This is a genomic window from Pseudomonas bharatica CSV86, assembly GCF_000319305.2.
Lineage (GTDB): Bacteria > Pseudomonadota > Gammaproteobacteria > Pseudomonadales > Pseudomonadaceae > Aquipseudomonas > Aquipseudomonas bharatica.
The window spans coordinates 515,500-630,842 of the sequence record NZ_AMWJ02000001.1 but is presented as its reverse complement, the minus strand read 5'-3'; the positions used below and the strand labels follow the sequence as shown (position 1 = coordinate 630,842).

Here is a 115,343-nt window from a genome sequence, read left to right as displayed (position 1 = left end):
GGGCCTGGATACGCTGGCGCAACTCGCGCTGGGTGATGCGGATAAAACGCCAGGGCTGCATCAGGCCGACGCTGGGTGCCTGGTGCGCCGCCTCGAGCAGGCGCGCAAGCAGCTCCGGCGCCACCTCGCCACCACTGAAATGACGCATATCGCGACGTTCGCCAATGGCCCGGTAGATGGCCGCACGCTCGGCCTCGCTGTAGGTGTGCTCGTTCATGGCGCCAGCAGCGCCGCCAGCGCAGCGGGATTGGACGGAAAGTAGAAATGCACATAGGAGGCCGTCAGCCGGCCGATGCGGTACACCGCTTCCGCGCCGCGCCCGCCATTGGGGCTCTGGCCCCGGGCGATGGGCTCCAGCGCGGTGCTGGTTAGGGAATGGTGATAGGTATGGCCGCGCAGCGTGCCTTCCGGCAATTCCACGCTCTGCAATGCCAGGGCGGCAAGGCGCTTCTGCATGTTCGCCTCGCCCGGCAAGAGGCCGGCCAGCTCGGCCCGTTCGCCGGCGACGTCGGTCAGGGCTTCGAGCAAATAGAGCATGCCACCGCATTCGGCCAGCAGCGGCTTGCCGGCCTGGTGATGGGCACGGATCGCCGCCAGCATCGGTGCATTGGCGGCCAGGGCATGGTGATGCAGTTCCGGGTAGCCGCCCGGCAGGTAAAGGCTCTCGGCGTCCGGCAGTTCATCATCATGGATCGGTGAGAAGAAGCGCAGCTCGGCGCCCATCTCCCGCAGCAGGTCGAGGCTGGCGCCATAGGTGAAGGCAAAGGCTTCGTCACGGGCCACGGCAATGCGCACGCCTTCCAGCATGGGTTCGATGTGCCGGGGAGCGGGCTGCTCGAAGGCCACGGGCGGCGGTAAGGAGGACTGGCAACTATCGCCCAGGGCCTTGGCGGCAGCGTCGAGGCGCAGGTCGAGGTCGGTCAGTTCGCTGGCCTGGACCAGGCCGAGGTGGCGACTCGGCAACTCGATCCCGGTTTCCCGGGACAGGCCGCCGTACCAGCGCAAGCCTTCGGTCAGGCTGCCTTCGAGCAGTTGTGCGTGGCGCAGCGAGCCAACGCGGTTGGCGAGCACGCCGGCAAAGGGCAGGTCAGGCTGATAACGGGCCAGGCCCAGCGCCAGGGCACCAAAGGTCTGGGCCATGGCGGTACCGTCGATCACCGCCAGTACCGGCACGCCGAAGTGACGGGCGAGGTCGGCGCTGGACGGCGTGCCGTCGAACAACCCCATCACCCCTTCGATCAGGATCAGGTCGGCCTCGCCTGCCGCTTCCCAGAGCAGGCGCCGGCTTTCCTCGGCACCGACCATCCACAGGTCGAGCTGGTACACCGGGGCGCCGCTGGCCCGTTCGAGGATCATCGGGTCGAGGAAGTCCGGGCCGCACTTGAACACACGGACCTTGCGCCCCTGGTTGCGATGCAGGCGGGCCAGGGCGGCAGTGACGGTGGTCTTGCCCTGGCCGGAAGCCGGCGCGGCGATCAGCACCGCCGGGCAATGCCGGGTGTCGCTCATAGTTCGACGCCCTTCTGCGCGCGAATGCCGGCCTGGAACGCGTGCTTGACCATGCCCATCTCGGTGACCGTATCGGCCAGCTCGATCATTTCGTCCTTGGCGCCGCGACCGGTAACGATCACATGCTGCATCGGCGGGCGGGCCTGGAGGTCGGCGAGCACGCTGTCGAGGTCGAGGTAGCCGTGCTTGAGGGCGATATTCAGTTCATCGAGCACGACGAAACCGATCTGCGGGTCGCGCAACAGTTGTCGGGAGACGTCCCAGGCGGCCTCGGCAGCGGCGATATCGCGCTGGCGGTCCTGGGTTTCCCAGGTGAAACCTTCACCCATGACGTGATAGCGCACCTGCTCGGGAAAGCGCCGGAAGAACAGTTCCTCGCCGGTGGCATTGCGGCCCTTGATGAACTGCACCACGCCGCATTGCATTCCGTGGCCCATTGCCCGGGCGAGCATGCCGAAGGCCGAGCTGCTCTTGCCCTTGCCGTTGCCACTGAGCACCAGCAGCAGGCCGCATTCGTTGGGGGCATTGGCGATACGCTCGTCGATCACCGCCTTCTTGCGCTGCATGCGCGCCAGGTGGCGTTGGTCACGTTCGGGGGATTCGCTCATCGGGGGTCTCCGCGGGCCACTGACGCCAAGCGGCGACAGCTGAGGGGATGGGGGCACGGAGGGACGCGCTGGCACCGGGCGCAAGGGCCCGGAGAACCGCGCACCACCCGCCGTGGTGCCGTTGACTGTTTGCAGGCCGGTCTCCGGGCTCACGAGCGGATCGCCGGGCGATCCTGACCGGGCGCCTTCCCGGGTTCGAACACCCAGTGGCCATGCGCGGTCTTGACTCGATTTACCGTTGCGGGGGCAGCGCCGGAGTCGCACCGGCTTCCCTGTTTCACCCGGTCGACCTTGCAGTCACAGGGCACCTGAAACACGTCGCGAAGGTTAGAGGGTTGGGCCCGGAGCGTCAATTGGAGACACCCATCACATTGCGACCAACGGCGCAACTTTCACGTTGTGCCACACTCCAAGCCAGTGATATCACATTGCCATGATTTTTCGCTGTAGCTGTAGCTCGTACAACAATGACCAAGGAGAGCAGCATGCAAGGCCTGATCATCAATAACCCCCGCCTGGAGTTCCTGCGTCCGGCACTTGAACGCTGGGGCGAATGCATCGAACGTTTCAACCAGACCCTGGGCGACAACGAAGGTCCGTACTGGCAAGGGATGCAAGGCAATCTGGGACTGTTCTCGGCGGCGCTCTGGCAGGCCGAGCTGGTGAGCTTGCAGGGTTACCAGAGCAAGAAACAGCGGGATGAAGGCGACCGCGGCGCGCACTGCGACCTGCTGATCGCCAGCAAGGATGAATCCGCCTACCTGCACGCCCAGCAGCGCTGGCCCAAGGTCGGACGCCTCGACCTGGACGGGGCGCTGCAGGAGACGGCCACCCAGGCCAGGGCCATCGCCTATCCGAGCCAATTGAAGATCGCGGCGCTGTTCGTCAGCCCGAGCAAGCTAGGGCAGCATGCCAGTCCGGAGGAGTTGCAGGACCTGGTGGACGATCTGCAAAAGCACACCGCCTGTGCGATTGCCTGGTGCTTTCCGTATGGGTATCGCAAGTTGCATGACGAGGTGGGGCAGTACTATCCGGGGGTGGCGTTGCTCCTGAAGCAGGCCTGAAATCCTTTGGGCTGCTTTGAAGCGGTCCCCGGTAATTGAACCTCCCTGCATGATTCAATCTCTGACTTCTTAGGATCTTCCCAAGGAGTCAGACCATGCCCACCCTGCGCCTCGCCATCCTGCTGGCCATCACCACCGGCCTGACCGCCTGCGGCGAATCCGCCCGCCTCCAGGTCACGGATGGCAGCGGCCCTTCGCCGCAATTGCCGGAGCCGAACAAGACCCTGATCCCCACGGTGAACATCGCTCCGGCGGTGGGCTGGCCCGATGGCAGCACGCCCAAGGCAGCCCAGGGTACGCGGGTGGCTGCGTTCGCCGATGGCCTGGACCATCCGCGCTGGCTGCATGTCCTGCCCAACGGCGACGTCCTGGTGGCGGAAACCAACGCGCCGGAGAAGCCCGAGGACAGCAAGGGTATCCGCGGCTGGGTGATGAAGAAGGTCATGGCCAAGGCCGGCGCCGGGGTACCCAGCGCCAACCGCATCACCCTGCTGCGCGATGCCGACAAGGACGGCGTGGCAGAAACCCGCACGGTATTCCTCAAGGACCTCAATTCGCCCTTCGGCATGGCCCTGGTCGGCAATGACCTGTACGTTGCCGATACCGACCGCCTGCTGCGCTTCAAGTACCAGGAGGGCGCCACCTCGCTGAATGGCACCGGCGAGCCGGTCACCGAGTTGCCGGGCGGGCCGCTGAACCACCACTGGACCAAGAACGTGATCGCCAGCAAGGACGGCAGCAAGCTCTACGTCACCGTCGGCTCCAACAGCAACGTGGCCGAGAACGGCATGGACAAGGAAGAAGGACGTGCGGCGATCTGGGAAGTGGACCCGGCCACCGGCCAGCACCGGATCTTCGCTTCCGGCCTGCGCAACCCCAACGGCCTGGCCTGGGAGCCGCACAGCGGACAGCTATGGACCGCCGTGAACGAACGCGACGAGATCGGCAGCGACCTGGTACCCGACTACATCACCTCGGTGCAGGACGGGGCCTTTTATGGCTGGCCCTACAGCTATTACGGCCAGCACGTGGATGTGCGGGTAGACCCGCAGGACGCCAACCTGGTGGCCAAGGCCATCGCCCCCGACTATGCGGTCGGCCCGCATACCGCCTCGCTGGGCCTGGCCTTCGCCGAGGCCGGGGCACTGCCGGCGCCGTTCGACCAGGGTGCGTTCATCGGCCAGCATGGCTCGTGGAACCGCAAGCCGCACAGCGGGTACAAGGTGCTGTTCGTGCCGTTCAATAGCGAAGGCAAACCTGCGGGTAAACCGGTGGACCTGCTGACGGGCTTCTTGAACGAAGATGGCAAGGCCATGGGCAGGCCGGTGGGCGTGGTCACTGACCAGAGGGGTGGAGTGCTGGTGGCCGACGATGTGGGGAATGTGGTTTGGCGGGTGAGCAGGGCTCAGTAATGGAGGTTGTCTGTACTGGCCCTATCGCTGGCAAGCCAGCTCCCACAGTGACCGCGTACCCTGTGGGAGCTGGCTTGCCAGCGATGAGGCCATCAGCCCCACCAAGAACCTACGGGTTGTGCGCCAGATGTGCAGGCGCCATCAACACCCGCTTCGCATTCAGGTAAGACTTCTGCCAGTAGTTGTTCGACAGATAGTCCAGCCGCACCGTCCCACCGGTCGACGGAGCATGCACGAAGCGCCCTTCCCCGACGTAGATGCCAGCGTGGTTCACCTGGCTCGCACCGTTCGTCGCAAAGAACACCACATCCCCCGATTGCAGCGCATTACGCTGAACGTCCGGGGCACGCATGACGATCATCTCGCGAGTCGAACGTGGCAGGGAAATACCTGCCGCATCGCGGTAGACATAACCGATCAGGCCACTGCAATCGAAGCCGGAATCCGGCGTGTTGCCGCCCCAGCGATAGGGCGTGCCGACCAGGCCAAGCGCGCGGAAAAGCACGTCCTCAGCGGCTGGCGAGTAGCTGATCTGGGCAGGAACATAGGCCGGCTGGACCACCGGGGGCGGGGTCGGAGCCTGGCTGGAGCAGGCACCGAGCAGTGCTGCCAAGGACAATACCGCTGAACGCGCCATCATCGTCTTCATCAGAACATCCTGTCTGAAGGAGCCCGGCGCGGGGCCGGAATAAGTGGTGAGAAATCAGATTAGACGTTTTCTGTAAACACGCACGGCGACTAGCTTTTCAGCATAGTCGCCGTGTGTCTGACACCGCTGCGAATCGCTTAGTTGCGCGAAAGTGTCGTGGTCGCTGCCGGCGGCGCCAAGGCCAGGGCGCGCTTGGCCTCGATGAAGGTCTTGCTCCAGTAGCGATCACCCAGGCTGTCGATCCGCACACCACCGCTGCGGCGGCTGCTGGAATGGATGAACTGGTTGTCGCCCAGGTAGATGCCGGCATGGCTGACGCGCCCGCGACCGTTGGTGCTGAAGAACAGCAGGTCACCGGGCTTGAGGTTGTTGCGCGAGACCAGCGGAGCATCGACGTTGATCATCTCGCGGGTCGAACGCGGCAGGGTCATGCCGGCTTCCTCGCGGAACAGGTAACCGATAAAGCCGCTGCAATCGAAGCCCGATTGCTCGGAGGTGCCACCGAAGCGGTAGCGGGTACCGATCAGCGACATGCCGCGCTCGAGGATGCTGTCGGCCAGGGCGGGCAGCTGGTAGGACTTGCTGCTGGAGAATTGTTCCAGATCCTGCTCGGTAGCCAGCTCTTCCTCGAAGACGGAAGCCTCGACTGAGGACTTGGTAGCGGACTTGGCGGAAACGGAGAAGTGATCCTGCTGTTGCGGGGCCGGGCTATGAGCCGCGCAGCCAAACAGCAGCGTCACGAGTGCGAGGGGCACGAGGGGTGCGAAGCGATTCAGCATGGGCACGACCGTGTCTTGAATTTGATGAAGCCGCGACTATGCCTTCTATCGATTCGATTTGCAAATTCAATCGAAAAAAATGTGACTTTTATGTGCGGCAGGTCAAGGACGCGGTTTACCAGCCCAACGTTTCCTTCAGGAAGGGGATGGTGAGCTTGCGTTTTTCCTGCAGGGAAGCCTGGTCCAGTCGCTCCAGCAGATCGAACAGCGCACTCATGCTGCGAGTACCGCGGGTAAGGATGAAATGCCCGACTTCATCGGTCATGTGCAGGCCACGGCGAGAAGCGCGCAGTTGCAGGGCGCGCAGTTTGTCTTCGTCGGACAGGGCGCGCATCTGGAAGATCAGGGCCATGGTCAGGCGCGACTTGAGGTCGGGCAGCTTGATCGGCAACTCCCGCGGCGAGGCGGACGCCGCCAGCAACAGGCGCCGGCCACTGTCGCGCAGGCGGTTGAAGAGATGGAACATGGCCTCTTCCCACTCCGGCTTGCCGGCGATCACATGCAGGTCATCGAGGCACACCAGCTCGTACTGCTCCAGATGATCCAGCAGTTCGACACCACGATCGAGCAGTTGCGCCAGCGGCAGGTAGACGGCGGGCTCGCCCAGTTGCTCGAAACGCAGGCAGGCGGCCTGCAACAGATGAGTGCGCCCTACCCCCTGCTTGCCCCACAGGTAGATCAGGCTCTCGGTCCAGCCGGCGTCGGCTTCGCAGAGTCGCTCGACGTAGCCCAATGCTGCGGCGTTGGCACCCGGATAGTAGTTGATGAAGGTGGCGTCATCGCGCAGACGCACACCCAGGGGCAACTGGATCGGTTTCATGCTGGCTGGGCGGTCGCGAGGAACCGCAAAGGGCCCTTGGTAAAAGTTTGCAAAGTCTATACCTGCGCCGTCGGTCGCACAATGAGCGAAGAAAATCAAAGGCTTGCAAGAGCAGCCTAGAGATGCGGATCGATCTCCTCGCCATACATGTCCGACTTCTTATAGAAGTCATGCATATGACGCAGCAGCACCATGATCACCGCCGCTGCCGGCAGGGCCAGCAGCACCCCGGTAAAGCCGAACAGCTCGCCACCGGCAAGAATGGCGAAGATAACCGCCACCGGATGCAGGCCGATGCGGTCGCCGACCAGCAGCGGAGTCAGGACCATACCCTCCAGCGCCTGGCCGACCATGAACACGGCCACGATACCCAGCAGCGGATAGGGATCGACACCGAACTGGAACAGCCCGGCGACCATCGCCGCGCCGATCCCGATGATGAAGCCCATGTAGGGTACGATCGCCGCCAGCCCGGCCAGCAGGCCGATCAGCAGGCCCAGCTCCAGCCCCACCAGCATCAACCCCGAGGCGTAGATCACGCCCAGGGCAAGCATCACCAGCAACTGGCCGCGAACGAAGGCACCGAGCACCTCGTGGCATTCCCCGCCAGCTCCACCACCTGCGGCTCGCGCTGGCGCGGCAGCAGGCTGCGCAGCCTGGCCATCATCAGGTCCCAGTCGCGCAACAGGTAGAAACCCACCACCGGGATCAGCACCAGGTTGGCCAGCCAGCCGACCAGCGCCAGGCCGGAAGCGGTGACCTGGGACAGCACCACGCCGACGATATCGGTGGTCTGGCCCATATGGGCGCTGATGGCGGCCTTGACCTTGTCGAATTTCCAGAAACCGTCGGCCAGGCCCAGCTTGACCTGGACCCAGGGCAGCGCCACATGCTGCAGCCAGTCGAGCATCTGCGGCGCGACTTCGTACAAACGCACCAGTTGCTTGGCCAGCATCGGAATCAGCACCAGCAGCATCGCCAACAGGACCAGGCTGAACAAGGCGAAGACCACCGCCACCCCGGCGGTACGCGACAAGCCCACGCGTTCCAGGCGATCCACCAGCGGATCGCCCAGGTAGGCCAGGAGAATCCCGACCAGGAACGGCGAAAGGATGCCGTGCAGAAGATAGAGAAGAATGCCTAGCGCCAGCAGGGCGATAGGCCACATCCAGCGGCGCAGGTCGATCATCGCGACGGCTCCTTACCAGCGGAAACGCAGGCCGGTGAACGGGGCCGGTGCTGGTGCCGGTTGCGCACCTGGCCCGGCGGGCGTCGCAGTTGCCGGTGCAGCCACCTGTGCAGCATCGGCTGGCACTTCCTGCAGTTTCGCCAGCCCCAGCTGGGCCCGCAATTGGTCGCTGCTGCCGGTGGCCTTCCAGGTCATGACATCGCCCTGCACCTCGATGACCCGACCACCGAACGGTTCGAGCACCCGGCCCAGCTCAGCGTAGCGCTCCAGGTTCATGCCCTGGACCTGGACCTGCTGCTCGCTGCTGGCCCCCGGCCTGGCCACGAAACGCGGCGCCAGGCGCTGGCTCACCGCGAGCATCACGGCATCGGCCACGGCCGCCTGGTCTGCGCCCTCGACCTTGCCCTGTTCACGCTGCTCGCCCAGCCACAGGCGCCAGGTGCCATTCCACTTGCCATCGGCTTCGCTGGCATGCACCGCCAGCAGCGCGTCGGCAGCGTAGCGCCCGGAAGCGGCCTGCAGCGGCGAAGGGTCAGTACCTTCGAGATTCTTCGGCGTGGCGACCAGTTGTTCTTCCAGGTCGCCCAGTGGCAGGCGCAGCGGCAGGCCACGGTGCTGGGCGGCCCGGCGCAGCACTTCGGCATTGCTCTGGCCATCGCCGACCAGGCTGGAGCCCTCGGTGCTGTCGTTCAACCACCAGCCGAGGATCGCCGGACGGTTGCTGCCCCACAGGGCCAGCCCGGCCTTGCGCAGGGCACGCTCGGTGCTGCCGGGGTCGAAGTCCACCAGCAGGGTTTCGGGCGGACCGGCCTCGGTGCCGAACTGGCTGATGATCTGCTGCGGGTCCTTGCGCAATTCGGCAAGCCCGGGATTCTGCGGCGCCTTGGGATCGCCGGTCAGGCGCAGGACCAAGGTGTCCAGCGCCGCCTGGGTGGCCTGGGCGCGCGCGTCGGCGCCCTGCCCGGCCAGCGGCTCGCGCACCTGGTACAGCCCGGAGACGCTTTCGGCCTGGGCCGCCACGGCGAACAGGGCAACGCAGCAACCGAACAGATATGAACGCAAAGGCATGAAGGATTCCTGTCCAGATATAGAAAGAAGCGAAGTCCAGCGTGAAGCCAAGACCCTCGCCACAGCGCAAAATTCACTGGGTGGGCGCTGTTTCACCTCCTATACCTTATACAGGCCGCGACAAGGCAACCACCCGCCCGCGGTGATTCATGTTTTTTCCTTATATTCAGGCCCTGCCCGTCGGCCTGAGGATGGCCGCTGCCGGGCAACCCTGATAAAATCGCGCGCCTTCGCAGACCACTGACGGTCGGGCAGGCGGATCCAGTTTTCCCCGCAGCCTGGCAGGTCAGGGTCGATTTCCCCGAATCCCTCCCTCCTAAAGGCCTGGATCACATGAGCAAGCAACCCTCCCTTAGCTACAAGGACGCCGGTGTAGACATCGACGCCGGCGAAGCCTTGGTCGAACGCATCAAAGGCGTGGCCAAGCGCACCGCGCGCCCGGAAGTCATGGGCGGCCTGGGCGGCTTTGGCGCCCTCTGTGAAATCCCGGCCGGCTACAAGCAACCTGTCCTGGTGTCCGGCACCGACGGCGTCGGCACCAAGCTGCGCCTGGCGTTGAACCTGAACAAGCACGACTCGATCGGCCAGGACCTGGTCGCCATGTGCGTCAACGACCTGGTGGTCTGTGGCGCCGAGCCGCTGTTCTTCCTCGACTACTACGCCACCGGCAAGCTCAACGTCGATGTGGCTGCCACCGTGGTCACCGGCATCGGCGCCGGCTGCGAACTGGCCGGCTGCTCGCTGGTCGGCGGTGAAACCGCCGAGATGCCGGGCATGTACGAAGGCGAAGACTACGACCTAGCCGGCTTCTGCGTAGGTGTAGTGGAAAAGGCCGAGATCATCGACGGTTCGAAGGTCGCCACCGGTGACGCCCTGATCGCCCTGCCATCCTCCGGCCCGCACTCCAACGGCTACTCGCTGATCCGCAAGATCATCGAAGTCTCCGGTGCCGACATCGAGCAGGTGCAACTGGACGGCAAGCCGCTGACCGAACTGCTGATGGCGCCGACCCGCATCTACGTCAAGCCGCTGCTCAAGCTGATCAAGGAGACCGGCGCGGTCAAGGCCATGGCCCACATCACCGGCGGCGGCCTGCTGGACAACATCCCGCGCGTCCTGCCAAAAGGCGCCCAGGCGATCGTCGACGTGGCGAGCTGGGAGCGTCCTGCGGTCTTCAACTGGCTGCAAGAGCAAGGCAATGTCGACGAGCACGAAATGCACCGCGTGCTGAACTGCGGCGTTGGCATGGTCATCTGCGTGGCCCAGGACCAGGTCGAAACCGCCCTGAACAGCCTGCGCCAGGCCGGTGAGCAGCCTTGGGTGATCGGCCAGATCGGCGTGGCCGCCGAAGGCGCCGCCCAGGTCGAGCTGAAGAACGTCAAGGCACACTGATGCCCACCACGAAGTGCGATGTGGTGGTGTTGCTGTCGGGTTCCGGCAGCAACCTGCAAGCCCTGATCGACAGCGCCCGTGCCGGGGATTCCCCGGTCCGGATCCGCGCCGTGATTTCCAACCGCGCCGATGCCTACGGCCTGCAGCGCGCCCGTGACGCCGGCATCGACACCGCCGTGCTCGATCACAAGGCGTTCGACGGCCGCGAAGCCTTCGACCAGGCCCTGATCGAGCGGATCGATGCCTTCTCGCCGCAACTGGTAGTGCTCGCCGGCTTCATGCGCATCCTCAGCGCCGACTTCGTCCGCCACTACGCCGGGCGCCTGCTGAATATCCACCCTTCCCTGCTGCCCAAGTACAAGGGCCTGCACACCCACCAGCGCGCGCTGGAGGCGGGTGATGCCGAGCATGGCTGCAGCGTGCACTTCGTCACCGAGGAACTCGATGGCGGGCCGCTGGTCGTACAGGCAATCATCCCGGTGGCCCCGGATGACACGCCAGAGACCCTGGCGCAGAGGGTTCACAGCCAGGAACACCAGATCTACCCGCTGGCAGTGAGCTGGTTCGCCGCAGGTCGTTTGCGCCTCGGTGAAAGCGGTGCTCTACTGGATGGCCAGCCCCTGGCGGCCAGCGGCCACTTGATTCGACCCTAGGAGATTTTATGCGTCGCGCCCTGCTTCTCGCCCTCGCCGTGCTCGCACTGCCGCTTCAGGCAGCCGAGCTGAAACCCTTCTCGGCAAGCTACACCGCCGACTGGAAGCAACTGCCCATGAGCGGCACTGCCGAACGCAGCCTGGAAAAGAACGCCAACGGCACCTGGAGCCTCAACTTCAAGGCGTCGATGATGATCGCCAGCCTGACCGAGCAAAGCACCCTGTCGCTGGACAAGGACACCCTGCTGCCGCAGAGCTATCACTTCGAACGTGGCGGCCTGGGCAAGGCCAAGAAAGTCGACCTGGACTTCGACTGGTCGCAGAAAGTCATCACCGGTACCGACCGTGGCGACGCGGTGAAGCTGCCGCTCAACCGTGGCGTACTGGACAAGTCCACCTACCAGCTGGCGCTGCAGCATGACGTGGCTGCCGGCAAGAAAAGCGTGAGCTACCAGGTAGTCGATGGCGACGAGATCGACACCTACGACTTCCGCGTACTGGGCACCGAGAAGGTCACCACCCGGACCGGCCAGGTCGATGCAATCAAGGTCGAGCGCGTCCGCGATCCAAGCCAGAGCAAGCGCATCACCGAACTGTGGTTCGCCAAGGACTGGGACTACCTGCTGGTGCAACTGCGCCAGGTCGAGACCGACGGCAAGGAATACGTGATCGTGCTGCAGGACGGCACGGTGGATGGCAAGGCGGTCAAGGGTAACTGACCGGCTGGTTGTTCGTTGTATACGGAAACCCCGCCTTGTGCGGGGTTTTCTTTTGTGGGTATACGGATTTAATGGTTGATGGGGCACCTTCACCCCATCAATCTGATACCACCCTCAGATGGTTGATAGATCGACTCCGTAGTTGAGTTCCTCTGCGAAGTCCGGCAGTCCGTAACCGATGGTTTTCTTGTAGAAAGGAGAGACCTTCGCAGTCGGTGCCTTCTTCTTGTGCTTCGTGGTGTAGAGCATTCGTGCCCGCATCACCTCGAAGGAGTAACCGCGCCCTTCACGGTTCTTGTCCTTGGCCAGTCGGTTGATGGACTCCGTGTAAGCGTTGGTGACGGGCATGTCCGTCTCGAAGTAGGTCATGGTCTCTTCGCGCCAGTTTCCCACTGCCCTGACCAGATCGCTCCAGACTTCCTTTTGGCCCTTCGGGATGGTGGCTATCCACTCGTCCAGGGCGGCTTCTGCCTGGAGCCGTGTGGTGGCGTCCCAGATGCCGTAGAAGCGCTCCTTGTGCTCGTAGGCGGCCAGCAGTTGCGGGAACGCGCCTGTCCAGGTCTCCATGATGAGGCGCTCCCGGTCTGAGACTTCGTGAGCGCGTTTCAGCAGGATTTTCCGGTCTCCCTTGAGAGTCCGGCTCTGGGACGGTTTCAGCTCCTTTCTGAGGCCCTTGCGCACTCTCTCTAGGGCATCGTTGGCCATGCGCACCACATGGAACTTATCGACCACGATACGGGCCTGGGGCAGCACAGCCTTGACCGCTGCCCGGTAGGGGTTCCACATGTCCATGCTGACGATCTCGACCTTCTGCCGGTCTTTCAGCTTCATCAGGTAGTTGGTCACCACGTCCTGGCGGCGGGTGGCCAGCAGGTCGAGCAGGGTTCGCTCCTCAATGTTGGTCAGAATGCAGCGGTAGCGCTTGTTCAGGTATAGCTCGTCAATGCCCAGGATGCGGGGCGTCTCGAAGCGGTGCCAGCGCCCCAGGAACTCGGCGCGGGCGTTGAAGATGTCGCGCACCGTCTTCTCGTCCAGGCCGGTCTGTGCCGCCACAAAGGTGTAGGGGTGGTTGAAGGATTCCTTCTCCACGTACTCATGCAGCCGCAGTGTCATACGGAATCCGTCCACCATCTCCGGTAGCTGGGGCCTGAATGTTGTCTTGCAGGCCCGGCAGGTGTATCGGCGGCGGACCACCCAGAGAGTGACCCGCTTGCCGTGGATGGGCAGATCACGATAGGGAACGTCACGCTTGCCGAACCGTACGAACTCACCCTGCACGCCGCATTCCTCGCAGGCGATGGGATCGGGCACGTCCACCTGGAAGTGCATTTCGTCGTCGGTTGATTTGCAGCCCAGTACTTGGTATTGCGGCAGGTGAAGGATGTTGTCGGGAAGTTCGGTCATGGTGTTGTATAGGCGTAGGTGTCAGTCAGATCCATCCGACTCGGCATTGGTGTTTGCTTTTTTACCCAACAAGCTGCTGGAAACGAAAAGTAAGGCACCGAGGACAATTGCAATATCAGCCAGGTTGAAGGCCGGCCAATGCCAGTCTCGCCAATAGAAATCAAAGGAATCCACAACATAGCCGCGAAAGACCCGGTCAATCAGGTTGCCCATGGCGCCACCGAGGATAAGACTGTAAGCGATGGCTTCTCCTTTATGACGATTTTCAAGGATCAGCTTGATCAGAAAAATCGAGACCACTACCGCGATTCCGATAAAAAAGTAGCGCTGCCAGCCTCCACCATTCGCAAAAAGACTGAATGCGGCACCGGTGTTCCATAGGTGCACCCAGTTAAAGAACGGGGTCACCGAAACATACTCGCCATAGGCCATTGATTGCTGCACCAGCCACTTTACAGCCTGATCAGACGCTGCCAGCAGGCCCGATATGGACAATAGGGCATACGGCGAGAGCTTTTTGCCAATAATGAGCATTATTTAACCCTTCAACGCCAAAATGCGTCTGGCACCGTTAAGTACAATGCCCCCGCGATGGTGCCGATAATCAGATCCGGATAATTGGAACCGGTCCACGCGACCAGGGCGCCGGCGGTGATGACCCCCAGGTTGATCACCACGTCGTTGGCCGAGAATATCCAGCTTGCCTTCATGTGCGCCCCGCCTTCCCGATGTTTGGATATGAGCAGCAGACAACTGGTATTGGCAATCAATGCGACGAATGCGATAGCCATCATCACCAGCGATTCAGGCTCACTACCGAATACAAAGCGTCTCACCACCTCTACGAGCACGCCCACAGCCAAGATCAGTTGCAGTACACCAGCAAGATGCGCGGCACGTACCTGCATTTTCACGCTATGTCCAACCGCATAAAGGGCAAGCCCGTACACCGCCGCATCGGCAAAATTGTCCAGGGATTCTCCAATCAGGCCGGTGGACCGGGCGATCAGACCGGCAGTCATTTCCACCACGAACAGAAGTGCATTGATGCCGAGCAACCAGCGCAGGGTCCCGGATTCTTGCTTAGCAGAAGCTGCCGAAAACTCGGCGGCCTTGATGGTCTCCGGATTTGCAGCGACGGTTTCCTGAAGCGAGGCGCCTAGCCCCAAGGTCTTCAGTTTCGAGGTGACGGGCTCGACCTCGCCGTCATGCACGACCTTCAGCCGGCGGTTCGACAAGTCGAAGGACAGCGCCCGAATCTCCTCAAAGCCGTTCAGGGCTAGGCGAATCATTCGTTCTTCTGATGGACAGTCCATCTTCGGCACGGCATAAACACTGACCCATCTCCCTGGCGCCTCGGAGGAGGCCTGTATATCGGTATCCGCTGCGGACGTTGCATCACCGCCACAGGCGCCACCACAGGATTTGCTCATGATACGACTCCACTTGAACAATGTTGTGGTACCATTTAAAACTATAAAGCTACTATAAGGTCAATAGAGTAAAGAATCCGTTGGGGAGGAGGCTGATGCGCATTGGTCAGTTGGCGCAGTTGGTAGGGGTCGAAACACAGACGATCCGCTTCTATGAACAGCAGGGCTTGTTGCCGCCGCCTGATCGGCAGGACAACGGTTACCGTGTCTATACCGAGAAGCATGGTGAGGGGCTGGCCTTCATCCGTCGCTGCAGAATCCTGGGCCTGTCACTGGCTGAGATTCACGAACTACAGAGCTATGAGGACGACCCTCATCAGCCTTGTACCGCCGTCAACGCCTTGCTCGATGATCACATCTCTCATGTGCGGTCGCAGATAACCGCTCTGCAAGCGCTTGAGAAACAACTCGTTTCACTGAGAGCGAGTTGCAACGATGACCGGGAAGTTGAGGCGTGTGGGGTTCTTGCTGGGAATTAGCGAAGGAAACATGCACCAGCAGTAGGTGAAGCATCAACCAGATAATCCGATGAGATGCCGGTCTGTCTCACTCTCATGCAAAGGTAAGATCAACCATTTAATCCGCTTACCCTCTTTTGTCTGGGAGGGCCCCATCGCTGGCAAGCCAGCTCCCACAGGACTTGTGGGAGCTGGCTTGCCAGCGATGGGGCCCTCAAGAGCAACCATGAAAGATCTTTCATGGCGCTTTTAATTTACTTAGCGAGCTAACAAATCCTATAAAAGAGGCCTGCGACAGAGTGCCGCAGTTAACCGGATTTGGAGTTTGCACATGACTGTCAAAGTAACTGAGCGCGACGAATCGAAACTGTCCCACGAAGGCGTCGCCGCTGGCGTACGCATCTGGGATGTGCACCAGCAGGGCCAATTGGTCGGCATGTTCCACACTGAACACGAAGCCCACCGCTACCGCATGGAACTGGAAGTCTGGGAAACCCGCCGGACCCAGTCCTGAAACCGGCCTTTCCACACAAAACAAACCCCGCCATGGCGGGGTTTGTCGTTTCTACCGAATCAGATCACCACATCAGGTCATCCGGGATCACGTAGGCCGCGTACGGATCGTCGGCATCCGGCTCTTCCACCTGGGTATTGAGCAGCAGGATGCGCTTGGGATCGCGCTCCTGGATTTTCAGCGCCGCTTCACGTGGAATGATCTCGTAGCCGCCAGCGTGGGCGACGATGGCCAGCGAGCCACTGCTCAGCTTGCTGCGCATCAGGGCGTTGACCGAGATGCGCTTGACCTTCTTGTCGTCGACGAAGTTGTAGTAGTCCTCGGTAGTCAGCTTGGGCAGGCGCGAGGCTTCGATCAGTTGCTTGACCTGCGCGGCACGGGCCTTCTGCTCGGCCTTTTCCTGCTGCTGGCGGTTCAGCTCCTGGTCACGCGCAACCTTCTCGGCCATTGCCTCCTTGGCCAGGCGCTGCTGGCTGTCGTCGACTTCGACCTGGCCTTTATGCTCCAGGCGTTTCTGCTTCTTTTGCTCTTTGTTGACCTGCTTGACCTGCTTCTGGTTGACCAGACCGGCTTTGAGCAATTGGTCGCGAAGGGAAAGGCTCATCGTGTTCACTCACTTAATGCATCGCGCTCAGCCGCAGCTGGGCAGGTTCTTTTCCTGACGCTTGGCTTCGCCCCAGAGCGCATCCAAGTCTTCGAGGGTGCAATCTTCGATCGGACGCCCGCTGTCGCGCAATGCCTGCTCGATAAAACGGAAGCGTCGCTCGAACTTGGCGTTGGCGCCACGCAGGGCATTTTCCGGGTCGATCTTCAGGTGCCGGGCCAGGTTGACCGTGGCGAACAGCAGATCGCCCACTTCATCGGCCAAGGCCACAGCATCGTTGTCGGCCATGGCTTCCAGCACTTCGTCCAGTTCCTCGCGGACCTTGTCCAGCACCGGCAGCGGGCCCGGCCAGTCGAAACCGACCTGGGCCGTGCGTTTCTGCAACTTGGCCGCGCGGGACAGCGCCGGCAGCGCCGCCGGAACGTCATCGAGCAGGGACAGTTGTTCGGGAACGCCCTTCTCGGCCCGCTCCTGGGCCTTGATCTCTTCCCAGCGCTGCTTGACCTGGTGTTCATCAAGGCGCGGGGTATCCAGCGGCGCATACAGCTCGCCGGTGGGGAATACATGGGGATGGCGGCGGATCAGCTTGCGGGTGATGCTGTCGATCACCCCGGCGAACTCGAAGCGGCCTTCCTCCATGGCCAACTGGCTGTAGTAGACCACCTGGAACAGCAGGTCGCCCAGCTCGCCCTGGAGGTGCTCGAAATCGCCGCGCTCGATGGCATCGGCCACCTCGTAGGCTTCCTCCAGGGTATGGGGAACGATGCTCGCGTAGGTCTGTTTCAAGTCCCACGGGCAGCCGTATTGCGGATCGCGCAGGCGGGCCATGAGGTGCAGCAGGTCGTCCAGGGTGTACATCGTGGCTTCTCGTAACAGCACAGGCCCGCCGCGATGGCGGGCCTGTCTCGGTCAAGGGGTGCGATTGCGCCGGGTCTCGATGATGTTCGGCAACTGCGAGATACGCCCAAGCAGGCGGCCGAGGGCATCCAGGCCGGGAATCTCGATGGTCAGCGACATCAGCGCGGTGTTGTCTTCCTTGTTCGAGCGGGTGTTGACCGCCAGCACGTTGATCCGCTCGTTGAGCAGGACCTGGGACACGTCACGCAGCAACCCCGGACGGTCGTAGGCACGCACCATGATATCCACCGGATAGGTCTGCACCGGCACCGGCCCCAGCTGACCTGGATGATCCGTTCCGGCTCGCGCCCGCCCAGTTGCAATACCGAAGCGCAGTCCTGGCGGTGGATGGTCACGCCGCGGCCCTGGGTGATGTAGCCGACGATGGCATCCCCCGGCAGCGGCTGGCAGCAGCCGGCCATCTGGGTCAGCAGGTTGCCCACGCCCTGGATCTGGATGTCGCCGCGCTTGCCCGGCTTGAAGCCGGTGGCCTTGCGGGTGATGAGATCGATTTCCTCGATCCGCTCCGGTTCCACCAATTGCTGGGCGGCGTTGACCAGGTGGGCCAGGCGCAGGTCGCCGGCGCCGAGGGAAGCGAACATGTCCTCGGCGGTACGCAGGTTGGCTTTTTCCGCCAGGCGCTCGAAGTCCACCTGGGGCAGGCCGAGGCGGTTCAGCTCGCGCTCCAGCAGGGTCTTGCCGGCCGCGACGTTCTGGTCACGGGCCTGCAGCTTGAACCAGTGGACGATCTTCGCCCGCGCCCGCGAGGTGGTGACATAGCCGAGGTTGGAGTTCAGCCAGTCGCGGCTCGGGTTGCCGTGCTTGCTGGTGATGATCTCCACCTGCTCGCCGGTCTGCAGGCTGTAGTTGAGCGGCACGATGCGCCCGTTGATCTTGGCGCCCCGGCAGTTGTGGCCGATCTCGGTGTGCACCCGATAAGCGAAGTCCAGCGGCGTCGCGCCCTTGGGCAGGTCGATGGCGTGACCGTCAGGGGTGAACACGTAGACCCGGTCGGGCTCGATATCCACCCGCAACTGCTCGGCCAGGCCGCCGATATCGCCCAGTTCCTCGTGCCACTCCAGGACCTGGCGCAGCCACGAGATCTTCTCTTCGTAGTGGTTGGAGCCGGACTTGACGTCGGTGCCCTTGTAGCGCCAGTGGGCGCACACGCCCAGCTCGGCTTCCTCGTGCATGGCGTGGGTGCGGATCTGCACCTCCAAGACCTTGCCCTCGGGCCCGATCACTGCGGTGTGCAGGGAGCGGTAGCCGTTTTCCTTGGGGTTGGCGATGTAGTCGTCGAACTCCTTGGGAATGTGCCGCCACAGGGTGTGGACGATGCCGAGCGCGGTGTAGCAGTCGCGCATTTCCGGAACCAGCACCCGCACCGCGCGCACGTCGTAGATCTGGCTGAACTCCAGGCCCTTGCGCTGCATCTTGCGCCAGATGGAATAGATATGTTTCGCCCGACCGCTGATATCGGCCTTGACCCCGGTGGCCAGCAGTTCGTTCTGCAACTGGGCCATGACGTCGTTGATGAAGCGTTCGCGATCGAGCCGGCGCTCGTGCAGGAGCTTGGCGATCTGCTTGTACTGGTCCGGCTCCAGGTAGCGGAAGGACAGGTCTTCCAGCTCCCACTTGATATGGCCGATACCCAGGCGATGCGCCAGCGGCGCGTAGATATCGAAGACCTCGCGGGCGACACGGTGGCGCTTCTCGTCGTCGGCGCCCTTCACCGCGCGAATGGCACAGGTGCGCTCGGCCAGCTTGATCAGGGCCACGCGCACGTCGTCGACCATGGCCACGAGCATCTTGCGCAGGTTTTCCACCTGGGCCTGGGAACCCAGCACCAGGGACTGGCGCGGATTGAGACTGGCGCTGATGGCGGCCATGCGCAGCACGCCGTCGATGAGCTTGGACACCACCGGACCGAAGCGCTGGGCGACTTCGGCCAGGGTTGCCTTGCCCTCGCGCACGGCGCGATAGATGATCGCGGCGACCAGCGAGTCCTGGTCGAGCTTGAGGTCCGCGAGGATTTCGGCGATTTCAAGACCGGCCTGGAAACTCGAGGTGCCATCGGCCCAGGAGTGTTTGGCCTGGTTGCCCTGCTTCTCGATTTCCTGGGCGAATTCGCAGGCAACCTTCAGCGCTTCGCGATCCAGCGCCGCGTCGACGCTGCACACGTGATCCAGCCATGCTTCGAGATTGATACTGCCGTCGGTGTTGACCGGCTGGTGCACTCTCACCTGTACCATCTTTGTTTACCTTTTCCTGCAGCGCATGCGCGATGCGCCTGAAAACTCGGGTGCCGTGCCACAGATCGATAAAGGCACGACACCGGGCGGTCAGCCTGGCTGACCCGCCTCGAATAACGCCATGGCCTCGACATGTGCTGTCTGCGGGAACATGTCGAGGATCCCGGCCCTTTTTAACCGGTAACCCTGCTTGATCAACTCAAGCGTATCGCGGGCTAGGGTCGCCGGATTGCACGACACATAGACCAAGCGTTTTCCACCCAGTGCTGCGATATTTCTGACGACTTCGTAGGCACCGTCTCGGGGTGGGTCCAAGAGTACCGCAGAAAAGCCTTCCGTCGCCCACCCGGACGCTGCCAGCGGTTGGGATAAATCCGCCTGAAAACAGCGAACATTATTCAAATTATTGCTACGGGCATTGGCAGCGGCCCGTTCGACCATTGCCTGCACCCCTTCCACGGCCACCACCTCGGCGGCCTTCTGCGCCAGCGGCAGGGCGAAGTTGCCCAGACCGCAGAACAGGTCCAGCACGCGCTCGTCATTCTGCGGGGCGAGCCAGTCGAGGGCCTGCTCGATCATCGCCGTATTGACGCCGGCGTTGACCTGGACGAAATCGCCCGGGCGATAGGCCAGGGTCAGGTTCCAGGGCTGCAGTTCGAACCCGAGGGACTGCTCCGGTTCCACCGACCAGGGCTCGCCTTCGCCTTGCAGCCAGAGCTGCACGCCTGCTTCGGCGCAGAAGGCTTTCAGCCTGCCCAGGTCCACCTCGCCCAGCGGTGCGGTGTGGCGCACCAGCATGGCCAGGGCGGTACCGCTGAACAACTCGACGTGCCCTACCACCTGGGGCTTGCCCAGGCTCTGCAACAGCAGCGGCAGATGGCGCAGCACCGACTGCAAGGGCTGTACCAGCACCGGACAGGCGTCGATGGCGATGATGTCCTGGCTGGCTTCGGCGCGGAAACCGACGTCGAGTTTCTTCGTCTTGTGATCCCAGCGCACCGCAATCCGGGCCCGGCGGCGATAGCCGAATTCCGGCCCGCTCAAGGGCGCGGCCCATTGCTCGGGCACGACACCCGCCACCCGCTGCAACTGTTCGGCAAGCAGGCGCTGCTTGAGCTGAAGCTGATCGTCATGGGACAGGTGCTGCAGGTTGCAGCCGCCACAACGCTCGAAGTGCCGGCAGGGTGCCTCGCGGCGCTGGGCACTGGCGCCGAAGACCCGCTCCAGGCGGGCCTCGACCACCTTGCCATGGGCATTGAGCACCCGCGCCTCGACCTCTTCGCCCGCCAGCGCACCGCTGACGAACCAGGTGCGGCCGTCGAGGAAGGCGATGCCGCGACCATCGCCAGCCAGGCGCTCGATGGTCAGGCGCTGCTTCTTGCCCGTCGGCACCTGGGGCGCACGGCTGCCGCCGGCCGGCTGGAAGCGCAGGCCGCCGTTACGTTTACCTTTGGACATCAGCGATCCGCGTCGAAAATGCCGGTCGACAGATAGCGGTCGCCACGGTCGCAGATGATCGCCACCATGGTCGCGTTCTCCACTTCGCGGGACAGGCGCAGCATGGCTGCCACTGCACCACCGGACGACACGCCGCAGAAAATGCCCTCTTCCCGGGCCAGGCGACGGGTGGTTTCCTCGGCTTCGCTCTGGGCCATGTCGACCACGCGATCGACGCGCTCGGCCTGGAAGATCGACGGCAGGTATTCCTCGGGCCAGCGACGGATGCCCGGAATGGCCGAGCCCTCCATGGGCTGCAGGCCGACGATCTGCACCTGCGGATTCTGCTCCTTGAGGTAGCGCGAGCAGCCCATGATGGTGCCGGTGGTGCCCATGGAACTGATGAAGTGGGTGATGTTGCCGCCGGTCTGGCGCCAGATTTCCGGGCCGGTGCTGACGTAGTGGGCCTCGGGGTTGTCGCCGTTGCCGAACTGGTCGAGGACCAGGCCGCGACCTTGGTCACGCAGGCGCTCGGCCAGGTCACGGGCACCTTCCATGCCCTCTTCCTTGCTGACCAGGATCAGCTCGGCACCATAGGCGGTCATCGCCGCCTTGCGTTCGGCGCTGGAGTTGTCGGGCATGATCAGGATCATCTTGTAGCCCTTGATCGCCGCCGCCATGGCCAGGGCGATACCGGTGTTGCCGGAGGTCGCCTCGATCAGGGTATCGCCCGGCTTGATCTGACCGCGCAGCTCGGCACGGGTGATCATCGACAGCGCCGGACGGTCCTTGACCGAACCCGCCGGGTTGTTGCCTTCGAGTTTCACCAGGAGAGTATTGCTGGTGTCGCCGGCCATGCGTTGCAGGCGGACCAGGGGGGTGTTGCCGACGCAATCGGCGATGGTGGGGTACTGCAAGGTCATGGCGTTTTCGCAATCCAGACTCACGGGGCCGCCTATCATACCGGCAAACCGTCGCACTCCATATCACGCAATCTGCGAGGTTTATAGCGGATCGCTATAAGCCTGGGCGGCAGCCTGTCGCTTGCGCCGCCAGCAGGCGGAAATTCAGGCGCAGGCCCCGTGTCCCGTTCTGCGCCCAGAGCCGGCCACCCTGGCGCTGCACGGCATTGCGGGCGATGCTCAGGCCCAGGCCGAAGCCGCCATCGCCGGGGCGCGAGCCGTCCAGGCGAGTGAAAGCAGCGAATATCCGCTCCAGCTCCGTCTCGTCCACGCCACCGCCCTCGTCTTCCAGCCAGAGCAGCCAATGCTCGCCCTGGCGTTGGCCGCCGAGGCGGACCAGGCCGCCCAGCGGTGAATGACGGATGGCATTGCGCAGTATGTTTTCCAGGGCCTGGGCGAGGCTGTCGAGATGGCCCTGCACCCAGCAGTCATCACCCAATTCGCACACCAATTGTGCTCGCGGCCAGCCACTTTCGAAGCAGGCATCCTCGCAGAGCATTTCCCACAGAGCGGCGATGCCGATCGGCTCGCTGGGCAGCGGCGCACGCTCGGCATCCAGCCAGGCCAGTTGCAGGGCATCCTCGACCAGGCGCTGCATGCCCCGCACCTCGCGCCGCAAACGCTCGCGCAGCCGTTGCCCATCCTGCTCGCTATCGCTGGCTACCTGCAGCCGGCTCAGTGGCGTACGCAACTCATGGGACAGGTCGCGCAACAGTTGCTGCTGCAAGGCCACGGTGCCCTGCAGGCGCTCGGCCATATCGTCGAAGGCCCGGTCCAGTTCGCCGAATTCGTCATGGCGGCTGGTGGTGGCGCTGGCTACCCGTGCCGTCAGTTGCTCGGCGCGCCAGGCGTTGGCCTGGTCGCGCAGTTGATGCAGCGGGCGGATCAACATCCGGTACAGGCCGAAGCAGAACATCAGGGTCAGCAGCCCGGGGATCAGGCCATTGGTGACCATGCGCCAGAACAGCAGGTTCCAGCGGTCGGGGACCAGCCGCTGGGGCAACTCGATGACCAGGCTGCCGAGGGACGAGTCGCCGGGAAAGGGTACGCGCATCCACGGCGCGGTGCTGGAATGGCGGCTGACCGGACGATCCACGCCACGCAGATTGGTCAGGCGCTCGACCTGGGCATCGCTCAGCGGCAGGCTGCCCAGCGGTTGCAGGTCTGGCCCGATCACGGCGATAAAACCCTGTTCACGCTCGCGCATGCTGCCCAGCCACAGATCGATACCCGCCGTGCCGCCGCTCAACAGGGCACGCTCGGCCTCGGCGGCATACCCTTCGAGCAGTTCCCGCGCGTGCGGGGCCAGGTAGGCATTGCGCACTTCCATCTGCCGGCCCCAGGACAGGCTCAGGCCGATCAGCAGCAGGCAGAAGCCCACCATGAGGATCGCCAGTTTCCAGAACAGCGAATGACGGTTGGGCAACTCACGCGTCCTCGCCGGCGCCAAGCATGTAGCCCTGGCCCCAGACAGTGCGAAGCTGGCGCCCCTGGTAGCCGATGGCCTTGAGCTTGCGCCGGATCTGGCTGACATGCATGTCCAGACTGCGGTCGTGGCGCGAGTAGCCGCGCTGCAGCACATGCTGGTAAAGGAAGGGCTTGCTCAGCACCTCGTCGGGGCTGCGCTGCAGGGTTTCGAGCACCCGGTACTCGCTGGGCGTCAGGCCAGCCCAGTGGCCATCGTGGCACACATCGCAGGCCTTCTCGTCGAACTGCAGTTCGCCGCCCGGCGCCCTGGTTGCCGGCCACTGTCGACGTTCCAGATCGACCCGGCGCAGGATCGCTTCGATGCGCACCCTCAGTTCGGCCATGCTGAATGGCTTGGGCAGGTAGTCGTCGGCGCCGCGCTGGAAGCCGGTGATGCGGTCCGCCTCTGCCCCAAGCGCCGACATCATGATCACCGGCGTGCTGCTGCGTTCGCGCAACTGCACCAGGGCGTCGAGGCCGGTCATGCCCGGCAGCAGGATATCCATCAGCACGACGTCGAAATGCTGCTGGCGCGCCTGGTCCAGGCCGTCACGGCCGTTGCGGCACCAGGTCACGAGAAAGCCACTACGCTGGAGTTGCTCGTGAAGATAGGCACCAAGCACCGGATCGTCCTCGATCGCGAGAATGTTGGGATTGCGGATGACGTCGGGATTCATTGGCGGCTGCTAGCGATTCTCAATCGCGCGATTATTTAGCAATTGCTTTCCCCAGGCAACCCGATCCGGGTACAAGGGTGGGTTCATCACGGAGCGATTAACCAGTGCAATACCTCGATACACGCGGTAGCTTTCTGTCTATACAGCGCCGCGCAGACACAGGAGACCGGGCGTGCTGAATCGATTTGGAATCAGGACCCGCGTGCTGCTGCTCGCCGTGGTGCCCGCCGGGACCATGGCCCTGGTGCTTGGCGGCTATTTCACCTGGCTGCAGCAGAACGAACTGCAGACCCAGTTGCTCCAGCGTGGACAGATGATTACCGAGAGCCTGGCGCCCCTTGCGGGCCCGGCCCTGGCACGCAAGGATCGCGCGCAACTGGAACGCATCGCCGCGCAGACCCTGGAACAGACCGATGTCCGCGCCGTGTCCTTCCTCAGCCCCGACCGCGGCAGCCTCGCCCACGCCGGGCCGAGCATGCTCAACATGCCGCCGGCCGGTGGCGGTACGCAGATGCTCCAGCGCTCCGGCAGCGATGCCACCCGCTACCTGCTGCCGGTGTTCGGCCATCATCGGGACCTGGCCGACGATCCCGTGCCCCATGAAACCGATCGCCTGCTGGGCTGGGTCGAGATCGAGATATCCCACGGCAGCACATTGCTGCGCGGTTACCGGGCGCTGTTCGCCAGCCTGCTGCTGATCCTGCTCGGGCTGATGGCGACCACCCTGATCGCTCTGCGCATGAGCCGGGCGATCAATGGCCCGATCGGGCAAATCAAGCACGCGGTCAGCCAGCTCAAGGACGGCAACCTGGAAGAGCGCCTGCCGAGCATGGGCAGCTATGAACTGGACGAACTGGCCGCCGGCACAACCGCATGGCCGAGACCCTGCACAGCGCCCACGAAGAGTTGCAGCACAGCATCGACCAGGCCACCGAGGACGTACGGCAGAACCTGGAAACCATCGAGATCCAGAACATCGAGCTGGACATGGCGCGCAAGGAAGCGATCGAGGCGAGTCGGATCAAATCCGAGTTCCTTGCCAACATGAGCCATGAGATCCGCACGCCGCTCAACGGTATCCTGGGCTTCACCCATCTATTGCAGAAAAGCGAGCTGACCCCGCGCCAGCATGACTATCTCGGTACCATCGAGAAGTCTGCCGACAGCCTGTTGGGGATCATCAACGAGATCCTCGACTTTTCCAAGATCGAGGCCGGCAAGCTGGTGCTGGAGAGCATTCCGTTCAACCTGCGCGACCTGATCCAGGACACACTGACCATCCTGGCGCCGCAGGCACATGCCAAGCAACTGGAGCTGGTCAGCCTGGTCTACCGGGACACGCCGCTGTCGCTGATCGGCGACCCGCTGCGCCTGAAGCAGATCCTTACCAACCTGGTCAGCAACGCGATCAAGTTCACCCGCGAGGGCACCATCGTCGCCCGCGCCATGCTCGAGGACGAGCGCGAAGACTCGGTGCAGTTGCGCATCTGCATCCAGGACACCGGGATCGGCCTCTCGGCCCAGGATGTGCGGGCCCTGTTCCAGGCGTTCAGCCAGGCCGACAACTCGCTGTCGCGCCAGGCCGGCGGTACCGGGCTGGGCCTGGTGATCTCCAAGCGCCTGATCGAGCAGATGGGTGGCGAGATCGGTGTCGACAGCACGCCGGGAGAAGGTTCGCAGTTCTGGATCAGCCTGAGCCTGCCACGGGCCCGCGATACCACCGAGGACCAACCGCTGCCGGCCCTGCACCAACGACGCACGGCGATCACCGACAACCACGAACTGGCGCGCCAGGCGCTGGAGCATCAACTGGAGGATTGCGGCCTGGCGGTCAGCACCTTCGGCACTCCCGAGCAACTGCTTGGCGCGGTCGAGGCCGCCCATCTGGCCGGGCAGCCGTTCGAGCTGGCGGTGCTTGGCGTCAACCTGCACGACATGGCTCCGGAAAGCCTCGGCCAGTTGATCCAGCGCCTGGAGCGGTTCGCCTGCCAGGCCCTGGTGCTGTGCCCGACCACCGAGCAGACCCTGTATCACCCGTTCCTGCCCAACGCCCATGGCCAGTTGCACGCCAAGCCGGCGTGCACGCGCAAACTGCGCCGCGCCCTGCTCGAACTGGTCCAGCCGCGGCGCAGCCAAGGCGAGCTCAAGGCAATACCGGGCCAGCGCCTGCCAAAGGTGCTGTGTGTCGATGACAACCCGGCCAACCTGCTGCTGGTGCAAACCCTGCTGGAAGACCTGGGCGCCGAGGTACTGGCGGTGGACAGCGGCAAGGCGGCGCTCCAGGCCGTGCAGCAGGACAGTTTCGACCTGGTGCTGATGGACGTGCAGATGCCGGGCATGGACGGTCGCGAATGCACCGAGCAGATCCGCCGCTGGGAAGCCGGTCACGGCGGCCAGGCGCTGCCCATCGTCGCCCTTACCGCCCACGCCATGGCCAATGAAAAGCGCGCCCTGCTGCACAGCGGCATGGACGACTACCTGACCAAGCCGATCAGCGACCGGCAACTGGCCCAGGTGGTGCAGAAATGGACCGGGCTGACCGTCCACGTTACCCGTGACGAACGCAGCAGCAGTGCTTACGGCGGCAGCGAACTGAAGGTGCTGGACCCGGAGGAAGGCCTGCGCCTGGCCGCCGGCAAGCCGGACCTGGCGGCGGACATGCTGGCGATGCTGCTGGCCTCGCTGGAGTCGGACCGCCACGCCATCCGCGCCGCCCGCGATACCGGCGACCGCGCGGCGACCATCGAGCGCGTGCACCGGCTCAATGGCGCCACCCGCTACTGTGGCGTGCCGCAATTGCGTGCGGCCTGCCAGCGCAGCGAAACGCTGTTGAAGCAGGACGACCCGCAAGCCCAGCAGGCCCTCGACGACCTGGAGCGGGCCATCGACCGGCTGACGCACGTCGCACGCCAGAGCGCCTGACCCAGGGCAAGGCGCCAGGACGCCACTTGGCTACACTGGCGGTTCGACCGTTAGGGAGCATGAACGATGCGCGTCCTGTTTTTCAGCAGCCAGTCCTACGACCAGAACAGCTTCACCGCCGCCCGCGCGGTGGACGGGCTGGAGCTGCACTTCCAGCCCGCCCGCCTGAACGAGGACACCGCCGCCCTCGCCGCCGGTCATGAAGTGGTCTGCGCCTTCATCAACGATGACCTCTCGGCGCCAGTGCTGGAGCGCCTGGCCGCGGCCGGCACGCGCCTGATCGCCCTGCGCTCGGCCGGCTACAACCATGTCGACCTGGCGGCGGCGCGACGCCTGGGCCTGAGCGTGACCCGGGTCCCGGCCTATTCCCCGCATGCCATTGCCGAACATGCGGTGGCGCTGATCCTCGCCCTGAACCGGCGCCTGCACCGCGCCTACAACCGCACCCGCGAAGGGGATTTCAGCCTGCATGGGCTGACCGGCTTCGACCTCCACGGCAAGACCGTGGGCGTGGTCGGCACCGGGCAGATCGGCCTGGCCTTCGCGCGGATCATGGCCGGTTTCGGCTGCCAGTTGCTGGCCCATGATCCGTATCCGAACCCGCACGTCGAGGCCCTGGGCGCGCGCTACCTGCCGCTGGACCAGCTGCTGCGCCAGGCCAATATCATCAGCCTGCATTGCCCGCTGACCCCGCAGACCCGGCACCTGATCAATATCGAAAGCCTGTCCGAACTGCAGCCCGGCGCCATGCTGATCAACACCGGACGCGGCGCCCTGGTGGACACCCCGGCGCTGATCGAGGCGCTGAAAAGCGGCCACCTGGGCTACCTGGGCCTGGACGTCTACGAAGAGGAAGCGCAGATCTTCTTCGAGGACCGCTCCGACCAGCCGCTGCAGGATGACGTGCTGGCGCGGCTGCTGACCTTCCCCAACGTGATCGTCACCGCGCACCAGGCCTTCCTGACCCACGAGGCGCTGACCGCCATCGCCGCCACCACCCTGGACAACATCGCCCGATGGATGGTCGGTACGCCGCAGAATCTGGTGGAGGGATAGGGTAGGATACGCGGCAAATTTGGAGGCCCCATGGTCGAACACGATTTCCGCTACACCCTCTTCAACCCGCAACACACCCTGATCGAATGCCGCGCGCTGGCGCCGGGCCGTTACCAGGTTACCGGCAACGGCGGCTCGATCCAGAAAGGCGACGTCCTGCTGGTCACCCTCAAGGGCAGCAAGGACCTGTCGATGCGCCTGGCCGTGGACAGCGTCCGCCACCTGATCAACCCACGCGGCCAATGGGTCGCCACGGCCAATGGCCCGGCCTTCGGCGAGCTGGCCATTCACCAATGGAAAGTAGAGTGCAACAGCTGCGATGCCGAGCTCGAATTCGAGTTCGCGGTAGACGCCAAGCTGGGCAAGAAAGCCCAGCAACCAGCCGCCGTGGCGCGGATTGCCGAACTGGGCTGGGCGACCAAGGGTGACAAGCACCTGTGCCCGAAATGCCGGGAGCAGGCGCAGTGAACAAGTTGCTGATGAGCGGCGCGCTGCTGGCGGCCCTGGCGGGCTGCGCAGCCGAGCCGGTAAAGCTGCAAAAGGAACGCAGCTACGTGCTGGAGTGGATCGGCGAACGTCCGCTGATGGACTACAGCCACCTGACCCTGACCCTCGCCGATGATGGCCGGGCCTATGGCAATGCCGGCTGCAACCACTGGTTCGCCCAGTACAGCCTGCAGGGTGACAAGCTAAGCTTCGGCACCATCGGCAGCACGCGCAAACTCTGTGCACCGGCGCTGATGGAGCAGGAGAAGCGCTTCCTGGAAGCGCTGGCCAAGGTGGAGCGCTGGGATATCTCGCCGATCGAGCAGGTCAGGTTCTGGCCGGCCGAGGGCAAGCCGCTGCGGTTCTGGCCGGAAGAAGGCTGATCTCGACTCTCAAAGCCTGCACAAAACCCTGTGGGAGCTGGCTTGCCAGCGATGAGGCCGGCACTGACAAAGAGGTTGCCAGGTCGGGCCTAATCGCTGGCAAGCCAGCTCCCACAGGGGTCATGTGTCGCCTGCAAGAACTGATCAGGCGCCCTTGAGCGCCTTGATCTTCTCCACCAGCCCCGCCTTCGTCTGCTCGCCCATCAACTGCTCACGCACCTTGCCCTTGTCGTCGATGATGTAGGTCACCGGCAATCCTTCGCTGCGCGGCAGGTCGTAGCGCTCGGCCGGGTCCTGGGCCAGTACGGTGAAGCCGATGCCCATGGTGTCCACGGATTTCTTCAGTTCCTCGCCCTGCAACCCATCGAAGTTCACCCCGACCACGGTCACACCCTGGCCCTGCCATTCCTGGGCGAACTGGTTCAGTTCGGGAATCTCCACCCGGCACGGGCCGCACCATTCGGCCCAGTAGTTGAGCACCACCCAGCGCCCGTCGAGTTGCTCGGCTTTCACCGTGTTGCCGTTCTGGTCCAGGCCGTAGTCCGCACCGCAACCACCGAGCATCAGGCTCATGCTGATGGCCAGGGCTGCTGCCAAACGCCTTGTCATGGGTCAATCCTTCTTCAAGATTCAGGCAAAATGCCGGTTTGCTGCGGTTAGAATACCCGCCACTCACAGCCGGATGCGACCCTGACATGACCGACCTGACGCTTTACCACAACCCGCGCTGCTCCAAGTCCCGCGGTGCCCTGGAACTGCTCGAAGCACGCGGCCTCGCGCCCACCGTCGTACGCTACCTGGAAACCCCGCCGGATGCGGCAACCCTCAAGGCCCTGCTCGGCAAGCTGGGCATCGGCGCGCGCCAGCTGCTGCGCAGCGGTGAAGACGAGTACACCAGCCTCGGCCTGGCCAACCCGGCCCTGACCGATGCACAACTGATCGCCGCCATGGTCGAGCATCCCAAGCTGATCGAGCGGCCGATCCTGGTGGCTGGCGACAAGGCGGTGATCGGTCGTCCGCCGGAAAACGTGCTGGAGATCCTGTCGTGAGCCAGCCCTACATCCTGATCCTCTATTACAGCCGCCACGGCTCCACCAGCGAAATGGCCCGGCAGATCGCCCGCGGCGTGGAACTGGCTGGCCTGGAAGCCCGGTTGCGCACGGTGCCGGCGATCTCCACCGAATGCGAAGCGGTAGCGCCGTCGATCCCGGAGACCGGCGCGCTCTACGCCACCCTCGACGATCTGCGCAATTGCGCTGGCCTGGCCCTGGGCAGCCCGACCCGCTTCGGCAACATGGCCGCGCCGCTCAAGTACTTCATCGACGGCACCAGCAGCCTGTGGCTGAGCGGCGGCCTGGTGGGCAAGCCGGCGGCGGTGTTCACCTCCACCGCCAGCCTGCACGGTGGCCAGGAATCGACCCTGCTGTCGATGCTGCTGCCGCTGATGCACCACGGCATGCTGATCATGGGCCTGCCCTACAGCGAGTCGGCGCTGATCGAGACCCGAGGCGGCGGCACGCCCTATGGCGCCAGCCACCATGCCGGCGCCGATGGCAAGCGCGATCTGGATGCCGACGAAATCGCCCTGTGCCGCGCACTCGGCCAGCGCCTGGCGAACACCGCGAAACGGCTGGAGAACGGGCGTGGCTAAAAAGCCGAAGATCCTGCCGCCGCTGCAATGGCTGGAGCCGCGGGTGCGCCTGACCCGCGCCCTGAGCCTGGCGGCCTTCGCCAGCCTGGTGCTGTTGCTGGTGGTCAATACGCTGTTCTTCACCGACCTGCACGGTGCACGCAGTTGGGTGATCCTGGGCGTGCAACTGCTGCCGTTGGCGCTGGTGGCGCCGGGAATGATCGGCGGCAGCGCGCGGGCCCATGCGTGGATGTGCTTCGTTCTGAACCTTTACTTCATCACCGGGGTGGAAGCGGCCTTCGACCCAGCGCGGGCGCTGTTCGGCTGGCTGGAAGTGGTGATCAGCCTGACGTTGTTCGTCAGTGCGCTGCTGTATATCCGCTGGCGGTTTCAGCTGGATCGCAGGATGGCAGGGGAAGGACCGGTCTGATTTGAGGGCCCTATCGCTGGCAAGCCAGCTCCCACAGGTCCGGCGAACACAGTACCTGTGGGAGCTGGCTTGCCAGCGATGAGGCCCTCAATGATTGACGGTATGCGCCAGCATCACCGACAACTGGCACAGCGGCCTGCCACTTTCGGCATGCCACTGATTGAAAGCGGCCTGCACCTGCGCCAGGTCCTTCAAGCTGGTCGGCTTCTTGTCGATCACCTCCTGGGCGATCAACGCCGCCGACATGTCGTCGGTCGGGATAAACGTATCCTTGCCCATCATCCGCAGGAACCGCGGCGCCGACAGCCCGCCCAACTGGTTGCCATGCCGGGCCAGGTACTTCCACAACCCGGTGATATCGGTCACCGGCCAGTCGGCGATCAGCGCCGCGAAGCTGCCCTTCTCCTTCTGCACATCCAGCACCATCTGCGCATTGCGCGGCACGCTCTTGAGCTTGCCCAGATGGCGGATCAGGCGGGTGTCCTGCATCAACCGCTCCAGGTGCTCGGCGCCCATCAGCACGACCTTCTCCGGGTCGAAGCCGAAGAACACCTGCTCGAACGCCGGCCACTTGGCGTCCACCAGGCTGTGCTTGAGCCCGGCGCGGAATACGCGCAGGGCCAGGGTCGAGAGGTAGCGGTCGTCACTGATCGCGCGCAGTTGCGCCGAAGTCTTCGGTTGCGGCAGGTACGCTTCCAGCGCGGCGGCGGAGCCGAAGCGGTTCAGGCAATACTCATGCAGCCATTGATAGTCGCGCATGGGTCAGATATTCAGCACGTCGAGGAAACGCGGGGCCGCGGTTTCGTCGATGCGCAGGCTGGTGAAGTCGAACAGGTTGCGGTCGGCCAGTTGCGACGGCACTACGTTCTGCAGGCTGCGGAAGATGCTGTCGGTCCGCCCGGGTGACTTGCGCTCCCACTCCACCAGCATCTCCTTGACCACCTGGCGCTGCAGGTTTTCCTGGGAGCCGCAGAGGTTGCACGGGATGATCGGGAATTCCTTCATGTCCGAGTAGGCCTGGATGTCCTTCTCCGAGCAGTAGGCCAGCGGGCGGATCACCACGTTGCGGCCATCGTCGGCCCGCAGCTTGGGCGGCATGGCCTTCATGGTGCCGTTGAAGAACATGTTGAGGAAGAAGGTTTCGACGATATCGTCGCGGTGGTGACCGAGGGCCATCTTGGTCGCGCCGATCTCGTCGGCGAAGGTGTACAGGGTGCCGCGGCGCAGGCGCGAGCACAGCGAGCAGGTGGTCTTGCCCTCCGGGACCAGCTCCTTGACCACCGAGTAGGTGTCCTTTTCGACGATGTGGTACTCGATGCCCAGGGTTTTCAGGTAGGCCGGCAGCACTTCCTCGGGGAAGCCGGGCTGCTTCTGGTCCATGTTCACCGCCACGATCTCGAACTTGATCGGCGCCACTTTCTGCAAGTGCAGCAGAACGTCGAGCATGGTGTAGCTGTCCTTGCCGCCGGACAGGCAGACCATGACCTTGTCGCCATCCTCGATCATGTTGTAGTCGGTGATGGCTTCGCCGGCGAGACGGCGCAGGCGTTTCTGCAGCTTGTTCTGATTGACCGAAAGGGTGCCCATGGCGCTTGAATCCGCGAGGTGTGACAAAAGGCGCGTATTTTACGCACAAACCGCCGCGCGACACAGACCCATCCGATAAAGACTGCAAGGAAATCAAGCACGGCGCTTAGAGCGCGATTTGCTCTAAAAAAGCGGATTTGTGCGACGAACGCCTTCCTATACTGCGACATAAGACCGCAACGATAGCGGCCTGTCCTGTCCGGCCCGTGCCTTGCGGGCTAGCAAGCGCTCCACTGGGGGGCGATTGGAAACGGCGTAGGAGTGATTGGCATGATCCATCACGTTGTTGGGCTGTTCACCCATCCTGACCAGGAATGGCGGGAAATCCGTGGCGAAGAAGAAACCATCAGCCACATGTACCTCACCCACACCCTGATACTGGCAGCCATCCCTGCGGTATCGGCGTTCATCGGCACCACCCAGGTCGGCTGGGTCATCGGCGAGCGCGCACCGGTCATGCTGACCATGGACAGCGCCCTGTGGATGACCCTGATGTCGTACATCGCCATGCTTGCCGGCGTCGCGGTCATGGGCGCGTTCATCCACTGGATGGCACGCACCTACGATGCCAACCCGAGCCTGGCGCAATGCATCGCGTTCGCTACCTACACCGCCACCCCGCTGTTCATCGGCGGCCTGGCGGCGCTCTATCCACACCTGTGGCTGGGGATGATCGTCGGCACGGCAGCCATCTGCTACACGGTGTACCTGCTGTATGTCGGGTTGCCGACCTTCATGAACATTCCGTCGGACGAAGGCTTCCTGTTCTCCAGCTCGGTGCTGGCGGTGGGGCTGGTGGTGCTGGTCGCCATCATGGCCTTTACCGTGATCACCTGGGGACTGGGGGTGGGACCGGTCTACACCAATTAGAAAGATGCCAGCATAGGGGCAACACCGCGGGCCGCCTTCGGGCGGCCCGCTTTCGCGTGCAGACGGGCGGTCTCGGCAGCGCTTCGGCGGTTGCGGCATAATCGGCCGCCTCAGGAGTACCGTCACGCATGCCAGAGCTGCTCAAAACCCGCGTCGAAGACTGCTACAAGCAAGCAGAAGCCTTTTTCAAACGTCCCTTCCAACGCCCCGAGGTCAGCTTCAAGCTGCGCGGGCAGAAAGCCGGTGTCGCCCACCTGCACGAGAACCTGCTGCGCTTCAACCTGCAGCTGTACCGCGAGAATGCCGAGGACTTCCTGCGCCAGACCGTGGCCCACGAGGTCGCGCACCTGGTTGCCCATCAATTGTTCGGTGACCGTATCCAGCCCCATGGCGAAGAATGGCAGTTGATCATGCGTGGCGTGTATGAACTGCCGCCGAATCGTTGCCACAACTATGAAGTGCAGCGGCGCACGGTGACCCGGTATATCTACCGGTGTCCGTGTGCGGGGAGTGATTTCCCGTTTTCGGCGCAGCGCCATGGGTTGGTGCGCAAGGGACGGCGGTATCTGTGTCGGCGGTGCCGGCAGACGCTCGTGTTCACCGGGGAAGTGAGGGTGGAATGAGGGCCTCATCGCTGGCAAGCCAGCTCCCACAGATACTGCACAAGTCTCAAGGTTTGTGCTGACCCTGTGGGAGCTGGCTTGCCAGCGATAGGGGCCGAGAGGACAGCACAAATGAAAAAGCCCATCCGAAGATGGGCTTTTTTGCGTCAAGCAGAAGGCTTAGCGAACGGCAGGACCTTCAGCTACGCCCAGGTCGTCGACCGGACGGCTTTCAACCAGTGGCGAACCACCGGAATCCAGTTCCTTGTGCAGCTTGTCTTCGTCCAGTTCCTTGACCCACTTGGCCACGACCACAGTCGCCACGGCGTTGCCGATCAGGTTGGTCAGGGCACGGGCTTCGGACATGAAGCGGTCGATACCGAGGATCAGGGCCAGGCCGGCAACCGGCAGGTGACCTACGGCCGACAGGGTTGCAGCCAGGACGATGAAGCCCGAACCGGTAACGCCCGCAGCACCTTTGGAGGCAACCAGCAGCACCAGCAGCAGGGTGATCTGGTGGGTGATGTCCATGGTGGTGTCGGTGGCCTGGGCGATGAACACCGCGGCCATGGTCAGGTAGATCGAGGTGCCGTCGAGGTTGAACGAGTAGCCGGTCGGGATCACCAGGCCAACCACGGATTTCTTCGCACCCAGGCGCTCCATCTTGGTCAGCATGCGTGGCAGGGCGGACTCCGACGAGGAAGTACCCAGCACGATCATCAGCTCTTCACGGATGTAGCGGATCAGCTTGAGGACGCTGAAGCCGTGGGCACGCGCGATACCGCCAAGGATGACCAGGATGAACAGCACGCAAGTGATGTAGAAGCAGGCCATCAGGTAGCCCAGTTGCACCAGCGAACCCACGCCGTACTGGCCGATGGTGAAGGCCATGGCACCGAACGCGCCGATCGGGGCCAGCTTCATGATCATGTTGATGATGTTGAACATGACATGGGCGAAGCGGTCGATCATTTCCAGCAGCGGCTTGCCGTAGGAACCCAGGCGATGCAGGGCAAAGCCGAAGATCACCGAGAACATCAGCACTTGCAGGATGTCGCCGTTGGCGAAGGCACCGACTACGGTGGCAGGGATGATGTTGAGCAGGAAGCCGACGGTGGTCTGCTGCGCACCGGCGGCGGCGTAGGCGGCCACGCTGCTGGCGTTCAGGGTGGACACGTCGATGTGCATGCCGGCGCCCGGCTTGACCACGTTGACCACGACCAGGCCGATGATCAGGGCGATGGTAGAAACGATCTCGAAGTACAGCAGCGCGTAGCCGCCGGTCTTGCCCACCGATTTCATGCTCTGCATGCCGGCGATACCGCTCACCACCGTACAGAAGATGATGGGGGCGATGACCATCTTGATCAGTTTGACGAAGCCGTCACCCAGGGGTTTCAGGGCAACGCCGGCTTCAGGGTAGTAATGGCCGAGGAGGATACCGATGGTGATCGCTACCAACACCTGGATATAAAGCGATTTGTACAGTGGCTGACGGGCTGTCGTCATGGCTATGTTCCTCAAGGGCACCGGCCGGTCCTTCCCAGGACGCGGGGTACCTGAATCGCGAACCCTCCTGCATTGGAGGGATTTGTTGTGTCGAGCTGCGTGGCAGAACTCTGCGAGCTTCATAGCAAGCCCGATGCCAATTTGCGCTTTTGCGGTGCAACGCCCGCATTTACGGGACTTTCTCGCACAAACAGGTGGCACGCGATGGGCATGAGTTGGCGGATTTCCGCCCGGGGCGGAATTTCGCCAGGCCAGGTTGGCGGATATCCGCCCGCCGTCAGTCGGAAGTGAAGCGGATACGGAAGGCGGCGCCGCCGAGGGAGGAGTCCCCAAGGGTCAGGCGCGCGTCGTAGCTATCGATGATGTCCTTGGCCACAGCCAGCCCGATACCCTGCCCCGGGTACTGGCGGTCGAGCCGTTCGCCACGCTGGAGGATGCGCTCGCGCTGGTCCGGCGGTACGCCGGGGCCATCGTCCTCGATGCTCAGTTCCAGCGCGCCATCGACCTCGCGCAGGCCGATGCGGACCTGGCCCAGGCACAGGCGCCAGGCGTTCTCCAGCAGATTGCCGAGCAATTCCATCAAGGCGCCCTGCTCCATCGGCACCCGTGCATCGTCGGCCATGTCGAAACCGACCGCGACCTGCTTGTCGCGGTAGACCTTGGCCAGCGTCCCGCACAGGCTGTCGAGCATCGGTCGCAGTTGCACCTGGTGGCGCACCAGGCCGCTCTTGCGCAGGCTGGCGCGCTGCAACTGGTAGTCGATCTGCTGGCTCATGCGCTCGATCTGGCCTTGCAGCACCCGCGCCTGCTCGCGGTCCGCCGGACGCTGGGCCATGCCCTCGCTGACGCCCTGCAATACCGCCAACGGGGTTTTCAGGCTGTGGGCCAGGTCGCCGAGCGAGTCGCGATAGCGCCCGCGCTGCTCGCGCTCGCTGCGCAGCAGGCGGTTGAGGGAACGGGTCAGGCGCAGCAGCTCACGTGGATGCTCGCTACTGAGCCCTTCACGGGCGCCGGATTCGATCTCGTCCAGCTCCACGGTCATTCGCCGCAGCGAGCGCAGGCCCCAGGTCAATCCGGCCCAGAGCAGCAGCATCAGCACCAGCAGGGCGGCACCAAAGCCGAGATAGAGCTTTTCCCGCAGGCCATCCAGGGTTTGCCGGTATTCACGCACCGGCTGCAGGGCAACGATGCTGAACGCGGCGCTCTTGCCGCCGAGCAGCTTGACCTCGACGTCGTAGACGAAGAACTCCTCACCGTCGTCCTGACGGATTCGCGCGAATTCGTTGCCACGCCCGTCATAGCGCGGCTGATAGTTGATGTTTTCGTTGGCGGTGGCCCGCGAGCGCCAGACCAGCCGCCCGTCGCGGTCATAGATGTAGCCGAGCAGGCGGCTGTCGGGAAGGTTGAAGCGTTCGTCCGGCAGCAGTACCGGCATCCTCAGGCGATTGTTTTCCACCCGGGCGGCGGAAATCAGCGTGGTCACGTCCGAAGCCAGGCGCTGCTCGATGGACTCCTGCAAGGCCAGGCTGAAGGTTTTTTGCAACGCCGGCAGCAGCGCCAGCATGAACAGCAGCGCCAGCACCGCCGCCGCCAGCATCAGCCGCACCCGCAGGGAACGGATCACCGGCAGCGCTCGGTGAACAGGTAGCCCAGGCCCCGCACGGTATCGATCGGCTTGAAGCCGCAATCGCCTTCGAGCTTGCGCCGCAAACGACCGACCAGCACTTCGATGACGTTGGGGTCGCGTTCCTCGTCGTTGGGGTAGAGCTGTTCCATCAGCCGCTCCTTGGCGACCACCTGCTGGTGATGGCGCATCAGGTATTCAAGGATGCGGTATTCGTAGGCGGTCAGCGCCAGCGGCTGTTCGTCCAGCACCGCCTGCTTGCGGTTGAGGTCCAGGCGCAGCGGGCCGGCGACGATGGTGGCCTGGGTGAAACCGCTGGAGCGGCGCAACAAGGCATTGAGGCGGGCCTCCAGCTCTTCGAACTGGAACGGCTTGACCAGGTAGTCGTCGGCCCCGGCCGCCAAACCCTCGACCTTGTCCTGCCAGTTGCCGCGGGCGGTCAGGATCAGGATCGGGAAGGTCTTGTCGAGGGCGCGCAGGCGGCCGATCAGCTCCAGGCCGCTCATCCCCGGCAGGCCGAGGTCGACGATGGCCAGGTCATGGTTGAACTCCCCGGCCTGGTACAACGCCTCTTCGGCGTCGGCCACGGCTTCGACCACATGGCCGCTCTCGGTCAAGCGGGTCTGGAGGTGGTGGCGCAGCAGCGCTTCGTCCTCGACCACCAGCAATTTCATCGGTTTCTCCCTTGGCAATGCGTTACGCAGCATAACAGCGAACCGGCCCCGCTCGATGGGGCCGGCTCAGGCAACATGGGCTCAGAACCTGTAGTTGGCCGAGAGGTAGGTCTGCGCACTGCTGGTCAGGCGCAGTGCCCCTTGCTTGCTCTCGCCGCGCTCGCCCAGGTCGGTACTGGCGTTGCTGCGCAGGTAACGGTAGCCCAGCTCCACCGAGGCGTTATCGCTGACCTGCTGGAGCACGCCGCCCTGCAGGCCGACGGCATAACCGATATCGCTGTCGCGGCTGGCGCCCGGAGAGTCCTGGGTCAGCTTGGTGAGGCCGGCGCTGGCGCCGCCGAACAGCTTGGTGCTGCTACCCAGCGGGTAGAACAGATCGTAGCTGCCGAGCAGATTCTCCTGACGCAATTTAAGGCCGTTGTGGGTGCCTGAAACGTTGTCGTAGGTGGCATAGTAGCGACCGTCGTCGTTGATCCGGCCGAGGCGCACGCCCCAGGTATCGTCCTTGCCGATGATGCCATCGGTGTTCTGGTTGCCGAGGTTCTGCTCCAGGCCGCTGGACTTGCGGACCTTGTCGCTGGTCTGGCCATAGGTGAGGCCGGCGAAGGTATCGTCGGCCTGGACGCTCATGCTCGCGCCGAGGACGGTCAGTGCGGCCAGCAGGGTATTTAGGCTTTTCATGATGATGTTCTCCAGGGTGATGCGCGGTTGAGGTGTGGAGGCTAGAGTAGGAACCCGGCCCTGAACCGCGGCTGAACCCCGCCTGAACCGGGGCTGAACGTCATCGATGTTTCGCTTATCCATGATTCAGAGAACAGGAGTACCGATCATGCGTTTATTGCTTGCTGCCGCCCTGCTGGGCGCCGCCGGGCTGGCCCAGGCTGCCGTGCAGACCCGCGAGATTCCTTATCAGGACGCCGACGGCAAGCGCCTGGTCGGCTATTACGCCTACGACGATGCGGTGAAAGGCCCGGTACCGGGCGTGGTGGTGGTGCACGAATGGTGGGGGCTGAACGACTACGCCAAGCGCCGCGCCCGCGACCTCGCCGCCCTGGGCTACAGCGCACTGGCCATCGATATGTATGGCGACGGCAAGAACACCGAGCACCCGGCGGATGCCATGGGCTTCATGCAGGCGGCGCTCAAGGACCCGGCGGCGGCGGCCAGGCGTTTCGATGCAGGTGTCGAACTGCTCAAGCTGCAACCGCAAACCGACAAGGCGCGGATCGCTGCCATCGGCTATTGCTTCGGCGGCAAGGTGGTGCTGGACGCAGCACGGCGCGGGGAATCGCTGTCCGGCGTGGCGAGTTTCCACGGTGCGCTGGTGACCAGCACGCCAGCGACGCCCGGTAGCGTGAAAACCAGGATCCTGGTGGAACATGGCGCGGCGGACAGCATGGTCACCCCGGAGCAGGTGCTGGACTTCAAGAAGGAAATGGACGCAGCCGGCGCGACCTATGAGTTCGTCAGCATCCAGGGGGCCAAGCACGGATTTACCAATCCGGATGCCGATCGCTTGAGCCATGGCGAACATGGCGGGCCGGACATCGGCTACAACAAGGCGGCGGACGAAAGTTCGTGGGCGGATCTGCAGGCGTTCTTCAAGAAGATCTTCTGAGCGACCCCGATCTTAGCCACCCCCCTGTGGGAGCTGGCTTGCCAGCGATAGCGCCCGACCAGACACAGATGTTGTCAATGATGGCCTCATCGCTGGCAAGCCAGCTCCCACAGGGTTAGGTATCGGCCTATCCAGCCAGCATGGCCCACGGCACAATACCCGCCATGAACCGACTCCCCGCCTGCTGCTCCCCCTCCAGCACCACTGGCCCCTGCCCCGCCCGGTCCCCGGCGCGCAACTGGTCAGTTGCACCTTCGACCCGGCCGCCCTGCGCGCCGACGACTTCCAGCGCGCCGCGATCGAACAGACGCCCGCCCTGCAGCGCTCGGTCGCCAAGCGCCAGGCCGAGTACCTGGCCGGCCGGGCCTGCGCCCGCGCCGCCCTGCAGCATCTGGATGGGCGTCTTTACGTGCCGCCCACCGGCGACGACCGCGCGCCGATCTGGCCCGCCGATATCACCGGCTCCATTACCCATGGCAAGGGTTGGGCCGCCGCCGTGGTCGCCCACAAGAAGGACTGCCAGGGCCTCGGCCTCGACCAGGAGACCCTGCTCGACAACGAGCGCGCCGCACGCCTGGCGAAGGAAATCCTCACCGAAGCCGAACTCCAGCGTCTCGACCCGGCCCGCCAGAGCCTGGGCGTGACCCTGACCTTCTCGCTCAAGGAAAGCCTGTTCAAGGCCCTCTATCCGCTGGTGCTCAAGCGCTTCTACTTCGAACACGCCGAAGTGCTGGAATGGTCCGACGACGGCGCCGCCCGCCTGCGCCTGCTCACCGACCTGTCCGAGCACTGGCACCACGGCCGCGAAGTGCATGGCCAGTTCTGCCGCATGGGCGACCAGGTACTCAGCCTGATCGCGGTCTGATCTTCATTCTCCGCCCGGCCCCGGCTGCTCTCGCGGCCAGCTCAGGCTGAAACAGGCGCCGCCAAGCCGCTGGCTCTGGCCCACCAGGGCCCGACCGTTGTGCCAGTAGATGATTCGCCGGACGATCGACAGGCCCAGGCCATGCCCGCCAGAGGACCGGGTGCGGCTGTCGTCGAGCCGGGTGAAGGGGGTGAAGATCCGGTCCCAGGCACTTTCCGGCACGCCCGGGCCGTCGTCCTCGACATCGATGCGGCAGCGCTGCAGGCCCAGTTGATAACTGAGGACGACCTGCGCCTCGGCGTGGCGCATGGCATTGCTCACCAGGTTCTGCAGGGCCCGGTGCAGGTAGCGCGGTTCGGCCTCCACCCAGGCGCCCTCGCCGCTGCCCTGTGAGGCACCACGCAGCACCCGCACCTCACGCCGCAGCGGGGCCAGCTCTGCAATCACCTGATCGAGCAACGCATCGAGGTCGACCCGTTGGAAATGCAGGGCTGGCGCACCCTGCTCGAGGCGGGCGTACATGAGCATCTCGTCCACCAGCTTGTCGAGGTCCTGGATATCGCTGTCCATCCCGGCCAGGTGCTTGTCCCGGGCCTGCTCGGTACTGGCACTGGCGATCATTTCCAGGCCGAAGCGCAGCCGCGCCACGGGGGTGCGCAGCTCATGGGAAACGGCACGCACCAGCTCGCGCTGGATGGTCAGCGAGCGTTGCAGGTGTTCGGCCATGCCATTGAAAGCCTCGGCCAGGCGCCCCACCGAATCGGCACCTTCGGCGACCACCCGGGTGTCCAGGCTGCCCTGGGCGATCTGGGTAGCGGCCACTTCGACCTGCGACAGGCGCCGTTCCAGTTGGCGCACCAGCAGGTAGACCACCAGGCCGATCAGGCTCAACCCGAGCACGGCGATCAGCACCAGCAGTTGCGGCGGATAAGGGTTCATCTGGTACAACGGGCCGATTTCCAGGACCCAGGGCGTACCGGCGATCCCGGCGAAAACCCGGATCGAATCGCCGTCCTTGCCCAGGGCCATCACCGTATCGCCCTCCTCGACCCGGCGACGCTGGTCGTCATCCATATCCGCGTTGCCTTGCGCCAGCAGGCGCAGGTCGAACCCGAAGCCCTTGCTCTCTTTCAGTTCTGCCAGACGCCGGGCCTGCTCGGCCACCGGGTAGCGCACCAGTTCGTCCACCAGCAGGTAGATGGTGGCCCGGGCCAGTTGCTCGCTGATCTGCTGCACCTCGCCGGTCAGCACCAGGTCACGGCCCTTGAGCTGGCTGACCACCCGGGCCTGGTGCGGACCAAGATGCTCCACCAGCACCTGGCCGCGCTGCAGGCGGGTGCGCTGGCTACCGTCGAGATTGGCATCGGCGCTGGTCTGCACGGCCAGCGGAATCCCCAGCAGGCGCTCCCACAGGGCCAGGGCACGGGTACGCTCGACGCCGTTCATCCGTGCCAGGTTGTCAGCCATCAGAGTGAAGGTGCCGTGGGCCAGGCGCTCGCGGTACTGTCCGGCGCGCACTTCGTTCAGCAGGTGCAGGCTGAGGGTACCGAGGACCGCCACCAGCACCAGCACGGCGAGCATTCCGCCGTAGATGCGCAGGAAGATCGAGTTCATGGGTTGCGATCCAGCGTCTCGGCGGCCTCGCGCACGAACAGGTAGCCCTTGCTGCGGATGGTCTTGATCATCCGTGGATGGATCGGGTCGTCGCCGATCTTCGGACGGATGCGCGAGATACGGACGTCGATGGAACGGTCCTGGCCGTCGTAGCCGACGCCGCGCAGGGAAGTGAAGATCTCTTCCCGGGAAAGAATGCGCCCGGCGTTGCTGATCAGCAGCCAGAGCAGGTCGAATTCGGCGCCGGTCAGCTCGATGACGGCATCGCCCAGCCAGGCTTCGCGCAAGGTGTTATCGACCCGCAGCGGGCCGAACTGTACGCTGCGCAACTGTTCTTCGACCGCAGGCGGCTCGGCCCGGCGCAACAGGGCGTTGATCCGCGCCAGCAGCAGGCGCGGGCGCACCGGCTTGCACACATAGTCGTCGGCGCCAAGGTCGAGGCCCTGGACCTGGTCGAGGTCATCGCTGCGCGCGGTGAGCATGAGGATCGGCCCCGGATAGCGCTGGCGCACCTTGCGGCAGATGCTCAGGCCGTCTTCGCCGGGAAGCATCAGGTCGAGGATCACCAGGTCCGGCTGCTGGTTGATGATGCGCGCGGCGGCCTTGGCCCCGTCGCCCTCGACCTCGACGCTGAAACCGTTGGCCTGAAGGTATTCGCGGGTCAGCTCGGCAAGACGCTGGTCATCCTCGACGATCAATACCTGACAGCTTCGCTGCTCCACGGCCCCACTCCTGCGTTTCGTTGTTATTGGAATCCTGTCGCCAAAAGGCAACATCGGCAGCGGATACTACGTGGCACCCCGGGCACTGCCAACCGCTTGCCATGGGCACGCAATTTGCCTGCCAGCGATCGCTGTGGAGGGTGCTTTTTGTGATAGGGTTCGCGCCCGCAACAAATCCTCTGTCGCCTTTTCCTACATGAAAAAAGGATGACAGGCGGTCTTCTCCCGATAGGACGCGGCCTACAGCGTTTTGTCCAGTTTCACTCACAAACTACACACAAGTTATCCACAGATCGTCGCCTTGCAATAGGGCCGATACCGCATTATCTTGTATCTCATTCACAGCAAAACACTACATCTTGGGTTTTCATCAAAATCCCAAGCACAAGTCAAGCATCGAACTCAAGCCTTTCAGTGGCTGTTTTTTTGCTTGAACTTTAGGTGATTTCAGCAGCCAAACCGCTCCTGCGGAGGCGACCGTTGCAAGCCCTGAGGGGGCCTTGTTCCGGGTATGGATGGCGCCGGCCAGTGCCGCGCATCCGCACAGCAACAGATTTTGGGTCGGCGACCCAAGACTTTTGACTTCGGCCAGGGAGCGGCATGCGAATGCCCCTTTTTCCTGATCCGTCCCGAAGTCGGGTACACGCCCTGTCGCGGCGCGAGTGCTTTCGAGCCACGCCTGCGGCAGATGCCTGTCGGACCTTTGGATGGAACGGTGGGTGCCTATCCGGCGCCTGTATAAACATAGAGAACGTGGAGACACCCATGCACACCGACACAACTCGCGAGAACCCGCAGGCCAAGGCGCCGCAGGCCGCCGATTCGACCCAGGATCTGGCAGCGACCGCCCCCGGCCAACTGCGCGTGATCAAGCGCAACGGCACTGTCGTTCCCTACACCGACGACAAGATCACCGTTGCCATCACCAAAGCGTTCCTCGCAGTTGAAGGCGGCACCGCTGCCGCCTCGTCGCGCATCCACGACACCGTCGCGCGCCTGACCGAGCAGGTCACTGCCACCTTCAAGCGCCGCATGCCGTCCGGCGGCACCATCCACATCGAAGAAATCCAGGACCAGGTCGAACTGGCCCTGATGCGTGCCGGCGAGCAGAAAGTCGCCCGCGACTACGTGATCTACCGCGAACAGCGCGCCCGCGAGCGTGCCACCCGTGGCAGCAGCGACGCCGTGGTGCAGCCGCACCCGAGCATCCGCATCACCCTGGCCGACGGCAGCCTCGCGCCACTGGACATGAACCGCCTGAACACCATCATTTCCGAAGCCTGCGAAGGCCTGGCCGAAGTCGATGGCGACCTGATCCAGCGCGAAACCCTGAAGAACCTCTACGACGGCGTGGCCATCAAGGACGTCAACACCGCCCTGGTGATGACCGCCCGTACCCTGGTCGAGCGCGAGCCGAACTACTCCTTTGTCACCGCCCGCCTGCTGATGGACACCCTGCGCGCCGAAGCGCTGGGCTTCCTCGAGGTCGCCGAGAGCGCCACCCACCACGAGATGGCCGACCTGTATGCCAAGGCACTGCCGGCCTACATCGCCAAGGGCGTGGAATACGAACTGCTCGACCCGGCCCTGGCCAGCTTCGACCTGGAGCGCATCGGCCAGGCGATCAACCACGAGCGCGACCAGCAGTTCACCTACCTCGGCCTGCAGACCCTCTACGACCGCTACTTCATCCACAAGGACGGCGTGCGCTTCGAGCTGCCGCAGGTTTTCTTCATGCGCGTCGCCATGGGCCTGGCCCTCGGCGAGAAAGACCGTGAAGCCCGTGCGATCGAGTTCTACAACCTGCTGTCGTCCTTCGACTACATGGCCTCGACCCCGACCCTGTTCAACGCCGGTACCCTGCGTCCACAGCTGTCGAGCTGCTACCTGACCACCGTTCCGGACGACCTGTCGGGCATCTACCACGCGATCCACGACAACGCCATGCTGTCGAAATTCGCCGGTGGCCTGGGCAACGACTGGACTCCGGTGCGCGCGCTGGGCTCCTACATCAAGGGCACCAACGGCAAATCGCAAGGCGTCGTGCCGTTCCTGAAAGTGGTCAACGACACCGCCGTCGCGGTCAACCAGGGCGGCAAGCGCAAGGGCGCGGTCTGCGCCTACCTGGAAACCTGGCACCTCGATATCGAAGAATTCATCGAGCTGCGCAAGAACACCGGTGACGATCGTCGTCGTACCCACGACATGAACACTGCCAACTGGATCCCTGACCTGTTCATGAAGCGCGTCTTCGAAGACGGCAAGTGGACCCTGTTCTCGCCATCGGAAGTGCCGGACCTGCACGACCTGACCGGCAAGGCCTTCGAAGAGCGCTACGAGTACTACGAAGCCCTGACCGAGTACAACAAGATCAAGGTGTTCAAGACCATCCAGGCCAAGGACCTGTGGCGCAAGATGCTCTCGATGCTGTTCGAGACCGGCCACCCATGGCTGACCTTCAAGGACCCGTGCAACCTGCGCAGCCCGCAGCAGCACGTGGGCGTGGTCCACAGCTCGAACCTGTGCACCGAGATCACCCTGAACACCAACAAGGACGAGATCGCGGTCTGCAACCTGGGCTCGATCAACCTGCCGAACCACATCGTCGACGGCAAGCTCGACCACGCCAAGCTGCAACGCACCGTGCACACCGCCGTGCGCATGCTGGATAACGTGATCGACATCAACTACTACTCCGTGCCGCAGGCTCGCAACTCGAACCTCAAGCACCGTCCGGTCGGCCTGGGCATCATGGGCTTCCAGGATGCACTGTACCTGCAGCACATCGCCTACGGTTCCGACGCGGCCGTCGAGTTCGCCGACCGTTCCATGGAAGCAGTGAGCTACTTCGCCATCCAGGCGTCCTGTGACCTGGCCGACGAGCGCGGCGCCTACGAGACCTTCCAGGGTTCGCTGTGGTCCAAGGGCATCCTGCCGCTGGATTCGCAACAGATCCTGATCGAAGCCCGTGGCGCCAAGTACATCGACGTCAACCTGGACGAGACCCTGGACTGGGCACCGGTCCGCGAGCGCGTGCAGAAAGGTATCCGCAACTCGAACATCATGGCCATCGCGCCGACCGCGACCATCGCCAACATCACCGGCGTATCGCAGTCCATCGAGCCGACCTACCAGAACCTGTACGTGAAGTCGAACCTGTCCGGCGAATTCACCGTGATCAACCCGTACCTGGTTCGCGACCTCAAGGCCCGCGGCCTGTGGGACTCGGTCATGATCAACGACCTGAAGTACTACGACGGTTCCGTGCAGCAGATCGAGCGTATCCCGCAAGAGCTGAAGGATCTGTACGCCACTGCCTTCGAAGTGGAAACCAAGTGGATCGTCGACGCCGCCAGCCGCCGCCAGAAGTGGATCGACCAGGCACAGTCGCTGAACCTGTACATCGCCGGCGCTTCGGGCAAGAAGCTCGACGTGACCTATCGCATGGCCTGGTACCGTGGCCTGAAGACCACCTACTACCTCCGTGCCCTGGCCGCGACCAGCACCGAGAAGTCGACCATCACCACCGGCAAGCTCAACGCCGTGTCCAGTGGTGGCGACAGCAGCGCACCGGTCCAGGCCAAGGCCGCACCGGCGGCAGAACCGGCTCCAGCGCCAGTGCCGAAGGCCTGCGCCATCGACGAGCCGGACTGCGAGGCCTGCCAGTAAGGTGAATCGAGGCGTCCTGCGGGGCGCCTCGTTGCCTGGGCCAGAAACAACAAAACCGAAGCCTGCGCTTCGGCACTCAGATTTTGCGTGCACTGCTGTACCCCGACGCAAGCAACGCAACCAAGATCCACCGGCCATACTTTGAACATGGCCCTCAAGCAGGAGACCCCACCATGCTGAGCTGGGACGAATTCGACAAAGAAGACGGCGAAGCCGTCGCCAAGACCGGCGCTGCCGGCCACTCCGCTGCTGCCGGCATCGACAAGCTGGACAGCGCCGGTGGCGCTGCCGCCCTCGAAGCCCGCGCCGTCACCGCCAACGACTCGGCTGCGGTGGTCCGCGCCAAGGCTGCGCTGGACGAACTGGACATCGCCGAAGGCCTGGCCGAGCTGGAAGGCTCCGCTGCCCGTGTCGCGGTCGATGAAAAGCGCATGATCAACTGCCGCGCCGACCTCAACCAACTGGTCCCGTTCAAGTACGACTGGGCCTGGCAGAAATACCTCGACGGCTGCGCCAACCACTGGATGCCGCAAGAGGTCAACATGACCGCGGACATCGCCCTGTGGAAAAGCCCGGAAGGCCTGACCGACGACGAGCGTCGCATCGTCATGCGCAACCTCGGCTTCTTCTCCACCGCCGACTCCCTGGTTGCCAACAACCTTGCGCTGGCCGTATACCGCCTGATCACCAACCCCGAATGCCGCCAGTACATCCTGCGCCAGGCCTTCGAGGAAGCGATCCACACCCACGCCTACCAGTACTGCATCGAGTCGCTGGGCATGGATGAAGGCGAGATCTTCAACATGTACCACGAGATCCCGTCGGTCGCGAAAAAGGCCGCCTGGGGCCTGCGCTACACCCGCTCGATCTCCGACCCGGAATTCAAGACCGGCACCGTCGAGACCGACAAGGAACTGCTGCGCAACCTGATCGCCTACTACTGCGTCCTGGAAGGCATCTTCTTCTACTGCGGCTTCACCCAAATCCTCTCCATGGGCCGTCGCAACAAGATGACCGGCGTTGCCGAGCAGTTCCAGTACATCCTGCGTGACGAATCCATGCACCTGAACTTCGGTATCGACGTGATCAACCAGATCAAGATCGAAAACCCGCACCTGTGGGATGCCGAAATGAAGGAAGAAGCCTCGCAGATGATCCTGCAGGGCACCCAGCTGGAAATCGAATACGCACGCGACACCATGCCACGCGGCGTGCTGGGCATGAACGCCGCGATGATGGAGGACTACCTCAAGTTCATCGCCAACCGTCGCCTGTCGCAGATTGGCCTGAAGGAAGAATATCCAGGCACTACCAACCCGTTCCCGTGGATGAGCGAGATCATGGACTTGAAGAAGGAGAAGAACTTCTTCGAGACGCGAGTGATCGAGTATCAGACGGGTGGGGCGTTGAGCTGGGATTGATAGTAGCACAGGGCCATGCTATAACCGTTTTCATCTCGAACGGATAAAAAGACCCCGCTTGCGCGGGTTTTTTATGGAATGAATCTATGCAGACACTTCTTCTCCTAGATTACGTTGCGGAACATGGAAGCTCGAAAATTCGCAGCTTTTATATTGACAAAGAGCTGTTCATCTCGTTGGAAGATGTTGTTCTAACTCTAGCCAGAGGAAACTCTTCTCTTAATGACTCGCCTAAAGCTGGGCTTGGCGCTCTTGTAAACGCGCAACAGCAACTCCTCGACAAAGATGAATGCAGGCAACTTCCGACGGGGCCAGAAAAAAATGCAAGGACAGAAACCTTCATAACAGAACCCGGCTTGTATCGAATAATCTCAAGCGATAGCACTCCAGCAAGCAAAAAATTTCAGCGCTGGATATTCCACGAAGTTCTTCCTTCAATTCGGAAGCATGGAACATACCCTCCTCCGGCACAAAGCAATTCCGAAATAATGGCCATTGCACAAGCATTAGCCCAAAACACAAATCTATTAGTCCGTGAAATTGCCGAGCGAGAGCGTTTGGAAACTGAGACCCGCTTAAGATTCGAGAGAACAGACCAACGCTTAGATAAAACAGAGCAGAAGATAAATGCTATAGACCAAAGGATCGAGTCTATATCATCTGAAAGCCAAGACATTCCAACCCTAACAGTGGACGACTATTGCAAAGAAAAAGGGTTGAATATCAACCTCGCCTACTTACGAGGAATGTGCTCGAAGCTCGCTTTAGAAAAACAGATAGCTTTTAGAAAAAACCTGAACAGCGTAGTCCCAATGGATGACTTCTATCCAAGACACCTCATAGAAGATGCAGTAAATCTTATGAGTAAATGATGCTTAAAAATTCGACCTCTAAGTATAAAATCCGTACCTAGACTATTATTTTCAGCATCCGCCGACGCCCGTCAAAAGCTCACCACCCTAGGAAATTGTATGACTCCTGAGCTATTGCGACCTATCTTGATCCCACAGCTTATGGCCCTCGAATCAGGCTCGGAATATCGTACACCTGACAATCAGCGCTCACGTCGATTCACCCTTCGCGAACGAAGTGCTGAAAGCATAACTGTCCAGACCGAAGGCGGCGCACGTATACCCTTGCCGGTTGAGGCTTTTATCCGGACAGTGATCCACCTCCATCGAAGTAACGCAACCGAAGACACACCAATCCGAATCGGCTCAAGCAATCAATTTCCCGATGGATTATGCAGGGTTGCACGAGGACAAAACGGCCGCACACGAGTGATCAACTACGTTTTGCCTATCCTTGAACGACTGAGCTGGGTACAAATTAATGGTCACGACAGACCTAATACCGCCTGGCTTCATGTGTCAATTAGCCGTTTCTCCGCTACCGCCTGAGTAACATTTCAAAATTTCAGATTTTTCCTACGCCATGTTCCATTGACTACGAAGCTGTTGCCTTCTAATTTGGCTAGCGGCGCCTAAGAAACGCTTCCACACAGCGGTCCACCCGCTCCCGACAGATGCGGCTTTTTTGTGCCTGTGGTTTACTCCTGCGCGCGAAATCACTCTGTTATGTCGGGAGTGGGCTAATACAAGACCCGTGAGGGGAATACGTCCGGCCCTCTGTGTGGGGTTTCTTAACTCCCGACACCCAGCCCTAAGAAAGCTGCTACCACACAGAGGTTTCTGAAATGCTCGTAGACGCCCGTCTGAATGGCCTTTCGCAGCCGCAGTTAGGCTCATCAATGAGATCTCCCAATTCGGAGGCCAGCCATGACTGACCTCCACGAGCCAACCCTCTTCATCCGCCACAACCGCCCTCTCCACACCCTCTGGCTCGAATCCCAGGCCTGGTTCTGCGCCCGCGAACTCGGCCGTCTGATGGGCCGCTTCGTGGATGAGCGCTGTATCGGCCGGCTCGATCCGGATCAGTGGCGCACGCTGAAGCTGCTGCGCTATGGCCGGGAAGTGGAGGCGCTGATGGTCAGTGAGTCCGGGGCCTATACGTTGCTGGCGCATCACTATGTGCCGGAAAACCGCTCGTTGCGGCACTGGCTGACCCATGAGGTGGTGGCGGTGTTGCGGGATGGGCAGGAAACGGTCGGGGATGATGGGCCGAGGTTGGGGCAGATGCGCTGAGGTGGTGAGCGAGTGGTGAGTTTGTTGTATTGGCAGAGCGAGCCTTGGGTGAGGTTGCGGGATATGCCGGTGGTGCTGGATGAGGTCGGGCCAGAGCCGCAGGAAGCTCGGCGGCGCGGGTGGGTGGGGCGGGTTTTGCGGTTTTGAGGTCAGCTATCAAGTGAAGGCATTGCGCGGCCCCTGTGGGGCTGGCTTGCCAGCGATTACGGTGCTGGGCCCACTACCGCAATCGCTGCATGGTTATCTACACAACTCGGATTGATAGCTGACGCGGTTCAGGAGCGTGGCTTGTCGGACCGCCGAACCGCCGCGAAGGGCCGCACAGCGGCCCCAAAGCCATCCAGCACGAACTGGCTGGTGAATAGTTTTCTGGATTCAGCGCCTGCTCGAATTCAGTAGCCCAGATGCTCCGCGTGGCAGGATTTGGGGCCGCTATGCGGCCCTTCGCGGGCAAGCCACGCTCCTACAGATCCTGCGTTGACCCACCATCCGAGCCTGAGCGAGAGATGTGTAGATACCCATGCTCATCGCTGGCAAGCCAGCTCCCACAGGGGCCTCGTTGTGCTGTAGAACTGCTTCTATGCAGCAGTGCAGCCTGGAAGGCTAGGTGTTTTACAGATCCTTTAGATCAACTTTGATTCGCTGTGGGGCAGCGAGTCTGTGTCGGGTCTTGGCGAGCAATTGCTTCTCTTCATCCTTGGTGAAAGGCGGTTGACCGTCCTCAGCCATTCCTTCCGGTTCGCGGCTGGCACAAGCCTTGAGGTGGTAATTGAGGTAACGAGTGATCGAGGCCATCTGGAGATCCTTGAGGAACTGACTGATATATCTACATGCCCCTTCGATAAAGCCACCGCAATGTCATAACGCAGATATCAGCGCTTTACGCAGGCGAACAACCCATTCCCGGAAAGCCCATCCCACGGCACCAGCTTTTCGTAGTCATGCTCCAGCACATGCACCTCGAAATACGGCTCCAGCAGTTCCTGCAACTCGTCGAAGCTCACCGCCACCATCGGGTGCTCGTCATGCCAGACCTGGGTCTGCCCCGCCAGCGTGCGCTCGATGCTCAGCCGCAAGGCCTGCCGCTCGCCCTCGCCCGGGTAATTCCAGGCCGAGCGGAAGGTGAAGCGGGCATCATCCAGGGTCGCGGTGTGGGAGACGAACGAGCCATTGTCGATCCGCCGCCGGTCCACGCTGTTGAAACAGAACACCCCGCCCTCCTCCAGCGCGGCGTGCACGCTGGCGATGCATGCCTTGAGCCGTTCAACAGAGCCGCTGTAATGCACCGAATACAGGAAGCAGGTGATCAGGTCCACCGGCTCGGCCACAGTGAAGCCGCACATGTCGCCCAGCGAGAAATGCGCCTCGGGGCAGCGCAACGCCGCCTTGTCGAGCATCGGCTGGTTGATATCCAGCCCGGCACTTTGATGACCTGCATCGATGAAGTGGCGGACATGCGGACCGGTGCCGCAGGCAAGGTCGAGGTGGCGCTTGCCGCCGTTGCCGAACAACTGCTGCAGGCGCTGCACGCAGTGGCTTTGCGCGCGGTAGTCGATATTCGCGCACATCAGGTCGTAGTAGCCCGACAGGTCGGTGTAGAGAGCATTGCCGGACATGGGCACCTGGGTATGCAAAGGGGATCGAGGGGGCGGCATTGTAGCCGGAAGCACGGGCGAAAAAAGGCCCGGTGAAGCAGAACTTCACCGGGCCCTCCTTTACTTCGGCAAATCACCTCAGGCGAGGTCGAAACGGTCCAGGTTCATGACCTTGGTCCAGGCCGCGACGAAGTCCCGGGCGAACTTCTCCTTGGCGTCGCTGCTGGCGTAGACCTCGGCGTAGGCCCGCAGGATCGAGTTGGAACCGAACACCAGGTCGTTGCGGGTGGCGGTGTATTTCACTTCGCCGCTCTTGCGGTCACGGCCTTCGAAGACTTCGTTGCTGTCATCCGCCGCTTTCCAGACGGTATTCATGTCCAGCAGGTTGACGAAGAAGTCGTTGCTCAACGCGCCGACACGATCGGTAAAGACACCATGCCGGCTACCATCGAAATTGGTACCCAGGACCCGCATGCCGCCTACCAGCGCGGTCAGTTCCGGCGCAGTGAGCGTCAGCAGTTGCGCGCGGTCGATCAGCAGCGATTCGGTGGTGGCCGCACTTGTGCTGCGGCGGTAGTTACGGAAGCCGTCGGCCAGCGGTTCGAGGTATTCGAACGACTCGACGTCGGTCTGGTCCTGGCGCGCATCGACGCGACCCGGTGCGAACGGCACCTGGACGTTGACGCCGGCCGCCTGCGCCGCCTGCTCGATACCGACCACACCGGCCAGCACGATGACATCGGCCAGCGATGCCTTGCCCGACGCCTGCTGCACCGCCTTGAGGCGCTCCAGGGTGCCGACGGCGATCTCGTTCACCGCCCAGTCCTTTTGCGGCGCCAGGGCCAGGCGCGCCCCGTTGGCGCCGCCACGCTTGTCGCCACCGCGGAAGGTCGAGGCCGAGGCCCAGGCCACCGAAACCAGTTCGCCCACCGACAGGCCGGCCTGGGCGATTTTCGCCTTGAGGTCGGCGATATCCGCCGCGCTCGGGTTGTGTACAGGGCGGGGCAACGGGTCCTGCCAGATCAACTCTTCACGCGGCACTTCCGGACCGAGGTAGCGCGCCACCGGCCCCATGTCACGGTGGGTCAGCTTGAACCAGGCGCGGGCGAAGGCTTCGCTGAATGCCTGCGGGTCGTTGAGGAAGCGACGGGAGATCTTCTCGAAGCCCGGATCGAAACGCAGGGTCAGGTCGGTCACCAGCATGGTCGGACGACGCTTTTTCGATGGATCGAACGGATCGGGCATGATCTCCGGTGCGTCCAGCGCTTCGAACTGGATGGCACCCGCCGGACTGCGCGTCTGGGTCCATTCGAACTTGAACAGGTTTTCGAAGAAGTTGTTGCTCCACTGGGTCGGCGTCTGCGACCAGATCACTTCCAGGCCGGAGGTGATGGCATGGGCACCGACGCCGCTTTCGTAGGCGCTGGCCCAGCCCAGGCCCTGGGATTCGATACCACCGGCTTCCGGATCGACACCCACATGGCTGGCTGCAGAGGCACCGTGGGTCTTGCCGAGGGTGTGACCGCCAGCGATCAAGGCGACGATTTCCTCGTCGTCCATGGCCATGTTGCCGAAGGTGGCGCGGATCGCCGCCGCCGCCGAAGCCGGGTCGCCACTGGCGTTCGGGCCTTCGGGGTTCACGTAGATCAGGCCCATTTCAGTGGCCGACAGCGGGTTCTTGGCCAGGGTTTCCGGATCGCGGTGGGTCAGCCAGGCTTTCTCGTCGCCCCAGTTCACGTCGTAGTCCGGCTCCCAGACGTCTTCACGACCGGCACCGAAACCGAAAGTACGGAAGCCCGAGGCTTCCAGCGCGACGTTGCCGGCGAGGATCATCAGGTCGGCCCAGGAGATCTTCTGCCCGTACTTCTGCTTGATCGGCCACAGCAGGCGGCGTGCCTTGTCCAGGCTGACGTTGTCGGGCCAGGAGTTGAGCGGAGCGAAGCGTTGCTGGCCACGACCGGCGCCACCACGGCCGTCCACGGTGCGGTAGGTGCCGGCGCTGTGCCAGGCCATGCGGATGAACAGGCCGCCGTAGCTGCCCCAGTCGGCAGGCCACCAGTCCTGGGAGTCGGTCAGGAGCTTTTTCAGATCGGCCTTGAGCGCGGAATAATCGAGCTTCTTGAATTCCTCGCGGTAGTTGAATTTCTCCCCGAGCGGGTTCGAACGATCCGAGTGCTGGTTGAGCAGGTCCACGCGCAACTGATTCGGCCACCAGTCACGATTGCTGGTACCACCGCCGGATGTGTTGTGGAACGGGCACTTACCTTGGTTCGACATTGCTGCTTTCTCCTTTTTCCTCAGCAGACCGGCCCTTGGTGACGCGGCCGACAATGGTGGAACTTTAAGACTGCACGCCGCATGGGAAAAATTTATTAATTATATGAATTCAATAGCCATTTCCTTCTTGGCAAGCGAAACCAAGGCAGGCACATGGAAAGTTCCTTCTGGTCGATCCGGAAATCGACGAACGGCGCGAGCTGCGCGGAGAAGTAAAGCAGAGGGCCGGGGACGGCGATTGGAAGATATGTAAATAAAAGCGAAGCGGCGGGCGCCGATCGCCAATCTCCACCGGTGGACGGGAGCTGGCGATCGGTGAAACAAGGCTGCGCCGAAAGGACGCTTAGAAATCCACGGTGGCGGAAAGCTTCAGGGTGCGCGGCTCCCCTTGGGTCAGGTAGTTGTTCGCCGTCGAGGCCGAGGCCCAGTACGCCTTGTTCGCCACATTCTCCACATTGGCGCGCAGGGTGATGTATTTATCGTCGGCCTTGAAGCCATACCGCGCGCCGAGGTCGATTCGCGTCCAGGCCGGAATGCTCAAGGTGTTGGCCGCGTTCAAGTATTCACCCCCGGTGCGCAGCAGGCGCCCGTTGATGGCAGCGCCCTGGATGCCCGGCACATCCCATTCGCCCCCAAGGTTGAACTGGAAGCGCGGCACACCGGCAGCGCGATTACCGTCGGTGGCGCCATTGGCCGTGTTCTTCTGCTCGGTGTCCATCCAGGTGGCACCGGCCAGCACCCGCAGGCCGTCGAGTGGCTCGCCGAAGACGTTCAGTTCGACCCCTTTGTTGATCTGCTCGCCATCGACATTGAAGGTGCCGAGGGCTACGCCGGGGGTGTAGCTGGTGGAATTGTTCGGCTGCTCGATGCGGTAAACACCCAGGGTCGCACCGAAACTGTCCCAGTCCAGCTTGACCCCGGCCTCGGTCTGCTTGCTGCGCTTGGGCGGGAAGACTTCACCAGGGTTGGTGACGTTGGTCAGCGGAGCGGTCGGCCCCTGGGCCAGGCCTTCGATTCGGTTGGCATAGAAGGACACGTGCTCCCAGGGCTTGATCACCAGGCCATAGACCGGTGTGGTGATGGACTCGTCGTAGTTGCTGGTGCGCGCACCGCTGGCAGTGTTCCAGGCGTCGACTTCAAGGGTCTGGCGACGTACGCCAAGGGTGAGCAACACACGATCGTCGATAAAACCGAAGGTATCGGACAGCGCGACACTCTTGATGCGGTTCTTGCCGACGACACGCGGGTCGTGGATATCGCTGCCGAAATAGGTGTTGGTCGGCCGCGGCACCTGGATCGGCTGGTACAGGTTGCCCACCGGTCGGTTCGCGACCAGGATCGCCTCATACGCCGAACGCTGCTCGCCCCACATGCCGGACAGGCCCAGGTTCATCCGGTGGCTGACGGGGCCGGTGTCGAACCGACCATCCAGGCCGGCGACGGCACTCTTGTTGTCCTCGTCATGGGGCGGATAGAGAAAGCCCGTGCGACCGCTACCGTCGTTGCCCACATACAACGAAGAATAAATACCGTTCTCTCGGGTGTGCTTGGCACCGATACCGGCGTAGGCGGTCCAGTTGTCGTTAAGGTCGTACTCGCCGTTGAGCATGCCGTAGGTGTCTTCCAGCTCGGACCAGCTCCAGTCCTGGGCGTAGTTGCTCTTCGCCGAGGGTGCATGGGGCACCTTGGTGCCATTGGGGTAGACCACGGCGCGACCATTGTCGATGCGCTGCTTCTGGTAACCGAAATCGGTAGAAAGCCGCAGCCGCTCGCCACGGTAGTCGAGGCCGACGGCGATCAGCGAAGTGCGCTTGCGCTCATCATCGATGGCCGTTTCTCCGCCCCGCTGGGCCAGGTTGATCCGTGCGCCGAAGCGGTTGTCTTCGCCGAAACGCTGGCCAAGATCGAGGTGGCCGCCAACCTGGGCGTCGCTGGTGTAGTCCAGGGTCACGCTACGTGTCGGAGTGTCTCCGGCGCGCTTGGGCACCAGGTTGACGCTGCCGCCGATACCGCTGCCTTGCGGGGCGACGCCGTTGATGAAGGCATTGGGCCCCTTGAACAACTCCACCCTTTCCACCGCCTCGGTGTTGATGATCTGCCGAGGCAGAACACCGTACAGGCCGTTGAAGGCGATATCGTCGCTTTGCAGCGGCAGGCCGCGGATGGTGAAAACCTGGGAAAAGTTGCCGAAACCCGCCGACTGGCGCACGGCGGCATCGTTGAGCAGGACATCGCCAACGGTACGGGCTTGCTGGTCGGCGATGGCCTTGGCGGTGTAGCTGACAACGCTGAAAGGCACGTCGGTGAGCGATCGGTTGCCCAGCACACCGAGATGGGCACTGCGTGCGACCTGGCCGCCGGCATAGGTATCGTCAGCGAAGTCACCTGTAGCATTGACATTGGTGGCGCCCAGTTGCAACACATCGCCGCTGGCGGTCGGGGCCAGGGTGTAGCCATTACTGCCCAGGCCCTGCAACACGTAGCCACTACCCTGCAGAAGTTGGGCGAAGCCGCCCTCGACGCTGTAGCTGCCTTGCAGACCAGGGCTATGCCGATCATTGAGCAGCTTCGCATCGAAGGACAGCGGCACGCCGGAAATCACGGCGAACCGGGCCAGTACATCCCCAAGGCTCCGGGCCCGATGCTATAGCTGCGGCCAACGCTGTTCGGCAGCGCTTCGGCGGCGTTGACACTGTGCGGCGGAACCAGGGCTGCGAGGGCGATAGCCAGGCTCAACGTCTTCAAGACAATACGCGGAGGACTGACTCGGGAAACGGACTGCAACAGCCTGGACGTCATGCGAAGCTCCTGTCGGCAAAGAGGAAAGTGAGGATTCACTTCCTCACCGAAGGGGCTGGAAAAAGGTATCAGGCAGCGTGTGATTTTTTTCAGCGGGGTTCGATCGCAACCCAGTAATGGGTCAGGCTGTTGATGCGGATCGGCAGGGTGTCCTGGAGCAGGCGCAGGCTGGCATCGGTATCTTTCACAGGGAAGGCGCCGGATACCGTCAGGGCGGCGACGTCGCCATGGCAACGCAGCACCCCGCGGCGATAGCGGCCAAGCTCGGCGAGCAGATCGTCGAGGCGCATAGTGCGCGCGAGCAGCATGCCGTGCTCCCAGCTCAGCGCTGCCGTGTCCAGGGGCTGGGCCGGGCTGAGGGTTTCGCGGCCGAAACTGCCTTGTTCACCCGCGTTCAGGATCAGTGCCCCACTTGCCTGGGCCGGGCGCATTTCCACGGCGCCTTCGGTGACGAACACATGACTCTGCTGCCCTTCGATCCGAACGCTGAACCGTGTGCCGAGGGCCCGGGCGGTGCCGTGACGGGTTTCGAGAACAAGGGAACGGGTCGGGTCCTTGGCGGTGCTGATCAGAAGTTCACCTTCCAGCAGCTTGATCCGTCGCTCACGGGCGTTGAAGGCGATGTTCACGGCGCTGCCGGTATTGATCAGCAGTTGCGTGCCGTCCGGGAGGACGAGGGACTTCTGCTCACCAATGGCGGTGCGCTGATCAGCGCTCCACTGCTGCCAGGGAAGCTCGCGATACGCCATCCACAATGCGGGACCAGCCAGCAGGAACAGACCAAGACGGTGCAGGGCCTGGCGGCGGCCGACGCGCTTGCTGTGGTGCAGGCGCCGAAAGGTGTCACTGGCAAGACTGCCGGGTAACGCATGCAAGTCACCGAGCAGGGCTTCGGCACGTTGCCAGGCCAATGCATGCTGCGGGCTGCGCTTGCACCACAGCTGGATCGCGCGGCGATCGGCTTCCGTCGCAGCACCGGACTGCAGTTGCACCAGCCAGTCAGCGGCTTCACCTAGGATCAGCGGGTCGATATCGGGATTCATCAGCCGACGCTTAGGCAGGCGATAAACGCCTCGCGCATATGGCGTTTGACGGTGATCAACGATACGCCGAGCTGGTTGGCGATCTGCGGGTAGGTCAAGCCGTCGATCTGCGAAAGGGGTATACGGATTTAATGGTTGATGGGGCACCTTCACCCCATCAATCTGATACCACCCTCAGATGGTTGATAGATCGACTCCGTAGTTGAGTTCCTCTGCGAAGTCCGGCAGTCCGTAACCGATGGTTTTCTTGTAGAAAGGAGAGACCTTCGCAGTCGGTGCCTTCTTCTTGTGCTTCGTGGTGTAGAGCATTCGTGCCCGCATCACCTCGAAGGAGTAACCGCGCCCTTCACGGTTCTTGTCCTTGGCCAGTCGGTTGATGGACTCCGTGTAAGCGTTGGTGACGGGCATGTCCGTCTCGAAGTAGGTCATGGTCTCTTCGCGCCAGTTTCCCACTGCCCTGACCAGATCGCTCCAGACTTCCTTTTGGCCCTTCGGGATGGTGGCTATCCACTCGTCCAGGGCGGCTTCTGCCTGGAGCCGTGTGGTGGCGTCCCAGATGCCGTAGAAGCGCTCCTTGTGCTCGTAGGCGGCCAGCAGTTGCGGGAACGCGCCTGTCCAGGTCTCCATGATGAGGCGCTCCCGGTCTGAGACTTCGTGAGCGCGTTTCAGCAGGATTTTCCGGTCTCCCTTGAGAGTCCGGCTCTGGACGGTTTCAGCTCCTTTCTGAGGCCCTTGCGCACTCTCTCTAGGGCATCGTTGGCCATGCGCACCACATGGAACTTATCGACCACGATACGGGCCTGGGGCAGCACAGCCTTGACCGCTGCCCGGTAGGGGTTCCACATGTCCATGCTGACGATCTCGACCTTCTGCCGGTCTTTCAGCTTCATCAGGTAGTTGGTCACCACGTCCTGGCGGCGGGTGGCCAGCAGGTCGAGCAGGGTTCGCTCCTCAATGTTGGTCAGAATGCAGCGGTAGCGCTTGTTCAGGTATAGCTCGTCAATGCCCAGGATGCGGGGCGTCTCGAAGCGGTGCCAGCGCCCCAGGAACTCGGCGCGGGCGTTGAAGATGTCGCGCACCGTCTTCTCGTCCAGGCCGGTCTGTGCCGCCACAAAGGTGTAGGGGTGGTTGAAGGATTCCTTCTCCACGTACTCATGCAGCCGCAGTGTCATACGGAATCCGTCCACCATCTCCGGTAGCTGGGGCCTGAATGTTGTCTTGCAGGCCCGGCAGGTGTATCGGCGGCGGACCACCCAGAGAGTGACCCGCTTGCCGTGGATGGGCAGATCACGATAGGGAACGTCACGCTTGCCGAACCGTACGAACTCACCCTGCACGCCGCATTCCTCGCAGGCGATGGGATCGGGCACGTCCACCTGGAAGTGCATTTCGTCGTCGGTTGATTTGCAGCCCAGTACTTGGTATTGCGGCAGGTGAAGGATGTTGTCGGGAAGTTCGGTCATGGTGTTGTATAGGCGTAGGTGTCAGTCAGATCCATCCGACTCGGCATTGGTGTTTGCTTTTTTACCCAACAAGCTGCTGGAAACGAAAAGTAAGGCACCGAGGACAATTGCAATATCAGCCAGGTTGAAGGCCGGCCAATGCCAGTCTCGCCAATAGAAATCAAAGGAATCCACAACATAGCCGCGAAAGACCCGGTCAATCAGGTTGCCCATGGCGCCACCGAGGATAAGACTGTAAGCGATGGCTTCTCCTTTATGACGATTTTCAAGGATCAGCTTGATCAGAAAAATCGAGACCACTACCGCGATTCCGATAAAAAAGTAGCGCTGCCAGCCTCCACCATTCGCAAAAAGACTGAATGCGGCACCGGTGTTCCATAGGTGCACCCAGTTAAAGAACGGGGTCACCGAAACATACTCGCCATAGGCCATTGATTGCTGCACCAGCCACTTTACAGCCTGATCAGACGCTGCCAGCAGGCCCGATATGGACAATAGGGCATACGGCGAGAGCTTTTTGCCAATAATGAGCATTATTTAACCCTTCAACGCCAAAATGCGTCTGGCACCGTTAAGTACAATGCCCCCCGCGATGGTGCCGATAATCAGATCCGGATAATTGGAACCGGTCCACGCGACCAGGGCGCCGGCGGTGATGACCCCCAGGTTGATCACCACGTCGTTGGCCGAGAATATCCAGCTTGCCTTCATGTGCGCCCCGCCTTCCCGATGTTTGGATATGAGCAGCAGACAACTGGTATTGGCAATCAATGCGACGAATGCGATAGCCATCATCACCAGCGATTCAGGCTCACTACCGAATACAAAGCGTCTCACCACCTCTACGAGCACGCCCACAGCCAAGATCAGTTGCAGTACACCAGCAAGATGCGCGGCACGTACCTGCATTTTCACGCTATGTCCAACCGCATAAAGGGCAAGCCCGTACACCGCCGCATCGGCAAAATTGTCCAGGGATTCTCCAATCAGGCCGGTGGACCGGGCGATCAGACCGGCAGTCATTTCCACCACGAACAGAAGTGCATTGATGCCGAGCAACCAGCGCAGGGTCCCGGATTCTTGCTTAGCAGAAGCTGCCGAAAACTCGGCGGCCTTGATGGTCTCCGGATTTGCAGCGACGGTTTCCTGAAGCGAGGCGCCTAGCCCCAAGGTCTTCAGTTTCGAGGTGACGGGCTCGACCTCGCCGTCATGCACGACCTTCAGCCGGCGGTTCGACAAGTCGAAGGACAGCGCCCGAATCTCCTCAAAGCCGTTCAGGGCTAGGCGAATCATTCGTTCTTCTGATGGACAGTCCATCTTCGGCACGGCATAAACACTGACCCATCTCCCTGGCGCCTCGGAGGAGGCCTGTATATCGGTATCCGCTGCGGACGTTGCATCACCGCCACAGGCGCCACCACAGGATTTGCTCATGATACGACTCCACTTGAACAATGTTGTGGTACCATTTAAAACTATAAAGCTACTATAAGGTCAATAGAGTAAAGAATCCGTTGGGGAGGAGGCTGATGCGCATTGGTCAGTTGGCGCAGTTGGTAGGGGTCGAAACACAGACGATCCGCTTCTATGAACAGCAGGGCTTGTTGCCGCCGCCTGATCGGCAGGACAACGGTTACCGTGTCTATACCGAGAAGCATGGTGAGGGGCTGGCCTTCATCCGTCGCTGCAGAATCCTGGGCCTGTCACTGGCTGAGATTCACGAACTACAGAGCTATGAGGACGACCCTCATCAGCCTTGTACCGCCGTCAACGCCTTGCTCGATGATCACATCTCTCATGTGCGGTCGCAGATAACCGCTCTGCAAGCGCTTGAGAAACAACTCGTTTCACTGAGAGCGAGTTGCAACGATGACCGGGAAGTTGAGGCGTGTGGGGTTCTTGCTGGAATTAGCGAAGGAAACATGCACCAGCAGTAGGTGAAGCATCAACCAGATAATCCGATGAGATGCCGGTCTGTCTCACTCTCATGCAAAGGTAAGATCAACCATTTAATCCGCTTACCCTGCGAAAGAAGGAAGGCTTCGCGTGTGCGCTCGGGCAGTTCGCGGAGCATGGCGTCAATACGCTGCAGCGTCTCGAGGATCAGCCAGCGGGTTTCTGGCGAGGGAACTTCGGCTTCGGGCAAATGGGCGATGCTTTGCAGATACGCCCGTTCGACATCCTGACGTCGCCAGCGGTCGATGACCAGGCCCTTGGCGATGTGAGTCAACAGGGCCCGAGGTTCACTGCCGAAGCTGCGGGACGGTCGGGTCAACAAGCGTACGAAGGTATCGTGGGCCAGGTCGGCAGCATCGCTGGTGTTACCCAGCTTGCGTTGGAGCCAGCCGTGCAGCCAGCCATGATGCTCGCAATAGAGGGCCTGGATATGCGGGTAGGAGGCGCGATCAGGCAACGACATAGAGACCACTGGGCGCCGACGGCAGACGGCATTAATGTAAGTAAGAATTGCTATCAATTCTATCTGTGCGGAGTCCGCTCTGGCAATTGCAACAAGATGAGTACAGGCCGACCGGACGCGGCATCTCTTTGCCCAGCTGTGAGAAAATGCGCGGCTTTTTTGTTCCGAAGAATGGAGATGTACTGTTTTGGTAATGCATTACTCAACGAACGGCGACAGCGTCGCCTGTGGTCGCGTCGGTAACAACCTGAGCATCAGCGCGGTCGAGGCCGAAGTGGATTGCAAATCGTGCCAGCGCTCGCTGGCCAAGGTGGAAGCCGCGCCGGTGAAGAAAGCACCGTCCCTGGCTGAACTGCGCAAGCAGCGCCAGGTGAGTCAGGCACGAGCGAAAGCCGCCACCTTCTGCTTCAAGGCCAACTGGCGCGCGCGCTTGAGCGCTCTTCCCGATCGTTGCCGTCTGCCACGAGGCGTTGCACCCCAGGCATTCGTCTAAATCTTTTCACGGGGCCACATGGCCCCGTGTTTTCAGGTGTTTTTCCTGGCCGGAAAGACAAAACCCCTACCTGCATAAGCAGATAGGGGTTTCGGAATTGAATCTTGACGATGACCTACTCTCACATGGAGAAGCTCCACACTACCATCGGCGATGCATCGTTTCACTGCTGAGTTCGGGATGGGATCAGGTGGTTCCAATGCTCTATGGTCGTCAAGAAATTCTGTGTGCCAACTCGTCTTTCGACGCCTCGGCAAATCGGGTATGTGACAGTTGTGGTTTGCACGAACTTTCGGTTCATTGCGTCTTCACCACCACAATCCGGCTTCTCAGCGCAGATTGCTTGGGTGTTATATGGTCAAGCCTCACGGGCAATTAGTATTGGTTAGCTCAACGCCTCACAGCGCTTACACACCCAACCTATCAACGTCGTAGTCTTCGACGGCCCTTCAGGGAGCTCAAGGCTCCAGTGAGATCTCATCTTGAGGCAAGTTTCCCGCTTAGATGCTTTCAGCGGTTATCTCTTCCGAACATAGCTACCCGGCAATGCCACTGGCGTGACAACCGGAACACCAGAGGTTCGTCCACTCCGGTCCTCTCGTACTAGGAGCAGCCCCTCTCAAATCTCAAACGTCCACGGCAGATAGGGACCGAACTGTCTCACGACGTTCTAAACCCAGCTCGCGTACCACTTTAAATGGCGAACAGCCATACCCTTGGGACCGGCTTCAGCCCCAGGATGTGATGAGCCGACATCGAGGTGCCAAACACCGCCGTCGATATGAACTCTTGGGCGGTATCAGCCTGTTATCCCCGGAGTACCTTTTATCCGTTGAGCGATGGCCCTTCCATACAGAACCACCGGATCACTAAGACCTACTTTCGTACCTGCTCGACGTGTCTGTCTCGCAGTCAAGCGCGCTTTTGCCTTTATACTCTGCGACCGATTTCCGACCGGTCTGAGCGCACCTTCGTACTCCTCCGTTACTCTTTAGGAGGAGACCGCCCCAGTCAAACTACCCACCATACACTGTCCTCGATCCGGATGACGGACCTGAGTTAGAACCTCAAAGTTGCCAGGGTGGTATTTCAAGGATGGCTCCACGCGAACTGGCGTCCACGCTTCAAAGCCTCCCACCTATCCTACACAAGCAAATTCAAAGTCCAGTGCAAAGCTATAGTAAAGGTTCACGGGGTCTTTCCGTCTAGCCGCGGATACACTGCATCTTCACAGCGATTTCAATTTCACTGAGTCTCGGGTGGAGACAGCGCCGCCATCGTTACGCCATTCGTGCAGGTCGGAACTTACCCGACAAGGAATTTCGCTACCTTAGGACCGTTATAGTTACGGCCGCCGTTTACCGGGGCTTCGATCAAGAGCTTCGCGTTAGCTAACCCCATCAATTAACCTTCCGGCACCGGGCAGGCGTCACACCCTATACGTCCACTTTCGTGTTTGCAGAGTGCTGTGTTTTTAATAAACAGTCGCAGCGGCCTGGTATCTTCGACCGACATGGGCTTACGGAGCAAGTCCTTCACCCTCGCCGGCGCACCTTCTCCCGAAGTTACGGTGCCATTTTGCCTAGTTCCTTCACCCGAGTTCTCTCAAGCGCCTTGGTATTCTCTACCCAACCACCTGTGTCGGTTTGGGGTACGGTTCCCGGTTATCTGAAGCTTAGAAGCTTTTCTTGGAAGCATGGCATCAACCACTTCGTCGCCTGAAGGCAACTCGTCATCAGCTCTCGGCCTTGAAATCCCGGATTTACCTAAGATTCCAGCCTACCACCTTAAACTTGGACAACCAACGCCAAGCTGGCCTAGCCTTCTCCGTCCCTCCATCGCAATAACCGGAAGTACAGGAATATTAACCTGTTTTCCATCGACTACGCTTTTCAGCCTCGCCTTAGGGACCGACTAACCCTGCGTCGATTAACGTTGCGCAGGAAACCTTGGTCTTTCGGCGTGGGAGTTTTTCACTCCCATTGTCGTTACTCATGTCAGCATTCGCACTTCTGATACCTCCAGCAAGCTTCTCAACTCACCTTCACAGGCTTACAGAACGCTCCTCTACCGCATCACCTGAGTGATACCCGTAGCTTCGGTGCATGGTTTGAGCCCCGTTACATCTTCCGCGCAGGCCGACTCGACTAGTGAGCTATTACGCTTTCTTTAAAGGGTGGCTGCTTCTAAGCCAACCTCCTAGCTGTCTAAGCCTTCCCACATCGTTTCCCACTTAACCATGACTTTGGGACCTTAGCTGACGGTCTGGGTTGTTTCCCTTTTCACGACGGACGTTAGCACCCGCCGTGTGTCTCCCATGCTCGGCACTTCCAGGTATTCGGAGTTTGCATCGGTTTGGTAAGTCGGGATGACCCCCTAGCCGAAACAGTGCTCTACCCCCTGGAGTGATACATGAGGCGCTACCTAAATAGCTTTCGAGGAGAACCAGCTATCTCCGAGCTTGATTAGCCTTTCACTCCGATCCACAGGTCATCCGCTAACTTTTCAACGGTAGTCGGTTCGGTCCTCCAGTCAGTGTTACCTAACCTTCAACCTGCCCATGGATAGATCGCCCGGTTTCGGGTCTATACCCAGCGACTAAACGCCCTATTAAGACTCGCTTTCGCTACGCCTCCCCTATTCGGTTAAGCTCGCCACTGAATATAAGTCGCTGACCCATTATACAAAAGGTACGCAGTCACCTAACAAAGTAGGCTCCCACTGCTTGTACGCATACGGTTTCAGGTTCTATTTCACTCCCCTCTCCGGGGTTCTTTTCGCCTTTCCCTCACGGTACTGGTTCACTATCGGTCAGTCAGTAGTATTTAGCCTTGGAGGATGGTCCCCCCATATTCAGACAAAGTTTCTCGTGCTCCGTCCTACTCGATTTCATTGACAAGAGATTTTCGTGTACGGGGCTATCACCCACTATGGCGGCACTTTCCAGAGCCTTCCACTAATCTCAAGTCAACTTAAGGGCTAGTCCCCGTTCGCTCGCCACTACTAAGGGAATCTCGGTTGATTTCTTTTCCTCAGGGTACTTAGATGTTTCAGTTCCCCTGGTTCGCCTCATGTACCTATGTATTCAGTACAAGATACTCAGCTTGTGCTGAGTGGGTTCCCCCATTCAGAGATCTCTGGATCACAGTCTGTTTGCCGACTCCCCAAAGCTTATCGCAGGCTACCACGTCTTTCATCGCCTCTGACTGCCAAGGCATCCACCGTATGCGCTTCTTCACTTGACCATATAACCCCAAGCAATCTGGTTATACTGTGAAGACGACATTCGCCGAAAATTCATGACAAAAACTCACAAATTTTACCTTAGCCTGAATCAACACCAGTGAAAGTGTCGTTCAGTCTATTTCTATCACATACCCAAATTTTTAAAGAACGGACCAGTCAACAAAGACTAGAAATCAACATTCGAACCGAATGCTCATTTCTAAGCTTTAGCTACAGGAAGCAGATTATGGTGGAGCCAAGCGGGATCGAACCGCTGACCTCCTGCGTGCAAGGCAGGCGCTCTCCCAGCTGAGCTATGGCCCCAGACTGAGGCATGACACTGAATGGTGTAACTTAATTGGTGGGTCTGGGCAGATTCGAACTGCCGACCTCACCCTTATCAGGGGTGCGCTCTAACCAACTGAGCTACAGACCCAATAAGCTGCTTCTTCCGTCTTCTTCAATGAATCAAGCAATTCGTGTGGGAGCTCATGGTACGGCTGATGTCGTCGATTAAGGAGGTGATCCAGCCGCAGGTTCCCCTACGGCTACCTTGTTACGACTTCACCCCAGTCATGAATCACACCGTGGTAACCGTCCCCCGAAGGTTAGACTAGCTACTTCTGGTGCAACCCACTCCCATGGTGTGACGGGCGGTGTGTACAAGGCCCGGGAACGTATTCACCGCGACATTCTGATTCGCGATTACTAGCGATTCCGACTTCACGCAGTCGAGTTGCAGACTGCGATCCGGACTACGATCGGTTTTGTGAGATTAGCTCCACCTCGCGGCTTGGCAACCCTCTGTACCGACCATTGTAGCACGTGTGTAGCCCAGGCCGTAAGGGCCATGATGACTTGACGTCATCCCCACCTTCCTCCGGTTTGTCACCGGCAGTCTCCTTAGAGTGCCCACCATGACGTGCTGGTAACTAAGGACAAGGGTTGCGCTCGTTACGGGACTTAACCCAACATCTCACGACACGAGCTGACGACAGCCATGCAGCACCTGTGTCAGAGTTCCCGAAGGCACCAATCCATCTCTGGAAAGTTCTCTGCATGTCAAGGCCTGGTAAGGTTCTTCGCGTTGCTTCGAATTAAACCACATGCTCCACCGCTTGTGCGGGCCCCCGTCAATTCATTTGAGTTTTAACCTTGCGGCCGTACTCCCCAGGCGGTCAACTTAATGCGTTAGCTGCGCCACTAAAATCTCAAGGATTCCAACGGCTAGTTGACATCGTTTACGGCGTGGACTACCAGGGTATCTAATCCTGTTTGCTCCCCACGCTTTCGCACCTCAGTGTCAGTATGAGCCCAGGTGGTCGCCTTCGCCACTGGTGTTCCTTCCTATATCTACGCATTTCACCGCTACACAGGAAATTCCACCACCCTCTGCCCTACTCTAGCTCGCCAGTTTTGGATGCAGTTCCCAGGTTGAGCCCGGGGCTTTCACATCCAACTTAACGAACCACCTACGCGCGCTTTACGCCCAGTAATTCCGATTAACGCTCGCACCCTCTGTATTACCGCGGCTGCTGGCACAGAGTTAGCCGGTGCTTATTCTGTTGGTAACGTCAAAACAGCAAGGTATTCGCTTACTGCCCTTCCTCCCAACTTAAAGTGCTTTACAATCCGAAGACCTTCTTCACACACGCGGCATGGCTGGATCAGGCTTTCGCCCATTGTCCAATATTCCCCACTGCTGCCTCCCGTAGGAGTCTGGACCGTGTCTCAGTTCCAGTGTGACTGATCATCCTCTCAGACCAGTTACGGATCGTCGCCTTGGTGAGCTATTACCTCACCAACTAGCTAATCCGACCTAGGCTCATCTGATAGCGCAAGGCCCGAAGGTCCCCTGCTTTCTCCCGTAGGACGTATGCGGTATTAGCGTTCCTTTCGAAACGTTGTCCCCCACTACCAGGCAGATTCCTAGGCATTACTCACCCGTCCGCCGCTAACTCGAAGAGCAAGCTCTTCTCATCCGCTCGACTTGCATGTGTTAGGCCTGCCGCCAGCGTTCAATCTGAGCCATGATCAAACTCTTCAGTTCAATACTGCTTGGGTTTTGAGAAAACCCTAAACTTGGCTCAGCAATCTCAAAATGAACTATTCGATTGCTCGTATAGTCACTTGTGATGCTGATAATCTTTCTGACTATCAGTCCATTACCACAAGCACCCACACGAATTGCTTGATTCGATTGTTAAAGAGCGTTTGGCGAAGCGTTTCGCTTCAACCGAGGCGCGCATTCTACGCTTTCCTCTCAGCCTGTCAAGCGTTTATTTTGAAGTCTTTCGGAATTTCTCGTTCAACTTCAAACACTTGCTTCAGCCACATCAGCGTTTGCTCGCTGTGTGGGGGCGCATTCTACAGAACGAAAACGCCCCGTCAAGGGAATATTTCCAAAATTTTCAGGGTATCCGGAATTTCTGGTTGATAAAATGCCAAAGATGTAAAGAAGAAAATCTTTCTCAGCGGATTATCTGATTGATCCTCTTCAGCCTACTCTACTGCCAATTTTCTGTTTCCACCTTCGCCTGAGTCTTCATAGCGATGCTGACTAGGGAGGACAGCGAGAGCTGGGCAAGCGTCAAAGCGGTTCTGGTTCATGCGCAATCCGGACACCTGCACAACATTCCTCTTGTAAGAAACCGATCAAATTCTCTAGGTGCCCATACTCGGGTATACAGACAATCGTGCGGCTATGTTTCTCCTGCCGGATCAGCCCTACCTTGGCCATGCGCGCAAGGTGATGTGATAGCGTCGAAGCAGGAATACCCAGCCCCTTCTGGATATCTCCGACCGAAGCCCCATCATGGCCAGCTTTGACCAGAAAGCGGAACACGGACAGTCGGTGACTATTCCCTAGCTCAGCTAAGCTGGCTGCAACCTTTTCGTGATCCATAGCACGCCCCAATAATTCGATGTTTCTAGAATTATAGTTGACAGGTCGGATAAACGCAAGTAGGCTGCGTACATCATTTCGACAATACTAGAAATATAGGAGTAATATTGAATGTCATCTCAACTCCAAGACGCTCTAGGCATGTTCGCCTTTCTCGCTATCGAGCTATCGGTTTTATTCATTGGCATTAGCTTGCTGGTCGGAGTTCTTCAACGTCACATCCCACCATCCAAGGTGGAAGCGTTACTGACTTCCAGTGGGAAGCGAGGCTATTTTCTTGCTGCTGGTTTAGGAGCTATAACGCCCTTCTGTAGTTGCTCGACTATCCCCATGTTGAAAGGGTTGATTCGGGCACGGGCCGGTTTTGGGCCGATGATGGTGTTTCTTTTCTCATCTCCGTTGCTGAATCCTATCGTCGTCGGCCTGCTGGTTGCCACGTTTGGATGGACACTTACTGCTATCTATGTGCTCGCCGCTTTGGTGGTCGCGGTAGGTGCCGGATGGCTGCTTCACACGCTTGGCTTCGAGCGTTATGTGCGCCGGACGGCGACACAAGAGAGCAGTGGATGTAGTTCATCAGCAAGCCCGTGCAGTGCTACATCGACCGCATCGAGTTGCGGCACCAACAGCTGCGACACCACTCCGAAGACGGCTTCTTGCGGGGCTGATAGGAAGACAACAGTCTCTACGTCTAGCGAATGCTGTGACAGTCAACCCACTGTCACGGTTAAGAAAGAAGGGAAGTACAGTGGTGTGTGGCGGGAAGCTTGGTCGGACTTTATCGATGTGTTGCCTTACCTGCTCATCGGTATTGCGATTGGCAGCGTGATCTATGGTTTCATGCCCACTGACTTATTGGAGCAGTATGCAGGCCCAGATAATCCCTTTGCCATTCCAGTTGCCGCTGTCATCGGCGTGCCGTTGTATATTCGCGCTGAAGCCGTCATACCTCTGGCAGCGGCTCTGATGGCCAAAGGCGTGGGTGCCGGGACGGTGCTAGCGTTGATCATCGGCAGTGCCGGAGCCAGCCTGACTGAGCTCATTCTGTTGCGCTCTTTGTTCACGCTGAAGCTTTTAGCGGCGTTTTTAGCAGTCATTTTTGCTATGGCGATGATTGCCGGTTACGCCACCTACCTGTTTTTCTGATCAAGGCGGGAGATGATTAATTCGTTAAGCCTTCCTGGGTACCAGTTGGTGGATTCTGATGAGCAGAATGAAGACATACATTTTCGGCTTGAAGCACCTACACCAGTAGCCTGCGAGGGGTGCGGCGTGCAGGGTGAGTTCGTGCGGTTCGGCAAGCGTGACGTTCCCTATCGTGATCTGCCCATCCACGGCAAGCGGGTCACTCTCTGGGTGGTCCGCCGCCGATACACCTGCCGGGCCTGCAAGACAACATTCAGGCCCCAGCTACCGGAGATGGTGGACGGATTCCGTATGACACTGCGGCTGCATGAGTACGTGGAGAAGGAATCCTTCAACCACCCCTACACCTTTGTGGCGGCACAGACCGGCCTGGACGAGAAGACGGTGCGCGACATCTTCAACGCCCGCGCCGAGTTCCTGGGGCGCTGGCACCGCTTCGAGACGCCCCGCATCCTGGGCATTGACGAGCTATACCTGAACAAGCGCTACCGCTGCATTCTGACCAACATTGAGGAGCGAACCCTGCTCGACCTGCTGGCCACCCGCCGCCAGGACGTGGTGACCAACTACCTGATGAAGCTGAAAGACCGGCAGAAGGTCGAGATCGTCAGCATGGACATGTGGAACCCCTACCGGGCAGCGGTCAAGGCTGTGCTGCCCCAGGCCCGTATCGTGGTCGATAAGTTCCATGTGGTGCGCATGGCCAACGATGCCCTAGAGAGAGTGCGCAAGGGCCTCAGAAAGGAGCTGAAACCGTCCCAGAGCCGGACTCTCAAGGGAGACCGGAAAATCCTGCTGAAACGCGCTCACGAAGTCTCAGACCGGGAGCGCCTCATCATGGAGACCTGGACAGGCGCGTTCCCGCAACTGCTGGCCGCCTACGAGCACAAGGAGCGCTTCTACGGCATCTGGGACGCCACCACACGGCTCCAGGCAGAAGCCGCCCTGGACGAGTGGATAGCCACCATCCCGAAGGGCCAAAAGGAAGTCTGGAGCGATCTGGTCAGGGCAGTGGGAAACTGGCGCGAAGAGACCATGACCTACTTCGAGACGGACATGCCCGTCACCAACGCTTACACGGAGTCCATCAACCGACTGGCCAAGGACAAGAACCGTGAAGGGCGCGGTTACTCCTTCGAGGTGATGCGGGCACGAATGCTCTACACCACGAAGCACAAGAAGAAGGCACCGACTGCGAAGGTCTCTCCTTTCTACAAGAAAACCATCGGTTACGGACTGCCGGACTTCGCAGAGGAACTCAACTACGGAGTCGATCTATCAACCATCTGATAATGGTATCAGGTTGGTGGGGTAAAGGTGCCCCATCAACCATTAAATCCGTATACCCAATTTTCAAAAGCTTCATGCACGCGGGCGGAAGTGGTCGGTGATCACTGCCGAAGAGTGCCATGCGCATGAATAGATAAGCGTATGCGTCCGATCACCCTTTAAATGGCTCGCAAGGCCATTCTTGCTCGCTGGGCGATTGTTCAACAATACGCACGGTTTTATGCGATAAACGGCGTTCCGGAAAAGTGCGAACCCAATGATGGACAATAAAAGAGGCAAGGGACTTTCATTCGTAAGAAGGATCCATGCGCCACGGACGATCGGCATGGGCATCGGCCTGCTCGGCGTCTATGCGGGCATGCTGCCTCTCGATCCCCCGGCCTGGGTGTGGGTTGCCATGTTCATCAATGGCCTGGCCTGGCCGCACATCGCCTATTTCGTCGGGCTGCGCTCGCGCTCACCCTACCAGACAGAACAGCGCAGCCTGTTGATCGACTCCCTGACCGGCGGATTCTGGACCGCCGCCATGCATTTCAATCCCCTGCCCAGCATTACCATCCTGTCGATGATGACCATGAACAATGTAGCCGCCGGCGGCCAGCGCCTGTTCCTGCGCGGTGCGCTTGCCCAGGTTTGCGGCATATTGCTGGGCATGGCGCTGCTGGGTCCGGGCCTGCAACTGGTCAGCACGACCCAGCAGGTCTACGCCTGCCTGCCCATGCTTACTCTTTATCCACTGGCTTTGGGCTGGGTTTGCTATCGCCTTGCCATCCAATTGTCGGAGCACAAGCGCAGCCTGAGTGCCTTGAGTCGCACCGACAGCCTGACCGGCCTGCTCAACCATGGGTCCTGGAAAGACCTGCTGCAGCTCAAGTTCCAGAACTGCCAGCAGCAGCGACGCAGCGCGGTGATCGCGATCATCGACATTGACCACTTCAAGCGCATCAACGACAGCTACGGACATGTGGCCGGTGACGCAGTACTGCGCCACCTGAGCAAGGAGCTGAAGATCAGCCTGCGCGAGAACGACCTGGCCGGGCGCTACGGCGGCGACGAATTCTGCGTGATTCTGCCCGATACCACTCTGCCCCAGGCAGGACGTCTCATGGAACACCTGCGCGAACGGGTCGCGGCCTATCGCGACGATGCCCTGCCGGAATTGCGCATCAGCCTCAGCATCGGCCTCGCCCTTTGCCGCAGCGACTTCGACGACCCGGTCGCCTGGCTCAACGAGGCCGACCGGGCGCTCTACAGCGCCAAGAACAACGGTCGCGACCAGGTCAATTTCGCCGATGACGGCGGCGCAACCACAAGAGTCGCCTATCCTGAGTGAAGTTCGCCCGCGAGGCAGGCTCGCGAGGGCAGTGCAACAGGACCGGCACGCTTCATGGACAGCCCCGCCAGCGCTCACTCCCCTTCATCACGTCCCCGCCTGCATGCGCGCAAACTGATTACAGGCATCTCGCTGCTGTTCGTCCTCGCCTGCATGATCGCCTTCGGCGCGTTGTTCAACATCGCGCAACAACTGAATGAGAGCGCCGGGCGGAAAAGCATCTTTTATGTCGACAAGGCCCTCCAGCAGCGCCTTGAGTCCTCGCGCCGCTTTCTTTCCAGCTATGCGGTGTGGAACGCCGCCTACGAACACCTGAACGGCAAGGTCGACGAACAGTGGGCCTATATCGAAAAAAACGTCGGCGAATCGCTCTACACCGCCAGCGGTTACGAAGGTGTCTTCGTCATCGACGACAAGCGCACCAAGTACGGACTGTTCAAGGGGCAACCCAGTGCAGCGCCTATTGCCAGCTATATGGATGGCGCCGTGCCCCCATCGTCGAAACCGCCCGCGCACTTGCCGCCGAACGCGGGCAAGCGAGCCGCTACGTCCTGTTCAACGGCTGGCCGGCAATACTGACTGCCGCGGCGATCCGCCCGGATGACGACGTGCTGGGCATCGATCCGCAAACCACCTCGGTGATGCTGTTCATCGACCAACTGACCCAGGCCAAGCTGGACAAACTGGCCGATGATGCCGGCCTCACCGGCTTGCACATTGCCAAGGCCAGTGAAGAGGCCCTGCAACTGCCTCTCGACGATCTGGGCTATAGCCTGCAATGGACACCGCCTCGCCCCGGCGACCAGTTGCTTTGGGGTGTATTGCCAGCCCTGCTCGGGGCCATGCTGCTCCTGGGCTTGCTGATGCTCGGGTTGTTCCGCTATGCCCTGCGTGCCTCACGCCAGATCAACGACAACCTGAGCGCCCTGCAAGCCAGCAACCAGGCCCTGGAAGCCAGCGAACAGCGTTTTCGTGCCGTGGCGGAGGCGGCGTCCGACTGGATCTGGGAAACCGACCGACAGCTGCGACTGACCTATCTGTCGCAACGCTTCGTCGACGTCACCGGCTACAAGACCAGGGACTGGCTTGGCCAGCCGCTGAACCTGCTGCTCGGTTGCGACACCACACCTCTCGGCGCCTGGCTCGACGACCTCGACGAAACCACGGGGCAGCAAGCGGCTCACCTGCGCTGCGTCTATCACGATAAGCACAACCTCCTGCGCTTCTGCCGATTGTCGGCTCGCCCCATTCAGGTCAAAGGCCAACGTATGGGTTTTCGCGGCACCGCCAGCGATATCACCGACGAAGTCGCCGCCCATGCCCATATCCAGCACCTGTCGATGCACGATGCGCTGACCGGGCTGGCCAACCGCAACAAGCTCTCGCGCTTTCTCGAGCAGGCTCTGGTCAAGGGCGAGCAGGGTGCACCACTGACCCTGATCCTGCTTGACCTGGACAGTTTCAAGCCGATCAATGATTCCCTTGGCCACGCTGCGGGAGACGCAGTATTGCTGGAGGTCGCGGCACGCCTGCGCGAAACCACCCGCGACGGTGACCTGGTGGCCCGCCTCGGCGGCGACGAATTCATCCTGGCAATCGCCAACATGAACAACCGTAAGGAAATCGACCGGTTCTGCGCCCGCCTGATCGACAGCCTGCAGCAGCCTATCGGCTACGAGGATCACAGCCTGCACGTGGGCGCCAGCCTCGGCATCGCCCAGACCCGCCTGCAGGGCTACGATCCCGGGGAACTGATCCGCTGTGCCGATATCGCGTTGTACCAGGCCAAGGCCGAGGGCAAGAACACCTGGCGCTACTTCTCAGCGGAAATGAACCAGCAGATCCAGCACCGTCGGCAACTGGAGAACGACTTGCGCCGGGCGGTGAAGAATCATGAGTTCGTCCTGCATTTCCAGCCACGCTATCACCTGCAAAGCCTGGAGATCGTCTCGGTGGAAGCCTTGGTGCGCTGGCAGCACCCGGTAGAAGGCCTGCTGGGGCCGGACACCTTCATCCCCCTTGCCGAACAGAGCGAGCTGATCGTGCCCCTGGGGCTGTGGGTCCTGCGCAATGCCTGTGAGATCGCCCGCGACTGGCCCACCCCGCTGCTGGTGTCGGTCAACCTGTCGCCGGCGCAGTTCTCGCGCAGCGATGTGGTCGGCGATGTACGGCGGATCCTCGTCGAAACCGGATTCCCGGCGCAGCGCCTGGAACTGGAGATCACCGAGAACGTCATGCTCAACGATATCGAAGGCGCGCTGGGGACCATGAATGCCCTGAAGGAGTTGGGGTACGTTTGAACATGGACGACTTCGGTACCGGCTACTCATCCCTGGGTTACCTGCGCACCTACCCCTTCGATAGCATCAAGATCGACAAGCGCTTCGTCGCCGGGCTCAGCAGCGACAGCAATGACCGCGCCGTGGTCCAGGCGATCATCAACCTGGGCAAGGCCATGGGCCTGACCGTGACCGCCGAGGGCGTCGAGACCGAACAGCAATTGCGCGCGCTGGGCATGGAGCAGTGTCATGAAGTCCAGGGCTTCTACCTGAGCCGGCCACTGGAACGTGCCGACTTCGAAGCCCTGCTGCACAGCCATCGGAGCAAGGACGGCCAGGCCGGGTAACGCTCAGCCAAGCCGTCGACGTTGCGCCATGATCTGCGGAAGGTCTCGCCTGCGCTGATAAACCCGAAGCGGCTCGCTGATATTCAAGCGATCATCGACATTCTGTTCCAGCAGCACGTCGATCAGCTCGCGGCTCAAGGTCATGAGCTCGCCTTCGCCGCGCTGCCAGACGAATTCGCTGCTGGGCGTGATGCTATCGTCGGCCACGTCCATGCCGAACGAGTCTTCGCTGAAGCGCACGATGTGCTTGCCGAGCTTGCGGTGGAACCCGACGAAGCCCTTGAGCTGGTCGGCTGCGGCGCAGATGTCCTGGGAAGTGATATGCATGTCAAACCTCGCTGAAACACCCATGTGGATGCTGGTCAAAAGGAATTGGCACGCAGGCGAATGGGCAGACCTCTGACGGGAATGCTCGAATTCCGAAAGATTACTGGAAATTGCCTACCGCTTGGGTGGAATTTTCTTCGTAGTCCCGGATGCTCGCTACACTAGAAATCCTTGTCGACGTTTCGGTGGCCGTTTTTCCGATGACTAATGCAGCACTTTCAGACAGCGCTACCATAGGCAGGATCAATGTGATCCCGGCCATCCTGCAGGTCATCAGTGAGACCACGGGGCTGCGTTTTGCGGCAGTCGCGCGGGTGACCGAAGCGCGCTGGACGGCACTCGCGGTACTCGACACCTTTGGTTTCGGCATTGCCGTGGGTGGCGAGCTGGAAGCCTCCACCACCCTGTGCAACGAGATTCGCGCCGGGCAGAAAACCATAGTGATCGACCAGGCCAGCCAGGACGAAACCTACCGCGACCACCCCACGCCACACCTGTACGGCTTCGAGAGCTACATCGCGGTGCCGGTACTGCGCAGCGACGGCAGCTTCTTCGGCACCATCTGCGCCCTGGATCCCCTGCCCCGCTCGCTCAAGGGCAGTGCCATCCAACCGATGATGGAAGCCTTTGCCCGCCTGCTGTCGATCCAGATCGAAAGCGAAGAAAGCGTCCAGCGCACCGAGATCGCCCTGGAAAAAGAGCGGCAGATCGCCGGGCTGAGGGAAAAATTCATTGCCGTGCTCGGCCATGATCTGCGCAATCCGCTGTTCGCCATTACCGCCGGCGCCGAATTGCTGAGCAAGCGCCTTACCGACGAGCGCTCGCGGACCATCGCCGAGCACATCCTCACCTCCGGTCATCGTGCCACGCAGCTGGTACGGGACGTTCTTGACTTCGCCCGTGGCCGCCTCGGCGATGGCATTCCCCTGAATATCCAGCCCTGCGCCGATCTGGACCAGGCGCTGCGCCATGTCGCGGGAGAATTGCAGCGGGTGCATCCGGCTCGACTGATCGAACTGGACATCGGCGACCTCTCCGGCATGCATTGCGATCGCGAGCGGATCTGTCAGGTGCTCTCCAACCTGATCGCCAACGCCCTGCAGCACGGCGACGAACAGGGAGTCATTCGGATTTCGGCGAGGATTGCCGACGATGATTTCATCCTCAGCGTGCACAACAGCGGCGAGCCCATCGCCCCGGCCATCATGGCGCAGATGTTCGAGCCCTTTTCCCACCCTGCCTCGGATGCGCCGCAGGTTGGCCTTGGCCTGGGTCTCTACATCGCCAAGCAGATCGCTCTGGCTCATGGTGGCTACATGGATGTGCAATCGTCTGCTGCGGCCGGCACCCTGTTCAGCCTGCATCTGCCGCTGGTTCGAGCTGCTCGCGCAGCAGGTCGGACAGCCAGTCCATGAACAGGTGCACCTGCGGCGGCAGATAGCGCTGATGCGCATAAAGCCGGCGCATTTCCCGGAGCACTCATTGTTCGGATCAGACGAACAGTCTTTCCAATAAGCACGGATTTATCAGCACATGACCGACCAATAGACTGGCCTCACTCCCCCGCTCCCCAAAAGAGGTAACGCACATGCCCCGCAAGATTGCACTTATCACCGGCGCCAGCCGCGGCCTGGGCAAGAACGCTGCGCAACACCTGGCTGCCCAGGGCTTCGATATCATCGGCACCTGGCACAGCAAGGCCGGCGAAGCGCAGACACTGGCCTCGACCCTGGAGAACTCGGGTGCCCGCGCCGTCATGCTGCAACTGGACGTCGGCGACAGTGCCAGCTTCGAAGCGTTCGCCAATACGCTGAAAACCACCCTGAACAAGGACTTCGGCCGCGACCATCTGGACGTGCTGGTGAACAATGCCGGGATTGGCCTGAACGTGCCCTTCGCCGAAACCAGCGAGGCGCAGTTCGACCAGATGTTGAACATCCAGCTCAAGGGTCCGTTCTTCCTCACCCAGCGCCTGTTGCCACTGATCGCCGACAATGGCCGGATCATCAATATTTCCACGGGCCTGACCCGCTTCACCATGCCCGGCCATGCTGCCTACGCGGCGATGAAAGGCGCGATGGAAGTATTGACCCGCTACCAGGCCAAGGAACTGGGGCCACGCGGGATACGTGTGAACATCCTTGCCCCGGGCGCCATCGAGACCGATTTCGGTGGCGGCCTGGTGCGCGACAACCAGCAAGTCAATGCGGGGATCGCCAGCAATACCGCGCTCGGACGGGTCGGGCTGCCGGACGACATCGGCGCGGCCATTGCCCTGCTCGCCAGCGATGGTGCCGGATGGGTGACCGGTCAGCGCCTCGAGGTCTCCGGCGGCATGTTCCTCTGATCGTCAGCTTCACCCACCTGAACGCTGGCAGTCATGCCGGCGCTCAGGTTGACGCCTTCCGGCACCTTGTCGAGGCTGATCCGTACCGGGATGCGCTGAGCCAGGCGCACCCAGTTGAAGGTTGGCTCGACTTCGGCGAGCAGTTGGCTGTCGGGGTTGGCGTTACGGTCGGTGATGCCGCGGCTGATGCTCTGCACATGGCCCTGCATCGGCTCGCCGGCACTCATCAGCCAGATTTTCACCGGCGCGCCGACCTTGATCCGCGGCAGCTTGGTTTCCTCGAAGTAGGCCTGGACATAAAAGGTCGAATCATCCACCAGGGCCATCACCGACTGTCCTGCATTGACGTAATTGCCCTCGGCAAGGCGCAGGTTGGTGATATGGCCGTTGCGCGGCGCCTTGACCTTGCTGCGCTCCAGATTGATCTGCGCCAGCTTGGCATCGGCCTGGGCCTGGCGCAGTTCGCCACGGGCCACGGCGGCACCGATCTGGGCGTTCTCGCGCAGTTCGGCGCTGATGGCCTGGGGCCCGAGGGCGGCACGGCGGGAGGCCTCATGCTCGCGCAAGCGTAACTGTTGCTGACGGGTGTCGGCCACCGCATTGGCCTTGTCCAGCGCGGCTTCGAAACGGTCACTGTCGATCGACATCAGCAGGTCGCCGGCCTTGACCTCCTGGTTGTCCTTCACGTTCAGCTCGCGCACCCAGCCAGATACATCCGGCGCGACGATCACCACGTCGGCGCGGATCTTCGCGTCGCGGGTCCAGGGTGTGAGCATGTAGTACTGCCATAGCCGGGTGCCGGCGAAGATGGCCACGGCCACCAGGCACAGGGTCAAGGCGATACGCACGATGGTACGCATGAACGAACTCCTCAAAGGTACAGCGTGACCAGGGTCAGCACGCAAACGAACAAGGCACAGTCGAACAGCGCCTCGTGCCAGATCCAGCGCCGCAACGGGGTCAGGCGCAGGATGAAGCGCAGCAGCCCGGTAAGCAGCAACGCCAGCACTACATAAAGAAGAAACGGACTGAGCAGCACCCCGCCCAGCGCCCACTCACGCAAGCCCATGCAGATCCTCCAGGCGGCGGCACCAGCGGCCCCAGCTCTTTTGCAGTTGCACAACGGCGCCCACCGCCAGGCGCAGGGCGTCGCTGGCAGGCTGCTCGCGCAGGGCGGCGATAAAGGTTTCGCTGGCGGTATCCAGGCGCTGCTCGCGCCCAGGCCCCGGGCCTCGCGCCAGCACGTCCTGCAACCGCTCCAGGTACTCGCGTTCGACCGACGCGAGCGGGGCCCGGGCGATCGCCAGGCACATGCGCAAATGCAGCAACTCATCCCCCATATCCAGGCCATGCAGGCCATCGTCCCAGCGGCTGCGCTCATGCTCCGGCAGGGCGTTGTAGTGCCGTGCCAATTGCAGCAGGCGATCGGCCATGCGCCCGCCGAACCAGGTTTCGGCGCCACGCAGGTCGCGCCGGGTCAGGCGTACCAGGTCGCTCTGGGTCGCGGCGCGCAAGCGCCGGCCATGCCAGGCCGGATTGCGCAGCACCAGCAGTTTGAACGCCAGCACCGCCGCACCGACGCCCATCAGCATGGCCTGGGCATTGTTGAGGAAGCTTTCGACACTGAAGGTCATGTTGTTCAGCGGCGAGACCAGCACGATGAAGTGCAGGCAATAGGACGTGGCCGTAGCGCCGATGCGTGGATTGGCCATGCCCAGCGCACCGAAGAACAGCGGCACGCCCATGCCCAGGCACAGCAGGGCAAAACTGCTCCATTGCGGCAAGAGGATCTGCCCGACCAGGAAGGCCACCGGTAGCGCCAGGAGAATCCCGCGCAGAAAACTCATGCCGATCTGCGCGCCGTTTTCCCGGCTGGCGAACAGGCTGCAGACCACGCAGGTCAGCACCAGGCCACCCGGCGCCGCGCCCCAGGCCGTGGCCATCCAGAACGTCGCCATCGCCAGGAACGCCAGTGCACTGCGTGAGCCGAAGAGCAGGCCCAGGGGCACATCCCGGTGTACCGCAAGGCTATCGGGAAGATCGGCCGGCGCCTGGCCCTGCTCCACCGCATGCAGTGCCTGCGTCGCGGCGACGGCGTTGTCCAGCAACAAGGTCATGCGCGCCAGGCAATAGTGTTCGGGGGCGCTGTCGCGCAGTTCAAGGGCGGCTTGCCAGACCCGCTCGCGCAAGGCTTGCAAGGCCTCGGTGTCGGGATTGGCCAGCGCGGCGCGGATTTCATCCAGCCAGGGTTGCAGGTGCGCCGCCTCGCGGTCGTCCAGTTGTCGCCACTGGCGCCGTACCGAACGGGCGATACGCAGCAGCACCAGGAGCTTCTGGCTCAGCCCGCGGATGGCCCGGGCGCGCTGGCGGCCAAGGCTGCCTTCGAACCAGGCGTGTTCACGCTGGGAGTCGACGGCAACGATGCGCCCGAGTATCTCCACGAGGCCCTTGCGCCCCTCCTCGTCGCCGCCGAGGGTCGCGCTGGCGGTCTGCAAACCGCTCTGCCAGGCCTGACGCGCCTGCACCGCCAACTGCCGCTCGACGCGCAAGGGCCAGAGCAACGCGCTGGCCAGGGTGGCGCAGACGATACCGAGGCTGATCTCGGTGCAACGGGCAACGGCCTGGTCGAATATCTGCAACGGGTGGCTGATCGCCGGGAGCGCGATGATCGCCACGGTGTAGCCGGCCAGGACGAAGGAGTAGGCCCAGGCGCTGCGCAGCAGGGTCGAGCAGGCGGTGCACAGGCCCAGCCACAGCGCCAGGCAGATCAGGAACAGCCAGGGGGTCTGGGCGAAAACGGCCATGAACAGCACCGACATGATCGTGCCGACCAGCGTGCCGAGCAGCCGCGCCAGGCCCTTTTGCAGGACCATGCCGGACAGCGGCTGGGCGACGATGAACGCAGTCATCAGCGCCCAGGACGGCTGTTCAAGGCCCCAGCGCAAGGCCAGCCACAACGCCAGGCCGCCACCGAACAAGGTCTTGATGGCGAACTGCAAAGCCGCTTTGTCGGGGGCGAACAGCGCGTGGAGGGTGATGGGCAATGGTGTGAACCTGAAGGTGGTGGAGTTAACGATAGACAGTGGAGCGGAAAAGATCCGAAACACAATTATTAGCTAGCTAACTATCATTAGTCCAGCACCTTTTCCTAGGGCAACAAAAAACCCTGTGGGAGCTGGCTTGCCAGCGATGACTTTGGTGAATTCACCATTGCAATCGCTGGCAAGCCAGCTCCCACAGGGTTCCGTGTCATCCAGGAAAAAGCGTACTACCGGAAAAACAGGCAAAAAAATGGGCGACCGAAGTCGCCCTAAATGCCTTGCGTGCTCGTTGTATCGGGAAGGATCACTGCTTGCGCTTTTGCGAGTCCTTCCAGATGAAAATGCCCAGGCCAGCGAAGAAGACGAACATCAATCCGACCGTGACGACGCCAGCGACAACCACATTATCGAAGAACATGTCGGCCTCCATTTGCCTGTGCCTGTCCGATGGGTGAACAGTAGCGAATGTGCCGGGAGGGAAAATTGACCGAGGTCAATGGCGCCCGGGGCGAGCGCCGGAGGGGGGTGCAGGCTTGACCTGCATCAAGATTTTCAGCGCTTGCCGGGTTTGCCCTTGGGCTTTTTCTTCGACTTCTTCGCGGTACCGATCGGCATGGCCTGCTCGAAGGCCTTGCGCACTTCGTTCAGGCGCTTGTCGTTGAGGTCATGGATGCGGCGGGCGCGCTCGGCGCCGAAATCGATCAGGTTGTCGTCTTGGCTCATGGTCGGGCTCGGAAGGCGGACAGCGGAGCGCTCATCATGAAGGCTCGCGCCGATACTGCAAAGACCCGACTCAGACTTCGATGTCCACCAGCAGCCCCTGGCGGTTCTCGCCGCCCATCAAGGGAGCGACCGGCACGGTATTGTCGGCGTTGAGGTCATCGCCGGGCGTCGGCAGGTAGGGATCATCGGCCTGCTCTTCACCAGGATGTTGCCCGCCGTGCTGGCCCTGGCGACGGCGCTGCTCTTCGCGCAGCAGGAGCGCAGCCTGCTCCGGGTCGCGGTGCTTGAGGTCGATCGCGCCCTCGCTGGAAGCCGGCTGGGTCGGCACCACGGGCTTGATGTCCGGGGTCGGCTTGACCGGGTCCATCTGCTGCGTAATGGGAGCAGCGCTCAGCGGGATCAGTGGTGGCAGCATGGGATTCGGTCTCCTGTCACCCGTTCTATCGGCTCGATATCTCTATGCTTGAGGCTTGGACCGGCTTCTCCGGGCCATGTTGCAAGGCAGCCGTGGCAATCGACGGACGGGGCAGACATGTCCATTCAGCCACCAAATGGCCGGAATCTTTGGTTTGAAAGGCCGCTATCCGTTAAGATAGCCAGCTTTTTCATGGCGGGAGTCAGGCAGTATGGCGCAGCAGTATCAACCGGGACAACGCTGGATCAGCGACAGCGAAGCCGAGCTGGGTCTGGGTACCGTTCTGGCACAGGATGGCCGCTTGTTGACCGTGCTCTACCCGGCCACTGGCGATACCCGCCAGTACTCCTTGCGCAATGCCCCGCTGACCCGGGTGCGCTTTTCTCCCGGTGACCAGATCACCCATTTCGAAGGCTGGAAACTGACCGTACGCGAAGTCGAGACGGTCGACGGCGGCCTGCTGGTCTATCACGGCCTCGACGCGCAAAACCAGGCGCGTACCCTGCCGGAAACCCAGCTCTCCAACTTCATCCAGTTCCGCCTGGCCAGCGACCGTCTGTTCGCCGGGCAGATCGACCCGCTGCCATGGTTCTCGCTGCGCTACAACACCCTGGAGCACACCAGCCGCCAGTTGCAGTCGTCGCTGTGGGGCCTCGGCGGCGTGCGCGCCCAGCCGATCGCGCACCAATTGCATATCGCCCGTGAAGTGGCCGACCGCATCGCCCCACGGGTTCTGCTGGCCGACGAAGTAGGCCTGGGCAAGACCATCGAAGCCGGCCTGGTGATCCATCGCCAGCTGCTTTCCGGTCGCGCCAGCCGCGTGCTCATCCTGGTTCCGGAAAACCTCCAGCACCAATGGCTGGTGGAAATGCGCCGGCGCTTCAACCTGCAGGTCGCCCTGTTCGATGCCGAGCGCTTCATCGAAAGCGATGCCAGCAACCCGTTCGAAGACGCCCAGTTGGCGCTGGTCGCCCTGGAGTGGCTGACCGAGGACGAAAAGGCCCAGGACGCCCTGTTCGCCGCCGGCTGGGATCTGCTGGTGGTCGACGAAGCGCACCACCTGGTCTGGCACGAGGACCAGGTCAGCCCTGAATACGCACTGGTCGAGCAGCTCGCCGAAGTCATCCCCGGCGTCCTGCTGCTCACCGCCACCCCGGAACAGCTCGGCCAGGACAGCCATTTCGCCCGTCTGCGCCTGCTCGATCCGAACCGCTTCCACGACCTGGCCGCCTTCCGTGCCGAGAGCGAGCACTATCGCCCGGTGGCCGAAGCCGTCCAGGAACTGCTCGACAACGGCCGGCTGTCGCCGAAGGCCCATGCCACCATCCAGGGCTTCCTGGGTGCCGAAGGCGAAGCCTTGCTGGTTGCCGTCAACGACGGCGACAGCCAGGCCAGCGCGCGCCTGATCCGCGAACTGCTGGACCGCCACGGCACCGGCCGCGTGCTGTTCCGCAACACCCGTGCTGCCGTCCAGGGCTTCCCGCAGCGCCAGTTGCACGCCTATCCCCTGCCCTGCCCGGACCAGTACATGGAACTGCCGGTGGGCGAGCACGCCGACCTGTACCCGGAAGTCAGCTTCCAGGCCCAGGGCGATGGCGACGAAGAAAACCGCTGGTGGCGCTTCGACCCGCGGGTCGACTGGCTGATCGATACCCTGAAGATGCTCAAGCGGGTCAAGGTCCTGGTGATCTGTGCCCACGCCGAAACCGCCATGGACCTCGAAGACGCCCTGCGCGTGCGCTCCGGCATCCCGGCCACGGTGTTCCACGAAGGCATGAGCATCCTCGAACGCGACCGCGCCGCCGCCTACTTCGCCGACGAGGAATTCGGCGCCCAGGTGCTGATCTGCTCGGAAATCGGCAGTGAAGGCCGCAACTTCCAGTTCGCCCATCATCTGGTGCTGTTCGACCTGCCGGCCCATCCGGACCTGCTGGAACAGCGCATCGGTCGTCTCGACCGGATCGGCCAGAAGCACACCATCGAGCTGCACGTACCGCACCTGCAGAACAGTCCGCAGGAGCGCCTGTTCCAGTGGTACCACCAGGCCCTCAACGCCTTCCTCGCCACCTGTCCGACCGGCAACGCCCTGCAGCACCAGTTCGGCCCGCGCCTGCTGCCACTGCTGGAAGACACCGATGAAAGCCAATGGGAAGCGCTGATCGCCGAGGCACGTGGCGAGCGCGAGCGTCTCGAAGCCGAGCTGCACAGCGGTCGCGACCGTCTGCTGGAACTCAATTCCGGCGGTGCCGGCGAAGGCCAGGCGCTGGTGGAGGCAATCCTCGAACAGGACGATCAGTTTGCCCTGCCGATCTATATGGAAACCCTGTTCGACGCCTTCGGCATCGACAGCGAGGACCACTCGGACAACGCCCTGATCCTCAAGCCGAGCGAGAAGATGCTCGATGCCAGCTTCCCGCTGGGCGACGACGAAGGCGTGACCATCACCTATGACCGCGACCAGGCCCTGTCCCGCGAGGACATGCAGTTCCTGACCTGGGAGCATCCAATGGTGCAAGGCGGCATGGACCTGGTGCTGAGCGGCTCGATGGGCAACACGGCCGTCGCGCTGATCAAGAACAAGGCGCTCAAGCCGGGCACCGTACTGCTGGAACTGCTCTACGTCAGCGAAGTGGTCGCGCCGCGCTCGTTGCAACTGGGCCGCTACCTGCCACCAGCGGCGCTGCGCTGCCTGCTGGACGCCAATGGCAACGACCTGGCGCCACGGGTGTCCTTCGAGACCATCACCGACCAGTTGGAAAGCGTGCCCAAGGCCAGCGCCAACAAGTTCATCCAGGCCCAGCGTGACGTGCTGGCGCCAAGGATCAATGCCGGCGAAGCCAAGGTCCTGCCGCGTCACAACGAACGCGTGGCCGAGGCGCAACGCCGCCTGGCGGCGGAAACCGATGAGGAGCTGGCACGCCTGACCGCTCTGCAAGCGGTGAACCCGACGGTGCGAGACAGCGAGATCGTAGCGCTGCGCAAGCTGCGCGAGGATGGCTTGGCGATGCTTGAAAAGGCAGCGCTGCGGCTTGAGGCGATCCGGGTGCTGGTAGCCGGCTGATCCCCAACAGCCAACACAAAACCCTGTGGGAGCTGGCTTGCCAGCGATTGCAATAGTGAATTCACCATTGCTATCGCTGGCAAGCCAGCTCCCACAGGGTCCACGTTCGCTCTAGGATGCTTCGGCTGTCTTGCCGACCTGAGCCGCCCCCTCCTCCACCATCCCGTCCTTCATCTTCTGCGCATCCCGGGCAAAGGTGCGCGTCGCGAACAGCAGGAATACCAGGGTCGCCGCCAGGGCAACCGGAATCAGCCCCATGGCGTTATGCAGGCCCACCGCCTTGAATGCCTCGGTCATGTCGACCGCACCCGCCTCCAGCATCGCCACCTGGGCGTAATGATCCGACAGGGTCCCGACCACCAGTGGCCCAAGCCCCCCACCCAACAGGTACAAGCCGGCAAAGAACAACGCCATCGCCGTGGCTCGCAGGCGCGGCTGCACCACATCCTGGATCGCGGTGTAGACGCAGGTGTAGAAGTTATAGGCAAACAGCCAGCCGATCCCGAACAGGGCGATGAACACGCCGATCTCCACCCGTCCCAGATACAGCGCGGTTCCGGTCCCGACGGTCGCCACCAGCATGCTGAAGGCCCCGAACAGCAGGCGCCCGCCCGGCAGGCGCTGATGGATCTTGTCCGCGACCCACCCGCCCAGGGTCAGTCCGACGAGGCCGGTCACGCCGACGATCACCCCGGTAGCCACCGCCGCGTTCTGCAATGACAGGGAAAAGTAACGTTGCAGCATCGGCACCATGAACGAGTTGCAGGCGTAGGTGGCGAAGTTGTACGCCAGCCCGGCCAGGACCAGCCAGCCGAAGGTCGGGATGCTCAGCACCCGGCGCAACGGCCGGTCCAGCGGAGCCTGGGAGGATGCCACCGCTTCCGCCGCGCCCCGCGCCGGCTCGCGGATCATGAACATGAACACCGCCAGCAGCAGCCCTGGCACCGCCGCGATGAAGAATGGCGCACGCCAGCTGCCGAAATACTGGACCATCGCGCCGATGGTGAAGAACGCCAGCAACAGCCCCAGCGGCAGGCCGAGCATGAAGATGCCCATGGCCCGGGCTCGTCGTTCGGCCGGGAACAGGTCACCGATCAGCGAATTGGCCGCCGGCGCATAGCTGGCCTCGCCGATCCCGACGCCCATGCGCACCAAAAGGAAGCTCCAGAAGCTGCCGACCATGCCGTTGACTGCCGTCAGCCCGCTCCATACGGTCAGGCCCCAGCCCATCACCTTGCTGCGTGAACCGGTGTCGGCCAGGCGTCCCAGGGGCAGGCCGGCAATCGCATAGACCAGGGTGAAGGCCGTGCCGATCAGACCGATCTGCATGTCGCTGAGATGCCACTCCAGGCGGATCGGCTCGATCACGATGGCGGGAATGGTGCGGTCGAAGAAATTGAACAGGTTGGCCAGGAACAGCAGGAACAGAATGCGCCAGGCATTCGCCGCTTGAGTGGGGCTGTGCATCGGTCGATCCCTCTTTATTGTTGTCGGCGCGTACCGCACGCCGGACAAAATCTAGAGGGCCATTCCCGGTCTGTCTGCGATCATCCACGAGATTGATGGCAGGTAATTGTAACCATTTGCACCGTTATAACCCGTCGCGATAAAAACACCCTTCGCTTCAGTGAAATCAATCTGCCATCCAAGCGGATAGCGCACCATACTCAAAACCAAAAGAGTCTCCAGGCGGTTTGGGGACGAGTGCAAACTCGGCTGAACTGAGAGGCGCGCTAATGGAATGGCTGCATATCATGCTCGCCGAGCACCCGGCGGGGCATTTTGCTCTGGCGGCGCGACACGATCCCTGGCTGATCCTCCTCGCCTACCTGGTGATGTGCGCTGGCAGCTTCGCCACCCTCGACATCATCGAACGCATCGGCGACGCCGAACAGGCCAGCGCCCGACGACGCTGGAAATTGTTGGGCGCCTGCTGCCTGGCCTGCAGTGTGTGGGCCATGCACTACATCGGCATGCTGGCCTTCGAGACTTCGCTGGAAGTGCATTACGACATGTTCCTCACCAGCGTGTCGCTGCTGATCATGCTGTTCGCTGCCCTCGGCGCCATGAGCTTCCTCGGCCAGGGCCAACCGAGCAATCGCCATTACACCCTGGCCGCGCTGTGCATCGCCTCGGGGGTGGCGATCATGCATTACACCGGCATGGCGGCCATGCGTTCCCGGGCCGTGCAACTCTACGATCCGACCCTGGTGCTGGGCTCGGTGGTAGTGGGGCTGCTCGCCGCGCTGTTGTCGATGATGATGGCCCGTCACCTGCGCCAGGGAAACGTAGCGCGCCCGCAACTGTTCAAGTACAGCGCCGCACTGATCATGGCGGCCGGCATCATCGCCACCCACTACGCCGGCATGCACGCATTGACCCTGGTACTCCCCGACGGCGCCGCGCCGCAGATCGTGGTCACCGACAACAGCTTGCAACTGAGCCTGACCATCGCCGTGATCACCCTGCTGATCAGCGGCAGTTGCATCAGCGCCGCGCTCTCGGACAAGAAGCTGCAAAGCAAGGAACAGGACCTGCGCCGGGTCAACACCCTGCTCAGCCAACTCGACCAGGCCCGGGTGTCGCTGCAACAGGCCGCGCACTACGATGCCCTGACCAACCTGGTCAACCGCCGCGGCTTCAACCAGATCTTCGCCGAGCGCCTGGCCGAGCGCACCCAGCAGGGCGGCATGCTCGGGGTGATGTTCCTCGATATCGATCACTTCAAGCGCATCAACGACAGCCTCGGACATGACGCCGGCGATCAGTTGCTCAAGGCCATCGCCCATTTGATCAGCGCCGCCACCCGGACCCAGGACGTGGTGGCCCGCCTTGGCGGCGACGAGTTCTGCATTCTTTTCAACCTGAACAGCGCCGAAGAAGCGCGCGGCCTGGCCCAGCGCATCCTGAACAAGGTCCGCGAGCCCATCGACCTGGCGGGGCGACGCATGGTCATGACCACCAGTATCGGCATCAGCCTCTACCCCACCGATGGCAACACCTGCGATGAACTGCTCAAGCACGCCGACCTGGCGCTTTACCAATCCAAGGGCGGCGGGCGTAACAAGGCGAATTTCTTCAGCGACAACCTCAAGACCCGCGCCACCCTGGAACTGCAACTGGAAGAAGAATTGCGCATCGCCTTGCAGGAAGACCACGGCCTGCGCTTGCATTACCAGCCGATCTACGAGCTGGCCAGCGGCAAGGTCAGCAAGCTCGAGGCGCTGATCCGCTGGCAGCACCCGCAACACGGCCTGCTCAGCCCCGACCGCTTTATCGGCATCGCCGAAACCAACGGGCTGATCGCCGACCTCGACCTATGGGTGCTGCGTCGCGCCTGCCAGGACCTGGCCCAACTAAGCCAGCACGGCTTCGACGAACTGAAGGTGACAGTAAACTGCTCGGCCCTGACCCTGGGCCGTGACGAGCTGGCCAGGGAAGTCGAAGACGCACTGCACAACGCCGGCCTGCCGGCCTGGCGCCTTGAGCTGGAAGTCACGGAAAACGCCCTGATGGCCAATATCCACAGCACCATCGAGTTGCTGCGGCGTATCCGCCACCAGGGCGTATCACTGTCGATCGATGACTTCGGCACCGGCTATTCGTCCCTGGCCTATCTCAAGCGCCTGCCCCTGGATACCCTGAAGATCGACCGCTCGTTCATCCAGGACGTGCCGCATTCCCGGGCAGACAACAATATCGTCCAGGCGATCATGGTGATGGCCCACACCCTGCACCTGAAGGTAATCACCGAGGGCGTGGAAACCGAGGAGCAATACAGCTTCCTGCGGCGCCTGGGCTGCGACGCCATCCAGGGTTACCTGTTGAGCCGGCCGGTACCGCTGGAGAACCTGCACGCGGTACTCGCCAGCCTCAACCATCGCGAAGAGCGCCTTACGGCGTGCTGCGATACAGATCGATCAGCGTCGCCGGATCTTTTTCCAGATAGCCCTGACTGCCATGCAAGCGCATCAACTGCGCAGCCAGGCCGCTGACCGGCGTCGCCACACCCTGTTCGCGGGAAAACTTTACGGCGCTATCGAGATCCTTGAGCAGCGTCCGCACATGCCATTTCACCGGTTCGAAGCGGCTTTCGGCCATTTGCGGGGCGAGGATCTGCAAAGGTTTGGAATCAGCGAAACCGCCGGCCAAGGCGTCGGCGATCAGGCCAGCGTCCACCCCAGACTTTTCCGCCAGGGCCACCACTTCGGCGATCACCAATGCATTGCAGGCGACGATCATCTGGTTGCAGGCCTTGGTCACCTGACCCGCGCCCACGCCGCCCATATGGGTAACGCGCTGGCCCAGTGACAGGAGCGCCGGGCGTACCCGCTCAAGATCGCTCGCGTCGCCTCCCACCATGATTGCCAGGGTCCCGGCTTGCGCGCCAGGCGTACCACCGGACACCGGGGTATCGAGCCAGCCCATGCCGGTCGCCGCCTTGAGTTGCGCGGCCATTTCCCGGGTGGCGGAAGGTTCCAGACTGGAGAAGTCCACCAGCAATTGCCCGGGCCGGGCCTTGCCGGCAATGCCATCCGGGCCGAACACCACCTCGCGCACCACCGCCGTGTCGGCCAGGCACAGCATCACCACGTCGGCAGCCTCGCAGAGTTCGCCGGGTGCCTGCACCTGACGGGCGCCGGCAGACACCAGGGGCGCGCATTTGTCCGGCGAACGGTTCCACACCGTCAGCTCGTGGCCCGCCGCCAGCAAGCGGCGACACATGGGCAGGCCCATCAGGCCGATACCGGCAAAACCCAGGGACAACGGCAATGAATTGCTCATCTACAGCTCCAGACAGTTAAAGAAGTTGACGGATCGGACGATTCAGAACAAGGCGCGACAGGAAAACCCCTAGCATTCATAGGGTAAAACCTGATCGCTTACGCCGGAGACGCACTGATACAGTCGCGAAACTTTCCAGGGATGGCTCAATGATATCGACTGCTGAAAAGCCTTCCCCCCAGGCACATGGCGCAAAATGACCTCCAAGAATACTCCTGCCAACGTGATTTCCGAGCTGCTTTCAGCCACTGCGCCCTCCGCCAATGGCGCGCGCAGCTACTACAGCCAGCCAACCCTGAGCCCGCAGCAATACCTGTATTTCACCGAACCCGACACCCAGCGCATCCTCGATAACCTCGACGGCCTGCGCGACCTGGTGTTTCCGCCAAGCCTGCATGTCGAGGACGACGCCCAACTGCGCCTCGACCAGCAGTTCCCCTCGGTATGCCTGATCGGCCTCGGTCGCTGTGGTTCGAATATCGCCCTGGACGTCGCCGAGCTGGTGTACAACGCGCGGACGTTCTACCTCAACGAATTCAAGAGCGACGACCGGGTCGGCAACGATCCGTCCTACAACCCGGCGCGCTGGATCCGCAACAACCTGCGCCTGGTCCAGGCCAAGAGCGCCAAGCCGGTATTCCTGGTGGAACCGCTGGTCATGCTCGGCGACCTGGACAAGGACATCGCCGGACGCATCCGTTTCTCGCGCAAGGGCGAGAAAAGCGGCTTCCTGCGCGACTACAGCAAGATGAAGATCATGGACCTGTCCGAGGTCCACGCCGGTGGTGCCGGTAACGCACCGATCCTCGGCCAGTACCTGGCGAAGATCATCCTCAACAAGGAAACCCACCGGTTCTCCAGCGCCGACTGGAAACTGATCCACTCGTACCTGATCGATTCCTGCGGGATCAAGGCCAACCAGTCGCGGCTGTACTTCTATATCTTCAGCGCCGGCGGCGGTACCGGCTCGGGCATGGCCTCGGAATTCGGCCTGGCCCAGCAATTCTCGTACATGAACAAGACCTTCGACACCAAGCCGGCCGACGAACAGGACGGCGAGGCCGGGCATTCGTTCGTCTTCGAACCGATCTTCACCAGTGGCATCTGCGTACTGCCGAACATTTCCGACCACCGCAGCGAAATGTCCGAAGCGCTACACATCAATGCCGGCAGGCTTCTGTGCAAATACCTGTCAGAGGAATGGGACTTCTCCTACAACTTCGACAATGAAGACAGCAGCGAAGCCAGCGTGATGGGGCGGATTCGCCCGTGGAACGCGATGATGCTGATTTCCAACGACATCATGCGTTACGCCGAAGAAAGCGATGACGGCAACATCCAGAACATCGACGTCAACGCCATGGAGAAGCACGCCAACCAGTACATCTCCCAGCAGATCTTCAACATCCTCACGGCCCAGGCGGTGACCACCGACTACGACCAGAACTACTTCCGGCGCGCCGGCATCGATATAGGCGAAACCATCCGCCTGGATGCCAACGACCTGTTCATGAGCCTGGCCGGCCCGGTGGCGATCGCCTACGCCGAGTCGGTAGTCCCGGAAACCCCGGGCAACAGTTCGGAGAAAGGTTTCAAGGTGTTCGAGAAGGAACCGCCGCGCCTGGACATCGACGACCTGTTCTTCCGCTCCATCGACCTGCCGCACTTCAACAAGGACACCCAGGCGATCGAGGGCATCAGCCTGCTGCCGATCGAGTCCAGGCGCTACCGCGCGGCCCTTGAGCAGTACCGCAAGTCCGGCTGCGACGCCGCTGCACTGCACGACCTGCATTTCTTCAAGAATTGCTCGTCGGTGGTGTCGATCGTTTCGCTGCCCAAGGACTACAAGCTGTCCTACATGGACCTGAACCGGCTCAAGACCCACCTCAACAGCCTGTTCCCCAACACCACGCTGAAACGCTATGCGCTGGTGATCGGCGCCTCGGCCAACCTGTCGCTGACCACCCTGATCGCCAAGAGCCCATGCCTGTCGGACGACTTCCTGACCTTGATCGTGGCTTTCATCAAGCGCTGCTTCGCCAGGATGCCCTATCGCTTCGACGACACCCTGGACAACGCGATTCTTGAATTCATCACCCGGGAAGAATTCGAGGAAGAGCGCATCGACGAATTGCTCAGCGAATTCGAGAACCCGGCGAAGATCCTCGATACCAACTGGTACGCGATCAAACCGATGTACGAGAAGAAGTACCGCGAACTCATCAACGACAAGAACAAGTTCGTTTCCATCAACGATATTCGCTTGTCGCGGGAGTGCGTGAAAAAGGCCATCAAATACTTGCGCGAAATTTATCGCCACCGGATTGGCAAGACCAAGGTCATTTCGCTCAATAGTCATACTGGCAAGGTCGACTATTAAAATATAAGAGCGACGCGGCCCCTGTGGGAGCTGGCTTGCCAGCGATTGCGATGGTGAACTCACCATAGTCATCGCTGGCAAGCCAGCTCCCACAGGGGCCGCGTCGCTCTTTTATCTTCCAGCCATCCCGCTCCAGAACTGTTACCGCTCCCGACTGGTGCAACGATCACTGTTACCAACCGTCACCCTGCTTGATCGACCTCGCGCACCAAAATGGACTCGCTGTGCGTTTTTACGCACCCGATTGGCGCCACCTCAGGCCGACGGCCGAACCTGAATCACGATGAACGGCTGCACCACCACCGCCCAGATCTCTGGATCGCGGCTCTGCAGGTCGAGGGCCTGCTCGGAGCTGACCGGGCCGACAGTGCCAGCATCACGCCACTGTGCAAAGGTTTCGCTGCGGTTCTCGGCCATCGCCTGTGCGACTTCGATCAGGTCCAAGGACGGGTCGACCCAAATCAGGTCACCCTTTGCCCAAAAACGCTCCAGGGCTTTCCACTCGATTACCGCCGTCTCGCCGAGCAGTTTGGCATAGAGGGTGCTTGGTTCATCAGTCATGGGTTTCACCAAAAATATTCAGGTCATTCGAAAGGCCGGTATTTTTGCAGAAAAACCCAGTTTCAAATAAGTAATTGGTCGACAGGTTCAGCAAAGCCAAACGTTTCCGGAACTTCCGGACAGCACGAAGACGCTTTTTTGTATCTTTATGTCGATCAGGCGACACCCCTCGTTTTTGCCTCGGCGGGCCTGCTTTTCAAGCGATGAAGCAGCGCTCTACACTGTACCGGTACAGTTGCCAGGGCATTCACCGGGGATGAAACCGGAATGCGGGCTGCGATACGGCGTAGCCGTACCGGGTCCGTCGGGTCCTCTGCCATGGCGCAAGGACGATAAAAATTACAACAGAATGAGTGGAGCACTATGAGTAAAGTTTCCAAGCTGTTCGCCGCGATGGTCCTGGCCGGCGTTGCCAGCCATTCCTTCGCCGCCGATACCATCAAGATCGGCATCGCCGGCCCGAAGACCGGTCCGGTGACGCAATACGGTGACATGCAGTTCATCGGTGCCAAGCAAGCCATCAAGGACATCAACGCCGCTGGCGGTGTCGACGGCAAGATGCTCGAAGCCAAGGAATACGACGACGCCTGCGACCCGAAACAGGCCGTGGCAGTCGCCAACAAGGTGGTCAACGACGGCGTCAAGTTCGTCATCGGCCATCTCTGCTCCAGCTCCACCCAGCCAGCGTCCGACATCTACGAAGACGAAGGCGTGATCATGATCACCCGGCTGCCACCAGCCCGGAAATCACCTCTCGCGGCTACAAGCTGATCTTCCGCACCATCGGCCTGGACAGCGCCCAGGGCCCGGCCGCCGGCAACTACATCGCCGATCACGTCAAGCCGAAGGTCGTCGCAGTACTGCACGACAAGCAGCAGTACGGTGAAGGCATCGCCACCGCGGTCAAATCGACCCTCGAGAAGAAAGGCACCAAGGTTGCCGTCTTCGAAGGCCTGAACGCCGGTGACAAGGACTTCTCCTCGATCATCCAGAAGCTCAAGCAGAACAACGTCGACTTCGTCTACTACGGCGGCTACCACCCGGAGCTCGGCCTGATCCTGCGCCAGGCCAAGGAAAAAGGCCTGAACGCCAAGTTCATGGGTCCGGAAGGCGTCGGCAACGACTCCATCTCGCAGATCGCCCAGGACGCGTCCGAAGGCCTGCTGGTGACCCTGCCGAAGTCCTTCGATGCCGATCCCGAGAACAAGAAGATCGTCGAAGCCATCAAGGCCGACGGCAAGGACCCTAGCGGTCCGTTCGTGTTCCCGGCCTACTCGGCTGTCGAGCTGATCGCCCAGGGCATCAAGAAAGCCGGTAGCGAAGATACCGACAAGGTGGCCGCAGCCATCCACGCCGGCACCTTCAAGACCCCGACCGGTGAACTGTCCTACGACGAAAAAGGCGACCTGAAGGACTTCAAGTTCGTGGTCTACGAATGGCATTTCGGCAAACCGAAAACCGAAGTTTCCCCTCAGTAACACCGTCTGATACTTGACCGAAAAGCCCACTGTGCGAGCAGTGGGCTTTGTTTTACGAGGTTCATGGGCCCGCTTCCCGCGATCCGGGATCGGGTTCACCTGAAAATCTTAAAACCGTCACCAGCGGTTCCCTGGCAACGCATCGGCCGAAGTGGCTCCAGACCACAAGGCCATGCCGGGCAAGCCCCGCCAGCGAAATGCATATTCAGGTTTTTAGGAGCGCTGTAATGCCTGAGATCTATCACTTTTTCCAACAGCTGGTTAATGGCCTGACCATTGGCAGCACCTATGCCTTGATAGCCATTGGCTACACAATGGTTTACGGCATCATTGGAATGATCAACTTCGCCCACGGCGAGGTGTACATGATTGGTTCCTACGTGGCCTTCATCGTCCTTGCCGGACTGGCCATGATGGGCATCCATTCGCTGCCGCTGCTGATGACCGCCGCGTTCATCGCGACGATCGTCGTTACCAGTGCCTACGGCTACAGTATCGAACGGGTCGCCTACCGGCCGTTGCGCAACAGCAACCGCCTGATCCCGCTGATTTCCGCCATTGGCATGTCGATTTTCCTGCAGAACACCGTACTGCTTTCCCAGGACTCCAAGGACAAATCCATTCCCAACCTGATCCCGGGAGCATTTCCTTCGGTCCGGGCGGTGCGGAAGAAGTCCTGGTGTCCTACATGCAGATCCTGGTCTTCGTGGTCACCCTGATCGCCATGACCGGCCTTACCCTGTTCATCTCCCGCTCGCGTCTGGGCCGGGCCTGCCGGGCCTGCGCCGAAGACATCAAGATGGCAAACCTGCTGGGGATCAACACCAACAACATCATCGCCCTGACCTTCGTCATCGGTGCCGCCCTGGCAGCCGTGGCAGCAGTGCTGCTGAGCATGCAGTACGGCGTGATCAACCCCAACGCCGGCTTCCTGGTGGGCCTGAAGGCCTTCACCGCAGCAGTCCTCGGTGGCATCGGCAGCATTCCGGGCGCCATGCTCGGCGGCCTGGTGCTGGGTGTGGCCGAAGCCTTCGGCGCTGACATCTTCGGCGACCAGTACAAGGACGTCGTGGCGTTCGGCCTGCTGGTTCTCGTCCTGTTGTTCCGTCCGACCGGCATCCTCGGCCGTCCGGAGGTTGAGAAAGTATGAACAGAAACCTCAAATCGGCGTTCTTCAGCGCCCTGCTGGTCTGGGCCGTGGCCTTCCCGGTGCTCGGCCTGAAACTCAGCATCGTCGGCATCAACCTGGAAGTGCACGGCCAGGGTCCGTTCACCCTCGGCGTGATCGCCCTGTGTTCGGTGCTGATGTTCCTGCGCGTGCTGCTGGACAAGCAATGGAGCGCAATGATGCGCTCGCGTCGGGACGGTCCTTTGGTGCCACCCAAGGTCAGCAACTGGCTGACCCTGCCCAAGACCCAGCGCTACATCATCCTCGGCCTGATCGTGGTCGCCCTGGTCTGGCCGTTCTTCGGCTCGCGCGGCGCGGTCGACATCGCCACCCTGATCCTGATCTACGTACTGCTCGGCCTCGGCCTGAACATCGTGGTCGGCCTGGCGGGCCTGCTCGACCTCGGCTACGTCGGCTTCTACGCCGTGGGTGCATACAGCTACGCGCTGCTCTCGCACTACTTCGGCCTGAGCTTCTGGATCTGCCTGCCGATCGCCGGCCTGATGGCGGCCACCTTCGGCTTCCTGCTGGGCTTCCCGGTGCTGCGCCTGCGCGGTGACTACCTGGCCATCGTGACCCTCGGCTTTGGTGAGATCATCCGGCTGTTCCTGCGCAACCTCACCGATATCACCGGCGGTCCGAACGGCATCAGCAACATCGAGAAGCCGACCTTCTTCGGCCTGACCTTCGAGCGCAAGGCTGCCGAAGGGATGCAGACCTTCCACGAGTTCTTCGGGCTGGAATACAACTCGATCAACAAGGTGATCTTCCTTTACCTGGTGGCCCTGCTCCTCGCCCTGCTGGCGCTGTTCGTCATCAACCGCCTGCTGCGCATGCCGATCGGGCGTGCCTGGGAAGCGCTGCGCGAAGACGAGATCGCTTGCCGCGCACTGGGCCTGAACCCGACCGTGATCAAGCTCTCGGCGTTCACCCTGGGTGCCTGCTTCGCCGGGTTCGCCGGCAGCTTCTTCGCCGCGCGCCAGGGCCTGGTGACACCGGAATCCTTCACCTTCATCGAATCGGCGATCATCCTCGCCATCGTCGTGCTCGGCGGTATGGGCTCGCAGTTGGGCGTGATCCTCGCGGCCATCGTGATGATCCTGCTGCCGGAGCTTATGCGTGACTTCAGCGAATACCGTATGCTGATGTTCGGCGCCCTGATGGTATTGATGATGATCTGGCGTCCGCAGGGCCTGCTGCCTATGCAACGTCCACATATGGAGCTGCGTCGATGAGCCGCGAAATTCTGAAAGTCAGCGGCCTGAGCATGCGCTTCGGCGGCTTGTTGGCGGTCAACGGCGTCGGCCTGACCGTCAAGGAAAAACAGGTGGTCGCCCTGATCGGCCCGAACGGTGCCGGCAAGACCACGGTGTTCAACTGCCTGACCGGTTTCTACAAGCCCAGCGGCGGCACCATCCTCCTCGATGGCCAGCCGATCCAGGGCCTGGCCGGTCACCAGATCGCCCGCAAGGGCGTGGTGCGGACCTTCCAGAACGTACGCCTGTTCAAGGAAATGACCGCGCTGGAAAACCTGCTGATCGCCCAGCACCGCCACCTCAACACCAACTTCTTCGCCGGTCTGTTCAAGACCCCGGCTTTCCGCCGCAGCGAGAAGGAAGCGATGGAGCGCGCGCAGTACTGGCTGGACAAGGTCAACCTGACCGAGTTCGCCAACCGTACCGCCGGGACCCTGGCCTACGGCCAGCAGCGCCGTCTGGAAATCGCCCGCTGCATGATGACCCAGCCGCGGATCATCATGCTCGACGAGCCGGCAGCCGGCCTCAACCCCAAGGAAACCGAGGACCTCAAGGCGCTGATCGCGTACCTGCGCGAATCGCACAATGTCACCGTGCTGCTGATCGAGCATGACATGAAGCTGGTCATGAGCATTTCCGACCATATCGTCGTAATCAACCAGGGCACGCCCCTGGCCGATGGCACGCCGGAACAGATCCGCGACAACCCTGACGTGATCAAAGCCTACCTGGGGGAAGCGTAAATGCTGCAGTTCGAAAACGTTTCCACCTTCTACGGCAAGATCCAGGCGCTGCACTCGGTCAACGTGGAAATCAACCAGGGCGAGATCGTCACCCTGATCGGCGCCAACGGTGCCGGCAAGTCCACCCTGCTGATGACTCTGTGCGGTTCGCCGCAAGCCCATAGCGGCAGCATCCGCTACCTGGGCGAAGAACTGGTCGGCCAGCCGTCCTCGCACATCATGCGCAAGAGCATCGCCGTGGTCCCGGAAGGCCGCCGCGTGTTCTCGCGCCTGACCGTCGAGGAAAACCTGGCCATGGGCGGCTTCTTCACCGACAAGGGCGACTACCAGGAGCAACTGGACAAGGTCCTGCACCTGTTCCCGCGCCTGAAGGAACGCTACAGCCAGCGTGGCGGCACCATGTCCGGCGGCGAGCAGCAGATGCTTGCCATCGGCCGGGCGCTGATGAGCAAGCCCAAGCTGCTGCTGCTCGACGAGCCATCGCTGGGCCTGGCGCCGATCATCATCCAGCAGATCTTCGACATCATCGAACAGTTGCGCCGTGATGGCGTGACCGTGTTCCTGGTGGAGCAGAACGCCAACCAGGCGCTGAAGATCGCCGACCGCGCCTATGTGTTGGAGAACGGGCATGTGGTGATGCAAGGGACCGGGGAAGCGCTGTTGACCGATCCTAAAGTGCGCGACGCTTACCTGGGCGGCTGATCTCCCGGGCCCTATCGCTGGCAAGCCAGCTCCCACAGGGTGGGGACTGGCTTGCCAGCGATGAACCTTACAACCACAGCAGATTTTCCTGACGCAACTTCACTTGTAATCCCCTCCGACCCTGCATACCGTTGGAAATTTTTCAGGCCGAGATCCCGGAGTTTTCCTCGATGCGTATCGCCCCCTCGCTGTTCGTCGCCGCGCTGCTGCCGCTGTTCGCCGGTTGCCAGTTGCTCGCCGACCAGCCGGAAACCAGCGTCTCCACCGCCGGCATGACCCGCCTGCAAGGCGAGCTCAGCGCCGCCAATGGCCAGTTGCTGTTCAAACCCTGCACCGAAAGCCGCCGCTTCGTCGTCCAGGACGCCGGCAATACCGGCCTGTTACAGGAAGCCGCGACCCTCGCCGCCACTCCGGGCGTACTTTTCGCCGACCTGCGCGGCACCCTTTCCTCCAGTAAAAGCGAAGGCACCGACGGCCAGTTCAACGTGCACCAGTTGTACCGGCTCGATCACTCGGCCAGCGCCTGCAGCGACCCCAATTTCAAGCGCCTGACCCTGCGCGCCGCCGGCCACGAGCCATTCTGGAACCTCAATGTCAGCGGCCAGGGCATGGTCCTCAACCGCCCGGACCAGCCACCACTGGCCCTGCCCTACCTGGAAGAGCAGATGCCCGGCGGCGGCATCAGCGTCAGCAGCGAAGCCAACGGGCAGAAGGTCGAGCTGTGGCTCGCTCCGCAACGCTGCGTCGACAGCGCCACCGGCGGCATCAGCCACCTGACCGCGCAACTGCGCCTGGACGGCCAGACCCTCCAGGGCTGCGGTTACTTCGGCGGGTCGCGCAACGACTGACCGCCGGCGCGCATTCAGACTGCCTGCCAGGCCGGCGAAAGCTTTATACTCTCGCGTTTGTGTAAAGCCGCCGGCCCTTCCATGGCCGGGATACTGGACCCTGTCATGCTACGAATCACCGAACTGAAGCTGCCGCTGGATCATCCCGACGAAGCCCTGCGCGAGGCCATCGTGCAACGCCTGGGCATCGACGACGCCGAGCTGCTCGACTTCACCATCTTCAAGCGCAGCTACGACGCGCGGAAGAAGAACACCGAACTGCTGTTCATCTACGCCATCGACCTGAGCCTGCGTGACGAAGCCGCGGTTCTCGCACGGTTCGCCGACGACCACAACGTCGGCATCGCCCCTGACGTGAGCTACAAGCCGGTGGGCGTGGCGCCCGAGGGCGGCCTGGCCGAACGGCCCATCGTGGTCGGTTTCGGCCCTTGCGGCATCTTCGCCGGCCTGATCCTGGCCCAGGCCGGCCTGCGTCCGATCGTGCTGGAGCGCGGCAAGGAAGTCCGTCAGCGGACCAAGGACACCTGGGGCCTGTGGCGCAAGAGCGTGCTCAACCCCGAGTCCAACGTGCAGTTCGGCGAAGGCGGCGCCGGGACCTTCTCCGACGGCAAGCTGTACAGCCAGATCAAGGACCCGAAGCACTATGGCCGCAAGGTCCTGCACGAATTCGTCAAGGCCGGCGCACCCGAGGAAATCCTCTACGTCAGCAAGCCGCATATCGGTACCTTCCGCCTGACCGGCATGGTCGAGAACATCCGCGAGGAGATCATCGCACTCGGTGGCGAAGTGCGCTTCGAGCACAAGGTCACCGACCTGCTGATGGAAGACGGCCAGCTCCATGGCGTGGTCCTGCATACCGGCGAACAGCTGCATTCGCGCCATGTCGTCCTGGCCCTTGGCCACAGCGCCCGTGACACCTTCCGCATGCTGCACGGTCGTGGCGTGTTCATGGAAGCCAAGCCGTTCTCCATCGGTTTCCGCATCGAGCACCCGCAATCGCTGATCGACAAGGCGCGCCTGGGCAAGTACGCCGGCCACCCGAAACTCGGCGCCGCCGACTACAAGCTGGTGCACCACGCGAAAAACGGCCGTTCGGTCTACAGCTTCTGCATGTGCCCGGGCGGCACCGTGGTCGCCGCCACCAGCGAGCCGGGCCGCGTCGTGACCAACGGTATGAGCCAGTACTCGCGCAACGAGCGCAACGCCAACTCGGGCATCGTCGTCGGCATCACTCCGGAGCAGGATTACCCGGGTGGCCCGCTGGCCGGGATCGAGCTGCAGGAGCGCCTGGAAGAACGCGCCTATGAGCTGGGTGGCAGCAATTATCACGCTCCGGCGCAACTGGTCGGTGATTTCGTGGCCGGTCGTCCGTCTACCGCCCTGGGCAGCGTGGAACCCTCGTACAAGCCGGGCATCAACCTCGGCGACCTTGCGCCGAGCCTGCCGGACTTCGCCATCGAAGCCCTGCGCGAGGCGATCCCGGCCTTCGACCGGCAGATCAAGGGCTACAACCTGGCGGATGCGATCCTGACCGGCATCGAGACCCGGACCTCGTCGCCGCTGCGAATCACCCGGGACGAGACCCTGCAGAGCCTGAACCTGAAGGGGTTGTTCCCGGCGGGTGAAGGGGCCGGGTATGCCGGGGGCATTCTATCGGCGGGCGTGGATGGCATCCGGATTGCCGAAGCCGTGGCCCGCAGCATGCTCGGGCTGACCGAGTAAGGCTTCAGGGCCTCATCGCTGGCAAGCCAGCTCCCACAGGGACCGCATGCACCGCGGACTCTGTGGGAGCTGGCTTGAACAGCGATGAGGCCCTCAGCAACACCATGGATTTTCAGATCCCTTCGCGCAGTACCGACTCCGGTAACCCCTCTCCACGCTCCACACACCCCGCCACCGCCGCAATCAACGGTTCCAACACGTACCCCTGCTGCCCCAGCCATTGCTCATCGTAATAGGTCGTCGCGTAGCGCTCCCCACTATCGCACAGGATCGCCACGATCGACCCCGACTCCCCCGCCGATTGCATATGCAGCGCCGCCTGCAAGGCCCCGATCAGGTTGGTCCCGCTCGAGCCGCCGACCCGCCGTCCCAGGCGCTGCGCCAGGTAGTGCATGGCCGCCAGCGACAGTGCATCCGGCACCTTGACCATCGCATCGATCACCGCCGGCAGGAACGAGGCCTCGACCCGCGGCCGACCAATGCCCTCGATGCGCGAACCGCAGTCCAGGCGCAGCGAACGATCGCCACTGCGATAGCAATCGAAGAACACCGAGCGCTCGGCGTCGGCGCATAGCACCCGCGTCGCGTGGCGGCGGTAGCGCACGTAGCGGCCCAGGGTCGCCGTGGTCCCGCCGGTACCCGGGCTGGAAATCAGCCAGGCCGGTTCGGCATGCCGCTCGAAGTGCATCTGGCTGAAGATCGACTCGGCGATGTTGTTGTTGGCACGCCAGTCGGTGGCACGCTCGGCGTAGGTGAACTGATCCATGAAGTGGCCGCCGCTTTCCCGGGCCAGACGCTCGGACTCGGCGTAGATCTGCGTCGGGTCCTGCACCAGGTGCGGCTGGCCACCATAGAACTCGATCTGCGCGATCTTTTCCCGCGATGTGGTGGCCGGCATGACCGCAATGAAGGGCAAGCCCAGCAGCCGGGCGAAATACGCTTCGGAAATGGCCGTCGAACCGCTGGACGCCTCGATCACCGGCGCTCCGGGGCGCAACCAGCCATTGCACAAGGCATAGAGAAACAACGAACGGGCCAACCGGTGCTTGAGGCTGCCGGTGGGGTGGCTGGACTCGTCCTTGAAGTACAGGTCGATATCTGGAAAGCCCGGCATGGACAGGGGAATCAGATGGGTATCGGCACTACGCTGGAAATCGGCCTCGATGATGCGAATGGCTTCACGGACCCAGGTGCGGTGATGATTCATGGGGCGGTTCTCATGCGTCAGGGGCAAATGGCTGTAGAAACGACTACCGTCCATTTAGGCAACTTCCTACATCCTTGCCAGAAAAGCCCGATAGCCATGAAAACACTGAAAGGGTATCCGGAATTTCTGGTTGATAAAATGCCAAAGATGTAAAGAAGAAAATCTTTCTCAGCGGATTATCTGATTGATCCTCTTCAGCCTACTCTACTGCCAATTTTCTGTTTCCACCTTCGCCTGAGTCTTCATAGCGATGCTGACTAGGGAGGACAGCGAGAGCTGGGCAAGCGTCAAAGCGGTTCTGGTTCATGCGCAATCCGGACACCTGCACAACATTCCTCTTGTAAGAAACCGATCAAATTCTCTAGGTGCCCATACTCGGGTATACAGACAATCGTGCGGCTATGTTTCTCCTGCCGGATCAGCCCTACCTTGGCCATGCGCGCAAGGTGATGTGATAGCGTCGAAGCAGGAATACCCAGCCCCTTCTGGATATCTCCGACCGAAGCCCCATCATGGCCAGCTTTGACCAGAAAGCGGAACACGGACAGTCGGTGACTATTCCCTAGCTCAGCTAAGCTGGCTGCAACCTTTTCGTGATCCATAGCACGCCCCAATAATTCGATGTTTCTAGAATTATAGTTGACAGGTCGGATAAACGCAAGTAGGCTGCGTACATCATTTCGACAATACTAGAAATATAGGAGTAATATTGAATGTCATCTCAACTCCAAGACGCTCTAGGCATGTTCGCCTTTCTCGCTATCGAGCTATCGGTTTTATTCATTGGCATTAGCTTGCTGGTCGGAGTTCTTCAACGTCACATCCCACCATCCAAGGTGGAAGCGTTACTGACTTCCAGTGGGAAGCGAGGCTATTTTCTTGCTGCTGGTTTAGGAGCTATAACGCCCTTCTGTAGTTGCTCGACTATCCCCATGTTGAAAGGGTTGATTCGGGCACGGGCCGGTTTTGGGCCGATGATGGTGTTTCTTTTCTCATCTCCGTTGCTGAATCCTATCGTCGTCGGCCTGCTGGTTGCCACGTTTGGATGGACACTTACTGCTATCTATGTGCTCGCCGCTTTGGTGGTCGCGGTAGGTGCCGGATGGCTGCTTCACACGCTTGGCTTCGAGCGTTATGTGCGCCGGACGGCGACACAAGAGAGCAGTGGATGTAGTTCATCAGCAAGCCCGTGCAGTGCTACATCGACCGCATCGAGTTGCGGCACCAACAGCTGCGACACCACTCCGAAGACGGCTTCTTGCGGGGCTGATAGGAAGACAACAGTCTCTACGTCTAGCGAATGCTGTGACAGTCAACCCACTGTCACGGTTAAGAAAGAAGGGAAGTACAGTGGTGTGTGGCGGGAAGCTTGGTCGGACTTTATCGATGTGTTGCCTTACCTGCTCATCGGTATTGCGATTGGCAGCGTGATCTATGGTTTCATGCCCACTGACTTATTGGAGCAGTATGCAGGCCCAGATAATCCCTTTGCCATTCCAGTTGCCGCTGTCATCGGCGTGCCGTTGTATATTCGCGCTGAAGCCGTCATACCTCTGGCAGCGGCTCTGATGGCCAAAGGCGTGGGTGCCGGGACGGTGCTAGCGTTGATCATCGGCAGTGCCGGAGCCAGCCTGACTGAGCTCATTCTGTTGCGCTCTTTGTTCACGCTGAAGCTTTTAGCGGCGTTTTTAGCAGTCATTTTTGCTATGGCGATGATTGCCGGTTACGCCACCTACCTGTTTTTCTGATCAAGGCGGGAGATGATTAATTCGTTAAGCCTTCCTGGGTACCAGTTGGTGGATTCTGATGAGCAGAATGAAGACATACATTTTCGGCTTGAAGCACCTACACCAGTAGCCTGCGAGGGGTGCGGCGTGCAGGGTGAGTTCGTGCGGTTCGGCAAGCGTGACGTTCCCTATCGTGATCTGCCCATCCACGGCAAGCGGGTCACTCTCTGGGTGGTCCGCCGCCGATACACCTGCCGGGCCTGCAAGACAACATTCAGGCCCCAGCTACCGGAGATGGTGGACGGATTCCGTATGACACTGCGGCTGCATGAGTACGTGGAGAAGGAATCCTTCAACCACCCCTACACCTTTGTGGCGGCACAGACCGGCCTGGACGAGAAGACGGTGCGCGACATCTTCAACGCCCGCGCCGAGTTCCTGGGGCGCTGGCACCGCTTCGAGACGCCCCGCATCCTGGGCATTGACGAGCTATACCTGAACAAGCGCTACCGCTGCATTCTGACCAACATTGAGGAGCGAACCCTGCTCGACCTGCTGGCCACCCGCCGCCAGGACGTGGTGACCAACTACCTGATGAAGCTGAAAGACCGGCAGAAGGTCGAGATCGTCAGCATGGACATGTGGAACCCCTACCGGGCAGCGGTCAAGGCTGTGCTGCCCCAGGCCCGTATCGTGGTCGATAAGTTCCATGTGGTGCGCATGGCCAACGATGCCCTAGAGAGAGTGCGCAAGGGCCTCAGAAAGGAGCTGAAACCGTCCCAGAGCCGGACTCTCAAGGGAGACCGGAAAATCCTGCTGAAACGCGCTCACGAAGTCTCAGACCGGGAGCGCCTCATCATGGAGACCTGGACAGGCGCGTTCCCGCAACTGCTGGCCGCCTACGAGCACAAGGAGCGCTTCTACGGCATCTGGGACGCCACCACACGGCTCCAGGCAGAAGCCGCCCTGGACGAGTGGATAGCCACCATCCCGAAGGGCCAAAAGGAAGTCTGGAGCGATCTGGTCAGGGCAGTGGGAAACTGGCGCGAAGAGACCATGACCTACTTCGAGACGGACATGCCCGTCACCAACGCTTACACGGAGTCCATCAACCGACTGGCCAAGGACAAGAACCGTGAAGGGCGCGGTTACTCCTTCGAGGTGATGCGGGCACGAATGCTCTACACCACGAAGCACAAGAAGAAGGCACCGACTGCGAAGGTCTCTCCTTTCTACAAGAAAACCATCGGTTACGGACTGCCGGACTTCGCAGAGGAACTCAACTACGGAGTCGATCTATCAACCATCTGATAATGGTATCAGGTTGGTGGGGTAAAGGTGCCCCATCAACCATTAAATCCGTATACCCCACTGAAACAGCTTATAACAAAAAAGAATATAGTTTTTATTTTAATGAATATCACAACGGGTTAGGGTGTTCGACCTTTTTGTCATTCGATGGAGGAGCGACCTTGCCTCTACGTAGCACATTCACCCGGTTCTTCCAGCTCGAAGCCGCCAGCGGCCTGCTGCTGATCGCCGCTGCGGTGCTGGCCCTTATCGTCAACAACTCGCCGCTGTCCTGGCTCTACAACGGCCTGCTGGAGGTACCGGTGGCCGTGCAGGTGGGTGCCCTGAGCATCGCCAAGCCGCTGCTGCTGTGGATCAACGACGGCCTGATGGCGCTGTTCTTCCTGCTCATCGGCCTGGAGGTCAAGCGCGAGCTGGTCGAGGGGCATCTGTCCAAGCCGTCCCAGGTGGTCCTGCCCGGCGCGGCAGCCCTTGGCGGCATGCTGGTGCCAGCCCTGATCTACTGGTTCATGAACCGCGACAACCCCGCCGCGATCGCCGGCTGGGCCATCCCCACCGCCACCGACATCGCCTTCGCCCTCGGCGTGCTGGCGCTGCTCGGCAAGCGCGTGCCGGTGTCGCTGAAGCTGTTCCTGATGACCCTGGCGATCATCGACGACCTCGGCGCGATCATCATCATCGCCCTGTTCTATTCCGGTGCCCTGTCGACCCTCTCGCTGATGCTGGCAGCCGCCTGCATCGCCGCACTGATCGCGATGAACCGCCTCGGCGTGGTCAAGTTAGGTCCGTACCTGGTGATCGGCCTTGTCCTCTGGGTCTGCGTACTCAAGAGTGGCGTGCATGCAACCCTGGCGGGCGTCACCCTGGCGTTGTGCATCCCGTTGCGCACGCGCAATGCCGAAACCTCGCCCCTGCTCACCCTGGAACACGCCCTGCACCCGTGGGTGGCCTTCGGCATCCTGCCCTTGTTCGCCTTCGCCAACGCCGGCGTGTCCCTCGCCGGGGTGACTCTTGAAAGCTTTACCCACGCCGTGCCCATGGGCATTGCCGTGGGCCTGCTGGCGGGCAAGACCATCGGGGTGTTCGGCCTGACCTGGATCGCCATCAAGCTGGGCCTGGCCGCCCTGCCGGCCGGGGCCAACTGGGGGCAGGTCCTCGGCGTGGCGATTCTCTGCGGCATCGGCTTCACCATGAGCCTGTTCGTCGGCTCCCTGGCCTTCGTCCCCGGCGCCAGCGAGTACGTGGGCATGGACCGCATGGGTATCCTCACCGGTTCGGTCCTTGCGGCCATCATCGGCTACACCATCACCGCCCTCTCCAGTCCGAAACAGCCAACCAGCTGACGATCGAGAGTCGTAAAAAAACCCCGAGCGGCTCAAGCCGACCGGGGTTTTCTTTTGCCGCAAGCCTTAGTGACTGACGCGGCTGGTGCCGTTTACGGTCATGATGCGCACGCGCTCGCCGACCCGGAAAATCTCGTTTTCCTGAACCTGCTGCACATAGGCACGCATGCTGCCGTCGTCTTCGCGCACGGTGATTTCCACGCCCTGGGTACGGGTCAGACCTTCTTCGGCGGCAGAGCCGGCCAGACCACCGGCAACCGCACCGATCACAGCGGCGACGATACTGCCGCGGCCGCCACCGATGGCGCTACCGGCAACCCCGCCGACCACCGCACCTGCACCACCGCCGATTGGCGTCTTGGTGCCTTCGATCTTGACCGGGCGCAGGGATTCGATGGTGCCCATGCGCACGGTCTGCACGCGGCGCGCCTCGTCACGGGAATAGGAATCACCGGACAGGTTCGAGGCACAACCGCCCAGCAACAGCGACATCGTGGTGAACGATGCGACCAGCAGTACAGATTTACGCATAGGAATCACTCCTTAAGACAGGTGCCCATTAGACTGCGCGCGTTGACGACTGTCACGACGTGCGATGGATAAAATTGCTTTCATTCAGCTCCGGTACAGGGGCATTCGGTCGGAACCGTCAGACAACCTGCAGGAAGAATAGACATGGATTACTTCATCATCGCCATCACCACCCTGGCCGGCCTGTATTTTCATGGCTGGCTCTATGTGCGGATCAGACGATGGACCGATCGTGACCTGGCGCTGTCCTTTGCCGGCAAGGACGAAAACAAGCGCGCATTCATGCTGCAAAGGTTGGATGCCGCAAGAGCGCAAAAGGTCAAGCGAAAGGAACTGGCGGCCTGGCTGGAACGCGAGGCCGCCAACTACGCCGGTTAAGGAGCCAGGCGCTCACGCAGCCAGTTGCCCTGCTCCAGGCGGTAATTCAGGCGGTCGTGCAGACGGCTGGCGCGCCCCTGCCAGAACTCGATGCGCTCCGGCAGCAGCCGGTAACCCCCCCAATGCTCCGGGCAGTGCGGCTGGGTATCGCTGAAGCGCTGCTCGGTAGCCTTGAGCAGGGCTTCAAGCTCGCCACGGTCGGCGATCACCCGGCTCTGCGGCGACGCCCAGGCGCCCAGGCGACTGCCCAGGGGGCGTACCTGGAAATACGCGTCTGACTCCTGCGCCGACACCTTCACCACCCGTCCTTCGATACGCACCTGCCGCTCCAACGCCGGCCAGAAAAAGGTCATGGCGGCGAACGGGTTGGCCAGCAGATGCTGGCCCTTGGCGCTCTCGTAGTTGGTGAAGAAGGTGAAACCGTGTTCGTCCAGGCCTTTGAGCAGCAGAACACGGCAATGCGGCCGGCCGTCGGCATCGACGGTGGCCAGGGTCATGGCGTTGGCTTCCACCGGCGCCTGCTCGGTTTTCACCGCGTCGGCGAACCACTGGTGGAACAGGGCGAACGGCTCGGCCGGGGCTTGCGCCTCGGCCAGGCCGTCACGGGTGTAGTCACGGCGCATATCAGCCAGTGTCTGGGTCATCTACAGCGTTCCTTGAGGATCAGTTGGTCTTCGCAGGGCTGTTGTTGACTGCCACCTTCTTGGCGGCAGGCTCGGCTTTTTTCGCAGCCGCTTTGGCTGGAGCCGCTTTTTTAGTGGCCGCGGCGGTTTTCGCCGGGGCGGTTTTCTTCGCCGTGGTGGCCTTGGCCGGGGCTTTCGCGGCAGCCTTGGCCGCCGGTTTTGCAGCAGGCTTGGCGGCAGCGGCGGCCGGCTTGACGTCCTGCACCGCGACCAGCTCAGCCGGGCTTGGGGTCGGTTGCTTATACTTGGCCACCAGGGCGACCATCGTCTCTTGCGGGGTCAGGATCATTTCCACGCGGCGGTTCAGGGAGCGGCCCTGGAGGCTGTCGTTGGCCGCACGCGGAGCGACCGAGCCCATCCCGCGCAGGGTCAGGCGGTCACGCTGCAGGCCGCTGAGACGGAAGATCGCCGACACCGATGCGGCGCGCTCCAGGCTGAGTTTCTGGTTAGTGGCGGCAGCGCCACTGCTGTCGGCATGGCCGAGGATCAGCACAGCGGTTTTCGGATCGGTTTCGATTACCTTGGCCACCTTGGTGATCGGGCCGAGGCTGATCGGCAGGAGCATGGCCGGACGGTCCGGGTTGTAGCCGCTGTCCACCGGCAAGGTCACCACCAGCACGTCTTCGCGGCGCTCCAGCTCCAGCTTGCTGTCCTTGATCGCCTCGCGCACCTTCGGCTCGTAATTATCCAGCCAGGCCTGGGTGGCCTTGACGTCGACCTTGGGTACCGCAGCGACCTTGTCCGCAGGTTTGTCATCGCTGCCGCCGAACGGCCACCACCAGTTGCCGCCCTCGGACTTGGCTTCGGCCTTGGCCTCGGACCTGGCGACCTTCTCCTGCACCGCTTCCTTCACTTCCTGGTCAGCCACTTTGTCCGAGCCGAACGGCCACCAGCCGTGGCCACTGTCCGCAGCGCCTTTCTGGGGGTTCTGGGCGCAGCCAGTGATGGCCAGGCACAGGGCGAGAGCTAAGGTTTTATGTGAAGACATCAGCGATACACCATGAAAATGAAGGAAAAATAGAAAAGAGCTGGTCACAGAATAGCCAACCGTGCCCGCGAGTACAGTGGCACCCGATCAAAGGCAGTCGGCGAGAACCCGCACCAGTTTCTGCGCGCGAGGGTCCATGAGGATGTAGGGGCCCAGGGTATTGGTGACGAACCCGAAGGCAACGTCATGTTCCGGATCGGCGAAACCTACCGAACCGCCCGCCCCGGGGTGCCCGAAGGCGCGAGCGCCAAGGCCGAAGGTGGCGTTGGCCACGGTGGGCTGGTCGAGCATGCAACCGAGGCCGAAACGGGTCTGGGTCAGGAGGGTCCTGTCGTCGCCAAGGCTGTGTTCGCGGGTCAATTCGTCGAGCAGTTCCGACTCCAGCAGGGTGCCGTCCAGAAGACCGGCGTAGAAACCGGCCAGGCTGCGGGCATTGCCATGACCATTGGCCGCCGGCTGCTGCATGCGCCGCCACTCGGGCTTGTTGGTGCTGGTGAGGATCGCCGGGGGATTGGTGAAGGCCCGGGTCGACAGGGCCTGGGGTTCGCTCATGGTGACCTTGAGCAGGCGCTGCGCCGCTGCATCGCCCAGGTTGCCCTTGCCCCGGGCAATATGGGCGACGCGGTGGAATTCGGCATCGTCCAGGCCGATGTGGAAATCCAGCCCCAGGGGCCTGGCAGTGCGGGCGACGATGGACTCGCCAGGGCCACGGCCATCGGCACGGCGGATCAGTTCACCGACCAGCCAGCCATAGGTGATCGCCGCATAGCCATGCGCGGTCCCCGGCTCCCACCAAGGGGCTTCGGCGGCCAGGGTGTCGACCATGGTCTGCCAATCATAGAGGGCTTCGGCGGGAAGCAGTTCGCGGATCGCCGGAAGGCCCGCGCGGTGGCTGAGCAGTTGGCGCAGGGTCACCGATTCCTTGCCGGCCTGGGCGAACTCGGGCCAGTAGCGGGCCACCGGGGCGTCCAGTTGCAGCTTGCCCTCGCCCACCAGTTGCAGGGCGGTCACGGCGGCAAAGGTTTTGGTGCAGGAAAACAGGTTGGCGATAGTGTCGCTGTGCCAGGCCTCATGGCCGTCCTTGTCGGCCGTGCCGGCCCAGAGGTCGACTACCGTCTCGCCACCGACCTGGATGCACAGGGCCGCACCGCGCTCCTGGGGATCATCGAAAAGTGCCGCAAAGGCCTCGCGTACCGCCTCGAACCTGAGTTCGAAATGACCCTGGATCTGCACCCGTTGACTCCCCTGGAAGCTGACTGAAAAGTGGCGTGCATTGTTTCAGCCCGCGAAGGATTTTGGAACAGACATGGGTCGGACAATAACCACTATTCATGCTGCATGACGCGGTCCCTGTGGGAGCTGGCTTGCCAGCGATGGGGCCCGGCCTGACAACATCCTTGTCATGGCTGCCTCATCGCTGGCAAGCCAGCTCCCACAGGGGGTTTGCGTGCTACTTGTTGGCGGGCTCGGCCTCGGGCTTGTGCGCCACACCCACGATCTGCTTCCCGACCTGCAGATTGGCCTTGCGCACCTGTTCGATGAAACCCTGATACGGCACGTCGGTGATTCCCACCAGACCGAAATGACCATTCTCGCCATCGAGCAGGCGCCCGCTGGCCGGCTGGTCGAAGAACTGGAACCAGTGCACACCGACGATCGCCGGCTCCTCCAGCGCCGCCTTGAGGAACGCGGCGTAAGCCGGCCCGCGGTCCTCCTCCCGTGCCACCTCCATCGGCCCCGGCCAGAACGGCCCGCGATCGCGAGAGCCAAAGTGGAACTCGGAGACCAGCACCGGCTTGTCCAGCTCGCGCAAGCGGGCGAAGTCGTAGCCATCCTGGGGTTTGGGCGTATAGAAGTTGAAACTCAGGACATCGCAGTACTGGGCGCAGGCCGCCACCGCTTCCGGTGTGGTCACGGCGAAACGACCGCCCAGCAGCAGATGGTTGGGCGCATGCCATTTCAGGGCATCGGAGATGGTCTTGAAGTAGGCATCGGCGAAGGAGCGCTGGAAGTGCTTGAAGTCTTCTTCGATCTGCGGGTGCTCGGCGCTTGGCAGCGGCGCCTCGAAGCCCGGATCTTCCATCAGTTCCCAGGCGGTCAGCTGGATACCCCAGGCCTTGGACAGGCCTTCCTGGTTACGGTACTTGTCGCGCAACTGCTTGAGGAAAGCGCGCTTGGCCGGTACGTCGGTGGTCAGGCGCAGGGTGCCGTAGGCCAGGCCATAGCGGGATTTCGGGTCATCTCCCGGGGCTGCCCAGGCCAGTTCGTTGTCGGCGAAGTAGCCGATCAGGAACGGGTCGTCACGATGATCACGGGCCGCGATGGCCACGGCACGCTCGGTAGCCATGGCGAAACGCGGGTCGAACGGGTCGGGCATGGCGCCCCACCAGTCCATGCCGGTGCTGATGCTGGCGTAATCGCCGACGATTGCCAGCGGCAGGGTGTAGGGCACCCGCTCGGCCTGTTCCAGGCTCGACTCGCTCCAGTTGCCAAGGGTGTTGAAGCCCCAGGCCTGCAGGCGATCGAGGGTGTGGGCTTGCCAGCGGGCGGTGTCGAGGACAGGCGGCGGGCAGGGTTTGGCGTCTGCTGTCGGTGTCGGACACGGCTTGCCGTAGGCCCTTTCCAGGTTGGCGGCATAGAAGTCGAACCAACGGCCCTGGTTGAAGTTGCGGCCTTTCGACGAGGCATTGCCGTCGTTGTTGTTGCCTTCGCCGTAGAAGGCGGCCAGCGGCGAGTCGGCTTTCGGCAAGTCGCTGAACATGCTTTCGCGACCGGCGACATAAGTGCGCCCGGGTTCGTCATTCACCGCGTTGACGCCCAGCGAGTAGAACGGATGCCCTTCCGGGGTCACCAGGTACCAGCGGCCATCGCGCTTGACGGTGCGGAAGAAGCCCTTGGCATCGAAGGTCTGGCCGCCGGTCCAGCCGCCGAAGCGGTCCAGCGGTTGCTTCTCGCGCTCGGCGAGCCAGCTCTTGAGTTGTTGCTGTTCTTTACCGGCCGCGGCCTTGAGCTGTTCGTCGCTGGCGACCTTTTCCGGCCAGCGACCCCGGCTGTATTGGCCGTAGCCGTCGATCAACTGGCTATAGGCGGCCTGTTGCGGGCGCTCGTCATCCTGCACGTTGATCCGCTCGATGAGCACGCTCTGGGCGACGTTGGGCTGGTTCATCGACAGGCTGATGGCGCTGACCTGGCTCAGGTCCAGCTCGCCGCTGCTGCTGGCAACGATCAGGCGCTGGCCCTCGTACGTCCACGGCATCGGCGGACCGGCGCGCATGCCCTGGCTCAAGGGCGAAGCGGCCTGCAGCGGGATGACCACGGTCTGCGCCGGGCCGGCGGGCAGGTCGATGCGGCTGGTGAGGGTCTTGCCATCGGCGCTCTGCACAGTGACGTTCAGGGTCAGGGCCCAGTCCATGCCGCTTTGCAGGCGCAGGGTCAGGGTTTTCTGCGCGGACCAGTCCCACAGGCCGGACTGCGGGCTCATGCGCAGGCTGGGCCGCTGCACCGGGTTGAATACCACCCGCCGCAGCACCTCGCCCTCGGCCGTCTGTTCCGCGTTGTACTGCGGCAGGCTGGCATCCTCGGTCGCCACGTTGACCACCGAGGTCGGGCGCACGAAGTTGAACAGCGTCTGTTGCGCAGCCAGCAAGGGTTGGCTGAGCACTAGCAGGAAGGCGGCAGGAAGGGTACGGCGCAACATGGGGCTGGAGTTCTCCTTGAGGGGCCTTTTCAGGGGCCTTGGTTCCGGTGATAGACAGCGGCAAGTGCAAAAGATTTGTATGGAGGCTGATGGCCTCATCGCTGGCAAGCCAGCTCCCACAGGTTCTGCGATGCACGCGGTCCCTGTGGGAGCTGGCTTACCAGCGATGAGGCCCTCAAGAACTACGAAATTTCCCGACGGAACGGCGGCAGCGCATTGAGGATAGCCTTCCCATAGCGCTGGGTAACCACCCGACGGTCAAGCAAGGTGATGGTCCCGCGATCCTGCTCGGTACGCAGCAAACGCCCGCAGGCCTGGATCAGCTTCAAGGAGGCATCCGGCACGGAGATCTCCATGAACGGATTGCCTCCCCGCGCTTCGATCCACTCGGCCAGCGCCGCTTCCACGGGATCGTCAGGCACGGCGAAAGGAATCTTGGCGATCACCACGTGCTCGCAGTACGCCCCCGGCAAGTCCACGCCCTCGGCGAAACTGGCCAGGCCGAAGAGTACGCTGGACTCGCCGTCATCGACCCGTGCCTTATGCTTGTTCAGGGTTTCCTGCTTGGACAGGTTGCCCTGGATGAACACCTGCCGGCGCCAGTCGCGGTCCAGGCCGTCGAACACGTCCTGCATCTGCTTGCGCGAGGAGAACAGCACCAGCGAACCCCGCGAGCCCTCCACCAGTTCCGGCAGGTCACGGATGATCGCGGCGGTGTGGGCAGCGGCGTCCCGCGGGTCGGCGCGCAGGTCCGGGACCCGCAGCACGCCGGCGTCGGTGTGGTGGAACGGGCTTGGTACCACCGCCGTGACCGCGGCCTTCGGCAGGCCCGAGCGCATGCGGAAACGGTCGAACGTGCCCAGTGCGGTGAGGGTCGCGGAGGTGACCAGGGCACCATGGGCGACATTCCACAGGTTGCGCCGCAGCATCTCGGCCGCAAGGATCGGGCTGGCATTGACCTCGATATCGAACAGCGCCCCGCTTTCGGCCAGGGTCAGCCAGCGCGCCATGGGCGGGCTGTCTTCCGGGTCCTCGGCGGTGAAGGCGGTCCACAGCTCCCAGTTGCTGCCCGCGCGGGTCAGCAGGGTGCCGAACAGCGGGTACCACTCTTCGGCCTGATGGCTGGGAATACCGATATTGACCTCGCCATCCATGCCTTCCTTGAGCAGGTCGGCCAGGCGGGTGAACAGGTCGTTGAGGCGGGCGAAGCCCTTCTTCAACTCGATGCCGATCTCGCGGATATGCTCCGGGACCACCCCGCCGATGAAGCGGTAACGCGGGCGTTCACGGCCTTCGGCATCCTCGCCGGGGCGGAAATCGGCGACCTGCTCGCAAGCGGCGAACATGAATTGCTGGTGGTTCTTGATCTCCCGCGCCAGCTCGGGAACCTGCTCGATGTACTTGCCCAGGTCACCCGGCAACGGGTTCTGCGCCAGCAGCTTGGTCAGGTTCTTCGCGGTCTGCTCCAGCCAGTCCGCCGTGGAGCGCAGGCGGCTGTAGTGGGCGAAGTGGCCGATGGCCTTGTCCGGCAGGTGATGACCTTCGTCGAACACATAGATGGTGTCGCGCGGATCCGGCAGCACTGCACCGCCGCCCAGGGCCAGGTCGGCCAGGACCATATCGTGGTTGGTGACGATCACGTCGACCTTGCCCATGCCTTCGCGAGCCTTGTAGAAGGTGCACTGGCCGAAGTTCGGGCAGTGGCGTCCGGTGCACTGGCTATGGTCGGTGGTCACCCGTGCCCAGTCCTGGTCTTCCAGGGCGGTGGGCCAACTGTCGCGGTCACCGTCCCAACGGTTGCCGGCCAGCTTCTCGATCATGCTGTTGAAGAGTTTCTGGCTGGCTTCGTCCACCTCGATCCTGAAGCCTTCTTCCTCGAAAAGCTGGGCCGTGGCGCTTTGCGCATGGCCTTCCTGGAGCAGCAGGTCGAGTTTCGACAGGCACAGGTAGCGGCCTCGGCCCTTGGCCAGGGCGAAGCTGAAGTTCAGGCCGCTGTTGCGCATGAGGTCGGGCAAATCCTTGAAGACGATCTGTTCCTGCAGGGCGACGGTAGCGGTGGCGATCACCAGGCGCTTGCCGGCAGCCTTGGCCGCGGGAATCGAGGCGAGGCTGTAGGCCACGGTCTTGCCGGTACCGGTACCGGCTTCCACCGCCACCACCGCCGGTTCGCCGCTGCGCCGGCCTTCGTCATCGCAATCGATGTCGCCGAGGACCTTGGCCACTTCGGCGATCATCAGGCGCTGGCCATAGCGAGGCTTGAGGCCCTTGGCCTCGAGGAAACGCGAATAGGCGCCCTGAATCTGGGACTTGAGTTCGTTGCTGATCATGGTCTCGGGCGCCCGCGAAGGGCTGGATATATTTTCAGTGTTTCGAATGAGCGGGCTATCATACCCGCCAATTTCCCTTTGCGCTGAATGGAGTGCCCGATGACCGCCTTTGCCCTTCCTTATAGCCTGCATGTGCTGGCCGCCCTGGTGTGGGTCGGCGGCATGTTCTTCGCCTGGATGGTCTTGCGTCCGGCGGCCGCCACGGTGCTGGAGGGCCCGGCCCGCTTGCAATTGTGGCTGGAAGTGTTTTCCCGGTTCTTCAGCTGGGTATGGATCGCGATCCTGGTTCTGGCAGTCAGTGGTGTCGGGATGTTGCATATGCACTTCGGCACCCTCGACACCGCGCCGCGGCATGTGCAGGTGATGATTGGCGGCGGCATCGCGATGTTCGCGCTGTTCATGCGCATCCAGAGCCTGCTGCTACCGGAAATGCGCAAGGCAGTGGAGGCCGGGGACTGGGCAGCGGGCGCTGCCGTACTGGGAAAAATCAGGAAGATGGTGGGGATCAATCTGCTGTTGGGGATTGCCGTGGTATTGGTGGCAGCTACCCGGCTTTCCTTCTGACTTCGAGGGCCTCATCGCTGGCAAGCCAGCTCCCTGTGGGAGCTGGCTTGCCAGCGATGAGGCCCTGAAGAACAAAGAAGATTCAGAGGCGCTGAACACTCAACTCGCCAGCAGCCCCAGCCATCCCAGGCTGCCCTTCCAGCCCGGGCCGGCCATCGGCCCCGGCCTCGGTGCGATACACCAGGCAGCCCTTGCTCGCCCCACCCTGCCCGGCTTTGCCCGCTGCACCGGCCTTGCCCGGCGCCCCACCTTCAAGCCGCACCTTGATCTGTTCGGCCGGATAATCCGCCGGCAATGCCAGGCGCACCCGGCCACCGGCCGAGCCGTCGTGGCCGTCGCCACCGTTGTCGCCATTCGCCCCGCGACTGGCCGAACCCCAGGTGCAGCCGCCGGCCTTGCCATTGGCGCCATCCAGCCCGACATACCCCGGCGCTCCGGCGCCGCCCCGGGCGTCGATGGCCAGTACGGGCGCCTGCAACTGCTGCAAGCGCAGATCGAGGTTGCGCCCCGGCCTGGCGGCGCGCTCATAGGTACCGGCCATGCCGGTGGCGGTAATCAGGCTGCCTTCATCCAGTTGCGCCCGCTCCACCGCGATGCGCAAGGTTTCATCGGCCGGCACCACG

The 115,343-nt window shown here is 61.9% G+C and carries 89 protein-coding genes, 2 tRNA genes, 3 rRNA genes, 13 pseudogenes and 1 riboswitch (2 of these 108 only partly in view); of the genes and pseudogenes, 45 read left to right on the top strand and 62 right to left on the bottom strand.

Features of this window, described 5'->3' with window-relative positions:
- The 3 genes in view from bluB to cobO are tightly spaced (each overlapping or abutting the next) and all read right to left on the bottom strand, a layout consistent with a single transcriptional unit that may run on beyond the window.
- On the bottom strand, positions 1 to 217 hold the beginning of the coding sequence (gene bluB / locus CSV86_RS02930; protein WP_009407398.1) for a 5,6-dimethylbenzimidazole synthase. 434 nt of this gene lie to the left of the window's left edge; 217 of the gene's 651 nt are visible here — the first part of the coding sequence; its start codon is at positions 215 to 217; the stop codon falls past the left edge of the window.
- Entirely contained in the window at positions 214 to 1,509 is a 1,296-nt protein-coding gene (locus CSV86_RS02925) for a cobyrinic acid a,c-diamide synthase CobB (protein ID WP_009407396.1), read from the bottom strand. Before CSV86_RS02925 ends, bluB begins: the two co-directional genes overlap by 4 nt.
- A complete protein-coding gene (gene cobO, locus CSV86_RS02920; RefSeq protein ID WP_009407394.1) occupies positions 1,506 to 2,117 on the bottom strand; it encodes a cob(I)yrinic acid a,c-diamide adenosyltransferase in 612 nt (203 codons plus the stop codon). Before cobO ends, CSV86_RS02925 begins: the two co-directional genes overlap by 4 nt.
- A 117-nt stretch (positions 2,118 to 2,234) precedes the next feature.
- Positions 2,235 to 2,444, bottom strand: a riboswitch (cobalamin riboswitch).
- A 158-nt stretch (positions 2,445 to 2,602) separates the two neighbouring features.
- On the opposite strand from cobO, the gene CSV86_RS02915 reads away from it, so the two are divergent.
- Together CSV86_RS02915 and CSV86_RS02910 are read left to right on the top strand one after the other, a co-directional pair.
- A complete protein-coding gene (locus CSV86_RS02915) occupies positions 2,603 to 3,181 on the top strand; it encodes a hypothetical protein (protein WP_009407392.1) in 579 nt (192 codons plus the stop codon).
- Positions 3,182 to 3,276: 95 nt separating this feature from the next.
- Positions 3,277 to 4,593 (top strand): PQQ-dependent sugar dehydrogenase, encoded by a 1,317-nt coding sequence (locus tag CSV86_RS02910; RefSeq protein ID WP_009407391.1) that lies wholly within the window; start codon positions 3,277 to 3,279, stop codon positions 4,591 to 4,593.
- A 109-nt stretch (positions 4,594 to 4,702) separates the two neighbouring features.
- Here the strand turns inward: CSV86_RS02910 and CSV86_RS02905 are convergent, their stop codons facing one another.
- From CSV86_RS02905 to CSV86_RS02885, 5 genes and pseudogenes are all read right to left on the bottom strand, one after another.
- Positions 4,703 to 5,242, bottom strand: a complete 540-nt coding sequence (locus CSV86_RS02905; RefSeq protein ID WP_009407389.1) for a C40 family peptidase — start codon at positions 5,240 to 5,242, stop codon at positions 4,703 to 4,705.
- 137 nt (positions 5,243 to 5,379) lie between these two features.
- A complete protein-coding gene (locus tag CSV86_RS02900) occupies positions 5,380 to 6,021 on the bottom strand; it encodes a C40 family peptidase (protein ID WP_009407387.1) in 642 nt (213 codons plus the stop codon).
- Between the two features lie 115 nt (positions 6,022 to 6,136).
- A complete protein-coding gene (hda, locus tag CSV86_RS02895; RefSeq protein WP_009407385.1) occupies positions 6,137 to 6,841 on the bottom strand; it encodes a DnaA regulatory inactivator Hda in 705 nt (234 codons plus the stop codon).
- 116 nt (positions 6,842 to 6,957) lie between these two features.
- Positions 6,958 to 8,030, bottom strand: a pseudogene (locus tag CSV86_RS02890) (AI-2E family transporter).
- A gap of 12 nt (positions 8,031 to 8,042) precedes the next feature.
- Complete coding sequence (locus CSV86_RS02885; protein WP_009407381.1) at positions 8,043 to 9,098, bottom strand: DUF2066 domain-containing protein; 1,056 nt, start codon at positions 9,096 to 9,098, stop codon at positions 8,043 to 8,045.
- Between the two features lie 333 nt (positions 9,099 to 9,431).
- Here CSV86_RS02885 and purM point away from each other — a divergent pair, with 333 nt between their 5' ends.
- The 3 genes from purM to CSV86_RS02870 are packed head-to-tail and all read left to right on the top strand — an operon-like array spanning position 9,432 to position 11,862.
- Entirely contained in the window at positions 9,432 to 10,490 is a 1,059-nt protein-coding gene (gene purM / locus CSV86_RS02880) for a phosphoribosylformylglycinamidine cyclo-ligase (RefSeq protein ID WP_009407380.1), read from the top strand.
- Positions 10,490 to 11,143 (top strand): phosphoribosylglycinamide formyltransferase, encoded by a 654-nt coding sequence (gene purN, locus CSV86_RS02875; protein WP_009407377.1) that lies wholly within the window; start codon positions 10,490 to 10,492, stop codon positions 11,141 to 11,143. Before purM ends, purN begins: the two co-directional genes overlap by 1 nt.
- Positions 11,144 to 11,151: 8 nt before the next feature.
- Entirely contained in the window at positions 11,152 to 11,862 is a 711-nt protein-coding gene (locus CSV86_RS02870) for a DUF3108 domain-containing protein (protein ID WP_009407376.1), read from the top strand.
- A gap of 114 nt (positions 11,863 to 11,976) precedes the next feature.
- Here the strand turns inward: CSV86_RS02870 and CSV86_RS02865 are convergent, their stop codons facing one another.
- From CSV86_RS02865 to CSV86_RS02855, 3 genes and pseudogenes are all read right to left on the bottom strand, one after another.
- Positions 11,977 to 13,266 (bottom strand): ISL3-like element ISPpu12 family transposase, encoded by a 1,290-nt coding sequence (locus CSV86_RS02865; protein WP_004574636.1) that lies wholly within the window; start codon positions 13,264 to 13,266, stop codon positions 11,977 to 11,979.
- Between the two features lie 21 nt (positions 13,267 to 13,287).
- Entirely contained in the window at positions 13,288 to 13,800 is a 513-nt protein-coding gene (gene lspA / locus CSV86_RS02860; RefSeq protein WP_003821921.1) for a signal peptidase II, read from the bottom strand.
- Between the two features lie 3 nt (positions 13,801 to 13,803).
- Positions 13,804 to 14,699 (bottom strand): annotated as a pseudogene (locus CSV86_RS02855) (cation efflux transmembrane domain-containing protein).
- Between the two features lie 95 nt (positions 14,700 to 14,794).
- Between CSV86_RS02855 and cadR (CSV86_RS02850) the strand changes: the two are divergent.
- Together cadR (CSV86_RS02850) and CSV86_RS02845 are read left to right on the top strand one after the other, a co-directional pair.
- Positions 14,795 to 15,203, top strand: a pseudogene (gene cadR, locus CSV86_RS02850) (Cd(II)/Pb(II)-responsive transcriptional regulator).
- Positions 15,204 to 15,488: 285 nt separating this feature from the next.
- Complete coding sequence (locus CSV86_RS02845) at positions 15,489 to 15,671, top strand: hypothetical protein (RefSeq protein ID WP_009397964.1); 183 nt, start codon at positions 15,489 to 15,491, stop codon at positions 15,669 to 15,671.
- Positions 15,672 to 15,735: 64 nt separating this feature from the next.
- Here the strand turns inward: CSV86_RS02845 and CSV86_RS02840 are convergent, their stop codons facing one another.
- The 7 genes and pseudogenes from CSV86_RS02840 to CSV86_RS02810 all read right to left on the bottom strand — a co-directional run bounded on the left by CSV86_RS02840 (position 15,736) and on the right by CSV86_RS02810 (position 23,967).
- On the bottom strand, positions 15,736 to 16,275 hold the full coding sequence (locus CSV86_RS02840) for a DUF2058 domain-containing protein (RefSeq protein WP_009397965.1): 540 nt from the start codon (positions 16,273 to 16,275) through the stop codon (positions 15,736 to 15,738).
- A gap of 27 nt (positions 16,276 to 16,302) precedes the next feature.
- Entirely contained in the window at positions 16,303 to 17,133 is an 831-nt protein-coding gene (mazG, locus tag CSV86_RS02835; RefSeq protein ID WP_009397966.1) for a nucleoside triphosphate pyrophosphohydrolase, read from the bottom strand.
- 51 nt (positions 17,134 to 17,184) lie between these two features.
- Positions 17,185 to 19,424: pseudogene (relA, locus tag CSV86_RS02830) on the bottom strand (GTP diphosphokinase).
- A 90-nt stretch (positions 19,425 to 19,514) separates the two neighbouring features.
- Positions 19,515 to 20,882 carry a 23S rRNA (uracil(1939)-C(5))-methyltransferase RlmD gene (gene rlmD, locus CSV86_RS02825; protein ID WP_009397969.1) on the bottom strand — a complete coding sequence of 456 codons (1,368 nt, stop codon included), beginning with the start codon at positions 20,880 to 20,882 and terminating at the stop codon, positions 19,515 to 19,517.
- Positions 20,882 to 21,784, bottom strand: a complete 903-nt coding sequence (cysM, locus tag CSV86_RS02820) for a cysteine synthase CysM (protein WP_037059881.1) — start codon at positions 21,782 to 21,784, stop codon at positions 20,882 to 20,884. Before cysM ends, rlmD begins: the two co-directional genes overlap by 1 nt.
- A 94-nt stretch (positions 21,785 to 21,878) precedes the next feature.
- A complete protein-coding gene (locus tag CSV86_RS02815; protein ID WP_283811573.1) occupies positions 21,879 to 23,207 on the bottom strand; it encodes a HAMP domain-containing sensor histidine kinase in 1,329 nt (442 codons plus the stop codon).
- Positions 23,208 to 23,250: 43 nt separating this feature from the next.
- On the bottom strand, positions 23,251 to 23,967 hold the full coding sequence (locus CSV86_RS02810; protein WP_009397975.1) for a response regulator transcription factor: 717 nt from the start codon (positions 23,965 to 23,967) through the stop codon (positions 23,251 to 23,253).
- Between the two features lie 172 nt (positions 23,968 to 24,139).
- Between CSV86_RS02810 and CSV86_RS02805 the strand changes: the two are divergent.
- The 4 genes and pseudogenes from CSV86_RS02805 to CSV86_RS02790 all read left to right on the top strand — a co-directional run bounded on the left by CSV86_RS02805 (position 24,140) and on the right by CSV86_RS02790 (position 28,814).
- A pseudogene (locus tag CSV86_RS02805) lies at positions 24,140 to 26,889 on the top strand (response regulator).
- Between the two features lie 66 nt (positions 26,890 to 26,955).
- The gene (locus tag CSV86_RS02800) at positions 26,956 to 27,945 is read left to right on the top strand and encodes a 2-hydroxyacid dehydrogenase (RefSeq protein WP_009397977.1); all 990 of its coding nucleotides are present in this window, start codon (positions 26,956 to 26,958) and stop codon (positions 27,943 to 27,945) included.
- 30 nt (positions 27,946 to 27,975) lie between these two features.
- Complete coding sequence (locus tag CSV86_RS02795) at positions 27,976 to 28,413, top strand: hypothetical protein (RefSeq protein ID WP_009397979.1); 438 nt, start codon at positions 27,976 to 27,978, stop codon at positions 28,411 to 28,413.
- Positions 28,414 to 28,424: 11 nt separating this feature from the next.
- On the top strand, positions 28,425 to 28,814 hold the full coding sequence (locus CSV86_RS02790; RefSeq protein WP_240160440.1) for an META domain-containing protein: 390 nt from the start codon (positions 28,425 to 28,427) through the stop codon (positions 28,812 to 28,814).
- Positions 28,815 to 28,958: 144 nt separating this feature from the next.
- Here CSV86_RS02790 and CSV86_RS02785 read toward each other — a convergent pair whose 3' ends face one another.
- Entirely contained in the window at positions 28,959 to 29,423 is a 465-nt protein-coding gene (locus CSV86_RS02785) for a TlpA disulfide reductase family protein (protein ID WP_009397982.1), read from the bottom strand.
- Positions 29,424 to 29,509: 86 nt separating this feature from the next.
- On the opposite strand from CSV86_RS02785, the gene arsC reads away from it, so the two are divergent.
- The 3 genes from arsC to CSV86_RS02770 are packed head-to-tail and all read left to right on the top strand — an operon-like array spanning position 29,510 to position 30,874.
- A complete protein-coding gene (gene arsC, locus CSV86_RS02780) occupies positions 29,510 to 29,863 on the top strand; it encodes an arsenate reductase (glutaredoxin) (protein WP_009397983.1) in 354 nt (117 codons plus the stop codon).
- The gene (gene wrbA / locus CSV86_RS02775; RefSeq protein WP_009397984.1) at positions 29,860 to 30,465 is read left to right on the top strand and encodes an NAD(P)H:quinone oxidoreductase; all 606 of its coding nucleotides are present in this window, start codon (positions 29,860 to 29,862) and stop codon (positions 30,463 to 30,465) included. The genes arsC and wrbA overlap by 4 nt, the downstream gene beginning before the upstream one ends.
- The gene (locus CSV86_RS02770; protein ID WP_009397985.1) at positions 30,458 to 30,874 is read left to right on the top strand and encodes a DUF2069 domain-containing protein; all 417 of its coding nucleotides are present in this window, start codon (positions 30,458 to 30,460) and stop codon (positions 30,872 to 30,874) included. Before wrbA ends, CSV86_RS02770 begins: the two co-directional genes overlap by 8 nt.
- An 87-nt stretch (positions 30,875 to 30,961) precedes the next feature.
- Here CSV86_RS02770 and CSV86_RS02765 read toward each other — a convergent pair whose 3' ends face one another.
- Together CSV86_RS02765 and ttcA are read right to left on the bottom strand one after the other, a co-directional pair.
- The gene (locus CSV86_RS02765; RefSeq protein ID WP_009397986.1) at positions 30,962 to 31,633 is read right to left on the bottom strand and encodes a DNA-3-methyladenine glycosylase I; all 672 of its coding nucleotides are present in this window, start codon (positions 31,631 to 31,633) and stop codon (positions 30,962 to 30,964) included.
- Positions 31,634 to 31,636: 3 nt separating this feature from the next.
- Complete coding sequence (gene ttcA / locus CSV86_RS02760) at positions 31,637 to 32,461, bottom strand: tRNA 2-thiocytidine(32) synthetase TtcA (RefSeq protein WP_009397987.1); 825 nt, start codon at positions 32,459 to 32,461, stop codon at positions 31,637 to 31,639.
- Positions 32,462 to 32,731: 270 nt separating this feature from the next.
- Here ttcA and CSV86_RS02755 point away from each other — a divergent pair, with 270 nt between their 5' ends.
- Positions 32,732 to 33,331: a Yip1 family protein gene (locus CSV86_RS02755; protein WP_009397988.1), complete on the top strand. Its 600-nt coding sequence runs from the start codon at positions 32,732 to 32,734 to the stop codon at positions 33,329 to 33,331.
- Positions 33,332 to 33,459: 128 nt separating this feature from the next.
- Positions 33,460 to 33,954 carry a SprT family zinc-dependent metalloprotease gene (locus CSV86_RS02750; protein ID WP_009397989.1) on the top strand — a complete coding sequence of 165 codons (495 nt, stop codon included), beginning with the start codon at positions 33,460 to 33,462 and terminating at the stop codon, positions 33,952 to 33,954.
- A gap of 159 nt (positions 33,955 to 34,113) precedes the next feature.
- Here CSV86_RS02750 and CSV86_RS02745 read toward each other — a convergent pair whose 3' ends face one another.
- The 4 genes from CSV86_RS02745 to CSV86_RS02730 form a co-directional block, all read right to left on the bottom strand.
- Positions 34,114 to 35,442: a dicarboxylate/amino acid:cation symporter gene (locus CSV86_RS02745; RefSeq protein ID WP_009397990.1), complete on the bottom strand. Its 1,329-nt coding sequence runs from the start codon at positions 35,440 to 35,442 to the stop codon at positions 34,114 to 34,116.
- 277 nt (positions 35,443 to 35,719) lie between these two features.
- Entirely contained in the window at positions 35,720 to 37,066 is a 1,347-nt protein-coding gene (locus tag CSV86_RS02740) for an ATP-binding protein (RefSeq protein ID WP_009397994.1), read from the bottom strand.
- Positions 37,063 to 37,740, bottom strand: coding sequence for a response regulator (locus CSV86_RS02735; protein ID WP_009397996.1), 678 nt, complete (start codon positions 37,738 to 37,740; stop codon positions 37,063 to 37,065). Before CSV86_RS02735 ends, CSV86_RS02740 begins: the two co-directional genes overlap by 4 nt.
- Before the next feature lie 81 nt (positions 37,741 to 37,821).
- On the bottom strand, positions 37,822 to 38,421 hold the full coding sequence (locus CSV86_RS02730) for an outer membrane protein (protein ID WP_009397998.1): 600 nt from the start codon (positions 38,419 to 38,421) through the stop codon (positions 37,822 to 37,824).
- A gap of 148 nt (positions 38,422 to 38,569) precedes the next feature.
- On the opposite strand from CSV86_RS02730, the gene CSV86_RS02725 reads away from it, so the two are divergent.
- Both CSV86_RS02725 and CSV86_RS02720 read left to right on the top strand, forming a co-directional pair.
- On the top strand, positions 38,570 to 39,358 hold the full coding sequence (locus CSV86_RS02725) for a dienelactone hydrolase family protein (RefSeq protein ID WP_009398000.1): 789 nt from the start codon (positions 38,570 to 38,572) through the stop codon (positions 39,356 to 39,358).
- A 164-nt stretch (positions 39,359 to 39,522) separates the two neighbouring features.
- Positions 39,523 to 40,223: pseudogene (locus tag CSV86_RS02720) on the top strand (4'-phosphopantetheinyl transferase family protein).
- A 3-nt stretch (positions 40,224 to 40,226) separates the two neighbouring features.
- Here the strand turns inward: CSV86_RS02720 and CSV86_RS02715 are convergent.
- Both CSV86_RS02715 and CSV86_RS02710 read right to left on the bottom strand, forming a co-directional pair.
- Positions 40,227 to 41,837: an ATP-binding protein gene (locus CSV86_RS02715; RefSeq protein ID WP_009398004.1), complete on the bottom strand. Its 1,611-nt coding sequence runs from the start codon at positions 41,835 to 41,837 to the stop codon at positions 40,227 to 40,229.
- Positions 41,834 to 42,559 (bottom strand): response regulator, encoded by a 726-nt coding sequence (locus CSV86_RS02710; protein ID WP_009398006.1) that lies wholly within the window; start codon positions 42,557 to 42,559, stop codon positions 41,834 to 41,836. Before CSV86_RS02710 ends, CSV86_RS02715 begins: the two co-directional genes overlap by 4 nt.
- A 765-nt stretch (positions 42,560 to 43,324) precedes the next feature.
- Here CSV86_RS02710 and CSV86_RS02705 point away from each other — a divergent pair.
- The 4 genes and pseudogenes from CSV86_RS02705 (at position 43,325) to CSV86_RS02690 (ending at position 49,940) form a co-directional block, all read left to right on the top strand.
- On the top strand, positions 43,325 to 46,228 hold the full coding sequence (locus CSV86_RS02705) for a ribonucleoside-diphosphate reductase subunit alpha (protein ID WP_009398008.1): 2,904 nt from the start codon (positions 43,325 to 43,327) through the stop codon (positions 46,226 to 46,228).
- A 173-nt stretch (positions 46,229 to 46,401) separates the two neighbouring features.
- Positions 46,402 to 47,649, top strand: a complete 1,248-nt coding sequence (locus CSV86_RS02700; protein ID WP_009398010.1) for a ribonucleotide-diphosphate reductase subunit beta — start codon at positions 46,402 to 46,404, stop codon at positions 47,647 to 47,649.
- Positions 47,650 to 47,735: 86 nt separating this feature from the next.
- Positions 47,736 to 48,521, top strand: a complete 786-nt coding sequence (locus CSV86_RS02695) for a BRO-N domain-containing protein (protein ID WP_080604743.1) — start codon at positions 47,736 to 47,738, stop codon at positions 48,519 to 48,521.
- Positions 48,522 to 49,427: 906 nt separating this feature from the next.
- Positions 49,428 to 49,940 (top strand): annotated as a pseudogene (locus tag CSV86_RS02690) (BRO-N domain-containing protein).
- A gap of 465 nt (positions 49,941 to 50,405) precedes the next feature.
- On the opposite strand, the gene CSV86_RS02685 reads toward CSV86_RS02690, so the two are convergent.
- The 9 genes and pseudogenes from CSV86_RS02685 to CSV86_RS02645 all read right to left on the bottom strand — a co-directional run bounded on the left by CSV86_RS02685 (position 50,406) and on the right by CSV86_RS02645 (position 60,404).
- A complete protein-coding gene (locus tag CSV86_RS02685; RefSeq protein WP_009397133.1) occupies positions 50,406 to 50,588 on the bottom strand; it encodes a hypothetical protein in 183 nt (60 codons plus the stop codon).
- A 77-nt stretch (positions 50,589 to 50,665) separates the two neighbouring features.
- Positions 50,666 to 51,409 (bottom strand): class I SAM-dependent DNA methyltransferase, encoded by a 744-nt coding sequence (locus CSV86_RS02680; RefSeq protein WP_009397134.1) that lies wholly within the window; start codon positions 51,407 to 51,409, stop codon positions 50,666 to 50,668.
- Positions 51,410 to 51,526: 117 nt separating this feature from the next.
- Positions 51,527 to 53,665: a catalase/peroxidase HPI gene (gene katG, locus CSV86_RS02675; RefSeq protein WP_009397135.1), complete on the bottom strand. Its 2,139-nt coding sequence runs from the start codon at positions 53,663 to 53,665 to the stop codon at positions 51,527 to 51,529.
- A 343-nt stretch (positions 53,666 to 54,008) separates the two neighbouring features.
- A pseudogene (locus CSV86_RS02670) lies at positions 54,009 to 56,464 on the bottom strand (TonB-dependent siderophore receptor).
- A gap of 89 nt (positions 56,465 to 56,553) precedes the next feature.
- Positions 56,554 to 57,507 carry a FecR domain-containing protein gene (locus CSV86_RS02665; RefSeq protein WP_009397137.1) on the bottom strand — a complete coding sequence of 318 codons (954 nt, stop codon included), beginning with the start codon at positions 57,505 to 57,507 and terminating at the stop codon, positions 56,554 to 56,556.
- A pseudogene (locus CSV86_RS02660) lies at positions 57,507 to 57,623 on the bottom strand (sigma factor-like helix-turn-helix DNA-binding protein); the annotation flags it as partial. The pseudogene CSV86_RS02660 and the gene CSV86_RS02665, both read right to left, overlap by 1 nt.
- A gap of 58 nt (positions 57,624 to 57,681) precedes the next feature.
- A pseudogene (locus CSV86_RS02655) lies at positions 57,682 to 58,970 on the bottom strand (ISL3-like element ISPpu12 family transposase).
- A gap of 21 nt (positions 58,971 to 58,991) precedes the next feature.
- Positions 58,992 to 59,504: a signal peptidase II gene (lspA, locus tag CSV86_RS02650; protein ID WP_003821921.1), complete on the bottom strand. Its 513-nt coding sequence runs from the start codon at positions 59,502 to 59,504 to the stop codon at positions 58,992 to 58,994.
- A 3-nt stretch (positions 59,505 to 59,507) separates the two neighbouring features.
- Positions 59,508 to 60,404 (bottom strand): cation efflux transmembrane domain-containing protein, encoded by an 897-nt coding sequence (locus CSV86_RS02645; protein ID WP_004364974.1) that lies wholly within the window; start codon positions 60,402 to 60,404, stop codon positions 59,508 to 59,510.
- 95 nt (positions 60,405 to 60,499) lie between these two features.
- Between CSV86_RS02645 and cadR (CSV86_RS02640) the strand changes: the two genes are divergently transcribed.
- A complete protein-coding gene (gene cadR, locus CSV86_RS02640; protein ID WP_009403731.1) occupies positions 60,500 to 60,907 on the top strand; it encodes a Cd(II)/Pb(II)-responsive transcriptional regulator in 408 nt (135 codons plus the stop codon).
- A gap of 8 nt (positions 60,908 to 60,915) precedes the next feature.
- On the opposite strand, the gene CSV86_RS02635 is transcribed toward cadR (CSV86_RS02640), so the two are convergent.
- Positions 60,916 to 61,389, bottom strand: coding sequence for a sigma-70 family RNA polymerase sigma factor (locus CSV86_RS02635; protein ID WP_170394329.1), 474 nt, complete (start codon positions 61,387 to 61,389; stop codon positions 60,916 to 60,918).
- 193 nt (positions 61,390 to 61,582) lie between these two features.
- Here CSV86_RS02635 and CSV86_RS02630 point away from each other — a divergent pair, with 193 nt between their 5' ends.
- The gene (locus CSV86_RS02630) at positions 61,583 to 61,882 is read left to right on the top strand and encodes a hypothetical protein (RefSeq protein WP_009403157.1); all 300 of its coding nucleotides are present in this window, start codon (positions 61,583 to 61,585) and stop codon (positions 61,880 to 61,882) included.
- Positions 61,883 to 61,984: 102 nt separating this feature from the next.
- On the opposite strand, the gene rrf is transcribed toward CSV86_RS02630, so the two are convergent.
- From rrf to CSV86_RS02600, 6 genes are all read right to left on the bottom strand, one after another.
- A 5S ribosomal RNA gene (gene rrf / locus CSV86_RS02625) occupies positions 61,985 to 62,100 on the bottom strand.
- A gap of 136 nt (positions 62,101 to 62,236) precedes the next feature.
- Positions 62,237 to 65,127: ribosomal RNA gene (locus CSV86_RS02620) — 23S ribosomal RNA — on the bottom strand.
- Between the two features lie 228 nt (positions 65,128 to 65,355).
- Positions 65,356 to 65,431 (bottom strand) — tRNA-Ala (locus tag CSV86_RS02615).
- A gap of 35 nt (positions 65,432 to 65,466) precedes the next feature.
- Positions 65,467 to 65,543: transfer RNA gene (locus CSV86_RS02610), tRNA-Ile, on the bottom strand.
- 78 nt (positions 65,544 to 65,621) lie between these two features.
- Positions 65,622 to 67,157 (bottom strand): 16S ribosomal RNA (locus tag CSV86_RS02605).
- The 16S, 23S and 5S rRNA genes sit together here with 2 tRNA genes alongside, the layout of an rRNA operon.
- Positions 67,158 to 67,697: 540 nt before the next feature.
- Positions 67,698 to 68,012 (bottom strand): ArsR/SmtB family transcription factor, encoded by a 315-nt coding sequence (locus CSV86_RS02600; RefSeq protein ID WP_000349485.1) that lies wholly within the window; start codon positions 68,010 to 68,012, stop codon positions 67,698 to 67,700.
- 141 nt (positions 68,013 to 68,153) lie between these two features.
- Here CSV86_RS02600 and CSV86_RS02595 point away from each other — a divergent pair, with 141 nt between their 5' ends.
- The 4 genes and pseudogenes from CSV86_RS02595 to CSV86_RS02580 all read left to right on the top strand — a co-directional run bounded on the left by CSV86_RS02595 (position 68,154) and on the right by CSV86_RS02580 (position 74,407).
- The gene (locus tag CSV86_RS02595; RefSeq protein ID WP_040363373.1) at positions 68,154 to 69,158 is read left to right on the top strand and encodes a permease; all 1,005 of its coding nucleotides are present in this window, start codon (positions 68,154 to 68,156) and stop codon (positions 69,156 to 69,158) included.
- A 12-nt stretch (positions 69,159 to 69,170) separates the two neighbouring features.
- Positions 69,171 to 70,448: an ISL3 family transposase gene (locus tag CSV86_RS02590; protein WP_000610830.1), complete on the top strand. Its 1,278-nt coding sequence runs from the start codon at positions 69,171 to 69,173 to the stop codon at positions 70,446 to 70,448.
- 259 nt (positions 70,449 to 70,707) lie between these two features.
- Positions 70,708 to 71,781, top strand: a complete 1,074-nt coding sequence (locus CSV86_RS02585) for a diguanylate cyclase (protein ID WP_037062492.1) — start codon at positions 70,708 to 70,710, stop codon at positions 71,779 to 71,781.
- Between the two features lie 54 nt (positions 71,782 to 71,835).
- A pseudogene (locus tag CSV86_RS02580) lies at positions 71,836 to 74,407 on the top strand (bifunctional diguanylate cyclase/phosphodiesterase).
- Positions 74,408 to 74,410: 3 nt separating this feature from the next.
- Here the strand turns inward: CSV86_RS02580 and CSV86_RS02575 are convergent.
- Positions 74,411 to 74,734, bottom strand: coding sequence for a DUF2025 family protein (locus tag CSV86_RS02575; RefSeq protein ID WP_009408346.1), 324 nt, complete (start codon positions 74,732 to 74,734; stop codon positions 74,411 to 74,413).
- Between the two features lie 200 nt (positions 74,735 to 74,934).
- Here CSV86_RS02575 and CSV86_RS02570 point away from each other — a divergent pair, with 200 nt between their 5' ends.
- Together CSV86_RS02570 and CSV86_RS02565 are read left to right on the top strand one after the other, a co-directional pair.
- Positions 74,935 to 76,149: a GAF domain-containing sensor histidine kinase gene (locus tag CSV86_RS02570; RefSeq protein ID WP_037062480.1), complete on the top strand. Its 1,215-nt coding sequence runs from the start codon at positions 74,935 to 74,937 to the stop codon at positions 76,147 to 76,149.
- Positions 76,150 to 76,322: 173 nt separating this feature from the next.
- Entirely contained in the window at positions 76,323 to 77,081 is a 759-nt protein-coding gene (locus CSV86_RS02565; RefSeq protein WP_009408350.1) for an SDR family NAD(P)-dependent oxidoreductase, read from the top strand.
- Here CSV86_RS02565 and CSV86_RS02560 read toward each other — a convergent pair.
- The 6 genes from CSV86_RS02560 to CSV86_RS02540 all read right to left on the bottom strand — a co-directional run bounded on the left by CSV86_RS02560 (position 77,045) and on the right by CSV86_RS02540 (position 81,260).
- A complete protein-coding gene (locus tag CSV86_RS02560; RefSeq protein ID WP_009408352.1) occupies positions 77,045 to 77,941 on the bottom strand; it encodes an efflux RND transporter periplasmic adaptor subunit in 897 nt (298 codons plus the stop codon). The two genes, CSV86_RS02565 and CSV86_RS02560, sit on opposite strands and share 37 nt — an antisense overlap.
- 11 nt (positions 77,942 to 77,952) lie before the next feature.
- A complete protein-coding gene (locus tag CSV86_RS02555; RefSeq protein ID WP_009408353.1) occupies positions 77,953 to 78,150 on the bottom strand; it encodes a DUF1656 domain-containing protein in 198 nt (65 codons plus the stop codon).
- Complete coding sequence (locus tag CSV86_RS02550; RefSeq protein WP_009408354.1) at positions 78,137 to 80,125, bottom strand: FUSC family protein; 1,989 nt, start codon at positions 80,123 to 80,125, stop codon at positions 78,137 to 78,139. The genes CSV86_RS02555 and CSV86_RS02550 overlap by 14 nt, the downstream gene beginning before the upstream one ends.
- A gap of 301 nt (positions 80,126 to 80,426) precedes the next feature.
- A complete protein-coding gene (ccoM, locus tag CSV86_RS32655) occupies positions 80,427 to 80,540 on the bottom strand; it encodes a cytochrome c oxidase subunit CcoM (RefSeq protein WP_037062494.1) in 114 nt (37 codons plus the stop codon).
- Positions 80,541 to 80,674: 134 nt separating this feature from the next.
- Positions 80,675 to 80,845, bottom strand: a complete 171-nt coding sequence (locus CSV86_RS02545) for a hypothetical protein (RefSeq protein WP_009408356.1) — start codon at positions 80,843 to 80,845, stop codon at positions 80,675 to 80,677.
- Positions 80,846 to 80,915: 70 nt separating this feature from the next.
- Complete coding sequence (locus tag CSV86_RS02540) at positions 80,916 to 81,260, bottom strand: hypothetical protein (RefSeq protein WP_009408357.1); 345 nt, start codon at positions 81,258 to 81,260, stop codon at positions 80,916 to 80,918.
- A gap of 211 nt (positions 81,261 to 81,471) precedes the next feature.
- On the opposite strand from CSV86_RS02540, the gene rapA reads away from it, so the two are divergent.
- Positions 81,472 to 84,321, top strand: a complete 2,850-nt coding sequence (rapA, locus tag CSV86_RS02535) for an RNA polymerase-associated protein RapA (RefSeq protein ID WP_009408358.1) — start codon at positions 81,472 to 81,474, stop codon at positions 84,319 to 84,321.
- Between the two features lie 111 nt (positions 84,322 to 84,432).
- Here the strand turns inward: rapA and CSV86_RS02530 are convergent, their stop codons facing one another.
- Positions 84,433 to 85,788, bottom strand: a complete 1,356-nt coding sequence (locus CSV86_RS02530) for a spinster family MFS transporter (RefSeq protein ID WP_009408359.1) — start codon at positions 85,786 to 85,788, stop codon at positions 84,433 to 84,435.
- Positions 85,789 to 86,057: 269 nt separating this feature from the next.
- Here CSV86_RS02530 and CSV86_RS02525 point away from each other — a divergent pair, with 269 nt between their 5' ends.
- A complete protein-coding gene (locus CSV86_RS02525) occupies positions 86,058 to 88,316 on the top strand; it encodes a putative bifunctional diguanylate cyclase/phosphodiesterase (protein WP_009408360.1) in 2,259 nt (752 codons plus the stop codon).
- Here CSV86_RS02525 and CSV86_RS02520 read toward each other — a convergent pair.
- Positions 88,216 to 89,106, bottom strand: coding sequence for an NAD(P)-dependent oxidoreductase (locus CSV86_RS02520; RefSeq protein WP_080604825.1), 891 nt, complete (start codon positions 89,104 to 89,106; stop codon positions 88,216 to 88,218). The two genes, CSV86_RS02525 and CSV86_RS02520, sit on opposite strands and share 101 nt — an antisense overlap.
- A 196-nt stretch (positions 89,107 to 89,302) precedes the next feature.
- On the opposite strand from CSV86_RS02520, the gene CSV86_RS02515 reads away from it, so the two are divergent.
- Positions 89,303 to 91,486 carry a hypothetical protein gene (locus CSV86_RS02515; RefSeq protein WP_009408362.1) on the top strand — a complete coding sequence of 728 codons (2,184 nt, stop codon included), beginning with the start codon at positions 89,303 to 89,305 and terminating at the stop codon, positions 91,484 to 91,486.
- Between the two features lie 255 nt (positions 91,487 to 91,741).
- Here the strand turns inward: CSV86_RS02515 and CSV86_RS02510 are convergent, their stop codons facing one another.
- Positions 91,742 to 92,047 (bottom strand): DUF2288 domain-containing protein, encoded by a 306-nt coding sequence (locus tag CSV86_RS02510; RefSeq protein WP_009408363.1) that lies wholly within the window; start codon positions 92,045 to 92,047, stop codon positions 91,742 to 91,744.
- Positions 92,048 to 92,410: 363 nt separating this feature from the next.
- Between CSV86_RS02510 and CSV86_RS02505 the strand changes: the two are divergent.
- The 7 genes and pseudogenes from CSV86_RS02505 (at position 92,411) to CSV86_RS02475 (ending at position 99,964) form a co-directional block, all read left to right on the top strand.
- A pseudogene (locus tag CSV86_RS02505) lies at positions 92,411 to 93,525 on the top strand (branched-chain amino acid ABC transporter substrate-binding protein).
- 227 nt (positions 93,526 to 93,752) lie between these two features.
- Positions 93,753 to 94,675, top strand: a pseudogene (livH, locus tag CSV86_RS02500) (high-affinity branched-chain amino acid ABC transporter permease LivH).
- On the top strand, positions 94,672 to 95,928 hold the full coding sequence (locus CSV86_RS02495; protein WP_009408366.1) for a high-affinity branched-chain amino acid ABC transporter permease LivM: 1,257 nt from the start codon (positions 94,672 to 94,674) through the stop codon (positions 95,926 to 95,928). The pseudogene livH and the gene CSV86_RS02495 overlap by 4 nt, the downstream one beginning before the upstream one ends.
- Positions 95,925 to 96,692, top strand: coding sequence for a high-affinity branched-chain amino acid ABC transporter ATP-binding protein LivG (gene livG / locus CSV86_RS02490; RefSeq protein WP_009408368.1), 768 nt, complete (start codon positions 95,925 to 95,927; stop codon positions 96,690 to 96,692). Before CSV86_RS02495 ends, livG begins: the two co-directional genes overlap by 4 nt.
- Positions 96,693 to 97,394: an ABC transporter ATP-binding protein gene (locus CSV86_RS02485; protein ID WP_009408370.1), complete on the top strand. Its 702-nt coding sequence runs from the start codon at positions 96,693 to 96,695 to the stop codon at positions 97,392 to 97,394.
- A 170-nt stretch (positions 97,395 to 97,564) separates the two neighbouring features.
- Positions 97,565 to 98,242, top strand: a complete 678-nt coding sequence (locus tag CSV86_RS02480) for a COG3650 family protein (protein WP_009408372.1) — start codon at positions 97,565 to 97,567, stop codon at positions 98,240 to 98,242.
- A 105-nt stretch (positions 98,243 to 98,347) separates the two neighbouring features.
- Positions 98,348 to 99,964, top strand: a complete 1,617-nt coding sequence (locus tag CSV86_RS02475) for an NAD(P)/FAD-dependent oxidoreductase (RefSeq protein ID WP_009408374.1) — start codon at positions 98,348 to 98,350, stop codon at positions 99,962 to 99,964.
- Between the two features lie 112 nt (positions 99,965 to 100,076).
- Here CSV86_RS02475 and CSV86_RS02470 read toward each other — a convergent pair whose 3' ends face one another.
- Positions 100,077 to 101,171 (bottom strand): PLP-dependent cysteine synthase family protein, encoded by a 1,095-nt coding sequence (locus CSV86_RS02470; RefSeq protein WP_037062490.1) that lies wholly within the window; start codon positions 101,169 to 101,171, stop codon positions 100,077 to 100,079.
- Between the two features lie 287 nt (positions 101,172 to 101,458).
- The gene (locus tag CSV86_RS02465; RefSeq protein ID WP_000349485.1) at positions 101,459 to 101,773 is read right to left on the bottom strand and encodes an ArsR/SmtB family transcription factor; all 315 of its coding nucleotides are present in this window, start codon (positions 101,771 to 101,773) and stop codon (positions 101,459 to 101,461) included.
- 141 nt (positions 101,774 to 101,914) lie between these two features.
- Here CSV86_RS02465 and CSV86_RS02460 point away from each other — a divergent pair, with 141 nt between their 5' ends.
- The 3 genes from CSV86_RS02460 (at position 101,915) to nhaA (ending at position 105,552) form a co-directional block, all read left to right on the top strand.
- Positions 101,915 to 102,919: a permease gene (locus CSV86_RS02460; protein ID WP_040363373.1), complete on the top strand. Its 1,005-nt coding sequence runs from the start codon at positions 101,915 to 101,917 to the stop codon at positions 102,917 to 102,919.
- Positions 102,920 to 102,931: 12 nt separating this feature from the next.
- The gene (locus CSV86_RS02455) at positions 102,932 to 104,209 is read left to right on the top strand and encodes an ISL3 family transposase (RefSeq protein WP_000610830.1); all 1,278 of its coding nucleotides are present in this window, start codon (positions 102,932 to 102,934) and stop codon (positions 104,207 to 104,209) included.
- A 161-nt stretch (positions 104,210 to 104,370) separates the two neighbouring features.
- A complete protein-coding gene (nhaA, locus tag CSV86_RS02450; RefSeq protein WP_009398594.1) occupies positions 104,371 to 105,552 on the top strand; it encodes a Na+/H+ antiporter NhaA in 1,182 nt (393 codons plus the stop codon).
- A 66-nt stretch (positions 105,553 to 105,618) separates the two neighbouring features.
- On the opposite strand, the gene CSV86_RS02445 is transcribed toward nhaA, so the two are convergent.
- Positions 105,619 to 106,083: an outer membrane lipoprotein gene (locus CSV86_RS02445; protein ID WP_009398593.1), complete on the bottom strand. Its 465-nt coding sequence runs from the start codon at positions 106,081 to 106,083 to the stop codon at positions 105,619 to 105,621.
- A 144-nt stretch (positions 106,084 to 106,227) separates the two neighbouring features.
- Here CSV86_RS02445 and CSV86_RS02440 point away from each other — a divergent pair, with 144 nt between their 5' ends.
- Positions 106,228 to 106,461 carry a hypothetical protein gene (locus tag CSV86_RS02440; RefSeq protein WP_009398592.1) on the top strand — a complete coding sequence of 78 codons (234 nt, stop codon included), beginning with the start codon at positions 106,228 to 106,230 and terminating at the stop codon, positions 106,459 to 106,461.
- Here the strand turns inward: CSV86_RS02440 and pdxH are convergent.
- From pdxH to dinG, 5 genes are all read right to left on the bottom strand, one after another.
- Complete coding sequence (gene pdxH, locus CSV86_RS02435; RefSeq protein WP_009398591.1) at positions 106,458 to 107,105, bottom strand: pyridoxamine 5'-phosphate oxidase; 648 nt, start codon at positions 107,103 to 107,105, stop codon at positions 106,458 to 106,460. The two genes, CSV86_RS02440 and pdxH, sit on opposite strands and share 4 nt — an antisense overlap.
- A 19-nt stretch (positions 107,106 to 107,124) precedes the next feature.
- On the bottom strand, positions 107,125 to 108,132 hold the full coding sequence (locus tag CSV86_RS02430) for an OmpA family protein (protein ID WP_009398590.1): 1,008 nt from the start codon (positions 108,130 to 108,132) through the stop codon (positions 107,125 to 107,127).
- Positions 108,133 to 108,219: 87 nt separating this feature from the next.
- Positions 108,220 to 109,365: an EstA family serine hydrolase gene (locus CSV86_RS02425; protein WP_009398589.1), complete on the bottom strand. Its 1,146-nt coding sequence runs from the start codon at positions 109,363 to 109,365 to the stop codon at positions 108,220 to 108,222.
- Between the two features lie 217 nt (positions 109,366 to 109,582).
- Positions 109,583 to 111,829, bottom strand: a complete 2,247-nt coding sequence (locus CSV86_RS02420) for a beta-galactosidase (protein ID WP_009398588.1) — start codon at positions 111,827 to 111,829, stop codon at positions 109,583 to 109,585.
- Positions 111,830 to 112,011: 182 nt separating this feature from the next.
- Positions 112,012 to 114,156, bottom strand: a complete 2,145-nt coding sequence (gene dinG / locus CSV86_RS02415) for an ATP-dependent DNA helicase DinG (RefSeq protein WP_009398587.1) — start codon at positions 114,154 to 114,156, stop codon at positions 112,012 to 112,014.
- A gap of 99 nt (positions 114,157 to 114,255) precedes the next feature.
- On the opposite strand from dinG, the gene CSV86_RS02410 reads away from it, so the two are divergent.
- The gene (locus CSV86_RS02410; protein WP_009398585.1) at positions 114,256 to 114,720 is read left to right on the top strand and encodes a CopD family protein; all 465 of its coding nucleotides are present in this window, start codon (positions 114,256 to 114,258) and stop codon (positions 114,718 to 114,720) included.
- 82 nt (positions 114,721 to 114,802) lie between these two features.
- Here CSV86_RS02410 and CSV86_RS02405 read toward each other — a convergent pair whose 3' ends face one another.
- Positions 114,803 to 115,343 carry the 3' portion of a hypothetical protein gene (locus CSV86_RS02405; RefSeq protein ID WP_009398583.1) on the bottom strand. 218 nt of this gene lie beyond the right edge of the window, so the window shows 541 of its 759 coding nt (coding positions 219-759); the start codon falls outside the window, past its right edge; it ends in the stop codon at positions 114,803 to 114,805.

Coding starts and splice junctions, on each gene's coding strand:
- CSV86_RS02545 (WP_009408356.1), bottom strand. CDS start 80,845: ATGAGCCAAGACGACAACCTGATCGATTTCGGCGCCGAGCGCGCCCGC.
- CSV86_RS02530 (WP_009408359.1), bottom strand. CDS start 85,788: ATGCACAGCCCCACTCAAGCGGCGAATGCCTGGCGCATTCTGTTCCTG.
- CSV86_RS02785 (WP_009397982.1), bottom strand. CDS start 29,423: ATGACAAGGCGTTTGGCAGCAGCCCTGGCCATCAGCATGAGCCTGATG.
- CSV86_RS02635 (WP_170394329.1), bottom strand. CDS start 61,389: ATGTCGTTGCCTGATCGCGCCTCCTACCCGCATATCCAGGCCCTCTAT.
- cysM (WP_037059881.1), bottom strand. CDS start 21,784: ATGACCTTGCAGTACCCCACCATCGCCGATTGCGTCGGCAACACCCCC.
- CSV86_RS02735 (WP_009397996.1), bottom strand. CDS start 37,740: ATGAAATTGCTGGTGGTCGAGGACGAAGCGCTGCTGCGCCACCACCTC.
- CSV86_RS02565 (WP_009408350.1), top strand. CDS start 76,323: ATGCCCCGCAAGATTGCACTTATCACCGGCGCCAGCCGCGGCCTGGGC.
- CSV86_RS02715 (WP_009398004.1), bottom strand. CDS start 41,837: ATGAACTCGATCTTCCTGCGCATCTACGGCGGAATGCTCGCCGTGCTG.
- CSV86_RS02555 (WP_009408353.1), bottom strand. CDS start 78,150: ATGGGCTTGCGTGAGTGGGCGCTGGGCGGGGTGCTGCTCAGTCCGTTT.
- rlmD (WP_009397969.1), bottom strand. CDS start 20,882: ATGTCCAAAGGTAAACGTAACGGCGGCCTGCGCTTCCAGCCGGCCGGC.
- CSV86_RS02630 (WP_009403157.1), top strand. CDS start 61,583: ATGCATTACTCAACGAACGGCGACAGCGTCGCCTGTGGTCGCGTCGGT.
- hda (WP_009407385.1), bottom strand. CDS start 6,841: ATGAAACCGATCCAGTTGCCCCTGGGTGTGCGTCTGCGCGATGACGCC.
- CSV86_RS02645 (WP_004364974.1), bottom strand. CDS start 60,404: ATGAGCAAATCCTGTGGTGGCGCCTGTGGCGGTGATGCAACGTCCGCA.
- purN (WP_009407377.1), top strand. CDS start 10,490: ATGCCCACCACGAAGTGCGATGTGGTGGTGTTGCTGTCGGGTTCCGGC.
- CSV86_RS02440 (WP_009398592.1), top strand. CDS start 106,228: ATGGATTACTTCATCATCGCCATCACCACCCTGGCCGGCCTGTATTTT.
- CSV86_RS02495 (WP_009408366.1), top strand. CDS start 94,672: ATGAACAGAAACCTCAAATCGGCGTTCTTCAGCGCCCTGCTGGTCTGG.
- CSV86_RS02905 (WP_009407389.1), bottom strand. CDS start 5,242: ATGAAGACGATGATGGCGCGTTCAGCGGTATTGTCCTTGGCAGCACTG.
- CSV86_RS02755 (WP_009397988.1), top strand. CDS start 32,732: ATGATCCATCACGTTGTTGGGCTGTTCACCCATCCTGACCAGGAATGG.
- CSV86_RS02810 (WP_009397975.1), bottom strand. CDS start 23,967: ATGAATCCCGACGTCATCCGCAATCCCAACATTCTCGCGATCGAGGAC.
- CSV86_RS02765 (WP_009397986.1), bottom strand. CDS start 31,633: ATGCGCGACTATCAATGGCTGCATGAGTATTGCCTGAACCGCTTCGGC.
- arsC (WP_009397983.1), top strand. CDS start 29,510: ATGACCGACCTGACGCTTTACCACAACCCGCGCTGCTCCAAGTCCCGC.
- cadR (WP_009403731.1), top strand. CDS start 60,500: ATGCGCATTGGTCAGTTGGCGCAGTTGGTAGGGGTCGAAACACAGACG.
- CSV86_RS02585 (WP_037062492.1), top strand. CDS start 70,708: ATGGACAATAAAAGAGGCAAGGGACTTTCATTCGTAAGAAGGATCCAT.
- CSV86_RS02815 (WP_283811573.1), bottom strand. CDS start 23,207: ATGGTGGGCTTCTGCCTGCTGCTGATCGGCCTGAGCCTGTCCTGGGGC.
- ccoM (WP_037062494.1), bottom strand. CDS start 80,540: ATGTTCTTCGATAATGTGGTTGTCGCTGGCGTCGTCACGGTCGGATTG.
- cobO (WP_009407394.1), bottom strand. CDS start 2,117: ATGAGCGAATCCCCCGAACGTGACCAACGCCACCTGGCGCGCATGCAG.
- CSV86_RS02915 (WP_009407392.1), top strand. CDS start 2,603: ATGCAAGGCCTGATCATCAATAACCCCCGCCTGGAGTTCCTGCGTCCG.
- rapA (WP_009408358.1), top strand. CDS start 81,472: ATGGCGCAGCAGTATCAACCGGGACAACGCTGGATCAGCGACAGCGAA.
- lspA (WP_003821921.1), bottom strand. CDS start 59,504: ATGCTCATTATTGGCAAAAAGCTCTCGCCGTATGCCCTATTGTCCATA.
- CSV86_RS02430 (WP_009398590.1), bottom strand. CDS start 108,132: ATGTCTTCACATAAAACCTTAGCTCTCGCCCTGTGCCTGGCCATCACT.
- CSV86_RS02910 (WP_009407391.1), top strand. CDS start 3,277: ATGCCCACCCTGCGCCTCGCCATCCTGCTGGCCATCACCACCGGCCTG.
- katG (WP_009397135.1), bottom strand. CDS start 53,665: ATGTCGAACCAAGGTAAGTGCCCGTTCCACAACACATCCGGCGGTGGT.
- purM (WP_009407380.1), top strand. CDS start 9,432: ATGAGCAAGCAACCCTCCCTTAGCTACAAGGACGCCGGTGTAGACATC.
- CSV86_RS02700 (WP_009398010.1), top strand. CDS start 46,402: ATGCTGAGCTGGGACGAATTCGACAAAGAAGACGGCGAAGCCGTCGCC.
- CSV86_RS02680 (WP_009397134.1), bottom strand. CDS start 51,409: ATGTCCGGCAATGCTCTCTACACCGACCTGTCGGGCTACTACGACCTG.
- CSV86_RS02925 (WP_009407396.1), bottom strand. CDS start 1,509: ATGAGCGACACCCGGCATTGCCCGGCGGTGCTGATCGCCGCGCCGGCT.
- CSV86_RS02885 (WP_009407381.1), bottom strand. CDS start 9,098: ATGCCTTTGCGTTCATATCTGTTCGGTTGCTGCGTTGCCCTGTTCGCC.
- ttcA (WP_009397987.1), bottom strand. CDS start 32,461: ATGGGCACCCTTTCGGTCAATCAGAACAAGCTGCAGAAACGCCTGCGC.
- CSV86_RS02560 (WP_009408352.1), bottom strand. CDS start 77,941: ATGCGTACCATCGTGCGTATCGCCTTGACCCTGTGCCTGGTGGCCGTG.
- CSV86_RS02840 (WP_009397965.1), bottom strand. CDS start 16,275: ATGAGCCTTTCCCTTCGCGACCAATTGCTCAAAGCCGGTCTGGTCAAC.
- CSV86_RS02795 (WP_009397979.1), top strand. CDS start 27,976: ATGGTCGAACACGATTTCCGCTACACCCTCTTCAACCCGCAACACACC.
- CSV86_RS02900 (WP_009407387.1), bottom strand. CDS start 6,021: ATGCTGAATCGCTTCGCACCCCTCGTGCCCCTCGCACTCGTGACGCTG.
- lspA (WP_003821921.1), bottom strand. CDS start 13,800: ATGCTCATTATTGGCAAAAAGCTCTCGCCGTATGCCCTATTGTCCATA.
- CSV86_RS02520 (WP_080604825.1), bottom strand. CDS start 89,106: ATGAGCAATTCATTGCCGTTGTCCCTGGGTTTTGCCGGTATCGGCCTG.
- CSV86_RS02665 (WP_009397137.1), bottom strand. CDS start 57,507: ATGAATCCCGATATCGACCCGCTGATCCTAGGTGAAGCCGCTGACTGG.
- CSV86_RS02745 (WP_009397990.1), bottom strand. CDS start 35,442: ATGACGACAGCCCGTCAGCCACTGTACAAATCGCTTTATATCCAGGTG.
- CSV86_RS02420 (WP_009398588.1), bottom strand. CDS start 111,829: ATGTTGCGCCGTACCCTTCCTGCCGCCTTCCTGCTAGTGCTCAGCCAA.
- livG (WP_009408368.1), top strand. CDS start 95,925: ATGAGCCGCGAAATTCTGAAAGTCAGCGGCCTGAGCATGCGCTTCGGC.
- mazG (WP_009397966.1), bottom strand. CDS start 17,133: ATGTACACCCTGGACGACCTGCTGCACCTCATGGCCCGCCTGCGCGAT.
- CSV86_RS02575 (WP_009408346.1), bottom strand. CDS start 74,734: ATGCATATCACTTCCCAGGACATCTGCGCCGCAGCCGACCAGCTCAAG.
- CSV86_RS02445 (WP_009398593.1), bottom strand. CDS start 106,083: ATGCGTAAATCTGTACTGCTGGTCGCATCGTTCACCACGATGTCGCTG.
- CSV86_RS02485 (WP_009408370.1), top strand. CDS start 96,693: ATGCTGCAGTTCGAAAACGTTTCCACCTTCTACGGCAAGATCCAGGCG.
- dinG (WP_009398587.1), bottom strand. CDS start 114,156: ATGATCAGCAACGAACTCAAGTCCCAGATTCAGGGCGCCTATTCGCGT.
- CSV86_RS02600 (WP_000349485.1), bottom strand. CDS start 68,012: ATGGATCACGAAAAGGTTGCAGCCAGCTTAGCTGAGCTAGGGAATAGT.
- CSV86_RS02510 (WP_009408363.1), bottom strand. CDS start 92,047: ATGACTGATGAACCAAGCACCCTCTATGCCAAACTGCTCGGCGAGACG.
- CSV86_RS02725 (WP_009398000.1), top strand. CDS start 38,570: ATGCGTTTATTGCTTGCTGCCGCCCTGCTGGGCGCCGCCGGGCTGGCC.
- CSV86_RS02465 (WP_000349485.1), bottom strand. CDS start 101,773: ATGGATCACGAAAAGGTTGCAGCCAGCTTAGCTGAGCTAGGGAATAGT.
- CSV86_RS02470 (WP_037062490.1), bottom strand. CDS start 101,171: ATGAATCATCACCGCACCTGGGTCCGTGAAGCCATTCGCATCATCGAG.
- CSV86_RS02595 (WP_040363373.1), top strand. CDS start 68,154: ATGTTCGCCTTTCTCGCTATCGAGCTATCGGTTTTATTCATTGGCATT.
- CSV86_RS02590 (WP_000610830.1), top strand. CDS start 69,171: ATGATTAATTCGTTAAGCCTTCCTGGGTACCAGTTGGTGGATTCTGAT.
- CSV86_RS02800 (WP_009397977.1), top strand. CDS start 26,956: ATGCGCGTCCTGTTTTTCAGCAGCCAGTCCTACGACCAGAACAGCTTC.
- CSV86_RS02705 (WP_009398008.1), top strand. CDS start 43,325: ATGCACACCGACACAACTCGCGAGAACCCGCAGGCCAAGGCGCCGCAG.
- CSV86_RS02410 (WP_009398585.1), top strand. CDS start 114,256: ATGACCGCCTTTGCCCTTCCTTATAGCCTGCATGTGCTGGCCGCCCTG.
- CSV86_RS02525 (WP_009408360.1), top strand. CDS start 86,058: ATGGAATGGCTGCATATCATGCTCGCCGAGCACCCGGCGGGGCATTTT.
- CSV86_RS02845 (WP_009397964.1), top strand. CDS start 15,489: ATGACTGTCAAAGTAACTGAGCGCGACGAATCGAAACTGTCCCACGAA.
- CSV86_RS02475 (WP_009408374.1), top strand. CDS start 98,348: ATGCTACGAATCACCGAACTGAAGCTGCCGCTGGATCATCCCGACGAA.
- CSV86_RS02750 (WP_009397989.1), top strand. CDS start 33,460: ATGCCAGAGCTGCTCAAAACCCGCGTCGAAGACTGCTACAAGCAAGCA.
- CSV86_RS02865 (WP_004574636.1), bottom strand. CDS start 13,266: ATGACCGAACTTCCCGACAACATCCTTCACCTGCCGCAATACCAAGTA.
- CSV86_RS02730 (WP_009397998.1), bottom strand. CDS start 38,421: ATGAAAAGCCTAAATACCCTGCTGGCCGCACTGACCGTCCTCGGCGCG.
- CSV86_RS02870 (WP_009407376.1), top strand. CDS start 11,152: ATGCGTCGCGCCCTGCTTCTCGCCCTCGCCGTGCTCGCACTGCCGCTT.
- CSV86_RS02515 (WP_009408362.1), top strand. CDS start 89,303: ATGACCTCCAAGAATACTCCTGCCAACGTGATTTCCGAGCTGCTTTCA.
- CSV86_RS02540 (WP_009408357.1), bottom strand. CDS start 81,260: ATGCTGCCACCACTGATCCCGCTGAGCGCTGCTCCCATTACGCAGCAG.
- CSV86_RS02480 (WP_009408372.1), top strand. CDS start 97,565: ATGCGTATCGCCCCCTCGCTGTTCGTCGCCGCGCTGCTGCCGCTGTTC.
- pdxH (WP_009398591.1), bottom strand. CDS start 107,105: ATGACCCAGACACTGGCTGATATGCGCCGTGACTACACCCGTGACGGC.
- CSV86_RS02570 (WP_037062480.1), top strand. CDS start 74,935: ATGACTAATGCAGCACTTTCAGACAGCGCTACCATAGGCAGGATCAAT.
- CSV86_RS02460 (WP_040363373.1), top strand. CDS start 101,915: ATGTTCGCCTTTCTCGCTATCGAGCTATCGGTTTTATTCATTGGCATT.
- CSV86_RS02790 (WP_240160440.1), top strand. CDS start 28,425: ATGAGCGGCGCGCTGCTGGCGGCCCTGGCGGGCTGCGCAGCCGAGCCG.
- CSV86_RS02455 (WP_000610830.1), top strand. CDS start 102,932: ATGATTAATTCGTTAAGCCTTCCTGGGTACCAGTTGGTGGATTCTGAT.
- CSV86_RS02695 (WP_080604743.1), top strand. CDS start 47,736: ATGCAGACACTTCTTCTCCTAGATTACGTTGCGGAACATGGAAGCTCG.
- CSV86_RS02685 (WP_009397133.1), bottom strand. CDS start 50,588: ATGGCCTCGATCACTCGTTACCTCAATTACCACCTCAAGGCTTGTGCC.